Raw genomic sequence first — 112,385 nt, 5'->3', positions numbered from 1 at the left:
TTCGTGCTGTTCTCCAGGACGGCCTTGGCGGAGCCCATCCAGTCGTAGACGGGCCAGGCGACGCTCGCGTCGAAGGTCAGGGAGACCACACCGGAGCCGTCGGGGGCGGCCGCCATCAGCTCGCGGAACCCGACGGCGAGGGCCTTGAGCGAGAACCCGGAGACGTGGACCGCGGTGGCGACGTCCTCCCAGGCGGTGTTGAGGAAGTTGCCGCCCAGCGCGGACTCGGGGGCGTAGGCGATGGCGTGCAGGACGCCGTCCACGTGGTCCCAGTGCTCGGCCACGGCCTTCGCGGTGGCGCTGATCTGCTCGGGGTCGGTGACGTCCATGGGAAGGATGTCGACGGGCTCGGCCGGCAGCCGCTTGGCGACCCGTTCCAGGATCGACAGGGGCCGTCCCGGCGGGTTGGTGAGGATCACCGAGTGCCCCTGGCGCATGGCCTCCTCCGTGATCGCGTACGCGATGGAGGACTGGGTGGTGATTCCGGTGATGAGCAAGTTCACGACGTCTCCCTGGCTGGATGTACTCGCTGCCAGTGGAAACGTATCGGCGGCGGGGCCCCGCGTCGCCTGTGGACCGGCACAAGAAATCCGCGGAGACTTTGAAGCCGCACGCCGCCTGGGACTCCTCCGGGCCGCTCCGGCCCCCGGGAGGGGCCGCCGGGCGTCGCGGAGCAGCGGCCGCCCGCCGGAGGGCCGGCCCCTCGGAGGGCCGACCCCTCGGCGCCCTAGGCGTGGGCGGTGGAGACGCCCGCGTCGTCGAAGGTGGCGACGTCGCGCAGGACCCGCGCGGCGCCCTGGAGCAGGGGGAGCGCCAGCAGTGCGCCGGAGCCCTCGCCCAGGCGCAGCTCCAGGTCGACCAGGGGGCGCAGCCCCAGGTGGTCCAGGGCCAGCGAGTGGCCGGGCTCGCTCGAGCGGTGTCCGGCGAAGCACGCGCCGAGGGCCTCGGGCGAGATGGCCGCGGCGGCGAGGGCGGCCGACCCGGCGATGACCCCGTCCAACAGGACCGGGACGCGCAGCGCGGCGCCGCCCAGCACGAACCCGGCCAGGGCCGCGTGCTCCAGACCGCCCAGCGCGGCGAGGGTGCCGATGGGGTCGGCGGGGTCGACCGGGTTGGCGGCCAGGGCCCGGCGCACCACGTCGACCTTGTGCTCGAACGTGGCGTCGTCCACGCCGGTGCCCCGGCCGGTGGCCCGCGCCGGGTCGGCCCCCGTGAAGGCGCAGACCAGGGCCGCCGCCGGGGTCGTGTTGGCGATCCCCATGTCCCCGGTGACGAGGCACCTGTTGCCTGCCGACACCAGGTCGCGGGCGACCTCGATGCCGCCCTCCAGGGCCTGGAGGGCCTGCTCGCGCGTCATCGCGGGCCCCCGGGTGAAGTCCGCGGTGCCGCGCGCGACCTTGCGGGGCAGCAGCCCGGCGGCTCCGGGCAGGTCGCCGACGACGCCGACGTCCACCACCGTGACCCCGGCCCCCATCTGCCTGGCGAGGGCGTTGACGACCGCTCCCCCCTCCAGGAAGTTGTGCACCATCTGGGCGGTGACCTCCTGGGGCCAGGGGGTCACCCCCTGGGCGTGCACCCCGTGGTCGCCCGCGAAGACGGCGACCGCGGCGGGCTCGGGGATCGGCGGGGGGCACTCCCCGGCCAGCCCGGCGAGCTGCACCGAGACGTCCTCCAGGACCCCGAGGGAGCCCGGCGGCTTGGTCATCCGGTCCTGCCGGTCCCGGGCCTCCTCCAGCACCCGGGTGTCCAGCGCTCCGATGGCGGTGATGGTCTCCTCCAGCAGGCTCGTCGGCTCCTGGCCGGGCAGACCTCGGCGGCCGTAGCGGTCGTGGTGCACCGCCCAGGAGAGGGGGCGTTCGTCCGCCCAGCCGGCGGGGGCGGGCTCGGGGTCGGCGGGGGGCTCCTCGACGTGCCCGACGCAGAGGTAGGCGACCACGCCGAGGTACGAGGGGAGTTCGAGGGCGCGGGCGATGTCGGGTGCGTCGACGTGGCCCACCCAGGCGACGCCGAGGCCCTCCGCCCGGGCGGCGATCCGCAGGTTCTCCACCGCGAGCGCCGCGGCGTGGGACGCGCTCCCGGGCCCGGCGTGGCGGCCGCGGGCGGGGTCGACGGTGACGGCGATGTTGACCGGCGCGTCGAGGACGGCCTCGACCTCGGCCCCGTCGAGGGCGCGGGCTCCGTGCGGGGCGTCCGCGAGGGCCTCGCGCCCGGCGAGGGCGAGGTCGCGCACGCGTGAGCGCAGGGCGGGGTCCTGGACGACGACGAAGTCCCAGGGCTGCGAGTGGCCCACACTCGGCGCCCGGTGGGCCGCTTCGAGGACCCGGGCGAGCACGCCGTCGGGGACGGGGTCGGGGCGGAAGCGCGTCCGGGCGTCGTGCCGCCCGCGGATGGCGCGGTAGACCGCGGCGCGCTCGGCGTCGTCGAAGCCGGGGGTCGGCCGGGGGTCGGCCCCCGCCCCCTCGGGTTCCGGGTGCGCCTGCGGGGCCCGGGGCTCCCCGGTCCCGGCGGACGCCGGTGCGGGGGCCGATCGGGCCCGGACCTGGTCGGAGGCGGGCCGTGACGGCCCGGTGTGCTGCGGCCCGGGAGGGGGCGCGGCTGCTTCGTGTGCGTACATGCCCTGTTCCGGCTCGGTGGTCGCGGGGTGCTGGTCCGCGTGTCCGTGGTTCGTGGTCGGCCCGGCGGGGTCGTGCGGCCCGGCGGCGGCCGGCTCCGCGGCCCGCTCGCCCCGGAGGGGGATCACGTTGGGCCGGAGCGGGGGTCCCGAGGGCGGGGGCATGTCCGGGGAGGGCTCGCTCGCGGCGGGAGCCTCCCGGGGCGCGGTGGTGTGCCGGTCCGCTGCGTCCTCGGCCGGGGCTCCCGGCTGCCGCTCCGCCGGGTCCCCGCCCCCGGGCTCCTCCGGGGGCGGGTCCTGCGGCGCCGGCTCCACCGCCTCCGGTCGCGGCGGGGGCTGCGGGGGTGCGGGCTCCCGGAGCCGGAACGGGTTGGCCGGCCCTCCCGCCGCGTGCGGCGCACGCGCCTGGGTGCCGCGTCCGCTCTCCGGGAGCCCGTCCAGCAGGCCGCCGATGCGGGAACCGGGCCCTGGAGCGGGTTTTCCGCTCCTCCAGCGGGGCGGCTCGTGTTCGCCGTCCCCGCCGCTCCGGGCGTCCCCGCGGTCATCGTTGGTCATGATCGCTCCCCGAGAGAGGTGTGTCGACTGCCCGTTCCGCTTGCTCCGGCGCAGACCGGTAAGCGTAGTCCGCGGTGTTCGTCCCCCGCGAACGGGTTCCCCGGACCCGGACGGCCGGCCCCGGCTCCGTCGCCGGGGTCCCCAAGTCACCACCAACTGTGCCAGAGACCGCGCGGGCACGCGGGGGGTACCGGAGTCCCTCTCCCCTCCGGACCGGCCGGGGCGTGTGCGCCCGGGCCGGTCCGGTGGAGCGCCGCCGCGGGCGTTCACGGCGAAGCCGGGGAGCCAGCCGCCGACCCCGGCGTCACCGTCGGTGGCGCAGATCCGCGCGGGGCGGGGCGCCGCCGGTGGTCCGGCGGCTCCCCGGGGCCGCCCGCCCTCTTCACGGCCGCCGCGTTCCGCCGCGTCCCGGAACCGCGCACATGTCGACATGTCGGACGTCCTGCCCGTCGAAGACGTCCGTCGGCCTCGCCCTCCGTCCTGTCACGCGTGCCGCGGGAAGCCTTCTGTGCCAGGGTGTGCGCACTCCCCCTGCCTCCGGCGGGCGCGATCCGGAACCGACCGATCCGAACGGAATGGACACACGATGCACAGGCGCACCTTCCTCACCGGGGCCACCGCCGCTGCGGGCCTGGCCGCGCTGGGAACCGCTCCGCCCTCGCCCCGCCCCGCCCTCGCCGGGACCGGGTCCGGGTCCGGCGGCACGGCCCCGCGGGTCCTGGCCGAGCGCTTCTCCGCCGCGGGGCCGGTCAGGCCGGAGAGGCGCTTCGACATGGTGGCGGTCACCGGCGGTCCCGGCGGCACGGACACGGCGATCCGCTTCGAGACCGCCGACGGCCTCGGGCCGTGGCGCCCCGTCCACCTGCACACCGGGGGGCGTGACGACCGCGAGCCGTCCGCCGCCGCGCTGGTGCGCGCGCCGGAGGGCGCCACCGGCTACGAGGCCGGGCCCCGCGCGCGCACCGCCGCCGTGAACCTCACCGACGGCGAGGAGCTGCGCCTCGGCGGGCCCGGGCGGGTGACGCTGTCCCCGGGGTCCTCCGCGTCCCCGGGGTCCTCCGCGTCCCCGGGGTCATCCGCCGCCCGCTCCGGTGTCCCCTTCCGCACCCGGGCCGGCTGGGGCGCCGACGAGTCGTGGCGCTTCGACGAGGAGGGCGAGGACCTGTGGGCCCCCGAGTTCCACCCCGTGCAGGCGCTGACCGTGCACCACACCGCCATGCCCACGGGCGACGACCCCGCGGCGGACGTGCGGGCGGTCCACTACCTGCACGCGGTCGAGCAGGCGTGGGGCGACATCGGCTACCACGTGCTCATCGACCCGGAGGGGACGGTCTACGAGGGACGCCACTCGGGCGGGGACGGCGTGCCCGTCTTCTCCGGGGTCCCGTCCCCGGGCCGGGCGCGCGCGGTGACCGCCGGGCACGCGTTCGGCTTCAACCACGGCAACGTGGGGGTGTGCCTGCTCGGCGACTTCACCGAGGAGCTGCCCACGGACGCGGCGCAGGACTCCCTCGTCGCCGTGCTGCGCCTGCTGTGCGCCGTGACCGGCGTCGACCCGTCGGAGAGGATCGGGTACGTGAACCCCGTCACGGGCGCCGTCACGCCGGGCGACGCGGTCTCGCGGCACCGGGACTGGCTGGACACCGAGTGCCCGGGCAACGCGTTCGCCGAGGTCTTCGACACCGCGATCCGCGACCGCGTCGTCGGCGGCCCCTCCTAGCCGGGGCCCGGGGCGGGTCCGCGGCGGCGGGGGAATGCGAGCCGGGCGGTGCGGCTCCGGCGGACCGCGCCGCCCGCCTCACCGCAGGGGCGGGCCGTCCGCGCCGCCCGCCTCGCGCGCCGCGCGTTCCAGGCGGTCCCGGTACCCCTCCCACCAGGCGCGGTCCACGGCGGGCAGGTTGTCCCCTCCGGCCGCCAGCCCGGCGGCGCCGTCGATGAGCTCCCGGAGGATGTCGGCGTGCCCCGCGTGCCGGTCGGTCTCCGCGATCAGGTGCACCAGGACCAGCCGCACCGTCACCTCGGCCCGGTCCTGCGGCCACCAGGGCACGCGGCCGACCGCGTCCGCCCCCAGCTCGGCGACCGTGGCGTCCCCATGGGCCCACACCCGCCTGTACAGGCCCACGATGTACTCGCGCGACTCGTCGGGGGTGGCCCACATGTCCGTGTTGGGCTCCGCGTCGGGGTCGGCCCAGGGCACCGGCTCCCCGAAGGGGCGGCCGAACACCGTCCCCAGGTAGTCCGACTCGACGGCGACCAGATGCTTGACCAGGCCCAACAGGTTGGTCCCGGTCGGTGTCACCGGTCGTCGGACGTCGTACTCCGAGAGTCCGTCCAGCTTCCACAGGACGGCTTCCCGGGCTCCCCGGAGGTAGCGCAGGAGCTCGGGGCAGGGGTCTGTCGCGGTCATGCGGAAACGCCTTTCGTGAGGGGCGCCCCGCCCGGGCGGGCGGGGCCGGGGGCTGTTCTGTACGCCAACGGCCCGGGCGGGAGAGCCCGCGCCCGGCCCGCGGGCGGGGCCGGCACGCGCCGGTCCCGGGTGATCCTCCCGGGCGCGTATCGTGAGCGCACTCCGCACCGATGTCGAGGGGGAACAGCGGCATGTCCACCGTCCAGCAGAGCCCGATCCTGCCGTCCGTGATCCTGGAGACCGAACGCCTGCGCCTGCGCGCGTTCGTCGAGGCCGACATCGACGACGTGCACACGAGCTGCACCGACCCCGAGCTCCAGCGGTGGATCCCGATCCCCGGCCCCGGGCGGCCCTACACCCGCGAGGACGCCGAGCGGTGGTGCCGCGAGGTCGCCCCGGGGATGCGCACCGGCGGCGAGGGCCAGCAATGGGCCGTCGTGGAGAAGGCGTCGGGCCGCCTGGTGGGCGCCATCGGCCTGGTCCGCACCCTGTGGCCCGCCATGAACACCGAGGTCGGATACTGGGTGTCCCCCTGGGGCCGCGGCCGGGGGTACGCGACCGAGGCGGCCGTGGCCGTCTCCCGCTGGGCGGTCGACCAGGGCTTCCTCCGCGTGGAGATCAAGGCGGGCACCGGGAACACCGGCTCCCGCCGGGTCGCGGAGGAGGCCGGTTTCACGTTCGAGGGCGTGGAGCGGAGCGCGATGCCGCTGCACGAGGGCCGGACGGATCTGGCCGTGTACAGCCTCCTGCCCTCCGACCTGGTCCGCGCCGGCGGCCTGTAGCCCCGGGCACGCGGGCGCCGGACCGCCCCGCGCCGCGGGGGCCGTCGTCCCCGTCCGGATCGGCGCGGGCGCCGGGCCGGACGGGAGCGTCCGCGCGAGAGGCTCTAACCCCACACGCGGGAGAGCAGCCAGGTCCCGCTGGCCGTGTCGTGGCGCAGTTCGTACACGCCCTGGGACTGCGACGTTCCCGCCTCCACCCTCCAGTGCCTGCGCTCGGGCACCTGGGACCCGCTCACCGGCGTCCAGTCCATACGCAGCGTGACCCAGTGGTCGAGGATCCTGCGCACGCCGTACACCCTGCCGTTCCACGTGAACCGGGCCGGGCGCCCGTCATCCTCGACGACGGTGACCTCCGCCCCGTAGTACCGTCCCACGACACTTCCCCTCAGCATCATCCGCCTCCTGAGCCCCAACGCATGCCGCCGGGACACCCACCCGTGGGGAAGTCGCGGACGAGTGTCGAACATGTGTTCTAATCCTAGCGAAATCAGCGGCCCCGTGGAACTGTTTCGGGAAGTTCCGCATCCCCCCATGTGACGACCGGTCCGGCCCCGCGCGGAACCCCGGCGCGAGCACCGGGCCGTCGGCGCACTGTTCGAGGGCCGCCACCCGCACGGGTCGTCCCCGGCCCTCCCCGCCACCGCGTCCGGCGTCCGGCCCCGCCCCGGACCGGCCGAGCGCCGAACCAGTTCAGAACGCGTCGGCGTGTCGGCATCGGTACGCTGTCAGGCGCGCAACACACGAGCCACTACGAGGGACCCCCTACTGTGACGTCGAACGGACACGAGAGCGGCAAACCCCTGCGCGCGGGGGACCCGCGCGAACTGGACGGCCACCGCATCGTGAGCCGGCTGGGGCGCGGCGGCATGGGAACCGTGTACCTCGCCGAGGACCCCTCCGGCCGGTCCGTGGCCGTCAAGCTCATCCATCCCGACCTGGCCGACGACGAGTCCTTCCGCCTCCGCTTCGCACGCGAGGTCGAGTCCGCCCGCCGCGTCGCCCGCTTCTCCACCGCCGGGGTCCTCGACGCCCGGCTGGAGGGCGACCCCCTCTACATCGTCACCGAGTACGTGCCGGGGCCGAACCTGGACGAGGCGATCCGCTCGGGCGGGCCCATGAGCGGCGGCACCCTCGAGGGGCTCGCCCTGGGCGTGGCCGCCGCCCTCACCGCCGTCCACGGGTCGGGGGTGGTCCACCGCGACCTCAAACCCGCCAACGTCCTGCTCTCCCCCGTGGGCCCCAAGGTCATCGACTTCGGCATCGCCCGCGCCCTGGACGAGGCGGGCGGCGGGGTCACCCGCTCCAGCCAGCTCATGGGCACCCCGTCCTACATGGCCCCCGAACTCCTCCTGGGGGAGCAGGCCACCGCTGCCGCCGACATCTTCGCCTGGGGCTGCCTCGTCGCCTTCTCCGGCACGGGCAGGGCCCCCTTCGACGCGGCCACCGTGCCCGCCGTCCTCCACAACATCTCCTACGCGCCGCCCCGCCTCGACGGCCTCGACCCGGCCCTGCTGGACCTGGTCCGGGCCACCCTGGAGAAGGACCCCGCCAACCGGCCGTCCTCCCAGCAGATCCTGGCGCGCCTGACCGGTCAGGCGGAACCGGAGGAGGCGGAGGTCCGCCGCACCATCACGGACTCCTGGGCCCCGCCCAGCGGTGTGCCCGTGGTCGGAGCGCCGCCGCAGGAGACCGGCGCCGGGCTCGCGCACGACGGGCCGTCCGGAGGCGGGACCGCCGCCCGGGGCCCCGCCACACCCCCCGGCGGACAGCCCGCCGAGGCCCGGGACCCCCTGCCGCCGCAGCAGCCCGGGACCGCCGGCGCCCACCCCTCCCGGGTCCCTCCCGAGCAGCAGGCGCCGGGGTGGCCGGTACCGCCCGCCCAGCAGGTTCCCCCGGACCGGACCCCGCCGACCCGGCAGATGCCCGACGGCCGCGGGTACCCGCCGTCCGGCCCCCGGCCGGGCCCGGGACACGAGGCCGGGTACCCGAACCGGCCCCCGGGCGGCGGCCGACCCCTCGGCCACTACCCGCCGCCGGGCCCGGAGGGCCCGTCCTTCCCGCCGCACGACCGGCGCCCCGGCACGCAGCACGCGAACTCCGGCGGCCCGGGAGGCCCCGTGGACCCGGTCGCGGCCGGTGCCCGCCCGAACCCGGGCAGGCGCCGGAGGACGGTCGCGATCGGCGCCGCCGCGGCCGCGGTCGTCCTCGTCGCCGCCGTCGGCGGGGCGGTACTGCTGAGCGGCTCCGAAGAGGTGCCGCCCACCGTCTCCCTCTACGAGGTCGACTTCACCACCGACCCGGACTGGGGCTCGGTCTACGACCCGGGCACGGAGGACGGCTACTGGCAGGAGAAGCGCGGATACCTCCTCCAGCACGACCCCGGGACCAGCACCTACGTCAGCCGTGGCACGCCGGCGGCGCTCGCCACCGAGAGCGTGCTTCCCGACAGGGTCGTGGTCAGCTCCACCGCCTACGTCGTCGAGGGACCCGAGCAGGCCGTGTTCGGGGTGCGGTGCTGGGACAACGAGGGCGAGGACCACCGCACCCACTACGAGGCGCTGCTGCGCTACGACGGCATGCGCGCGGAGATCCGCCGCATGAACGAGGAGGACGGCGACCGCACCCTCGCCGAGAGCACCGAGGTCGCCGGGTTCGAGCCCTACCCCCTCTTCGACGAGGAGGTACGGGACGGTGGCTACGACCCGGACCGGCCCTACGCCTTCGAGGCCGACACGGCGCCGGCCAACACCGTGACGCTCTCCTGCCAGTACTACGGCGAGGACGCGGAGGACGGGGAGGGGGAGCGCATGGAGCTGTCGATGTGGGTCAACGACGAACACGTGCTGACCACCGTCGACGACACCCCGCTGCCCGACGACGCGGAGGAGGTGGAGGACCGCCGCCGGGTCGGCGTCGTCACCCGCCCCGGGCCCGGCAACGAGCCCCTCGGCGTGCTCTTCACCGACTTCTACCTCGGCGAGGTCACCGGGGAGGGGTAGGGGTGGAGCGGGACGCGGACCCCGCACCGGGGTGACGCGCCCGTCCTCGGGACTGGCATGATGCCCGGAACCGATCCCAGAAGGAGCAGTGGACCCATGCGCGCCATCGTGATCGAGGAGAACGGCGGACCCGAGGTCCTGCGGCTGGGCGAGACCGCCGACCCCGTGCCCGGCCCCGGGGAGGTGCTGATCGACGTGGAGGCCCGCGGGGTCAACTTCATCGACGTCTACCAGCGCAGCGGCCTGTACGACGTCCCCCTCCCCTTCGTCCCGGGCATGGAGGCCGCCGGCGTCGTCGTCGCGCTCGGAGAGGGCGTCCGCGACCTCTCCGTCGGCCGGCGGGTGGGCTGGGCGATGGCGCCGGGGGCGTACGCCGACCGGGCCGCGGTGAAGGCCTCGCTGGTCGTGCCCGTGCCCGACGCGGTGTCCTCCGAGCAGGCGGCCGCCCTGCTCCTCCAGGGGATGACGGCCCACTACCTGACGCACTCCGTGTACCCGGTCGCCGAGGGCGACACCGTGCTCGTCCACGCGGCGGCCGGCGGCACCGGGCTGCTCGTCACCCAGCTGGCCAAGGAGCGCGGCGCCCGCGTCATCGGCACCGTGTCCACCGAGGAGAAGGAGCGCGTCGCCAGGGAGGCCGGCGCGGACGAGGTCATCCGCTACACCGGGACCCCGGTGGCCGAGGCGGTGCGCGGCCTCACCGGCGGCGCGGGCGTCGCGGCGGTCTACGACGGCGTGGGCCGGGACACCTTCGACGCCAGCCTGGACTCGCTGCGCCCGCGCGGCGTACTGGCGCTGTTCGGGCAGTCCTCCGGCGCGGTCGCCCCGGTGGACCCGCAGCGCCTCAACGCGGCGGGGTCGGTGTACCTGACACGGCCTTCGCTGGCCTACTTCGTGGCGGACCGCGAGGAGCTGCTGGGCAGGGCCCGCGACCTGTTCGACCTGGTGGGAGCGGGGCGCCTGGACGTGCGGATCGGCGGCCGGTACCCGCTGGCGGACGCGGGACGCGCGCAGGCCGACCTGGCCTCCCGCAGGACCACGGGCAAGCTCCTGCTGGTGTGAACCGCGGTGCGGGGGCGCGCCGCCGGGCGGCGCGCCCCCGCTACGGGGCCCGGGCCGGGACCCGGGGTCAGTCCTCCCCGCGCGGCTCCGGCGGCGCCCCCGCGAGTCCGGCGCCGGCCCGGCGCACGTCGTCGCGGGCGTCCGCCACGGCCCGTTCGGCGGCCTCCGCCGCGTCCATGGCGGCCTGGGCGGACGAGGATCGGGCCGGGTCGGGAGCCCCGATGCGGGCGGGCCCGCCCTCCTCGCCGCCGTGGCCCTTCTCCGTGGACGGCTTGCGGTCCGCCGCGTCGCCGGCGAAGGCGTGGCTGACGTTCTTGACCGCCTCGGTGAACTCACCGGGGATGACCCAGAACGTGTTCCCCTCGCCCTGCGCCAGGCTCGGCAGGGTCTCCAGGTACTTGTAGGCGAGCAGCTTGGCGTCGGCGTCGTTGGCGTGCACCGCCTGGAACACGCGCTCGATCGCCTTGGCCTCGCCGTCGGCCCGCAGTATGGCGGCCTGCTGTTCCCCCTGCGCCTCCAGGATGGCCTGCTGCCGCGCCCCCTCCGCCTTGAGGATGCGGGACTGCCTCTCGCCCTCGGCGTGCAGGATGGCCGCCCGCTTGTCGCGGTCGGCGCGCATCTGCTTCTCCATCGCCTCCTTGATGGTGGGAGGCGGGTCGATCGCCTTGATCTCGACCCTGTTGACGCGGATGCCCCACTTTCCGGTGGTGTCGTCCAGGACCCCGCGCAGGCGGGTGTTGATCTCCTCGCGGGAGGTGAGCGTCTGCTCGAGGTCCATGGAGCCGATGACGTTGCGCAGGGTGGTGACCGTGAGCTGGTCGATGGCCTGGATGTAGTTGGCGACCTCGTACGCCGCCGCCTTGGGCGCGGTGATCTGGTAGTAGAGGACGGTGTCGATGTTGACCACCAGGTTGTCCTGCGTGATCACCGGTTGGGGTCGCGAGCTGAACACGTGCTCGCGCAGGTCGAACTTGGAGTTGACGCGGTCGACGCCCGGGATGATGAAGTTCAGGCCGGGGCCGAGGGTGCGGATGTAGCGGCCGAAGCGTTCGATGTTGTACGCCCTCGCCTGAGGGACGATGCGGATCGCGGTCAGGGCGATCGCGACGAACAGGACCGCGAGAATGATGAGGGGGATGGCCGGATCGATCATGTCAGCACCTGACCTCGGGGTCGTGGCTGCGGTTCAGGACGTGTGCTCGGGTGCGCCCCCTGGCAGGGCCTCGCGCGGGTAGACCACGGCTGTGGCTCCGTCGATCTCCACGACGTCGACGCGTGCGCCGACCGGGATCACCAGGTCCTCGTCGATACACCGTGCCGACCACTCCTCTCCGGAGAGCTTGATCCTGCCGCTGTCGCCGTCGACCTCCTGGAGGACGACGGCGGAGCGCCCGACGAGGGCCTCCGCGCCCGACCGGGCGTCGGGCCCCCTGTTCAGCTGGCGCCGCATGAGCGGGCGCACGAGGTAGATGCCCGCCGCCGCGGTCGCGGTGAACCCGATGATCTGCGCGGCCACCGGGAGTCCGATGGCGCCGAGCAGGGCCGCGACCAGTGCCGCGACCGCCAGGAGCCCCAGGACGAAGGTCAGTGTGAGGATCTCGACGATTCCCAGGCCGACGGCGAGGACGAGCCAGATCAACCAGGCATCCATTCCTGAGACCCTCCCCCTTCGTTCCGGGTATTCCTTACGCTACCCATACAAGCCCGGCGAAGCACGCGATCCAGCCCGGTATCCGTGGCAGCGGTCCCGTCACGGACACGCGAACGCGGCCCCCGGTGACACCCGCTCAGGGTCACCGCGGACCGCGTCCGCCCCGCCCGTCCTACCGTCCGCCGGAGAACTGGTAGACGAGCTGGTACGTCGGCCGGTTCTGCCAGGCGACCGGCCACATGCCGATACCGCCCACCGCCTGGTGGATCACCGTGTCGGCGCAGAGCTGGTCGCCCGCCGGGCAGTGGTCGTCGCCCGGGTAGACCTCTCCAGCCGGGGTGGCCGCCGCCTCGGCGAGGGTGTCCAGCAGGACCGTCCGGCAGGCGTCCAGGTCGCCGCCGCCGCAGTAGGCGCCGCCCAGCGGCCCCTCGACCTCCTGTCCGAGGACGGACCGCAGGTCCTTGTCGACGTACGACCACCAGCCGTACTGGAACGAGGAGCCCTTGTGCGGCTGCCCCTGGTTGACGCTTCCCGGGGTCCCTCCGCCGGTGGCGCCCGAGGGGGACTCGTCGGTCTGGGCGGCCCTGGTCAGCTCCGTGTACAGGTCCTCGCCCAGCTCCGGCTCGAACTGCGCCCGGACCAACAGGGGCCACCACGCGTCGAGCGTGCGGATGGAGTCGGCGTACGAGTAGTACCCCGCGTCGCGGTGGGGCTCGCGGCGCAGCGATCCCGCCTCGTTCCACAGCCGCAGCTCCTCCACGGCGGCGGCCAGCTCCGGGTCCTCCACCGGGGCCGAGTCGATGACCTCCAGCATCAGCGGGAGGACCTCCTGCGCGCGCAGGTCGGCCACCCCGGCCTCCATCATGACGCCGGTGAGGGAGGCGGTGGTGAACTCGTGCCCGCTGCCGACCAGCGCCGCCACCCGGCTGTCGAGCAGGTCGCCGCGGTGGACCGATCCGGTCGACCAGCCGGAGGTGTAGCCCCGCGCGGGCTTGTTGTTCCAGTTGACGATGTAGTCCGGGTCGACGGCCTGCGGGTGGTCCTCCTGGGGGTGGTAGTCGGCGCTGTTCGTGGCCGGGTCCCAGCCCGACCAGCCCGCGGCCGAGTAGGCGTCGATGGGCAGGTTGGGGTTGGTGCCCTCGACGCGCACCGGGTTCGCGCCCGAGTTGACGAACGCGATGTCCTCGTCGTCGACGTAGTGCCAGTTGAAGGCGTAGCCGATGTCGCCCGCGGCCTCCGTGAAGGTCTCGGCCGAGGTGACCTCGCCCGGGTCGTTGAACCGCTGGAACCCGATGATGGAGTCGACCTCGCGCATGTACGTGGAGCGCAGGGACGTGAACGCCACCGGGGCTCCGTCCACGGTGGCGAACGACTGCACGAGCCCGTACTCGGAGCGCAGCGACGTCATCGTGTACCCGCCCGCCGGGGTGCCGTCGGCGACGGTGGGCGACCACTCGTTGGTGACGCTCAGCTCCTCGAAGGCGGTGCAGTCCCCCGAGGTGTCCACGTAGGCGCGCGAGGCGGTGCTCGGGGCGGAGCCGTCCGTCTCGCAGAGCTCGACCGCGAACGTGTCGGTGATGTCCTGGCCCGCCGAGGTGGCGCTCCAGGCGTAGTCGACGCCGCGGCCCATCTGGACGTAGAAGCTCACGCCCGCGAACGACGCGCCGCGCGCGCTGATGCCCGGCCCCTGGAGCTCCTGGAGCATGAGCAGCTGCGGTGAGAAGTAGCCGGTCTGGGGGCCCATCACGGCCACCGGGTTGCCGCTCTCGGTGTGCTCGCCCGAGACGAGCAGCGCGTTGGACATGCCGCGCGGGTCCATGAAGCCCTCGGGGAGCACCCCCTCGTTGAACACGCCCTCCGCGGCCGACAGGTCTCCGTCCTCGACCATCTGCTCCAGCTCGTCCCGCTGTTCCCGGGGCAGCTCCTCGACCGTGGGGGCGTCGGCCCCGTCCTCGGGCCCCCCGACCGCGTCCGCGAGCGGCGCGGGCGCCTCCGCGGTCTCACCGCTCGCCGCCGACCCGTGCTCGTCGTGGACGATGTCGTAGGGCTCGACGGAGCCCGGGTCCGGCGCGACCTCGCCGACCGGGGACCCGGGGGTGCCGGTGTACGGGAACTCCCCCTCCACGCTGACCACGGCCTCGGGATCGTTCTCCATCCGCCAGGCCCGCCAGAGCTCGGCGCCCTCCTCCGCCCCGTAGCGGTCCTGGAAGTTGGCGAGGACGACGGCCGCCTGGACCTCGCCGCCGCCACCGCCGCCGAAGATCCCGCCGACCATGGCGGCGATGCCGACCACGTCGGTGGGGGTGAAGGGCTCGATCTCCCCGCGGTTGGTGATCGCGTCCTTGTGCCCGGTCAGGACGTACTCGCCGGGGAAGTAGCGGCCGCTGTCGGCCTCCTCGATGTAGGAGTTGACCCCTTCGAGATAGGCGTCGACGTCGGCGAGCGCCTGCTCTCCCCGCTCTCCCCCGGCGGCGACCCGGTCGATCTGGGCCTGCTTGTCCTCCTCGGTGTAGGGGGCGGTGCGCCACAGGTCCTGCTCGAGTCCGCGGTTGCCCTCCGCCCCGCCGGCGAAGGAGGTCAGCTCGCCCCGGCCGACCCTGCGCAGCACGTCCATGAGGAAGAGCCGGTCCTCCGCCGCGGCGTACCCGGCGCCGTACATGGTGCCCTCGCGGGTGGTGCCCTCGATGTGGGGGATCCCGTGGCTCTCGTCCCGGGTGATGGTGACGTCCTCGCGCGGCCGGTACCGCCGGTCCACGTCGCCGGGGTCGACCCCGAAGGAGGCGTCGACGAAGAAGTCGTCCAGTCCCTCCTCCGTGAGCCCGTCGTAGTGGTGGACGAGGTTGTCGTACATGTCCAGCTGGCTGGAGGAGTGCTCGGGCCGCGTCCCGAAGACCTGGTGGCCGAGGATCTCGACCAGTGTGGCGCTGCCGTTCTGGCCGGGGGGAAGGATGTCGCGGCATCCCTGCGGAGCGCAGTAGTCGGCGAGGGGTTCGGGTTCGGCCAGGGCCGGGGACGCGGGGAGGGCGGCCGCGGTGGCGGCCGTCACCGCCAGCGCGAGGCCCGAGGCGCCGGTGCGTAGCCGTCGGCGGAGTGAGGGGAACAAGAGCTGTCACCACCTGGGGGTGCGGGCGATGGATCAGCGAATGTTACGCACGGGTAAGGAAATCGCGAAAGAGTTTCATGTTTGGCGCACGGGCCGACCGGTGGAACGAGCACGTCCGGGGTTTGGAGTGACCGGCGACACACGCAGGGCAAACCCCCTGGGGGAATCCGCCCCGACGGGCGGACCGGGCGCCGCGGCGTGGCCACAACCGGCCACCGGCCGCCGCGGGTTCCCGTGCCCACCCGGTTCCGGCGCGCGGGACGGGGAACGGAAGCGCACCGGATCCGCCGTCCCCGTCCTCGTCCTCCACGGGCTTTGACACAATCGCGGCATGAACCAGTACCCCGACCCCGGCCCGGGCGAGCCCTGGCACCAGCCCGACGGCCACACACCCGGCTGGGGCCTTCCCCCCGAACAGCACCACGGCGGGGCGATCGAGCCGTACGGCGCCCCCACCGGCGGCTACCAGCCCATGGGGCAGCAGCCCCCGCCGGGATCCGAGGTCCCGCTCGGCACCATCGGCGAGATCGCGTTCTCCCAGAACACCGTGATCACCCCGATCGGGCGCTTCCCCATCAGGGGGACGGTGTGGACGGTGAACGACATGAGCCGCACCGAGAGGACCACCCCCGCCTGGGCGGTCGTCGTGGCGATCCTCGTGTTCTGGTGGACCTGCCTGCTGGGCCTCCTCTTCCTGCTCGTCAAGGAGCAGAAGACCACCGGCCACGTCCAGGTGAGCGTCCAGGGGCACGACAAGCACTACACGACGTCGATCCTGGTGACCCATCCGGCGGTGGTGGGCCAGATCCACCAACAGGTGAACTACGCCCGCAACCTCGCCTGAGCGCCGCGGCCCCGGCCGGCGCGGTCCGTGGCGGCCGCCGTCGCGGCCGCCGTCGCGGCCGCCACGGCGAGCGCGCCCAGGCCGACCGCCTCCGCCAGCCGGACCGCCCTGCGGATGTCCCCGACCCCCGGAGGGGGGCCGTCCCCCATCGTGGGCCGCCGGTCCTCGCGTCCGGCGTAGACGTTGGCCCCGCCCAGCGTCCTCCCCAGCGCCCCGGCGAACGCCGCCTCGCACTGCCCCGCGTTGGGACTCGGGTGCCGGTCGCCGTCCCGCCGCCATACGCGCCACGCCTCGCGCACGCTGCCCCCGACCACGGGCGCCGACAGCGCGGCCAGCACCGCGGTCAGCCTGGCGGGCCCCCACCCGGCGACGTCGTCCAGGCGGGCCGAGGCCGCGCCGAACCGCTCGTAGCGCGGGCTCCGGTGGCCGACCATGGCGTCGAGCGTGTTCACGGCGCGGAAGCCGGCCACCCCGGCCACCCCTCCCAGCGCGCCCCACACCAGGGGCCCCACCACGGCGTCGGAGGTGTTCTCCGCGACCGACTCCACGACCGCACGCGCGACCCCGGCCGCGTCGAGCCCCGAGGGGTCCCGTCCGCACAGGTTCGGGAGGAGTTCACGCGCGCGCTCCAGGTCCGCGCCCTCCAGGGCGTCGGCGATCCGCCCGGCCTCGCGTCCCAGCATGCTCCCGCCCAGGGAGGCCCAGGTCGCGGCCGCCGTCGCCGGCGCTCCCTCCAGGAGGAGCCCCGCACCCACGACGGGCGTCACCGCCCCGGCCGCGAACAGCGCGCCGGAGGCGGCCGAGTCCCGGTAGACCGCCCTCTCCCACCGCCCCACAGCCCGCCCGTACAGGGCGACCGGATGCCCCCGCCGCGGGTCGGGCACCACCATGTCGAGCAGGAACCCCGCCGTCAGTCCAAGAGATCGCACCCGACCACGTTAGCCGCGTCAACGGCAACCCCAACGGACACCAAACCGAGGCAAACATGTGTTTGCCACGCAATGTATTCGCCCATACACCCAGGGCACCTTACAGTCGACGGCGAGGGAGACTCCGGTGCTTGTCGGCTGGGTATCGCTGTCGATCCTGCTGGGGCAGTGGTGGATCTTCTGAACCGCCACAGCCGCCGCACGGCGGCACACACCCCGCAGGACTTCGCGAAACGCCAGCAGCGCAGCACCGCACCCGGAGTTAATCACCGGTAACGTGGTGCACGAGGCCCATAGCAACCGATTTGGTGGAACCCGCGTGGTAACGAGAAGCAACTACGAATCACCGTAGTTGGTCAGACTTTGACCAGGTGTGGGCGACATCGCACGTATACCCTAGAATGTCTGCCCAGGACGCCGACGGCACCACGACACGGGCCCAGCCCGACCGTAGGTCCACCGGCCGTCCCCGCCCCCGCCCCGGCGCGCTGCATCCCACCGGAACCACGGGTCACAACGTGGTCTCGACCTGCCCTGGCGGGCGACAATTGAATCGAGCACCCGTAGCTCAGTGGATAGAGCACCGGACTTCTAATCCGATGGCCGCAGGTTCGAATCCTGCCGGGTGCGCCACAAAACCCCAGGTCATACGGGGTGTTCGAGGACTCCGCGAGGGGTCCTCGTCGTGTTTGGGGGTGCTGTGTGCTCCTGGTGTGCTCCCCGGTGCAGGGTGAGTGCAGGTGGGGGTCGACCTCGCGGAACACTTTGCCGTCCCGTGACCGTGGCGACGGCGCCCCGCGTCCGTCCACCAGCGCCCCACAGCCGGTCCGGCACCGCTGCGCAGGGCCCCTAGGGGCTGGCGCGCTCCACTGCCCCACCGGCCGTATAAAGCCGTTTTCGTCGAAACCCCTTACCCCGCAGGGGTTCACACGCCACAATCAGATGGCGTGAGACAAGACCGGGCGAACCAGATCAGTACCCCCCTCCCCGGACTACGGGACCACAATCTCCTTACCTGACACACCAGGCGCACCACCAGTCCCTTCCCCCGGCAGAGAGCCCCTCGTGGAACCCCTTCACCCCACCGACCCATCCCACATCGGCAGATACCGCCTCACCGCACGCCTGGGCGCAGGCGGCATGGGACAGGTCTACCTCGCCCGCACACCCTCCGGCCGCACGCTCGTCGTCAAGGTCATCCATCCCGAGCTCGCCCAGGAAGAGGGCTTCCGAACCAGGTTCGCCCGCGAAGCCGACGCCGCACGCCGCGTCGGCGGGTTCCACACCGCCCAGGTCGTGGACGCCGACCCCCACGCCGAAGCGCCCTGGATCGCCACCGCCCACATCCCCGGCCCCACCCTGGAACGGGCCGTCCGCGACCACGGACCCATCACCCAACCCGCACTACACGTCCTGGCGGTCGGGCTTGCCGAAGGCCTCGACGCCATCCACACCTGTGACCTCGTCCACCGAGACCTCAAACCCGCCAACATCATCCTCGCCGACGACGGACCCCGCATCATCGACTTCGGCATCGCCCGCCCCCTGGACGCCGACAGCATGACCACCCACGGCGCCGTCTTCGGAACCCTGCCCTACATGTCACCCGAACAGACCAACGGCTCCCGCGTCGGCCCAGCCTCAGACATGTTCTCTCTCGGCACGGTACTGGCCTACGCCGCCACCGGCACCAACCCCTTCTCAGGGGCCACCATGGCCGAAACCGTACACCGCCTCATCAGCCCCCCGCCCGATCCCGGCGACGTCGACGTCAATGTGCGGGACCTGGTCATCGCGTGCTGGAACCATCACCCCGATCAGCGGCCCAACCCCGATCACATCCTCGTCGGTTTCAAGGGGCTCGACCTCGACGGGTCCTGGCCTCCGCCCCACGCCACTGGCCCCTCTTGGACAGAACCGACCGGTGATTCCCCGTCCGCACTACCGGACACCGGCATTCTGGGGACATCAAGTCCCCGCCCGCCCGGTGTCCCTTCTCCCGACAGCGTCGAGACCGAACTTCAAGGTCTCCCGCGCCGCACAAAGGTGATCCGAACACGGCCGTCCCCTGAAAAGACGACGGATTTTCTGCGCCCCGATTCCACAGTCAATGAACCCCACGGCCCGAACCCTGGGGGACTATCACGGCTGCAGAGGATGGGGATCCTCGTGGTAGTAGTCGCAGCGGTCATCGGTGTCCTCTTCCTGCGTGACACCGAAGAACCCGATCCGACAGCAGAGTTCAGCGTGACAGACAACGCCAGCCCGACGACCGAGCCCGATCCGACCGAGCCCAGCACGACCCTTAATGGACACGAAGACTTCGTGTGGTCGGTGGCGTTCAGCCCCGACGGCAGCCTGCTCGCCACCGGCAGCACCGATGAGACCGCGCGACTCTGGGACACTAATACCGGCGAACACATCACCACACTCGAAGGACACGAAGGAAACGTGACCTCGGTGGCGTTCAGCCCCGACGGCAACCTGCTCGCCACCGGCGGCGACGACAACACTGTACGGCTGTGGGACACCAACAGCGGAGAACACACCACCACACTCGAAGAACACGAAGGAAACGTGACCTCGGTGGCGTTCAGCCCCGACGGCAACCTGCTCGCCACCGGCAGCGGCGGGACCGCGCGACTCTGGAACACCAATACCGGCGAACACACCACCACACTCGAAGGACACGAAGGAAACGTGACCTCGGTGGCGTTCAGCCCCGACGGCAACCTGCTCGCCACCGGCAGCGACGACCACACCGTACGGCTGTGGGACACCAACAGCGGAGAACACACCACCACACTCGAAAAACAGGATGGAGGAGTGAATTCGGTGGCGTTCAGCCCAAACGGCACCACTCTCGCCGTCGGCGGCAGTAGTCATCCTATCGACGGCACTGTACAGCTGTGGGACATCGAGACTGGCGAGGCCACCACCACCTTCACTGAAGTGGACACCATGATGGAGTCGGTGGCGTTCAGCCCGGACAGCACCACCCTCGCCGCTGTAGGCGACGGCTACGCCCCACGGCTCTGGAACATTGACACCGGCGCGCTCATCACTACCTTCGAAGGACACGAAGGAAACGTGACCTCGGTGGCGTTCAGCCCCGACGGCAGCCTGTTCGCCACCGGTGGCACCGATGGCACCGCACGGTTGTGGTCGCTCGACTGAGCACCGGACGCACAGAGATGTCTCGAAACCCGGCCTGATGAAAAGCTCTCTATGTCCCATCAAATGGTGCCTCACCACCAGGGTCACACCACCTGAAGGCGGACCGTTCAGCTCAACGGCTACACATATAGGGTTCAGGCCCAGGGGACCTTTGATCCGATGGTCGACCGACTCCAGGCATGAGGAAACCCCAGGCCAGAACGGATGAAACCGCACCCTCACCTGGAACTGAAGGCTCTGCCGTGCTCCTGGTGTGCTCCCAAGTACCGGATACTTCACCGGAACCGAACCGGGGACCTCGACGCACCGTGTAGCAGTGCAGCGGTCGCCTCAGCCCCTCAAGGGCACCACCTGGCAAGTTTCCAGCGTGAAGTGCGTGGTGCAGGGCCCCTGTGTGGCCCAGCCCTCTTCACGTCCACGCTTGCGGTCAACAACATCGAGACACCTCCGCTTCGCGCGAGAGCCAGGCATCCATGCTCGATCTCGCCGTGCCGGCCACGTGGGGACGGCAACAGACCTACTGACTCCTCTCCCCCACGGACCCTTGCCACATATGCACACTTTGCCTCTTTCGTTGAATATGGCGACCGGTGCACCCATGCATTCCCAGAACTGCCATTCACAAGACAGTTCCATCCAACCAAGAAACACTGGACACTACCTTCCATACACCTCTTCAGGGAGTACTCAACAGAAGCCAAGACTGGGTAAGAGCAACCGCGCGAGACAGGATGAAAAGACAACATGCAGTGCGGATCGGCCGACAGGCGGACCTGCACCCGCCGCCCCCTACGCGAAGTTGACTACCCACAGGGCAAGAGTCTGGACATGATGCACATCCCAAGAACTACCACCGACCTGCAGAAACGCCTGATTCAGAGGGGTCCACAGAGCTGGAGGGGACGTTGGAGGGATCGGTGGAGGGGTCGTTGGAGTACTGAATCACCGCTACTCACACAACTCTCACCTGACCCGACCCAGGGATGAATCACCACCTTGAGCAGGTGATGGAAAAGCATCGGGAAGCAGGGCTTAGAAATCCTGGAAGAGCATCGTTCGCGTGACTTTCAGGCAGCGCCCAGAAGAGAACACGAACGCGCTCGAAAATGCAAGCCCCGACCTCTAATCCTCAGCTTGGCCCTCTTGTTCGGATCGGGCTTTGTTCACCCTCTCCCTGATGAGCTCTCCGCTGACCCCGAACTCCCGCGCCAGAGCCGCGTAGGTCCCCCCGGACTCGAAGCGGGCCAGCAGCTCCCTGTCGGACACCCCCAGGTCCTTGGGCGGCCGGTGTCCCCTGCGGGAGACAGTGCCCGCAACCTTGCGCTTCAGGACCCGCTGCTTGCGCAAGCGCACCAGGTACATCACGTTCTGGTGCCGCGCCCCGGGCCGGTCGTACCCCCACATCCGCGAAGGCGTCTCGCCCTCGTGCCACAGGGCGAAGAACGCCCGCCTGGCCCGGCGCAGCGCCCGGGTGAACGCCTCGGAGTCCATGTTCACCGCCTGTTCGGCCCGGCGACGGTCCTGGTGCTCGGCCAAGGCGGAGAGCACCAGGCGATGGGCGGGGGTGAGCGCGATCCAGATCTGTGCCAGGGCGAGGCGGTCCACGACGAGGTCCTCGTGGGAGTGGGCCGGGGACGAGGCACTGGTCCAGTAGCGCACGAACGCCCGCGACACCAACGCCTTGTCCTTGCCGCCCAGGCCGTGGGTCTTGAGATCCTGGTAGTGCTGGGCCTTCATCGCCTTCCATCCGATGGCGACCAGCTCCGTCTCCTCCGGACGCCGGTCCGCCAGGCGCAGGTGCTCGGTGATGGCCTCCCACGCGGTCTCGGCCCGGTCGGTCATCGCCATGCCGTTCACCCAGTGGCACTCCCGGGCCGCCCACACCGCCAGCCGCACCACCTGGAATGCCGTATACCCGTGCCCCACCTGGTCATCGGCCCGCGGTTGGGGCAACACCGCACCGAACTCGCTCGACCCGTACCTGGCGCGGGTCCTGAAACGGGATGCGCCGACCGTGCCTTCCTGTGCTTCGGGCTGGGCCGGGGACGAACCGGTGAGGTGCCGGCACGTGGACCCGGAGTTGTCCGAAGACCCGGTTATGGGTGCGGAGCCCGGTTCCTCCCCGCTTCGTGCCCGCCGGGTGTCGGGAAATTCGAGTCGCGTTGTGGAAGTCATGGGGCCACTGTCCGGAGAAATCGCTGACATCCCCATGACGGTGCGGGCATGGTGGTGATGACAGGCCGGTCATGGTCTGTCAGGCGGTGGCACCCGTAGGCTTCGGACTTCTCCGCCCGCCCCCGAGAAGCCGAGTGGAAAGCACCCGTGTTCTGCGGTAACTGTGGCCGAAACCGAGCGACCGACGACTGTTCGTGCGTTCCCGCGCGGTTCTGGCGCCTTCCCCCTGTGCAGCGTGCCGTGTCCGAGCAGGACGCCAACGCCCTGGTCCGACTGCTCTTGAGGCACACCACGCTCGCGCAGGACGCGATCGCGCGGATGTGCGACCTGTCCCAGACCATGGTGTCCCGGGTCCTGAGCGGCCAGCGTGAGCTACGCCGGCCAGCGACCGTTCGACGCGTCGTCGAGGGCATCACCCAGGGCTTCCGGATCCCCGCCCCTGAGATGGTGTCGGTTCCGCCCGGACTCGGTCTGGGCCTGAACGAGTCCCCGGACCGGACGGCCTCTCTTCTCGAACAACTGGCGCATGCGGACGCCCAGGACGTACCGGGGATGGAGGAGGGACCGACAGCCTCGGCCATGAGTGCTGCGGTGCTCTCGTGGCTCGTGCGAGACGCCTCCACCCAGGAAAGCGCTGCGGTTGACGAGGGCCCTGTGGCGGCGGTCCGGGCCGCGACCGCAGCGTTCGGCGCCCTGGACAACCGGTTCGGTGGCGAGAACGCCAGGACCACGGCGGTGCACTACCTCAACGACACCGTCGTCCCCCTCCTCCGGCAGTCGCACGCGGAAGCGGTACGGCGGTCGTTGTTCACGGTGGCGGCCGAGTTCGTCCTCTCCATCGCCTGGATGTCCTACGACGCCCAGCGCAACGGCGCCGCCCGCCGGTACTTCGTCCAGGCCCTGGACCTGGCCGCGCACGCCGAGGACCGGCTGCTGGGGGCGAGCGTGTTGTCCGCGATGAGCCACCAGGCCAACTACCTGGGCGCGCACGCCGAGGCCCGCGACCTGGCGCGCGCTGCCCTCACCGGAGCTGGAACTCGCGCGACGGCGACGATGCGCTCCCAGTTCCTGATGATGGAGGCCCGTGCCCACGCCGCCCGCAAGAACAGGAGCGACTGCTTCCGGGCGATGGGCGAGGCCGAGCGGGCGTTCGGAAGCCGCGAACCCGACACGGACCCCGTGTGGATCAGGTACTTCGACCACTCGGAGTACTCCGACGAGGTCGCGCACTGCCACCGGGACCTCGGACACGCACACGTCGCCCGCCGCCTGGCAGAGCAGAGCCTGGCCGCCTCCATCGGTGACGAATACGCGCGCAGCCGGGTGTTCACCCGCCTGGTGTTGGCTACGGCCGTCCTCGGCCAGGGTGAGGTGGAGGAGGCCAGCCACATCGGTGAGCAGGCGGTCCCCCTGGTCCAGGCGACCTCGTCGGCGCGGTGCGCCGGGTACCTGGATGACTTCGCGAAGCAGGTACTCCCCCACCGGGACCAGCCCGGGGCGGCGCGGTTCCTGCGACAGGCGCACGCCGTGGTGGCCGCCGGTCAGTAGGGGTGCCAGGACCGGGGGCGCCCGGGATCACCCAGGTCGACGACGCGCCGGTCGATCTCGGCGTCGATCTCGGGACTCTCGCCGCCCTTCTGCGCGAGCCAGGTGGTCATGCGCAGCTCGCGGACCGCCTTGTGGAGCGGGTAACCGTCCCATGCGGTGACGTCGAAGCCGTAGGCGTCGCAGAAGTCGGCGTACTCGGCGTCGGTGTGCCAGCCCAGGTCCCGGTACAGGGCGGTCAGGACCAGGTCCCATTCGGGCGGGCCCCAGCAGATGCCGTCCAGGTCGAAGAGCACGACCCCGTGGTCGGTGGCCAGCACGTTGCCGATGTTGGCGTCGCCGTGGATGACGTGTCGTCCCAGGACCGGGCGCACCGTGGGAAGGCGCTGGGCCAGATCGCGGTGGACCCGGTGCAGTTGGTCGCACTGGGGACCGGTGAGCCGGGGCGCGGTGTCGATGCGCTCGCGGATCCGGTCGAAGGGGTCTAGGTCGGGCAGTTCCAGATCGGACGGCGGGGCGAGCTGGTGCAGGAAGCCCAGGAGCACGGCCAGTTCTCGGGGGACGGTCCACTCTCCGTCCACCCCTTCCCAGAGGGTGACGACGGTACCCTCGGCCGGGACGGGCTGCTCACCCGGGAGGGGGCGGCTCACCGGCATCCCCTGGTCGGCGAGCCAGCGTGCGGCGCGCACCTCGCGGGCGGCCTCCGGGGTCCGGCCGGCGGAGCGCTCGACGCGGGCGATCACCCTGCCGCCGTCGAGGCGGAAGACGGCCCGCTCCCCCGCCCGGATCAGCTCGGGTTCCTGGGATGGGGTGAGGCCCATGGAGTCGGCGGCGGTGTGGACGGCGCGGGTCGCGCGCCGCACGAAGTCCTCGGTGTGAACCACGCGCCCCAGCCTACGCCGGGGCACCGGTTCCGCCTTCGTGAGCGGAGATTGGGTGTCAGCCCGCGGCAAGGAGGCTGCTCATGCGTTGCACCCGGTCGGTCTGGGGGAAGGTGAGCCAGTCCCATTCGCCTTCCTCAGCTCCCATCCAGGAGGCCAGGCAGCGGCGGAAGAACTGTGAGGGCGCTCCGGTGGCGGTGCCGATCCAGTCCTGTCCGGGTGTGCCCAAGGCAAGGTAGGAGCGCTGTCGGTCCTCTACCAGGTGGCGGGCGGCACCGATCCAGTCCGGGCAGGGGCGCATGGTGACGGGTGCGGGGATCTGGCTGAGGAAGGCCTGGGGGTCGCGGTCGGTGGCCACGACGTGGATGTGGGTGTGGTCGTAGCAGGCGCCTCCCTTGTCGCGGAAGTCGAGGCTGCCGTGTTCGAAGACGAGGCTGTCCAGGCCGCTGCGCCTGCGGACGAGGTCGGTGACCTGCGGGATGAGGGTGCGCAGGTCGGCGCGTTCGGCGTCGTCGAGCCAGCCCACGGACAGGGTGTGGCGCTTGGAGACGATGAGCAGGTACCAGTCGGTCAGGGCGCCGATGCAGGGCATGACGGCGAAGTGGTCGGTCTCGTGGACCACGTAGTCGGAGCGGGCGCGTGCCAGGCCCAGGTCGTAGAAGAGGTTGGAGTCGTCGCCTCCTTCGACTTCGCAGCAGAAGGTGCAGATCTCGCGCAGGGTGTCGTCCACGGATCTCCTTTTCGCGGGCAGGGCCGGGTTCAGAACAGGGTCGGGGCGCTGGTGGGCGCGTCCTCGGGGGTGGCGGGGACGAGTCGGCGGCTGATGAGCGCGGTGAGATCGGCGCAGTAGCGGGCGGCGTCGGGTCCTGGTTCGGTGGTGAACAGGGCGACGGGTCCGCTGGCTCCGGTGACGCGCAGGTGGTGGGTGCCCTCGGTGAGGTCTGCGGGGTGGGCCAGGACCGGGGCGGCATCGAAGACGGTCGTGGCGCACGCGGGGCGGGCCCACGGTTCCGGATCGGGGAACACCTCGGTGCCCGGCTGGTCCGCGGTGATCGTGGCCAGGTAGGCGGTGGCCTCGGCGGCGAGTTCGGTGAGCCGGGTCGTGAGCACGGCGGTGTCCACCCGGTTCTGGAGGCCGAGGACCTTGCGGCGGGTCGGTACCTGTTGGGGCAGGCCGAGGTGTCGGGAGACGGCGGACTCCAGGGTTCGGACGGCGATGCCGTCGCAGGTGCGCGCGATGTAGACGGCGGCGACGGGGCCCTGTTCGGCCAGGCGGCTGCGTCGGCGGGATTCGGCGGCGGTGCCGACCTTGGTCATCCCGTTGGCGAAGACGTCGAGGTAGAGCCAGTGCGGCTGCTGGAGGTAGTCGCGGATGTTGTCCGGCAGAGCGTGCGGGTTGTGGTGGGCCTGGTGGGCTGCGACGAAGCCTTCCTTGTACTGGCAGCGTCGGCACTGTCGTCCCCTGGTGACGGTTTCGCCGGTGCGGCACCGCACGTGCCTGCCCTCGGAGCCGGTGAGGTCAAACCAGCCGACGCAGTAGCGCTCGTCGCCATTCACGCGGAAAGTGTGCTCGCACAAGAGGGGGAGGAGCTGGCTGCCGCCAGGGGCGGCGGGGTCGGTGGTGCGCAGACGCGGTGTGTCCGGTGCGCTCCAGTCCAGGCCGAGGACGGTGACGGGTGCGGTGATGGTCATGGCAGGCTCCGGTGCAGGATGGTCTCGATGTCGTGCAGGCAGCGGCGGCGCCCGGTGGCCACGGGTGCGGCGCGCTCGCCGTAGAGGCCGTGTTCGTAGGTGCCGCACAGGTTGTCGGTGACGATGTGCAGGTAGTCGAAGGTGACGCCGGCGGTGGTGGCGGCGCGGGCCATGTGGCCGATCTCGGGGTCCACGACGTCGAAGTCCGCCCTGTGGGCCTCGAACCAGGTGCGGGTTTCGTCCAGCACGCTGGGAACGGTGGCATGCCGTACGCCGGAGCGGAGGGTGGCGGGCGCCTGGGCGAGGTCCAAGGCGCTGTTCCAGGTGAGATGGCGGCCCTCGATGCGGGTGGTGGTGCCGGTGACGACGAGGGTGTTGGGGGCCATGTCCGGCTGGAGCCCGCCGAGTTTGCCGACGTAGACCACTCCCCCGGTGTGCCCGCGTGCGGCCAGGGCGGTGACCAGGTCTCCGGCGAGGTCGCCCCAGAAGCTGAACTCGCAGCCCAGGAGGAGGACGGTGGCGTTGCCGACGCGGGCGGTGCGCCAGCCGAACCCGGGCCGGTGGGCCCAGGCGGTGGTGCGGTCGCGGAGGAGGGGTTCGACGTAGCCGAGGATCACCCGGTCGCTGGCGGGCAGGTGTGCGGGGAGCCAGTAGTTCATGAACTCCAGGCCCTGTCCCGGCGCCGGGGGTTCCGTGGTGACGTCGGCGGGGAGCCCGGTGAGTGCGCAGGCCGCGCGGATGAGCTGGGTGTAGTGGTGGGCGTAGTCGAGGCCCGGTGGAACCACGCAGTGCAGGACCCGGTCGGCGACGGTGAAGTAGGGGCGGCGCCAGTTGAACCGTTTCCCCTCGCGTTTGTCCCCGCCGAGGAGGAAGGACAGGGAGCGGTTGGGGTAGACCCAGGCTCTGCCGTTGGTGGCAGTGAGCAGGTCGACCGGGACCTTGGGGAGCACGTAGTCGGCCAGTCTCTTCCCCATCGTGTGACCGGTGGGAACGGCCGCGGGCGCGGTGGTGGTCATGGCGCGGCCTTCTTGTGGAGAAGGGACAGCAGGTGCTCGGCACCGGATCCGCTGTCCATGGTGTGGACGGGAGCGGGGTGGGCGGTGAGGAGCGGGCCCAGGGCGAGGTCGGTGCGGGTCTGGTAGTCAGTGAAGCTCCGCGCGGACGTGGTCGCCTCACTGGTGACGAAGGCTCCGTGTTCGGAGGGCTTGGAGTTTCCGTGGCGGCGGGCCGCGGCCAGGTACGTGGGGGTGGACAGCTTGGCGATGTGGTCCGGTTGGGGAAGGGCCGAGAACACCCGCGCGGCCAGGTCCTCCAGCCGCTCGTCGCCGGAAAGCGTCATCCGGGCCTGGTGCTTGAAATACCAGCCGTCGACCACCACGGAATGGCCGCAGGAGAGCGCGGGTGCCACGTGGACGTGGTGGAACAGCTCGTACCAGGCGGCGAGGGTGTACAGCCAATAGCGGGCCGGGTAGTGCCACACGGGCTCGGCGTGGTCGTAGCCCCAGGTGAGGCGGTGCATCGCTGACAGGCGTTCGTCCGCCCGGGGGTCGCCTGACGTGGGGAGGGTGTCCTTGCGGAGAACGACCGCTTCGCGGGTGCTGTCGGTGAGGCGGGACAGGAGGTGACTCTTGCCCGCTCCGTCGATGCCTTCGACCACCCAGAACTCACCCATGGGCGCTCCTCACGGAGATTCCGGCCTCGCGGAGGTTGATGGCCAGGTGGGAGAGCAGCCCGGAACGCAGGTAGACCTCGCTGGTCCCCGCCTCCCGCAAGCGGCTGAGGAAGCGGGTGAGCTGGGCGTGCTGCTCACGTGCGAGAGACACGTCGAGCAGCAGCGGACCACTGGGAATCGGTCCGTTCGTCGAGTTCAGGACCGCGACCGCAGGGCTGGGTGTGTTCTCGTTCCCCGTCCAGCTCTCGCGGTGGGGCACTGTGCTGCGGAGGTTCTGCGGGGAGAGCCCGAAGCGGGTGGAGTAGTGCAGCTTGAGCCCGAAGGAATGACCGAGGCCCCGGAGCAGAGCGGCCAGGTCGCGGCGACGGCCGCGGACCCACTCCACGACCATGGCGACCTGCCAGTCGTCCACCTGGGCGGAGCTCTCGTAGAGGCCACGGAGGAGGTCGTGGAACCTCGCCGCCTGAGCGGTTCCGGTGTCGAGGGCCGTGAGGTCGACTCGATCACCTTGGACACCGACCATGGCCGGGGTGAGCTGGTTGTCCAGCTCCCAGATACCGGGGATGATCTCGGCTATCTCCAAGCCGTCGTAGACGGCCAGCTCGACGGAGAACAGCACCTGGTCGTAGGGCTGAACCAACGCGGACAATGACGGTGGCAGTTCGTTGATCCACGCCGCCGCGGCTTCAGCGTCCACACCGACCAGACGTGGCAGGTTCCGCTCCTCGGTCTCGGATGCGGTCCGGACAACGAGTGCCTCGCCGGTGCCTACACCGCTACGGATCATCCGGGCCGTCACCCGCCCCGGGCTGCGGTAGACCTGGACGGGCATGCGCAGCAGCCCGTGGTTCCGCAGGGTTGTCATGGTGTCGAGCTTGCTCATCGCGCTCATGCGGCGCGCTCCAGGAGGCTCCTGGTGATCGGGCGGACCTGGAGCACGACGACCCCAGCGCCGGTCCACGCCCACTCCACGTCGACTCCGAAGCCGAAGTGCTCGTGCAGGAGGCGACACGTGCGGAGCAGACGACGGGTCAGCAGCATCCCCGGGATGGGCAACTCCTGGGTCGTGATGTGGAAGCGGTTCCCCTCCACCCGAGCGCGTGCTTGAGGCGGACGGCCGGCAGTGATGCCGTCGGTGTGCCGGGCCGCCTCCACCGTCAGGTGACCGTCCTCATAGAAGGCCACACCATAGAGGGGCGCCTCGATCTGTTCCTGCACCATGACGCAGGCCCCGTCACTACCGCCGAGGTTCTCAGCGGTGAGGAGATCCTGGTCGATGGTGCGCAACAGCGCCGAGGCGTCGGGCGGGCAGTTCAGCAGGGAGAGGGTGCGGCCCGCCTGTGCGCTTTCCTCGAGGTCCTCGTGTGCGCTGGTCCGGAGCACCACGCGGCGGGGGCGGTACAGGCGGAGCCAGGTGTTGGTCGCGTTCACCGCCTCGGCCGTCGCTCGCGACAGGTCCTCGGCCCGAAGGCACAACGCGGGCGGCACCGAGATTCCGAGTTCCACGGCCTCACTCAGCCGGGCAGCTTTGAAGCCCCAGTGGTCGGCGTTCAGCCGTCGAGTCAGCAGGTCAGCCACCATCGGTGCACCCGCCCGAGCCGAGCCGCGTCAGAGCGGGGGTTCCTTCTTCGAATCCATCCATGCGCCCACTGTGGCCAGGCCGCTCCCAGGAGGCCATGACCAGCCAGTCATAACTTCCATGACGAGCCGGCCATGGAGTCGCTGTACTCGCCGCTCACCCGAGTAACGGGAGGCGATCCCAGCACACACCACAGCCTCCACCAAACCCGACAGGAAGTACTCAGGTGTCGGATGAGAGAGAACCGAGCTCAGCGATGAGCGCACGCACGATCTCTTCAGATCTGGTAACTCCGGCCTTATTCAGCAACGTACGGGCCACAGGCAGTGCCAGGATCGGATCGCCGACACCATCGAAATCGCTAGCGACGCGGCGAGCGTTGCGACAGCCTTTGACGAAGTCTTCGAATACCGGTTCGCGAGTGAGGTTGTGTTCCCAACCGAGAAGTGCGAGAGTCGCCAGAAATTGGCTCGTTTCCTCAGGTGTCGACTTCCACCGCGCGGCACCCAACATCGCGGCATACTGCCATTCAGGAAGTTGTGTCGCGTCGGATTCGCTGACGGCCGCGTAAAGGCGCAGAAGCTGGCTGATCGGGTCAGTCTGCCAGCCCCACCAAGCGGGTCGAGAGATCGCCAAGGCGGCCGCTGCAGGAACCCAGTCGTCTGCTGATGCCTGCACGGTGAGTTGCTCGAAGGTAACCGGGGTATCGACCACGTACTCGGCAAGTAGTTCACCAGTGACACGCGCTGCGAATTGGACCGCCTCGTCGATTTCATCGGTTCCTGGTGCTGACTGAAGTCGTGCGTCACGTAGCACCTCGGCCAGAGCCAAAGTGGAGAAGGCTGCAACGCCGACGCTCCGAGCAAGTCGACGCACAGCAAGGTCATCGCACCATAGAGGCACGCACTCCTGCGCCGCCAACTCGATCGCGGCCGTCCACGGCGCATTCCGAATCATGTCCGACACGTCCCCGAACAACGTCGACGGAGCTACGTCCTTGGTCAACGTACGCCGGACCATAGCTTCCATCGCCTCGGTGCGCTCGCGCACAAGGCGATATTCCTCACCGGTTTGTTCGTAGAAGACTGGCCGCTCGGAACGGCCGTCCCATCCCAGTCTGCCCGAACTTGCTCCCAGAGTCTGCGCCTCGACTGATGCTCGCAGCACATCTTGCTTGGCCATGCGAGGCAGAAGCATGGTGGAAACCTGACCGGTGAGGATGTCTGTATCTGAGAGTTGGGAGAGCACGAGCAGAGTTGAGAGGTCTACGACTACTGGACCTCTTCTCGCCTTGACTGCGGCATCGATCTCGCCCTGGTGTTCGTCGTCGTTGACGGCGACGGCGACGAGCTGTCCCGCAGCTCGCCGCACCAGCACTGCGGTATAGGTGGTGTGGGCTGCGAGTGCCACCACGCCTGCGGGCAAGTGACCGCGAGCGATCTTGTCCAGCAGACCGGTGAGATCCGGTGGTGCGGAGCTTCGAGCCAGCTCTGTGAGCTTTTCCATCGCTTCTTCGGGCGAGGAGCTCTGGATGACCTGTGCACCGGTAGCCGCGCCGTGGGTCTCGATCAGCTCTTGGAGTACCTCGAAGGCACGTCGGTGCAGTTCAGTGGGCACCATGGGCCGGTCATCGGTAGGGGCTGTTTCCAGGATGCTGCTCTCGTTGTGGGAGCTATCCGTCTTGGCCGTGCCCTCGTCGGTAACGGTGCGGGTCGCTGTTACGAGATGCGTCAGCAGGCCCGTTGCCAGGTCAGGGGTGTCGGAGAATCGAGAGGCCAGAGCGATTGCCTCTGAGGCGATGGCGTCATCCCATGCGACGTTGATCATCGCAGTCGCCCATAGGCGCGCCTCGGCCTCGGAACGGCACTGGGGTCGATGGCGGGAGATGGTCGCTGCGGCACGGTCCCCAGCAGCTCCGAAGATCTGAACCTCGACGAGGTTCCACACCAATAGATCCGGAGAAGGATTCTGGTATGTGAGTGCAGTCGACAGGGTTGACTCTGCTTCTGACCACTGTTGAGCATCGATCGCGAGCTTCGCCAAGCGGGTGGCGAGCATGAGTCGCTCAGAGGGCGCCTCCTCAATCCTCAAGGCCTCACGTAGGACGCTTTCGGCTCGTTCGGCCGCGTCGTTATCAAAAATGAGCAGGGCACGTCGTGTCAGGAACTGGGAACTTCGGAACCGCTCGAAGGCCGCAGCGCAGGCCTCAGCGGCATCATCAACATGGCCCATGGATACCAGTGTCTCGACCAAGTGCTCTGCGGCGCTGACATCCTCAGAAGCCAGGGAACGCAGCAGAGCCTGCCCTTCCTCGGGACGTTGCTGAAGGACAAGGATCGCCTTCGGCAACCGCTGAGTGCCTGTTGGGAGGATGCCATCGCGCATAAGTGGATCGAGACGATCAGTGACATCGACGCCCAACGTGGCAAGGCGATGCACCGACTGGGCGACCGCTTCCCAGTCTTGATCGGCCTCGGCTCGGGCGAGCTCTTCAGTCCACAGCTTCTTCGTCTCCAGTTCGGTCAGCTCAAGGAGACCAAGCTGCGCCTTTGCAACCTGGTCTTTGGTGCTGCCCGTCATCTGAGCCATCACCGAATCGACAAGCTCGGAGGAGCCGTGGAAGTGCGCGGCTGTCAGCGCGTACCGCAACAGGACCGGATCGTTGGCTTCCCCAGGGCTAGCTGTTCCGTGCGGCGGCGGAAGCAGCCACCGCAGTGTAGTGCTGTGTTCGCCACGAATCGTGAGCACTCGTGCAAGGCTGACCAGCAGATCAAGTGTGGGTCCCTCCCACTGGCGACGCTGCTCGACAGCGGTGCTCAACAATTCCCCTGCCTGCGTCGTGTCGTCGACTTGGGCATCGTTGGTCACGGAACGTTGTACGTAGATTTGCGCTATAAGCGCCATGACTTCGGTCACGTCTGGTTCGAGTGCCAACGCGCGCTCAGCGTGGCGGAGTGCCCTGACCGGGTCGCGGGCTCGGAGCGCTTGTTCGGCGAGGAAGGTCTGCGCAGTTGCATTCGTGCTGATGCCCGTGCCTCCGGCGGCAAGGACTGCATCGATGCGCAGCGGAGAGGCATCACCGTCCGGGTGTTCAAGCCTAGCCTCGACGATTGCTACAAGCACGTCTGCGCCACCGCGTTCCCGAGCCGCTTTCACCAGCTCGCCTGCTCTGGTCCGGTCCTGGACAGAGCAGTAAAGGGCAGCAGCAGCCAGACGTCCTCCAGTCGTCTCACCACCGGATTCCGCCGCGATCTCCAGTGCGTCGGCGGCTTCGCGCATGGCGTCGTGGTTGGCGCAGTAAGAGGCCAGTGCGCGCCAGGGCCAGGAACTCTGGGTGCGCATCCACGTCGGTCGCGCGGTCATGAGCGCTTGGGCGGTACCAGCCGGGTTTGCACGGCCTTCGGCAAGGTGCAGTGCAACGAGTTGGCCTTGCGCACTGCCTGCGCCCTCGGTCTCGATCAATCGGCGTACCGGAGGTGGGAGCACTTCGAGATTTGCCTCGTACCGCTCAGCGGCACGTTGTTCTAAGCCGCTCGCGGCCAGCTCCCAGGCTTCCGCAGCCGTGTCCAGAGTCTGGCCCACGGGGAGCGTCACCGCGTAACCCTTCTTGGTCTGTCGCTCCGTCGAGGGGCTGATGCGCTGCCAATAGGCTGTTCGACTGTCCAGATCGACCATGACGACCATCACCGGCAGGGCGTGGCCGAGCCACAACTTCCGTTCGCGGGCGGAGTAGTAGAAGGCCCAGCCGTCCTTGACACGCCGAAAATGCGAGTGGCCGGACTTGATCTGTACTGCGATCAAGCGCCCCGTCCCATGGCCATCGACAGCGACCTCGACCTGGCCGTCGACGCCTTGGTCCACGACCGTCTGCTCCCGAAAGATCCAGCCCAGATCGTGGGAGACGATGAAGTCCACGATTGACGTGCCGGCGCGGTCGGTGAGTGCAGTGCTGGCGTGTCCCGACATCCCGACTCCTACGGTCGAACGAGCTTACGACTTGACTGTATTAGCTAGGCACAGCTCGTGAGCTTCGATCACCTCCTAATGGAGTTGTCAAGCCGCGAGTGTGACTGGAGGTGAAGGTTGATAGCACTGTCCGTTACGAATGAGCGCCCACAACACGTTGACTCGGCGGCGCGCCAACGCCAGTAACGCCTGGACGTGCCGTTTGCCCTCGGCGCGCTTGCGGTCGTAGAACACACGCGAGGCCGGACAGCAGCGGATGCTGATCAGCGCGGAGGTGTAGAACACCCGTTGCAAGCCGCGATGGTAGCGGCGGGGCCGGTGCAGGTTGCCGCTCACCGTCCCGGAGTCGCGCGGCACCGGAGCCACACCACCCACTGGTCCGGCAGACAGACGACGCTCGGCAGCCGTGTCGCATCGGGGGCGAGAAGGAGAAATAGTTGCCCTACCCCTTCCCTAGAGCCTTCAGATGAGCGCGCAGCTGTTCCACGTCGACCGTGCCGCGGATGGTCTTGACCCCGAACAGATAGGTGAAGTCAGCGGAGATCCGTGCGTCGGGGCCCGATCCCGTGCCGGTCTCGGGCTGGTTAGTGAAGGCGATGGTCTCCAGGGTGGCTCCGCCCGGGGCTCGAGATCGGATCTCCTCGGTCAGGGACAGGCCGATCCGTTCGAAGAGAGCATGGAGGAGGTGATGCCGTCCGCCCTGGTTGTAGGTGGAGGACAGCGGCGTGGACGACATGAGCGCCGTCCCCTGCGGATGCGTGGCCGCCTCTTCGCGTTGTGACACGAGGTAGCTCCCAGCCCATATGGACATCGCAAGGTGCCATCGGACGCCGCCTACCGCCGGCTCGTGCTCCGTTTATGCTCCGCAGTTCCGTACTAACACGACATCAGACGGCATCACACGGCCTCAGACGGCGTGTCGGATCGGATGAGATGACAGGAAACGTTACGTAGCGACGCGCCACGTTAAGTAACCATCGAACTTCTAATCCGATGGCCGCAGGTTCGAATCCTGCCGGGTGCGCCACAAAACCCCAGGTCATACGGGGTGTTCGAGGACTCCGCGAGGGGTCCTCGTCGTGTTTTCGGGTGCTGTGTGCTCCTGGCGTGCTCCCCAGTGCAAGGTTCAGTACAGGTGGAGGCCCACCTCGCGGAGCACTTTGCCTGAGCGTGACCCTGTGGGCCCGGCCTGGGGCGGCCCTGTGTCCGCCCACCAGCGCCCTGGTAGTGCCCTGACACCGCACGGGGGCGAACATAGCCCACCGGCCATGTCCGCCCCAAACACCACACGTTAAGGGGTTCCCGAGCGTGCCAACCCAAGGGCCCCGGCATGGGCACCGCTCCGGACATAACTTGCGGTCGTTCACACCACCGCTTCTGTCACCTCAGGGAGCATCGGCCTGCAGGTGTCCTGAAAGCGTGGTCGTGTGCATCAACTCGTTCGCACCACCTTCATGCCCGGCTCCGCGGCCAGCGCGAGACACCGCCGTAACGCAGAACGGAAGATGCCAGCCCTGCGTTAAACGCCGCGATCGGTCCGCGGGGGAGCATCTGGCTGCGCGTACACCCCGGCCGGACCGATCACCAAGTGCTGATGGCCCTGCGGAGCGGTCTCGACGGCCTCCTCGATGTGGACGAGAAACAGCCGCAGCGCACCAATCTCAGGAGCAGCGCCGGGGAATAGTTCACTGATGCCCTCCATGGACCGCAGGTGCTCTCCCAGCGTCGGCGGGTCCACATGCAGCATGTACGGCGGGTTCAGATCACGGCCCTGCCACCGGCGAAGCAGAACACCTCTCCGGTGGGTGGCCTCGTCGGCTGAGCCGTCATCCAGGTTGAGACGGTGCACGAGTTCGGTGAACAGGTATGTGTCGTCCATAAGCCCTCCAGCGCCTACCCGCGCCGGGGGTAGGCAGTGATGATGTTGCGTGACTCGTTGGCAACGGAGACCAAAGGCCGGTAAGTACTGACAACGTTTCCGTCACTGTCTCGGATCTGCACTGGCGCCGTGAAAGCATAGGTGTCGTTCCCGGACTTGTAGGTAGCGGATTCAGGCGCGATCAGAATTTGCTCGATCGCGAAGTCAGCGAACGACCTCCAGTTGTCGTCCATCCGAACGGCGATGGCGACGAGTGGCACTTGGAAGACAGGGCTGACCATGCTCCCGGAGAGGGAATGCGACCTCGCCCGGGAGCCGCGCGGCTTCCTGGAGGCGGATCGCCGGGATGGTCCACGGTGATCGACCACTCGCATCCACCATGGACGACCCATCCCCGCCAACACCCTGCCGGCACAGCCGCGTCGAAAAGGGCCTATCTTCTCGGGTATGGATCATCAGGGAGAGTTTCGTCGGGCAGCGCTGGAGTCGGGCATCCCGGACGACGAGATCAACAGGTTCAGCCAACACCTTCGTTTGTCGATCGGATTGTCCGCGCGTGGCGATGGTCCTCCGGTCGGGCACATCGGTGGGGTGCCCCGGCTGCCGGTGGGCATGGAGTGGCCGTCCGCCGGGGACATTCCGTTGCCGTTGCTCCTCTCCGTCGATTGCGGGGCGCTGCCGAGGGTCGACGGCTTCGACCTGCCGGCAAACGGGACGCTGCTCTTCTTCGTCGACAAAGAGATGGACTGCGAGGGACCGCGGGCCGATCCGGGACAGTACGCACGAGTCGTGTATGTGCCGGACGGCACCGAAACGGCGGTCGCGGAACCCCCCGACTCCGCGTGTGTCGACGAGCGGATCGACGTCTGCGCCGACGGGCTCAGAGCCGCTCTCCCCCTTTGGCTCGAGGAGGGCGACGAGGACGAGGAGGGCTGGCACGAGTTCTGGGAGGATCTCGAGTGGGACGACATGTCACCCTTCCAGCAGCGGTTGGCCCGGTACATGGAGCGTGAACTGCCGCACCTGGACGAACTTCGGTCTCTGGCCTACGGCCTCTGGTCGTCCGGCGCCTACTACGTCATCGGCGGGTACGCCGATGACGATGCGACGGTCAGCAGCATCACGGCGAAGACCCTCGCTGGGGGAGAGTGGTTTTCCTCTCTGGACGAGGACGCGCTCCGGCTGGCGAGCGACTGGATACCGCTCGCCAGCGAAGGGGGCGTCTACGAGGAGTACTACACGAAATTCATGATCCGCCACGACGACCTGGCCGCCGCCCGGTGGGACAAGGCGCTGACCGTGACCAGGTTCGATGCCCCGTGACCAGGTTCGACGCCCCCCGGAGGGCCGGCGAAGGCTGTCCAGGCGTCCGCTCCGACGGCCACGATCGGGCCGGCAGGGTTCTTGCCGTCGCGGACGGGAACGGTGGGGCAGGCATCGCTCCTGCCTCTGACCTGGGGCAGTTGGGCTGACAACGTGGTGAAGCCCCTGATAGAGGGGTTTTCGACCAGGAGAACCGTCTCAACCAGAGACTTCACGTGCTTGTCTGCCCGGTGGGCGTCGACGTGTCCAGCTCTGCCCTGCGCTTCCTCACCCGGCAATTGCGGCGGTACCGCCGCAAGATCGGCTCTTCAGGCAACCAACGTTCTCCGCGACCTGCGGCAGGCGGTGGCGAAAGCCGTCCATGGCCTCCCGAAACCCCGTCGGGAACCAGGGGCCTTCAACAACCCTCCCGGACCGTTTCCCGAACGCGGACTCCTCATCTGTGGGTTCAAGTCGTGGCCCCTGGGGCTGACTCTCGTATGGCGGGAGGCGATCCCGGCACGCGCCGCAGTGGGGAGCCCTGCATTTTCCGGAGCCGCCGATGCCCGGTAGCGTCATGACATAGGTGACGCGGCCGCTGCAGAGCCGCGCCCCACCGGCGCGAAGGTCGGAGGAGCTGCCGAAGATGTTCCAAGGGCTGGCGCGGTACGTGCCCACGGTGAATGACGCGACAGTGCGCGGCATGGTCTACCCCCGGCGGTCCCTGGTCCTGGTCGCCGGGGTGCCCGGGGCCGGGAAGAGCACCCTGCTGCGGCGGCTGTTCGGACTCCGCGAGAACGAGGAGCGGACCGTGCTCACCTCGGAGGGTGTGCGGGTGATCGACTCGCTGCAGTCGCGGTACCAGCTGGGACCGCTGCTCGGTCGGATCCCCTACCCGCTGTGGCGCTGGGTGGTGCACGTACTGCACCTGGTCCGGGTGGCCGCGGCGCTGCGCGGCGGCCCGGTGGTGCTGCACGAGTGCGGGACCCGGAGCCCGGTCCGCGTGCTGCTCGCCCTGCTCTGCCGGCTCCGCCGGTACGAGATGCACGTGGTGATGATCGACGCCACTCCGCAGGAGGCCCGCAACGGGCAGGACGCCCGGGGACGGCGGGTGACCGAGCGCAGCCACCGGGCGCATTCGCGGCGCTGGCGACGGCTGCGCGCGGTCACCCGGCACAGGCCCGCGGCGTTTGCGCCGGGCGTGCGCAGTCTGCTCGTACTCGACCGGCATCGGGCGCAGGAGCTGGCCTGGATCCGTTTCGGTCCCCGCGCGGACACCCGTGGTCCCCTACGCACCACGGCGGAGTCGCCCCCTGAACAGCGTGGACTCGTGATGTCCGACACCTAGTGGCACCGGCCGGTCGAACGCACCCCGGACCGGGGGCCGCGCAGCAGCGCAGCCCGGGAGATGTCGTCCCTGTGCCGGACGCCGGGCCCGGGGCGGGGCCCCGTGTAGGCCGGGCCGCCCGGGAGGGCGAAAACCGGGCGGATACGCTGCTGAGCGGAGAAGGCCGCGGATTTCACGGCGATGGATTCTCTGCTCGACTGCACTCTCGCGGCGTACGTCCGCGACCCCGGCGAACGGTGAAGGTGGACGGCCATGGACAAGCCGCGTGGGAAGGACTCGTTCTCGTTGCTGTACAGGACGGGATTCCGTATCAACTACGCGCTCCTGCACGTCATGGGCCCGGCGTCCCAGTCCCCCGAGACCGATCCGCAGAACCGGGCGAAGAAGGAGTACGAGCGTCGGCGTGGACTCCACCGGGCGTGGAAGGCGCACCGGCGGTCTGGGGCGCACGACCGCGCATGAGGCGTGCGCCGACTCCCGGACCCCCGCGATCAGCAGGGGGCGGTGCGCCCGGCCGCCCCGGTCCGGCGGGTCTTCGCCCGCCACGATCGGACAAACGGGGAACACGGCCCGGGCCGGCGTCGAGCACCCCCCGGGCCGTGGCCTCCACGGGTTCAGACCGCCCCGGAAGCAGGGTCGAGTCGTCCGATCAGGGCCGACATCCTCTCCCTGGTCTCGGCGTGCGGTTCCTCGGACTCGGCCAGGCGGAGCACGGATATCGCCTCCGTCGGAAGGGACCGTTCCTGCCACGCCTCCAGAGCGCCGATCGCCGCCGAACGCGCGCCGATGCAACGATTGCGCAGTCCGGCACGGACGAGCGGCCAACCCGCACCCGGGGTTTCGGCCATACAACGCAGGACGCCCTCTAGAGCACGATCGTTCTCGTACCCGGGCCCCACCGACGACGCCTCGGACGGGCCTGTCGTCAGCTCGTCTGTCGGCAACAAGGCCTCGGCGAGTCCCACGAGTTCGTTCACACGCCCAGGGGCGACCCAGCGGAAGGCCCAGTGCCAGGCGAAGGAGTCCTGTGGTGCGATGCGCAGACGTCGAAGGACATCGTCGAACGGTCTCATCCCCAGGCGGTCGGCCGCCCCCAGCGCAATGCCGAAATCCTCCCCCTCGGGCTCGGCCAGGTGGACGCGGACCCGCTCCTCCCATTCCGGACGCTCCAGTATCTGCGCGAACTGTCGTCCGAGCCGGGCGACCTCGTGGACCGGGTGCCCCGATCCCCCGGGGTCGCCGAGGAGGTGGTCACGGATTCCGGCCAGGTGTGCGAGGCGGCTCAGGGTGGCGGGTGCGGCATCGACCAGTTCGGCGTAGCGTTCGAGCGCGGCGAACGCGTCCGGGTAGTCGGCCAGGCCTTCGGCCGGACCACCCTCGGACCGGGCCATGGCGCTGAGGATGCCGCCGGCCCCATCGAGCAGTTCGTCATCCACTTCCCCTTGTGTCCCGTCACCGGTAAGGGCTCCCAGCAGCCCCCCGTTCACCGCGGCGAAGTGGGCGAGGTACTCGTCCGTGACACCGTTGCGGAACCCCTCACGCAGCAGCCATGCGCGGACGGCGGGGTCGGTGGTGCCCTCCAGCCGCTTCACCGCGTGGATGCGGCCCCACCCCGTGGCCCGTCGGGCGAGACAGAACAAGTTCGGCTCGGGGGCGGGTACGGCACGTCGCAGCGCGACAGCCGCATAGAGGGTGAACTCGTCCAGCGACCCGAGCAGGACGAGGAGCTCTCGCTCCCGCTCATCTCCGCACAGGCCCAGCAGTGCGAGCGCGATCTTGACCGCGTTGCGGTGGGTGCCGTGCTCGGCTGTCCACCTGGCGAGCACCCGTGTACGGCGACGGGACACCTTGCGTGCAGCGAGTGGTTCGAGGAGGTGGTCGACGACCGTCAGGGCGTCGGTGTCGGCGAGCGCGTCGTGGAAGAGCTGCGCGGCGGCGGTGTCAGGAGGTTCCCCGACGATGCGGGCGATGGTCTCGGCAAGTGTGTCGGCCCGCTCCGTCTCCGTGCCGGCCCCGAAGTGGTGGGTGCGGATCCCGTCGAGGACGAGGCTGCTCATCACGGAGTTGGCCCAGTCGGGGGGATCGTCGGGAAACGGCCGGCCGTCGTTCGGCCAAGGCGGTTCGCCATGCTCGGCGAAAAGAGAGGTGATGTGTTGAAGAAAAGTGGATCGTCCGTCGGCGGGGTCGCCGAGGGTCCACTCAGGGGCCCTCAAAGGCCCGGGCGGAGGCCGCCCTTCCATGCGATGTGCGTCATCATGACGGCAAGGGTGGCCTATTTCCCTCCCGAGTGCAAGGCCGGATCATCTGATCCTCCACACGTGGACGGGTAGGAGCCGTAGAACCGGCATGACGTACGGCGAGCTCACCTCACGCCCCTCAACACCGGCGGATCGGAACGCTCGTCCGATCAGGAGCCGTGTCGGCCGCCCCGCTGTCGAGGCCGAGCCTGCGTACGAGCTCGGCGAACGCACCCGCCTCGTCCATGAGCCCTCCGGCGCCTCGCCGTTCCGGGCTCATGCTGCAACGATGCCACGCGCACCGTTGGCGACGCCGACCGGAAGCCGGTAGGTCCCGACAAGGTTCCCGACGACACGGCCCGTGGATGCGGCGTGGAACGAAGCGCCCGGGTCCGGTTGGGCCGATCCGCCGGAGTCCCCGCGGTGCGACGGTCCCGGAGGGTGGGCGCCGGATAGGGAGCCGGGCCGGAAAACGGGGTGCGCCGCCGGGCGAGGGTGGCCAGACTGGGTCGATGGACATGCACGAGGGCCAGGTCGCGGTGTCCGCGGAGGCGGCCGCCCGCATCGTCGCCGCCGAGTTCCCGGAGTGGGCCGGTCTACCGCTCGCGCCCGTGCTCCCCGGGGGCACGGACAACACCGTGTTCCGCCTGGGCGAGGGGTTCTCGCTGCGCTTCCCGCTGCGGCCGGGGGTCCCCGGGGAGATCGGCCGCCGGCTGCGGGCGGAGGCCGCGGCCGCACGCGAGCTGTTCGGGCGCACACGGTTCGCCACCCCCGAGCCCGTGGCGATCGGGGGGCCGCAGGAGGGGTATCCGCTGCCGTGGGCAGTGCAGACCTGGCTGCCGGGGACCCCGGCCGACCGGCTCGCCCCGGGCGGGAGCACGGGGTTCGCCCTGGACCTGGCCGAGTTCGTCCGCGGGGTACGGGCCGTGGACACACGCGGCCGGGCGTTCCGGGGGGCGGGTCGCGGCGGCCGGATCGGCGACCACGACGCGTGGATGCGCACCTGCCTGGAACGCAGCGAGGGGCTGCTGGACGTACCGCGCCTGCGCGGGCTCTGGGAGGGGATGCGCGAGCTGCCCCGGGGCGGGGAGCCCGACCTCATGTGCCACGGAGACCTGATCCCCGGCAACCTGCTGGTACGGGACGGGCACCTGGCCGGGGTCCTCGACGTCGGCGGCCTGGGGCCGGCGGACCCGGCACTGGACCTGGTCTGTGCCTGGCACCTGCTCGACGAAGGGCCGAGGCACGCGTTCAGGGAGGCCCTGGACAGCGGCGACCAGGAGTGGGAGCGCGGCCGGGCCTGGGCCTTCCAGCAGGCCATGGGGCTGGTCTGGTACTACCGGTACGGCAATCCGGCCATGAGCCGCACGGGGCGGCGGACCCTGGAACGGATCACCGGCGCGGCCCGGTGAGCGTGCCGGGCCGGACCGTCCCGCGCACCGCCCCCGGCGGGGTCTCCCGCAACCGGCTCCGCGCCTCCGGCCCGGTGGAACACGCCCTTCTCCCCCGCCTCTGACCAGCGGGACGTTTTGCCCGGAATTTTCGTGGTAGTGGTTAGTCCTGAGGGCAGGAAGAACGAATTCGGACAATGGCCATTGGACAGGAGATCCATGAGCCAAGACAACGGAAGCGAAGGCCGTCCCCCGCCTCGCTCCCCAGGCAGAAAATCAATGATGGAACGCTTGCGGGAGGCCCGGGAACAGTTCGAGGAGATCACCGGGATCGAAGTCGAAAGCGTTTCCAGTTTCGAGCGGGACGGCGAAGGATGGAGCCTGAACCTGGAGACACTCGAGTTACGACGCGTCCCGGACACGGTGAGCATGCTGGCCACCTATTCCGTGGAACTCGACTCGGACGGTGAAATCCAGGGCTATCGGCGCGTGAAACGCTACACGCGAGGCCGTTCCGACGGGACATGACCCCATTTTCTGCGCACTGGACAGGAGTATCTGCCCTTCGGTTCTTCACTGACGAAAAGGAGCACGATTCCGATGACCGTGATGCAGCAGTCCTCCGGCGGGGGCCGGAGTTCCGGCAACCTCTACGAGGTCCTGGAACTCATCCTCGACAAGGGGCTGGTGGTCGACGTGTTCGCGAGGGTTTCCCTCGTGGGCATCGAACTCCTCACCGTCGACGTCCGTATCGTGATCGCGAGCGTCGACACCTACCTGCGCTTCGCCGAGGCGTGCAACCGCCTGGACCTGACCAACAGCGGCGGAGCCGGGCTCCCCGACCTGGTGAACGGCGGCATGGAGAAGGGCGCGCGCAGCAAGTCCAAGGGCGCGCTCTCCGGCGCCGCCGAGGCCATATCCGAGTCCTTCTCCAAGGGGCAGGACGACGAGAGGGGCGAGGAGAAGGCCCCGGCCCGCTCCCGCCGCCGCGCCTCCGCCAAGAAGGAGGACGAATGAGCACGTACGTCTACGGGATCGTCCGCGACGACGAGTCGCTCGACCACCTGAAGCTCACCGGGGTCGGCGAGAGCCCCGCCCCCCTGCGCTTCGTCCGCGCCGGCGGCCTGGCCGCGGCGGCGAGCGACGCACCCGAGGGGCTCCGCGCCAAGCGGCGTGACCTGACGGCCCACCAGGACGTGCTCCAGGCCCTGGCCCAGGGGCACGGCGTCCTGCCACTGCGCTTCGGCGCGGTGAGCGCGGACGACGAGGCGGTCGCGGCCGAGCTCGACCGCGGGGCCGACCACTACTCCGAGCTGCTCGCCCGGCTGGCCGAGCGGGTGGAGTTCAACGTCAAGGCCACGCACATCGAGGAGGCGGCGCTGCGGCTGGTGCTCCTCGACGACGAGTCGCTCCGGGCCAGGAACGAGGCCCTGCGCGCCTCGGGCGGCGGCACGCCCGCCGAGCAGATGGAGTTCGGCGAGCAGGTCTCCCAGGCCCTGGAGGCCCTGAGGCAGCGCGACGCCGAGGCCGTCACCCGGTCCCTGGCCGAGCACGCCGAGCGCGTGGCCATGGGCCCGCTCGTGGGCGGCTGCCTGGCCAACGTCTCGGTCCTGGTCCGCAGGGAGCAGACCGAGGACTTCCTCCGCGTCGCGGGTGAGCTCCAGCAGAAGTGGGGGACCCTCCTGGAGATCCGGGTCAACGGCCCGCTTCCCCCCTACAGCTTCGTGACGGCTCCGCCGCGCTGAACCGGGGCGCGATCGCCCCGGCCCGAACGAGAGGAGGGCACATGGGCCTTCTCCGAGCGATCCTCACCGCTCCCGCCGTCGCTCCGGTCCGGTTCGCGGACTGGACGGCGCGCCAGGTCCTGGAGGCCGCCGAGCGGGAGGTGTACGACCCCTCGCGGATCCGGCAGCGCCTGGCCGAACTGTCGGAGCGGTTCGACCGGGGCGAGCTGTCCGCGGACGAGTTCGACAGGCTCGAGGACGAGCTGCTGGACGAGCTGGAGGAAGCCGAGAGGTACCAGGGTCTCCGATAGACGACATTGAGGTGTGAACCCGTGAGTGACACGGCGAAAATCGTGGCCGCCGCCGTAGGCGGTTACATCCTCGGCCGGAAGAAGAAGCTGAAGCTCGCCCTAGGGCTCGGCCTCTACCTCGGCGCGAAGAAACTCGACATCAAGCCCCAGCTGCTCGCCCAGGGCCTGCTGAAGGAGGTCTCCTCCCTGCCTGTGGTGGGCGAGCTGAGGAACCAGTCGCGGGAGCAGCTGCTCAACGTGGGCAAGGCCGCCGCGGGCAACCTGGCCGGCAAGTGGGCGGGCTCCCTGGCCGACTCCCTCAACGACCGGACCGAGAGCCTCCGGTCCGGCGCCGCCGACACCGTCTCCGGCGCCGGGAAGAGCGCGGCGGACACCGTCGCCGGCGGGGCGGAGCGGTCCGACGGGGACGGGGCCCGCGAGGACGACGAGGACACCGCCGCGCCCTCCTCCGGGAAGGCCTCCGAGGGGTCCTCCCCCGAGAAGGGGCGGCGCAAGGCCAAGGTGAAGAGGACGGCGCCGGTACGGGCCGCGGCGGGCGCCGCAGGGAAGGCGGGCAGCGGTACGCGCAAGGCCGCCCAGCGCAAGCGCCCGGCACGCAAGGACGGCGAGGGGGACGGTGATGGACGTGGCTGAGTCCGACGGCCCCCTGGCCCGCCTGCGCTCCGCCGCCGACAGGAACGAGGGCACCTCCAAGCTCGCCGACGCGGTCCAGGACTACGTCAGCGCCAAGGCGAGCAGTGTGGTGACCGGCGCCGCCCGCAAGCTCGGCAGCACGGTCGAGCGGTTGTCCGGCGAGGGTGTCGCCGGCGCCCCCGTGGTGGGCGAGGTCGGCCGCAAGCTCGTCCGGGGCGAGGGCCCGGTCAAAGCCGTGGTCTCCGGTGGGGCCAAGGGCCTCAAGAACAAGGCCGGGAAGGCCTTCGGCAAGGGAGGCGGGGGCGGCAAGCCCCCGAAGAGCGTCAACATCGTCGAGGACATCGACGTCGGCGTCCCCGTGCGTGTGGCCTACAACCAGTGGACCCGCTTCCCCGACTTCGGCTCCTTCGCCAAGGGCGTGCAGAGCGTGGAGAAGACCGGTGACACCACCTCGCACTGGAAGGGCAAGGTCTTCTGGTCGAGCCGGAGCTGGAAGGCCGCCGTCACCGAGCAGGTGCAGGACCACCGGATCGCCTGGTCCACGGAGGCCGCCAAGGGCACCATGAAGGGCGCGGTGACCTTCCACCCCCTGGGGAAGAACCTCACGCGGGTCCTGCTGGTGGTGGAGTACTACCCCAAGGGCCTCTTCGAGCGCACCGGCAACCTCTGGAGGGCCCAGGGCCGACGCCTCCGGCTGGACCTCAAGCACTATCGGCGCCAGGTCATGATGATGGCCCTGTCCGAGGCGGAGGAGATGCGAGGCTGGCGCGGGGAGGTGCGCGAGGGGGAGGTCGTCCTCTCCCACGAGGACGCCCTGGAGCTCGAGGAGGCCGGCCTCTCCGAGGAGCAGTGGGACGAGCTGGCGCGGCTGGACGAGGACGAGGCCGCCGAACTCGCGGAGCTGGACCCGGAGGAGCGGGAGCGGCTCGCGGAGCTGGACCCCGGCCCCCCGCACGAGGACGACCCCGAGGACGAGGACGACCCCGACGACGGGGAGGAGCCCGACGAGGACGAGCCCCGGGACGAGGACTCGGAGGAGCCGGAGGAGGACCCGGAGGAGACCGACGGGGAACTCCTCGACGAGGAGCCCGAGGACGAGGAGCCCGTTGATGAAGAGCCTGCGGACGAGGATTCTGATGAGGCGGACGAACAGGACCTGGACGACGACGAGGAGTACGTCGACGAGGACGAGCCCCGCGCCGGCGAGCGCTCCTGAGCCGGGCGCCCCCGGAGGGCCGGGGGCCGGGGCTCCGAAGCCGACGGAGGCGTGCCCGTGACCCGCACCCGTGCGCCCCGGCCCGGTGCGGAGGAAGGGGGGACCCGTGAGTGAACCGACCCCGTGGCGCGGCGAGCCCCGGCAGATCCGCTCCTCCGGGGGCTCCTCGTCCGCCAACCTCGCCGACGTCCTGGAGCGCGTGCTCGACAAGGGCGTGGTCATCGCCGGCGACATCAAGATCAACCTCCTCGACATCGAGCTCCTCACCGTCAAGCTCCGACTCCTCGTCGCCTCGGTGGACAAGGCCAAGGAGATGGGCATCGACTGGTGGGAGCACGACCCCGCGCTGTCCTCCCGCGCGATGAAGCGGGGGGACGAGGAGCTGGAGGAGGAGAACCGGCTCCTGCGCGAGCGCATCGCCGCGCTGGAGGAGGGGCGGGCGCCCCGGGTCGCCGCGGACGGGCGGGCGGACGCCTCCCCCGAGGACGCGGCCGGCGCAGCCGCGCGGGGAGGCGGGGCCTCCGGGACCGGGGCAGACGGCGAGGAGGAGCATGGACAGGGCTGAGTACGCGAGCTACGTCTACGCCGTGTGCCGTCCCCTCGGGGCCGGTGCGCTCGACGGGGCGACCGGGGTCGGGGGGCATCCGGTGCACCTCGTGGCCGAGGGCGACCTCGCCGCCGTGGTCAGCGCCGTCCCCCTGCACGAGTTCGACGAGTCGGCCCTCCAGGCCAACCTCGAGGACCTGCGCTGGTTGGAGGCGGTGGCCAGGGCGCACCACGGCGTCGTCGACAGGACCGCCCGCCGGACCGTGGCCGTGCCCCTGAGGCTGGCGACGGTCTACCGCGGGGACGGGCGCGTGCGCCAGGTGCTCCGGGAGGAGCACGCGTCCTTCGACGCCGTCCTGCGGCGGCTGGAGGGCTGCGTCGAGCTGGGGGTCAAGGTCTACGCGGAGACCGGAGCGCGCCGTCCCGAGGACGCGCCGCCGGCCGAAGCCGCGCCTCCGGGCGAGAGCCCGGGCAAGGCGTACCTCCGCAGGCGCAGACAGCAGCGCGAGAGCCGCGACGACGCCTGGCAGCGGGCCGCGCGGCTGTGCGAGGAGGCCGACGAGGCGCTGGGAGCGCTGTCCCGGGCCCGCGAGCACCACCGGCCCCAGGACTCGGCGCTCTCGGATGCCCCCGGAGAGAACGTCATGAACACCGCCTACCTGGTGGAGGACGCCCGTGTGGAGGCCTTCCTCGACACGGTGCGCGAGCTGGACTCCCGGGCGTCGGCGGGTACGCGGGTCGAGGTCTCCGGGCCGTGGGCGCCCTACTCCTTCGCCTCCCCGGGGGTGGGCGTATGAGTCCGGTGGAGGGCCCGGGCGCCCGCGACGGGTCCGCGTCCGGCTCCGCTCAGGGCCCCTACTCGCTCACGCGCATGCTGGACGAGGACCACCCCCTGGCCAACCGCGAGATCTCCCTGGTCGACCTGCTCGACCGCGTCCTGGCCAAGGGGGTGGTGATCACGGGGGACCTGACCGTCTCCATCGCCGACGTCGACCTGGTCCGGGTGTCCCTGCGCGCGCTGGTGTCCTCGATCAACGAGGACGTGCCCTCGCCGTGGGAGCACGGCCATCCCCTGGCCGGATGGATCCGTCAGGACTGACACCCGACCTCACCGAAGGGGGACAGCATGGCAGGAGGAGCCGGGGACTCCCGGCAGCACACGGCGGGGGCGGTCGTCCGCGACCTGGACGGGGCCTCCGGCGCCGACGGAGGGCGCGACGTCCTGGGCGAGCTCCAGAACGCCCTGGACGGCACGGCCCGGGGCGGGGAGGCCGCCTCCGGGCCCCGGACGGAGCAGCAGAGGCTGCGCCACAGGATCGAGACCGAACCCGACACCGTGGAACGCGACCTGATCAAACTGGTGCTCACGGTGGTGGAGCTGGTGCGCCAGCTCATGGAGCGGCAGGCCCTGCGCCGGGTGGACCAGGGCGACCTCACCGAGGAGCAGGAGGAGCGCATCGGCATGACCCTGATGCTGCTCGACGAGCGGATGACCGAGCTGCGCGAGCGCTACGGCCTGTCCGCCGCCGACCTCAACCTCGACCTGGGGCCGCTGGGTTCCCTGCTCCCCGGCGGCGACGGCTAGCCGGGACCGTTCCAGGGCCCGCCGAGCCCGCCGAAGGCGTCCGCAGGCGCACCCCGGGACCGTCCCCCGGGGCCCGCGAGCGCCGAGCCCCGGGGGGTCCCCTCTCACCGCGCCGCCCCGCCCGTGAGACCCGACCGGGCGGGGCGGCGCGCCGTCCGCACGGGAGCCCCGTGCCCCCGCCGTCCGGAGGGCGGCCCCTCGCGTCCGGGGCCGCGGGCACGTCGGGCCTGGCAGGGGCCCCTCCTCCGCGGGACCGGGCGCCCGTCCGACCTGGGGGTGAAGGCTCCATGAACCGCAACTTAAATTGCAGAAGGTCATATTCACGCAATTAAAATTGCTGTAGCGTGACTGTCGTGAACTTCCACGAGCGTGTGAACGAGTACCGCGACCGGCTGACCAAGTCGGACCGCGTCCTCCTCGACGAACTCCTGGCCCACCCGGCGGAGGCCCCGCTGTGGCGGGGCGGGGACGTCGCCCAGCGCGCGGGGGTGCACCCCGCCGCCGCCACCCGCCTGGCGCAGCGCCTGGGGTACCAGGGGTACCTGGAGCTGCGGGACGACCTGCGGGAGGACCGCGAGGCCCACCTCAACGGCGCCGGCGACCGGTTCCGCGCGGAGCTCCGGGGAGAGGGCCGCGTCCTGGACACGCTCCTGGCCACCGAGCTCGAATCGCTGGCGGCCGTCGGAAGGCACGTGGACCAGTCGCAGATCGACGAGGTCGCCGACCTCCTGGTCGGCGCGCGCGTGGTCCACCTCTTCGCACGGGGCAACGCGGGGATCCTGGCCGAGCTCCTCGACGGACGGCTGCGGCGGTTCGGGATGCACTCCGTCAACCTCGTCGGCCCCGGGCGCGAGGTCGCCGAACGGGTGCTGGCGATGTCGGAGTCCGACGTCGTCGTGTCCTTCGCCTTCCGCCGCGCCCCGCGCAACCTCACGGACCTCTACGCCCGGGCGTCCGCCGTGGGCGCCCGCTCCGTCCTGATCACGGACACCCTCCACACCCTCGACCCCGCCCCGACCACCGTCCTGTCCGCCCCGCGCGGACACCAGGAGGGCTTCTCCTCCCTGAGCGTCCCGATGATGATCGCGAACGCCATCGTGCTCACCGTCGCCCAGCGGCACCCCGACGTCATCCTCCCCGCCCTCGACCGACTGGACGGCCTGCTCACGGACTTCGGCTGACGCCCCGGCCGCGGTCCCCCGGCGCCCGTGTCCCCCCTCCCCCACCTGCGCGAGAACTGACACAAAGGACCTGTCATGCGCTTTTCGAGAATGCTCTCCGCCTCCGTCGCCCTCCCCCTCGCCGTCTCCCTCGCCGCCTGCGGCGGCGGCGCCCCCCAGGCCCCCGCCGCCGACGGGGGCGCGGGCCCCCACGAACTCGACGACGCCACCCACGAGGAACTCGTCGAACTGGCCGCCGAGGAGGGGGAGGTCACCGTCTACTCCTTCACCTCGCGCATCGCCTCGGTCGAGGAGGCGTTCGAGGCGGAGTACCCCGGCGTCGACCTGATCGGCCACGACATCTCCTCCTCCGAGCAGATCACCCGGCTGCGGTCCGAGTCGCAGGCCGGCACCCCGTCGGCCGACGTCGCCTACATCTCCGACGCCCCGGTCGTCATCACCGAGCTCGTCGCGGGCGGCATCCTCCAGAACTACGTCCCGCCGCGGGTCGGGGAGACCGTTCCCGAGGAGTACCGCCGACCGCTGCTGGCCAACCGCCTCTCGACCAAGGTCCTCATGTACAACGAGGAGGCCCATCCCGACGGCACCCCGGTCGGGAACCTGTGGCAGCTGACCGAGGAGGAGTGGAACGGCAGGGTCGTCATGGTCGACCCCGCGGTCCGCGGGGACTACCTCGACCTCGTGGCCGAGATCGTGCGGCAGTCCGAGGCGATGGCGCAGGCGCACCTGGACCACTTCGGGACCGAGATCGTCCTCGACGACGGCGTCGAGAACGCCGGGCAGCAGTTCGTCAAGGACCTGTACGGCAACGGGCTGGTCCTGGTCGACGACACCGACAACGTCAACCAGGCGGTGGGCGCGGCGGGCCAGGACGACCCGCCGGTCGGCTTCACCTCGTACTCCGACCGCCGGGACAACGAGGAGGAGGGCTGGGCGCTCCAGGCCTCCCTGGGGACCGCCCCCTCGCCGGGGATCACCTTCCCGGCCTACATCGGCATGGTGCGCGACTCCGACAGCCCGGCCGCCGCCCGGCTGGTCGCGGACTTCCTCATGGGCGACGACTCGGAGACGGGCGGCCCCGCCTTCGACCCCTTCTACGTGCCCGGCGACTACCCGGTGCGCACCGACATGGCGGCCCCCGAGGGCGCGGTCTCCCTCGGCGAGCTCGGCGCCTGGGACATCTCCCCCGAGGAGACGGCACAGATCCGCGACGACGTCGCCGACTTCCTGCTGACCCTGTAGGCCGCGTTCCGCGGACCGTTCCGGGCCTCGCGAGAGCCGAGCCGGCCGGGAGCGTCCGCGGGACGCGTCCCCGGGCGCGCGCCCCGGGCACCCCCACCGCCGCACGCCACCGCAGAACACGCCCCGGCACAGTTCCCCCGTCCCGGAGAGAGGACACCATGAAGAGGGCACCCGCCCCCCGCCGCACGACGGTCGGCAGCACGGTGGCCCGTGCGCGGACCGCCCTCGGGCAGCCGACCGCCGTGCTGGGAGCCGGCACGCTGCTCGTCCTCGCCGTCCTCGTGGTCGCGCCGCTCCTCGGGCTGGTCAACACGACCCTGACGGCCGGCAACCGCGAGGCGTGGACGGACGTCTTCGCCAGCCCGATGTCGGAGAACCTCCTGTGGAGGCCGATGGGCAACTCGGTCCTCATGGGGATCGCCACCGCCGCCGGCTCCACGGTGATCGGCGGCTTCCTCGCCTGGGTGGTCGTGATGACCCGGCTCCCGGGGCGCGGGATCCTCGGCCTGCTGGCGACGATCCCGTTCGCCCTGCCGAGCTTCGCCCTGGCGCTGGCGTGGGAGTCGGTCTTCCGCAACGACCTGATCGGCGGTTCCACCGGCATCCTCATGAACCTGGGGATCCCCGTCCCCGACTGGCTGGCCTGGGGGCCGGTGCCGATCGCCGCGACCCTGACGGCCCACTACTTCTCGCTGTCGTTCATGCTCGTCGCCGCCGCCCTGGCGAGCGTCAACGGCGACCTCATGGAGGCCGCGGAGCTGACGGGCGCCCCGACGATGCGCGTGGCCCGCGACATCGCGCTGCCCGTCGTGGCCCCGGCGATGGTCTCGGGCGCCCTGCTCGCCTTCGCCGAGGGCGTCTCCAACTTCGTCACACCCGCGCTCCTCGGCCTGCCCGTCCGGTTCCACACGCTCTCGACCCGCCTGTACGGGGCGATCTCCACGGGCGACGTCTCGCGCGGGTACGTGCTGTCCATCGTGCTCATCCTCGTGGCCGCGATGATCATGTACGCCTCGACGAGGATCACGGGCGGCAGGCGCAGTTTCGCGACGATCACCGGCAAGGGCGGCCGCCGCCGGGGCGTCGACCTGGGACCGTGGGCGCGGCCGGTGGCCGCGGTCGCGTGGCTGCTGGTCACCTGCACCACTGTCGTCCCCGGCCTGGTGCTCGTGTTCAGCTCGCTGACCCTGCGCACCAACGACTTCTCGTCGGGGCTGACCCTCCACTACTGGATCGGCGGTTCCGACCCCGCCCTCGCCCAGGGGCAGCGGGGCATCCTGAACAACCCGCAGATCCTCCAGGCCACCTGGAACACCGTGCTCCTCGGGGTGTGCGTCGCGGTCTGCGCGGGCGTCCTCGGCCTGCTCGTCTCCTACGTCATCACCCGCTCCGGCGGGCCGAGGTGGCTGACGGGGACCATGGGCGTCCTCTCGTTCGTGCCGTTCCTCATCCCCGGCATCGCGCTGGGCGCCGCGTTCATCGCGCAGTTCGGTGCGCCCATCGGTCCGGTCCCGAGCCTGTACGGGACGTTCGCGATCCTCGTGCTGGCCGGGATCGCGGCGACGATCCCGTTCGCGGTCCGGTCGGGCACCTCGGCGCTGGGCCAGGTGTCCAAGGACGTCGAGGAGTCGGCGGTGATGGCGGGGGCGGGGCTGTTCCGCAGGATCGGCTCCGTCATCGCACCGCTGACGGCGCGCGGCCTGTTCACGGGAGGGGTGCTCGTGTTCGTCCAGATGGTGCGCGACCTCTCCCTCGTCGTGCTGCTGGCCACCCCGGCGATGCCCGTCCTGGCCGTCCTCACCTACCAGTACTCGTCGGAGAACTTCACGCAGTCGGCCAACGCGGTCACCGTCGTCATCGCGGTGATATCGGTTGCGGCGACCATCATCGCGCGGCGCTTCGAGGGCGCCGCCCAGCCCTGGAACTCGAACTCATGACCTCCACGATCGGCACCGATCGGGCGGAAAGGACCGGCATGCGCTCCGAGGCGTCTTCGGCCTCCCTGACCATCACCGACCTCCGGAAGGACTTCGGCGGCACCGCGGCCGTCGACGGCATCTCGGTCGACGTCCCGGCGGGCTCCTTCCTCGTCCTCCTCGGCCCGTCCGGCTGCGGGAAGACGACGACCCTGCGGATGCTCGCGGGTCTGGAGAACCCCACCGGCGGCGAGATCCGGTTCGGGGACCGCGTCATCGCCCGGGGCGACGGCACCGCGGCCGTGGCGCCCGCCGAGCGGGAGGCCGGCCTGGTCTTCCAGTCCTACGCGCTGTGGCCGCACAAGACGGTGCGGCAGAACATCGAATGGCCGCTGACCGTCGCGAGGTGGCCGAAGGAGGAGCGCCGCTCCCGGGGCGACCGGGTGCTGTCGATGCTGGCGATCTCCGACCTCGCCGACCGGTACCCGGGGGAGATCAGCGGCGGGCAGCAGCAGCGCGTGGCGATCGCCCGCATGATCGCGCCGCAGCCCAAGGTGCTGCTCTTCGACGAACCGCTGTCCAACCTCGACGCGAGGCTGCGGGTCGAGACCCGCGGGGAGCTCATGCGCGTCCACCGCTCCAGCGGCGCCACGAGCGTCTACGTCACCCACGACCAGGTCGAGGCGATGACCATGGCCACGCACATCGCGCTCATGAAGGACGGCCGGATCGAGCAGTTCGGCACGCCGCGGGAACTGCTGGAGTCGCCGCGCACGGCGTTCGCCGCCACGTTCATCGGCACTCCCCCGGCCAACATCGTCGAGTGCCGGGTCCACGAGGGGAGGCTGCGGGCGTTCGGCGTCGACTGCGGCGCCGCCCCGCCAGCGCCCGGGGGCGGGACCGTCAGGGCGATGTACCGGGCCGGATCGGTCGGGATCGCCGCCGACGCGTCGGAACCGGGGTGTGTGGAGGCGGTGTTCGCCGACCAGGTGCCGATGGCCGACAGGTGGGTCCTCGGCGTCGACCTCCCCGACGGGACGCGGATGCACGTCTCCCGCGACACGCCGGTCGGACTGCTGCCCGGCGACGCTCTCGGCGTGCGCCTGCCGTCGGCGCCGGACGCGTACTTCGACGCCTCCGGTGAGCTCCTGGACGCGGGGGTGGCCGGATGATGCGGCTTCTCCTGGTCCGCCACGGCGAGACCGCGTGGAACGAGGAGCGCCGCCTCCAGGGGCAGCGCGACGTCGGGCTGTCCGAGGCCGGGCGGCGGCAGGTCTCCGCCCTGGCGGAGACGGTCGGGTACCTGGCCCCCGGGTACGTCGTCACCTCGGGCCTGCGCCGCACGCGGGAGACCGCGGAGGTGCTCGGCGTCCGTCCGGACGCGCGCGACCCCCGGCTGAACGAGGCGTACCTGGCCGGGTGGGAGGGGCGCTACTCGGCGGAGGTCAGGGCGGAGGACGGCGGCGTGTACGCCGCGTGGCGCGCGGGGCGGTTCCACCCGCCGGGGGCCGAGAGCTTCGGCGAGCTGACCGACCGGGTGGTCGCCGGGCTCGACGCCGCCGTGCGGCGGGCCGCGGACGGCGGGCACGAGCTGCTCATGGCGGTCACCCACGGCGGGCCGGCGCGGGCCTTCCTGACGGCCGCCGTCGGGCTCGACCCCGCCCGCACGGTCCCGAGCCACCCGGCCAGCCTCAGCATCGTCGACGTCGACCCCGGGGCCGCGTCCCTCCTCGAACCGGGGGCGGCCAGGCTCCGGCTGTTCAACTACTCTCCGGCGATGTCGCCGCTGGACCCGCCGGACTGACGGCCGCGGGACGGGGCCGGCCCGGGACCGCCCGTGACGGGGAGGGCGTGCGGGGCCGGTCCCGGAGGGCGTGCGCCGGAACGGCGCGCGGCGGCCCACGCCCCGGAAGGGAGCCGGCCCCCTCGGGCGTGCGCGCCGGAACGGCCCGCGGCCCCGGCGGGGCGGGACCGCCTACCCCGACCGGCGGGCCCTGACCCCGTCCAGCACCAGGTCCAGCACCTGGTCGAAGTAGTCGTTCTCCACGGCGAGGGCGTCCGGCTCCGACACGGCGGCGGCGACCGCCTCGTCGTGCTCGCCCGAGTCCCTGGAGCGCATCGCGCGCACCGCGACCGCGGACGTGGCCGCGCCGAGCATCTGGTTGGACACCGCCCGGATGGCGACCGCCTGCTCCTCCTCGCTCCCTCCGCACTGCTGGAGCGCGGCGATGATCCTCCTCGAGAGCGCGACCGCGTTGGGCCCGACCAGGGGCCGGGCTCCGGCGAACTCCGCGGCCCAGGCGTGCGCGGTCAGAGCCGCGTAGAACCGGTACGCGGTCTCCTTCACCGCGGCGTCCCAGGGGGCGTCGGGGCCCGGCAGGACGGCCGCGGCGTCGGCCAGGATGCCGTCCACCGCCAGGTCCACGAGGTCCTCCCTCCGCTCCACGTACCAGTAGAGGCTCGTCGCGTGCACGCCGAGTTCGGCGGCGACCTTGCGCATCGTCAGCGCCGAGGCGCCCTCCCGGTCCAGCAGCCCGATCGTCGCGGTGACGATGCGCTCCCGGGTGAGCGCCGGCTGGGTGCGGCGGCGGCGCTCGGGGCGGCTGAAGACGCTGTCGAACTGCTGGTCGGATCGTGGTTCTGCCATGTCCGACAGCATACAACTGATCATACGTTGTAGGCCTTTCTTAAACAGTGTATGTTTCTCGGCATGAAGAACGAGCACCTCTCCACGCACCCCCGTCCCTCCGCCCCTTCCGCTCCCGCCCCGGACGCGGCGCGGACGACCGTCCTCGCACCGCGCGGCCTCACCGCCTTCCTGGTGATCGCCTTCGCCTTCTCCTGGATCGCGTGGTGGGGAGGCGCCCTCCTGCTCGACGGCGCCAACCCGATGCCGGCCGTGCTCGTCGGCAGTTTCGGTCCGATGGTGGCGGCGGTCCTCGTCACCGCCGCGACCGGGGGCAGGTCCGGGGTGGGCGCCCTCTTCCGGCGGTACGCGCCGCTGCGCAGGGGCGGGATCACGCCCTACGCGATCGCGGTGCTCGTGGTCCTGGCCATCGCGGCCTCCGGTGTGGTCGCCGTCCGCCTGCAGGGGGCGGCGGTGGACGGTGCCGCGCTCGACGCCGCGCTGATGGCGATCCCCGTGCAGTTCCTGCTCATCGCCCTGGTCGGCGGCGGCAACGAGGAGCTGGGCTGGCGCGGATTCGCGCTGCCGCGGCTCCAGGGCTCGCTGCCCCCGCTCGCGGCGAACGCGGTCCTCGGCGCGGTCTGGGCGGTGTGGCACGCCCCCCTGTTCTCCATGGCCGGCACGCTGCAGGCGCAGATGTACTTCCCCGCCTACGCCCTGCTGTGCGTCGGACTGACGGTCGTCCTCGGCCACGTCTTCAACTCCTCCCGCGGCGGCGTGCTCGCCCCGGTGATCGCCCACACCGCGATCAACGTCGTCTCGGGCCTCAAGGGGGCCGCGGTGGGAGACCCCGCCGGAGCCCCGGAGGTCGCACTGGTCGCCCTCGTCGCGGTGTTCCTCGCGGTGGTCACCCGCGGCCGCCTTGGACTGCGCGGGACCGACGCCCCCCGGCGCTAGAACCCTCCCGACCGCGCATGCCGGCGCCCCCGGCCGTCGACCCCGACGGCCGGGGGCGCACGTGTCCGCCCGGGGGCGGGGTCAGCCGCCGACGTAGTCCGCGAGGTGCTCGCCGGTGAGGGTGGACCGGGCGGCGACGAGGTCGGCGGGCGTGCCCTCGAAGACGATCCGGCCGCCGTCGTGCCCGGCGCCCGGCCCGAGGTCGATGATCCAGTCGGCGTGCGCCATGACCGCCTGGTGGTGCTCGATGACGACGACCGTCTTCCCGGAGTCGACGAGCCGGTCGAGCAGGCCGAGCAGGTGCTCGACGTCGGCGAGGTGGAGCCCCGCGGTCGGCTCGTCGAGGATGTACACGCCGCCCTTCTCCGCCATGCGCGTGGCGAGCCGGATCCGCTGCCGCTCGCCCCCCGACAGGGTGGTGAGCGGCTGGCCGAGCGTGAGGTAGCCGAGGCCGACGTCGGAGAGGCGTCGCAGGACGGCGTGCGCGGCGGGGGTGCGCGCCTCCCCCGAGCCGAAGAACTCCTCGGCCTCGGCCACCGGCATCGCGAGCACCTGGCCGATGTCGCGTCCGCCGAGGCGGTACTCCAGCACCGAGGCCTGGAACCTCCTGCCCTCGCACTCCTCGCAGACGGTGGCGACGCCGGCCATCATCGCCAGGTCGGTGTAGACCACGCCCGCCCCCTTGCAGGCGGGGCAGGCGCCCTCGGAGTTGGCGCTGAACAGCGCCGGCTTCACGCCGTTGGCCTTCGCGAACGCCTTGCGGACCGGGTCGAGCAGCCCGGTGTACGTCGCCGGGTTGCTCCGCCGCGAACCGCGGATCGGGCTCTGGTCGACGGACACCACGCCCTCACGGCCGCGGAGCGAGCCGTGCACGAGGGAGCTCTTGCCCGATCCGGCGACGCCGGTGACGACGGTGAGCACCCCGAGCGGGATGTCGGCGTCGACGCCGCGCAGGTTGTTGGCGTTCGCCCCGCGGATCTCCAGCGCGCCGGAGGGCTCGCGCACCGCCTCCTTGAGGGAGGCCCGGTCGTCGAGGTGGCGGCCGGTGAGGGTGCCGCCGGCCCGCAGGCCCCCGACGGTGCCCTCGAAGCAGACGGTCCCGCCCCCCGTCCCGGCTCCCGGGCCGAGGTCCACGACGTGGTCGGCGATCGCGATCGTCTCCGGCTTGTGCTCGACGACGAGGACCGTGTTGCCCTTGTCGCGCAGCCGCAGCAGGAGGTCGTTCATCCTCTGGATGTCGTGGGGGTGCAGGCCGATGGTGGGCTCGTCGAAGACGTAGGTGGTGTCGGTGAGCGAGGAGCCGAGGTGGCGGATCATCTTGACCCGCTGCGCCTCACCGCCCGACAGCGTGCCCGAGGGCCGGTCGAGCGCGAGGTAGCCGAGCCCGATCTCCACGAACGAGTCGAGGGTCCTGCCCAGGGAGGTGAGCAGGGGGGCCGCCGACGGCTCGTCCAGCCCGCGCACCCACACGGCGAGGTCGCTGATCTGCATGGCGCACGCGTCGGCGATGTTGATCCCGCCGATCTTCGAGGAGCGCGCCGCCTCGTTGAGGCGCGTGCCCCCGCACTCGGGGCAGGCGGCGAACGTCACCGCGCGTTCCACGAAGGCGCGGATGTGCGGCTGGAGCGAGTCGACGTCCTTGGACAGGAACGACTTCCGGACCTTGGGGATCAGCCCCTCGTAGGTGAGGTTCACGCCCTCGACCTTCACCTTGACCGGATCCCTGTGGAGGAAGTCCCGCATCTCCCGCTCGGTGAAGTCGCGGATCGGCTTGTGGGGGTCGAGGAAGCCGGACTCGGCGTAGGTCCGCACCGTCCACCAGCTGTCCGACTTCCAGCCGGGGATGGTGAACGCGCCCTCCGCGATCGACTTGGAGTCGTCGTAGAGCTGGGTGAGGTCGATGTCGGAGACCGTGCCCCTGCCCTCGCAGCGGGGGCACATGCCGCCGGTGACGCTGAATTCGCGGCGCTCCTTCACGGTACGGCCGGCGCGTTCCGTCGTGACCGCTCCCGCCCCGCTGATCGAGGCGACGTTGAAGGAGAACGCCTGGGGGGATCCGATGTGGGGGAGCCCGAGTCTGCTGAAGAGGATGCGCAGCATCGCGCTGGCGTCGGTCGCGGTGCCGACGGTGGAGCGCGGGTCGGCCCCGAGCCTCTGCTGGTCGACGATGATCGCGGTGGTCAGCCCTTCGAGGACGTCGACGTCGGGCCGCGCCAGGGCGGGCATGAACCCCTGCACGAAGGCGCTGTAGGTCTCGTTGATCATCCGCTGCGACTCGGCGGCGATCGTGCCGAACACCAGCGAGCTCTTGCCCGAACCGGAGACGCCGGTGAACACGGTCAGCCGGCGCTTCGGGATCTCGAGGCTGACGTCGCGGAGGTTGTTCACGCGCGCGCCCTGCACGCGGATCAGGTCGTGGCTGTCGGCGGCGTGCGGCGCGGGCGGCTCCGTGCGCGCCCTCGGGGCGGTGGTCATCGTCTCTCCATCGTCGTCCGGACCGCCTGCGCGGTCCTCCTCTGCGTCTTCCGGCGCGGTCGGACCGGTGCGTCACGGCGCGTCCGGCCCCTCGGGGCGGCACGGGGCCGCTGCCGGTTCAGCGCTGCTGGATGCGGATCAGGTTGCCGGCGGGGTCGCGGAAGGCGCAGTCGCGGATGCCGTAGGGCTGGAGGGTGGGCTCCTGGACGACCTCGGTGTCGGTGGCCTGGACCCTGTCGAAGACCTGGTCGAGGTCGGACGCGGCCAGGAGGATCCACCCGTAGGTGCCCTTGGCCATCATCTCGGCGATGGCGGTGCGCTCGGCGTCGGTGATGCCGGGATCGGTGGCGGGCGGCGCGAGCAGGATGCCGGTGTCGGGCTGTCCGGTGGGGCCCACGGTGATCCAGCGCATGTTCCCCTGCCCGACGTCGTTGCGGACCTCGAAGCCCAGGACGTCGCGGTAGAAGGCCAGGGAGGCCTCGGGGTCCTGGTGCGGCAGAACGCTGGTGTGAATGGTGATGTCCATGGCCACCACGCTAGTTCCGGTCCGGTGAAGGGCGCTTCTCGATTCCTGACCGGTCGGGTCACCTGTTCCCCGGGGGCCGGGGGCCCGGCTCCGCTCCGGCTTTCCGGCGGGCGTCGGGGCGGGCCGGGGAGCCCGGCGCCCCGGGCCCGTGCGCCCCGGCGCCGGAGGCACGGGCGTGCCCGCGTTCCGGCCCGGGGCCCGGGGCCGGCCGCCTCCGGGCCGGGGGCCGACCGTGCGGTCGGTCCCCGGCCCAGGTCGCGCCCTCACCCTCGCGGAGGGCGGGTCACAGGTCCCACGCGGTCCCGTAGCGCTCCGTCAGCTCGCGCACGTCCTCCGCCGAGAGCACGGAGAACCCGCCTCCCCGCAGCGAGACGACGATGCGCGAGGCCTCCTCCAGTTCCACGGCCCCGTCCAGCGCGGCCGCCGGGTCGGCCGCCGCCATGAGCGAACCGTGGTTGGCGAGCAGGGCGGCGCGGAAGGACCCGGGCAGGTCGGCGAGGTTGCGGGCCAGCCGCTCGCTGCCCGGAGCCGCGTACGGCACCAGGGGCGCCTGGCCGACACGCATCACCAGGTAGGGCGTGACGGGCGGCAGCGCCGACGAGGCCGACCAGGCGGGCAGGCACGAGGCCGCGGTCGCGTGGGGCGAGTGCAGGTGGACGACGGACCCGGCGCCCTCGACCCGCCGGTACATCGCCAGGTGGAGCGGATACTCCTTGGAGGGCGGCGGGCCGGAGACGTGCTCCCCCTCCGGGCCCAGGACGGACAGGCCGTCGGGGTCCAGGTCCCGGAGGGACACCCCGGTGGGGCTCATCAGGGTGTGGTCCCCGGCGCGCACGGACACGTTGCCCGACGCGCCGGGGCTCAGCCCGAGGTCGACGGCGCGGCGTCCCGCCCGGCACAGCTCCCGCGCGGCCTCGCGTGGTGTGCGGTTCACAGGCCCCCCTCCCAGGCGCGGACGAAGAGGTCCTCGCGGCCGAAGTTCCCGGACTTGAGCATGAGGTGGATGTCCTCGCCGTCCCGGCGCCCGCGCATCCACGCGACGCCGGGGTCGATCTCGGGGCCGAGCGCGAGCGCGCCCACTCCGAGGCGCTGCACGACGGCTCCGCTGGTCTCGCCGCCCGCCACGAGGAGCGCCCGCGTCCCCGCGGCCACCAGGCGCTCGGCGGTCTCGGCCAGCGCCTCCTCGATGAGCGGGGCGTCCGCGGTGTCCACGACGTCCTCGGGGGAGGCGGTCGCGTACACGACGAAGGGGGCGTCCGCGGCCTCCAGCGCGGCGGACACCGCGGCGGACACGGCCGCCTCGAAGTCCTCCCGCAGGTCGGAGGGGCGCAGCTGCCGACCCCCTCCGGCCGCGAGCGCGTGGCGGACCTGGCCCTGGGTGGCCCGCGAGGCGCTGCCGGAGAGCACGACGCGCGGCCCCCCGGGCAGCGTGACCGGCGTGCGCGCGAGTGCCCGGGGGCCCCTGAGCCCCTGGGCGAGGGCGCTGCCGCCGGTCAGCAGGCGCAGGTCCTCCGTCGCCCGCGCGAGGGTGGCGAGGTCCGCGTCGGTGAGCGCGTCGACGACCACGAACCGGGCTCCGGCGCGGCCCGCGCGCCCGATGGCCTCGCGCACCGCCTCCTCGCCCCGGGCGACGGTCGGCCACGGCACCAGGGCGACGTCGTCCTCGCCACCGCCGACCTGGGGCGCGAGCAGGCGCAGGAGGTTCGAGTCGGTCATGGGCGTGAGGGGGTGGTGGCGCATCGGGGACTCGTCGAGGGGCTCGTCCCCCACGAACAGGTGGCCGCGGTAGACGGTGCGCCCGTTGGCGGGGAAGGCCGGCGCGACCACGGTGACGGTCTCGCCGAGGGCTTCGAGGAGGGCCTCGGCCACCGGGCCGATGTTGCCCGCCGGGGTGGAGTCGAAGGTCGAGCAGTACTTGAAGTAGAAGCGCTCGCAGCCCGCCCGCCGCAGCCGTGCGAGGGCGTCCAGCGAGGCGGCGACCGCCTCGCCGGCGGGCATGGTGCGCGACTTCAGGGCGACGACGACGGCGTCGGCCCCGTCCGCGGCCCCGTCGCCGTCGGGGGCGTCGGCGCCCAGCACGACGGCGGTCCGGTATCCGGCGGACGTGAGGGCGATAGCGACGTCGGTCGCTCCGGTGAGGTCGTCGGCGATCGCGCCGAGGGTCGCCATGGGTTCTCCTGTGGTCGTGTCGGACGGGCGGGGCCGGTCCCCGGCCCGCGGCCCGGGGGCCGTGGGCGCGGGGACCGGCCGCGCGTGGGATGCGAGCGGGCTAGGTCGTGTTCTGTGGATTCTTCCGGGCTCGCGTCCACCGGGCTGCCTCTCGCCGCGCCTCTGCGCTCGTGAGGCACAACCAGGCCGAACTTCGCACATCGGCTTGCGAGAGATGGCCCGGACGGCCGCTCGCCGACCCGAAAGCCTCCAAAGAACACTCCCTAGACGACGCCGGTCGCGATCATGATGTTGAGGACGGCGAACCCGGTGAGGCCGGAGATGACCGAGGCCACCCCGATCGAGCGGATCCCCTGGCCCACCGTCATGTTGGACAGCGTCGTGGTCACCCAGAAGCCCGAGGAGTTCGCGTGCTTCATGAGCTGGGCCCCGGTCGCGCAGGCCAGGTACACCACGATCGGTTCGAGTCCGAGCGCGGGCAGCAGGGGCTGCATGATGGCCGCCGAGGTCATGACGCCGAGGATGTTGGAACCGGTGATGGTGCACACCGCGGCGGCGATGAGGAACGGGATGATGACCGGGGACATCCCGGTGCTCTCGATGCTCGTCGCGATGTTCTCCGCGACGCCCGTCTCCCGGATGATGGTGGCGAGGGCTCCGCCGACGCCGGTCAGGGCCAGCGGCATGGCGGCGATCCGCAGCCCGGCCTCGAACAGGTCGTTGAGGGTGGACTTGTCGCGCCAGCGCCCGCGGAACAGCGGCAGGGCCAGCAGGCAGGCGAGGAACAGCGCCATCGTAGGCTCGCCGACGAAGAGCACGGTGTCGGTGAACCACGCCCCCTCGGGGAGCGCGGGGCCGGCCAGGGAGGCGAAGACGATGAGGACGATGGGCGCCAGGATGGGCACCAGGGAGCCGAACAGGCCGACCTTGTGCTGCGCGGCCTCCTCGGCGGCCCCGTCCGCGTTCCCTGAGCCGGCGCCGGCGGACGCGGGTGCGTCGGGGCCGCCCACCAGGTGCTCGACGAACTCCGGCTTCGGCGGCACGTGCGTCTTGGTCCGCGACAGGTAGATCGTCGCGGCGACCACGCCGGGGACGCCCACCATCAGTCCGTAGAGGATCGCGTCGCCCATGCCGACGTCGAGCAGGGCCGCGGAGGCGAGCGGTCCGGGGCCGGGAGGGACCACCGAGGTCATGACGTAGGCGCCGATGTACAGGATCGGGCCGAGCTTCATCATCGAGATGCCCGTGCGGTAGGCGAGGGCGGAGACGATGGGAATGAGCATGACGACGGCGGTGTCGGCGATGAGGGGGATGCCGAGGACGGTCGAGGCGAGCGCGATCGCCCAGGGCACCTTGTTCCTGGAGAACAGGCTGAGCGCGGATTCGGTGATCTTCAGGGCGGCGCCGCTCAGTTCGAGCATCTTGCCGAGGACGCAGCCGAAGATGATCAGCAGGCCGACACTGGCGAGGGTGTTCCCGAAGCCGGTCGTGATGAGCTCGACGGTCCCGGTGCCGCCCATGCCCAGGACGAGCCCCAGCGCCACGACCACGATGAACAGCGTGGCCACGGGGTGGACCTTGAACCGCGCGATGAACAGCACGAGGACGACGATGGCGGCGAGAAACGCCAGCAGGGTATAGATGTCCGACATGTCACTGGGTCCTAACGGTCACAGGTGGGTGCGTGTGTGACGCCAGGCGTCCAGGAGGGATTCGGCGGGGTCGGCGAGGTCGCCGAGGCGTACCAGCTCCCCGGCGGCGACGTCCCGGGCCAGAGTGGCGTGGGCGGCCAGGTACAGCGGGGCCACGTCGTCGGGGGCGCTCGCGGCGTCCAGCAGGACGGGGGCCACGCCCCGGACGTCGTGGTGGTGCCCGCCCATGTCGAGGCGGGTCCCCCGGGGGAGGTCCTCCCCGGCCCGGCCCGCGAGGACCGCGTGCGGGGCGGGAGCGCGCGAGGTCACCGCGCGGCGGCGGTCGACCGCGTCGAGCAGGCTCAGGGGCGTCTCGACGCCCATGAGGTGGTAGGGCAGGTAGAGGCAGGCGTAGCGTCCCGAGCGGGAGACCACGTGGCCCTTCTGGGCGAGCAGGTCCCAGGAGACGGGGTCCCCGGTGCGGACGACCACGAACACCCCTCCGGCGAAGGAGGCCTCCTCCGGGAGGCGGAGCACGCTGAAGACGTCCACGGCGCCGGGCCGGGAGAGGATGCCCCCGTCCTCGGCGAGGGAGTAGACGTCGGCGAGCTCGGCGACGCGGGCGACCGGGTAGTGCAGTGCCTCCACGTCCGGGACGAGGCCGGTGTGGTTGGCGACGACGCCCATCTCGCAGTAGTCGGCGGCGGCCGAGCGCTTGAGCGCCCCGACGGCCCGCGCGCGGGCGGCGAGCGTGGCGGGCACGTCCTCCCCCAGGGTCAGCAGGCCGGCCAGCTCCGGGGCGTCGACCTCCTGGTCGAGCTGGCGGACGCGCCCCGTCGAGGGGTCGAACACCAGGTCGTACTCGCCGGACTTGCCGATCGCGACGACGTCGAGCCCGAGGACGCGTGCGCGCTCGTACCACTCGATGAGGTTCGCGGGCTGGTCCCCGATCCCCGGCGTGTACACGACGCCCTTCGCCCGGGCCTCGTCGGCGAGGGCGACCCCGGCCACCGAGTCGACCTCCTTGGAGACCATGACCACGTGGCGGCCGGTCCCGATGGCGGTCCGCGCGGCCGCCGCACCCGCCTCGGGGCTGCCGGTGGCCTCGACGAGCACGTCGTAGCCGGCCCCCGCGAGGAGGGCCGTGTCGGCGACGACGGCGATCTGCCCGCCGGTCAGCGCGGACACCTCGTCGGGGCCGGTGCACACCTTGAGGTCGTCGGGCGCGTAACCGAGCTCGGCGCACAGCGCGACCGTTCCCTCGGCGTCCAGGTCGCACAGGACCGAGGGGCGCAGGCGGTCCATCCGCAGCGTCTGGGCGAGCAGTGTCCGGGCGAAGCCGCCCCGCGCACCGGTGAGGGCGTAGCGCACGGGTGGCGGTGTGGCGGTGGCGTCGGTGCCTTGCATGGTTTCTCCTTCTTCCGCCTCTGAGCGGCGCGTATACGACGAAGCCGCGGCGGCGACCCGCCATGTTTAACACTTGCGGAACATATGAGTCAACAATTTTCACGCTTGGGATCATCTGGTAACTATCGGTACCATGGTTCCTCTGGGTGCCCCCCGAAGGAGGACGATGATTCCGGCGCAACGGCGTGACATGCTCCTGCGAGAGCTGCGAGGCACGGGAGTGCTGAGCGTGAAGGAGCTGTGCGACATCCTCGACGTCTCGCACATGACGGTGCGCCGCGACATCATGACGCTGGAGGAGGAGGGGCGGGTACGCTCCGTGCCCGGCGGCGTCGAACTGGCCTCCCAGGTGCGCTCGGAGCCGTCCTACCGCGACAAGTCGCGCGTGGACGTGGACGAGAAGCGGGCGATGGCCCGTGCCGCGGCCTCCCTCGTGGGCGAGGGGCAGACCGTCTACCTGGACGCGGGCACGACCCTGGGGCACCTCGTGCCGTCGCTGTGGAGCGTCACCGGCCTCACCGTCATCACGAACGACATCACCACCGCGGCATCCCTCACCGACCACCCCGACGTGACGCTCTTCCTCATCGGAGGGCAGGTCGACCGCGAGAACCGCTCCTCCGTCGGTGACATCGCGGCGGCCACCATCGCCGAGTTCAACATCGACGTCGCCTTCATGTCGACGAGCTCCTGGGACCTCGGCAGGGGGTCGACCACGCCGTCGCGGGCGAAGGTGGCGGTCAAGCGCGCGGCCATGGCCGCGGCCTCGTCGTCGGTGCTCGTGGCGGGCGCGGACAAGTACGGCGCGTTCGGCACCTTCAAGGTCGCCGCCCTCACGAGCTTCGCGTCCGTGATCACCGACGACCGGCTCTCCGAGGCGTCCGTGCGGGCGATCCGGGACCTGGGGGTCGACCTGGAGGTCGTGACGCCCCGGGGGGAGGCGGGCGGGGACGCGGAGCCCGCCCCGGGCGCGGAGGAGGCGCCGGCCCCGACGGCCTCCGCCTGACCTCCCCGGGGGCGGACGCGGGGGCCGCCCGGGCAGGACGGCCCGCCCCGGGCCGACGGCGCTCCGCGCGGCGGCGTGGTCCGGCGCGTCCTCCGGCTCCGCGACCGCGCCCCGCGCCCGGACGCACGGGACGGGGGCGCGGGAGCCCCGGCCCGGCTACTCGTACTCCGTGCCGCCCTTGCGCGTGAGGTAGGCCTCGGACACGAACTTCGCGATCGCCCTCCCCCGCAGGACCCCGGACGCGCGTTCGCGCGCCGGACGGACGACGCCCCCCTCCCGCATGTGCAGCCCGAGCCGCTCCAGGTCTCCGCCCCCTGCGCGACCGCCATGAGCGCGGCCTCGTCGTAGGGGCCGTCGTGGAGCACGGGCACGGCGGGCAGGCCCACCCCGTCCAGGACCCCGGGCAGGTCGACCGCGTCGACCCAGGTGCGGGCGCCGCCGGTGTCGAGCGCGATGTCGAACACCGCGTAACCGGGGCGCGCGCTGCGGGCGGACTCGCCGTAGACGAGGTCCTGGACCCCCGCTCCGAAGACCTCTCCGAACACGCCCACCCTGGCCGCGCCGAACCGGTCGGCCGCCTTGCGCGCGGCCTCCGGGACCCCGTGGGCGGCCACCGCCCTCCAGTACAGGTTGTCGTCGGCGGGCGCCGGCGCGAAGCTGCGCGACCCGTGGCCCTTGGACGAGACGAACTCCTCCCCCGTCCCCGCGACCAGGGTGAAGAGGCACGCGGTGCCGTGGATCTTCTCCGTCGCCACGACCCGCTCCCCCGGCTCGAAGGCGTCGGGGTAGCGCTTGGCGTTCTCCACCTCGATCCACCGCATCAGGTCGGGCGCGGCCACGAGCTCCCCGCCCATGTGCAGGGGCACCTCCGGCACCCACTTGGCGATGCCGAGGTCCGCCGCGAAGTCCGCGTCCTCGCCGTGCGCCGAGGCCAGGTCCACTCCGGCCAGCCGGCCGGGCCGGCAGACGATGCCCTGCGACAGCTCCCCCCGCAGTCGGACGGCCTTCACCCTGTTGCGCCCGGAGCCCGCGAGCCTGCCCGTGAGCCCCAGCTCACCGATGAGGTCGTCGGGCAGCAGGGCGTTCTCGGGGACGTACACCGTCCAGTCCCCGGTCCGGTACGCCCCTTCGCGACGACCGCGCGGAACAGGCCCACCTGGGCCAGCTCCAGCGCGTCGGCGTCGGGGTGTGGGTGGATCGTGAGGCGCTCGGCGGTGACCCGCAGGGTGGACATGCTGTTCCTCCGTGGTGGTGGGGCGCCCTCGGAGGGCGCCCCCGCGACCGGTTCACCATGCCCGGTCCGCCGACGGGCCGACAACGCCTTTTCGGGGCGGCCCGGCGGCGCCCGTCACCGCACCGGCCCGTGACCTGGCCCTTCGGCGTCGCAATTGGCAGGAAAAATGATCATTCGCCGCCTACCGGGCCACCTGGAAAAGAAGGACTCTTGTCAGGGGGTGCGGGGGGACTTATATTCTTCACGTCGCACCACCGGCGCGGCTTCCGGGAATCCCAGGGAGGACGACACCATGAAGATGCCCTACTAGGACACGCCTTCTTCCTCCGCGAATACGCGGAATGAGCGACTGCCCGGGTCGGGCGGCATTCCATCTCCGCCGCCCGGCCCCTTTCGGCGCGAAGAGCGCGGTGGAGCGCCCGAGGAACGCGCGGCTCGAAGAGGAATCGGAGGACACCCGTGAAGTCCCTCGTGGCGCGCGCGGTCAAGGGCTCCCCCTACTGGCCCGTGCTCACCCACCCGCTCCTGCGGCGCGTCCTCCCCGGCATCGGCGTGTCCGCGCTCGGCGGCGGGATGAGCTCCCTCGCCGTGAGCTGGCTCGCCATGGAGCTGGCCCCGGCCGACCACCGCGCCGCCTGGGTGGCCGCCGCCGTCGCGGCGTACACCCTGCCCGGGGCGGTGGGCGCCTTCCTCCTCGGCGGCCTGCTGAACGGCCGCAGCGGCGCCCAGCTGGCCGGCTGGGACGCACTCCTCCGCGCCGGAGCGCTGGCGCTGATCCCGCTGGTCCACGTGCTGGGCTCGCTGGACATCCTGCTCTACGTCGCCCTGCTCGGCCTGTCCTCGGTGCTGAGCGCGTGGGGCAAGGCCGGCCGCTATACGATGCTCTCCGAGCTCCTGGACAAGAAGGACCACCTGGCCGGGAACTCCGTCGTCAACGTGATGCTGGAGCTGTCCACGGTCGTCGGGCCGCTCCTCGCCGCGATCGTCATCGACAGGGGAGGGCCCGAGTACGTCCTGGCCCTCGTCGCGCTCTCCTTCGCCGTCCTCGCCGCGACCTACCGTTTCGCGATCCCCCGGGGCTCCGGGCAGGAAGGGGTCAGGGCGGGCGCGTCGCGCTCCGAGGGCTTCAGGGCCATCGGCCGCGACCCCGGCCTCCTCGGTCTGCTGGCGCTCTCGTTCGGCTTCTTCCTCTTCTTCGGCCCGTCGAGCGTGGCGATCCCCCTGTACGTGGTGGAGGACCTCCAGGCCTCGGCGGCCACCCTCGCGGGCTTCTACACGGCCTTCGGCATCGGCGCCGTCACGGGAGCGCTGCTCACCGGCTACCTGCGCGGCCTGCCGCTGATGCCGACCACGATCTGCATCGTCCTGGGCTTCGGCCTCGCGCTGGTCCCGCTGGGCCTCGGACTGCCCGTGGCCGTCTCCTGGATCTCCTTCGGCGTGTGCGGGCTCTTCTGGGGGCCGTTCCCCTCGACCACGACGGCGCTCTTCCAGAACTCCGCTCCCGCGGCAGCGCTTCCGCAGGTCCTGGCGGCGCGCGGAGCGGTCACCGGGGTCGCCGTCCCCCTCGGCGCCATGGCGGGGGCCCCGATCGTCCTCGCGGTCGGCGCGCAGGGCACACTGCTCGCCTCCGCGGTGTGCCTGACCGCCCTCGGCGCGGCCGCCCTGCTTTTCCGGTCGTTTCCGCGGCGTCCCGGAAAGCAATCCCCCGAAGAGGCGGGGCAGGATATGCGTCCCTGACCCGGACGTCCGATCGCGCTTTCCGCCGGGCCCGCCCTTTCCCGGCCCGGAAACGCCCCCCGGAAGAGGAGAATTCTATGACCGCAATGATCATTGTCAACGTCCCCGAGGAAATGGTCGGCGACATCGGCAGGATTCCCGTGGAGAAGAGGCGTGCCTTCGGCCTCGGCGCGCAGCGCATGCTGTGGTACGCCGAGGACGGGGACGTCCTGGTCCTGCCCTCGCCGCCGAGCACGGACTTCATGGACTACGTGACCGGGCTGACCGGCACCCGCGCCTCGACCCTGCGGTTCGTCATCCCCCCTCCCGGCCGCTTCGGGCCCGACATCCTCACCGCCGACCGGCTGGTCGACCCGGTCTTCCTCCGGGACCTGGAGAAGGCCCTGGCGGACCGGCCGGTCGACCAGATCACCTGCACCTACAGCGACCTCGCCGTGACGGCCATGGCGTCGGCGGTCGGCGTCGAGGACGCCCTGCCGGGGCACGCCTTCAGCGCCCAGGGCGGGGACGCGCTCGTCAACAGCAAGGCGGTCTTCCGCGCCGTGGCCGCGGGGAACGGCATCCCCATCGCGCCCGGCGTGATCACCGACAGGCCCGACCACGCGGAGGGCACGATCGAGTCCCTGCTGGCCGACGGGGCCGCCGTGATGGTCAAGCAGCAGTTCGCCGGCGGGGGTCTGGGGAACGAGATCCTCAGCCGTGCCGAGGGGGTCCGTGCGGCGGGCGCGGGCAGCGTCGTCGTCCTGGCGGACCGGGACGCCGTCCGGCGCTACGTCAGCGACCGGTGGGAGTGGCTCACGGGGCACAAGGGGCACAGCCTGATCATCGAGCGCTACTTCCCCGACTCCACGACGGTGTACGCGGAGTTCGTCGCCGACGACGACGGCTGCGTGTTCCGCGGGGCCGGGGAGATCCTGATGGAGCCCGTGGCCACCGGCGAGGTGATCCCGCCCCAGTCGGTCGGGCCCGAGGAGGTCGCGGAACTGGTCGAGACCGGCCGGCGCGCGTGCGAGCCCTTCCGGCTGATGGGGTACCGGGGGACGCTGTGCGCCGACGCCATCCGGACCCCCGGGGGCGGTCTCGTCTTCACCGAGGTCAACGGCAGGCTCACGGCCTCCTCCCACCTGCACGTCAACCTGATCGACAGGGTCGTCGGCCGCGACCGCCGCGACGACCGCGTGTTCCTGGAGCGCGCGGGCCGGTGGTCGGTCCCCTCCTTCGCGGAGGCGCTCAGCCGGCTCGCCGGGTCCGGGCTCGGCTACGACCCGCACTCGGGGCTGGGGGTGGTCGTCACCGCCGACTACGCGCCGGTCACCGGCCGGGTGACCTACTGCGCCGTCGCCGAGGACCTGGACGCCGCGCGCGCCATGGAGGAGCGCGTCGCGAACCTGTTGAGCGACCCGACGGCCTGAGGGCCGCGGAACCGACGCCCTCGCGGTACCGGCCCCGGCGGCCGGGCCCCCGCGGACGAGAGCCCCGCCCCCAGGAGGGAACACATGAGCACTGGAACAGCGGACGCGCCGGCGGAGCGTCCGGCGCCGCCTCCCCCGCCGGCCGGCGGGCCGCGGCCCGCCCTGCCGGCCGTCCACTCGTGGGACGAGTTCACCAGGCTGAGGGAGGTGGTCGTCGGCGACGCGACCCACTCCCGGGTCCCCCCGCTGTCGGACCCGTCGGCCTGGCTCAACTGCTACCCGGAGCTGACCCCCGCCGAGCTGCGCGGCATCGGCGCGGGGCTCTTCCCCCGGCACGTCATCGAGGAGTCGAACGAGGACCTCGCCGTCCTGGCCGACACGCTGCGCGGCCTCGGCGTCACCGTCCACCAGCCGCCCGCGGTCGACCACGGCGTGGAGTACGGCGGTCCGGGCTGGCGGACGACCGGCCGCAGCTCCTACTGCCCGCGGGACCTCACCCTCGTCGTGGGGTCCGCCCTGATCGAGAGCCCCAGCCCCATGCGGGCCCGCTACTTCGAGGCCTTCGGCTGGCGCCCCCTGTTCCAGGACTACCTCCTGCGGGGCGCCCACTGGATCTGCGCCCCGCGGCCCCGGCTCGACGACTCCCTGTTCGGGACCGACGGGGACGGCTTCCCCGTGCTGGGCGAGGCGGAGCCCGCGTTCGAGGCGGCGAACTGCCTCAGGCTCGGCCGCGACGTCTTCTACCAGGTCTCCCGCAGCGGCAACGAACTCGGGCTGCGCTGGCTGGAGTCGACCCTGGGACTGCTCGGCGACGTGCGGGTGCACCCGCTGCGCGGCGTCTACGAGGGCACCCACATCGACAGCACCGTCTGCCTGCTGCGCCCCGGCCTGGTGCTGCTCAACCCCGAGCGCATCGGCCCGGACACCGTGCCCGAGCCCCTGAAGGGGTGGGACGTGCTGTGGTGTCCGCCCATGACGGGCGGCCCGACCGCGGTCCCGCACACGCTCAGCACCCCCTGGGTCGGCATGAACCTCCTGATGGTGGACGAGGGGACGGCGATCGTGGACGGCGACCAGACCGAGCTCGTCCGCCTCCTGGAGGGGCGCGGCATCACGGTGGTCCCGCTCCGCCTCCGGCACTCCCGGGTCCTGGGCGGCGGGTTCCACTGCGTCACCCTCGACACGGTGCGCGAGGGGGGACCGGAGGACTACCTGGGATGAGCGGCCGTGCGCGGACCCCCGGGCGGCCGGGGAGGGTCCGCGCACCGCCCCCGGGCGGGGCCCGCGCACCGGGACTCTTTAGGATAGGCGGGCCTAACCCGCCCCGAACGGAGTCCCATGTCCCCCGGTCCCGCGCCGCGCGCCCTCGCGTGCGCCTCGCTCTCCCTCGTCCTCCTCTCCGCCTGCGGGGCCGACGACGGCTCCCCCGAGCCCGGAGCCGCCCCCGCGTCCGACACGGGGGCCTTCCCCGTGACGGTCGACCACGAGTTCGGCTCCACGACCGTCGAGGAGGCGCCCGAGCGGATCGTCGCCCTCGGGGTCACCGACGCCGACGCCGTCCTCGCCCTCGGCGTCGTCCCGGTGGGCAACACGGGCTTCTCCTTCTTCGAGACCGGCCTGGGGCCCTGGACCGACGACCTGGTCGGGGACGCCGAGCTGACGCACATCGCGTCCGACTCCGAGCCCAACATCGAGCAGGTCGCGAACCTCGCCCCCGACCTCATCGTCGGCGTCTCCGCGGGGTTCGACGAGGCCGTCTACGAGGACCTGTCGCAGATCGCCCCCGTCGTCGCCCGCCCGGCCGGCGTCGCCGCCTACACCGTGCCCCGGGACGAGGCCACGGAGCTCATCGCCACCGCGCTCGGCCGGCCCGAGGAGGGCGCCGCCCTCAACGAGGCCACCGACGAGCTCCTGGCCGAGACGCGCGCCGCGCACCCGGAGTTCGAGGGACGCGTGGGCGCCGCGGTCCTGCCCTTCGACGGCAAGTACGGCGCCTACCTGCCCGGGGACGCGCGCGGGCAGTTCCTCGCCTCCCTCGGCTTCGACCTCCCGGAGGCCGTGACGGAGCAGGACACCGGCGCGAGCTTCTTCGTCGAGCTCTCCCCGGAACGGGTGGACATGCTCGACGGGGACCTGCTGCTGGTCTTCGGCGACGACGAGTCCTTCGACATCACCGAGGGCTCCACCGCCTTCGACTCGCTCGACGTGGTGCGCGACGACGCGGTCGTCACGACGTCGCTCGACCAGAGGGGGGCGGTCACCTACAACTCGGTCCTGTCCATCCCCTACGCGGTCCGGACCCTGGTCCCGCGCCTCTCGGACGCCCTCGCCTGACGGTCCCGGCCCCGGCCCCGGCGGGGGGCCGGGCCGCGCGTTCCCCGGTCCCGGCGGCCCGAGCCGCCCGGCGCCGGGTCGCCCCCGGCCACGGCGCCGGGGAGCGCCCCGGCGGGGGCGGACGCGACCGCAGCGGTTTTTTTCCGTACGGGGACGCGAATCGAAACTTCCCTACGGGGTACCTGTCCCTCTGGCATCTCGCAGCCCCCCGCTGTGCGAGGAAAGGACCCCCTGTGAAGACCCCCCGCTTCCTGACCACCCTCAAGAGGCTCGGCGCCGCCGTGGCCGCCGGAGCGCTCCTGACCGTGCTCGCCCCGGTCGGCGCCGCGGCCGACGACCTGGCCGTCACCGCCGTCAACCTGCGCACCCCGTTCGACTGCGGCCAGGTCTGGAACGCCAACACCCGCAGCAACCACAACCCCCAGCTGTCCGTGGACTTCCAACGCGGCAACGCCCAGGGGCAGAACGTCCGCTCCAGCGCGTCGGGCACCGTGACCACGGTCGCCGACCGCGGCAGCACCAGCTACGGCAAGTACATCGTGGTCAGCCACGGCAGCGGCATCACCACCCTCTACGCGCACCTGAGCTCCCAGTCGGTCTCGGTCGGCGACAGCGTCGGCACCGGCACCGTGATCGGCCGGGTCGGCAGCACCGGCGGCTCGACCGGCCCGCACCTGCACTACGAGCAGCGTGTCAACGGCACCGTGGTCCGGGCCGTGCTCAACGGTGTGCGCATCGCCTACTACGGCAACACCACCATCACCAGCAGCACCGGCTGCTGACGCCTCCCGGGCGCCCGACCCGCGCCCTCGCGGTGCGTGCCCGCGGCTCCGCGGGCACGCACCGCCTCCCTGTCCGCGCCCGCCCTCAGCGGGACGGGCGCCCCCGCGGGGCGCCGGCCGCCGCGCGCAGCGTCCCCGGCCGGGAGCGGGCGGCCGCCACGGCCGCCGCCGTCCCGAGGAGCCCCAGCGCGACCGCCGCGACCAGCAGCGGCGGGGGGCCGGTGAGGTGTCCGTCCGCCCGCACCGCTCCGAGGAAGTCCACCGGCGACACCCCGTTGAGGACCAGGTACCACAGCAGCGGGTAGACGGCCTGGAACGGGCGGCCGACCCTGCTCACCACTCCCAGCGCCAGCGCCAGGCCGGGGACGAACAGCGCCCCGGCCGCCCAGGCCGAGGCCCCGGCCGCGTCCCCGGACGCGACCATGCGGACCAGGGGCCCGGCGCCGACCAGCGCGGCGACGGCCACCCCCGCCGTCCACTCGGCGAGGAAGCGCGCGGCGGCACGGGGGTAGGAGGCGAGCAGGCCGTCGAGGCCGACCAGCCGGGCCCGCGTCCCCAGGCCCGACCAGACCAGGACGGGCCAGATCCAGGCGAGGAGGAGGACCGTGGGCGCCGACCGCGCGGGCAGCAGGAGCGCGGCCGCGGTGATCGCGGCCACCCCGCCCCACCACCAGCGGCTCCGGCCGCCGAGCAGCATCCGCAGCTCCCCCGCGACCAGGCGCGGGAACACGGCCCACGCGCCGGGGGAGCGGGTCGGACCGGGCAGGGGCTCCAGCCGCCGCGGAGCGGCCGCGGGGCCGCCGGCCCCGTCCCGGGAGGCCTCCTCCGGCCCCGGCGGGGTGTGCGGCGCGGCTCCCCGCGGCCGCGGGCGGGGCGCCCCGCCCGCGGCGCCCCGCGCGGGGTCGAAACGGTCGAACCACAGTGCGGGCAGCACCGCCAGCGCGACCGCGGCGGCCAGGATCACCAGGCGCGTCGCCACCAGCTCCGCGGAAGGCTCCCACCCCGGCCACTCGATCGCGCGCAGCGGCTCGTCCACGTAGGTCAGGCCGAGGCTGAACTCGCCGGCGGACGCGTCGACGCCCTGGGCGGCGAGGGACGCGCGGAAGGACTCCGCCACGCTCGCCGCCCCCAGCCCTCCGAGCGGGGCCCGGGGCGACAGCCCGCCGAGGAGCAGGGCGAGCGCCGCCACCGACCACACGACGTTGCCCGCCCCGCCGCGCAGCACGGGCGCGGTCTCGAAGACGACCGCCGCGGCGGCGGTGAGGGCCATCAGCGGCAGGGCCAGCACGAGGTAGGGGGTGAGCAGCCGGACCGGGTCCACCCACACGGCCTCGCCCCGGGCGACCTGCATCACCGCGGCCGTCGCGGCGAGCACGCCGAGCATCGACACCAGGACGGTGAGGTTGCCGCCGAACTTGGCGAGCAGATAGGCGGAAGTCCGCAGCCGCGTGGCGGCCAGCAGCTCCCCCACCCCGGTCTCCCTGTCCCTGGCGACGGTGTTGCGCACGACGTAGAAGCCCGCCAGGGTCAGCCACAGGGCGCCCGCCAGCGCGGTGACGGTTCCGACGTAGGCGCTGTCGTACACGCCCCGGTGCCCCGCGACGTCCACCACCGTCCAGTGGGAGTCGACGGCCGGGACCGCGACGTAGCCCAGGCCGACGGTGGCCAGCAGGGTGACCAGGTAGACCGGCCTGCGGACCCGCTCGCGGACGTCGCCCAGTACGAGGCGCGCGTACCCCCTCACCACGACGGCCCCCGCAGCGCCCCGGCGGGGCCGCCGGAGGTCCCGGCCCGGCCGGGCGGGACGACGAGGAGGTAGAGGTCCTCCAGGTCGGGCCGCACGCCGACGGCGCCGTCCAGCGGGGCGTACGGGGAGAGGATCCGGACGCGCACCCCGTCCCCGGTGCGCGCCATGCGGCTGACGTGGTGGCGCGCCCGCAGGTCCGCCGCGGCGTCGGGGGCGACGACGGCCTCCCACACCCGGCCCTCGGCCTCGCCCAGCAGGTCCTCGGGGGCGCCGTGCCGCAGGAGGCGGCCGCCCGCCATCACGGCCAGGCTGGAGGCGGCGGACCCGACGTCGGAGACGATGTGCGTGGACAGGACCACGATCCGGTCCCGGGCCAGGTCCGTGAGGAGGTTGCGGAAGCGCGCCCGCTCCTCCGGGTCCAGTCCGGCCGTCGGCTCGTCGGCGATGAGCACCCGGGGGTCGGTGAGCAGGGCCTGGGCGATGCCGACGCGGCGCAGCATGCCTCCGGAGTACCCGCCCAGGGGGCGCCGGACGGCGCCCGTGAGGTTGACCAGTTGGAGGAGGTCGTCGATCCGGGCCCGCGCGACGCGCGCGGGGAGCCCCCGGGCCGCGGCGAGGTAGCCGAGGAACTCACGGGACGTCAGGTGGGGGTAGGCGCCGAAGTCCTGGGGGAGGTAGCCCAGGCCCGCCCGCAGCCGCCCGGGGCGTGCCACGGCGTCCGCGCCGTCCAGGAGCATCCGGCCCGAGGTCGGCCGGGTCACGGTCGCCATGATGCGCATCAGGGTGGACTTTCCCGCCCCGTTGGGCCCGAGGAGCCCGATCACGCCGGGGGTCAGCCTCAGGGTGAGGTCCTCGACGGCGGTGTGGCCGCCCCGGTAGGCCTTGCCCACGCCGATGAGGTCGAGCACGGGTCCCGTGCCCGGTGCACGGCCCTGCGGAGCGGTCGCGGGGGAGGTGCGGTCGTCACTCATGGGGCGTCTCCCCCGTGCGGCGTGCGTGTCGGGGCCCGGGGCCGGTCACCGTCATCGGTCTCGTCATGGCACCAGCCTGGCCGTGCCGGAGCCGCCTTCCCATCCGGCTGCGCCCCCTCCCGGGGGTGGGGCGCGCCCCACCCCCGGGCGGGGGGTCCCGGTGCGTCGGCCGGCCGAGGGCTCCCCCGCACGTGCGGAGGGCCCGCCCGCTACGGGCGCGGGTCCGCGGGACTCGGTGCTCGGAGCGCCGGGTCCGCGGACCGGTGCAGGAGGTCCGCGAGGGCCGCGGTCCGGCGGGCGAACTCCTCGGGGCCCTCGACCGTGAACGGCAGTCCGGTGAGGGCGAGCACGACGGCGATCCACTCGAAGGAGTCCACCCGGGCGGTGTAGCGGGCCCGGTCCGCGCCGACCTGCACGAGGTCGCCGTCCACCCGTGCGATCCGCGCGGCGACCTCCCGGGCGGGGGCGTCGAACAGCACCGACACGGCGTGCCCGGCCCCGCCCTCCCGGAAGTCCCGCTCCATACGGGCGGCGAGCCCCTCCCCCGGCTCCCCGCCCGGCACCTCCCTCCGGACGAAGGGGGCCCGGGCCGGGACGACCTCGCCGACCCGGTCCAGCCGGAAGGTCCGCCAGCCCTCCGCGTCGCGGTCCCAGGCGTACAGGTACCAGCGGCGCCCCGACATCACCAACCGGTACGGGTCCGCCCTGCGGCGGCGCTCCTCCCCGTCCCGTCCCCGGTGGAGGAACCGCACCCAGTGCCCGGCCGCGACGGCCTCGCCCAGGGCCGTGAGGACGTCCGGCCCGACCCCGGGCCAGGAACGGCGCTCCGTCTCGACCGCCGCACCCAGGGCCTCGGCGCGGCGCGCCGGCCGGGAGGGCAGGACCCGGCCGAGCTTGGCCAGCGCGCGTTCGGCGCTCTCCTCGACCCCCTCCACCCCGCCGGGGCCGCCCGCGACGATCCGCAGGCCGAGGGTCGCGGCGACGATCTCGTCGTCCTCCAGCAGCAGCGGCGGCACCGCCCGCCCCGCGGCGAGGCGGTAGTGTCCGCCGGGTCCCCTGAGGCTTTCCACGGCGTATCCCAGCCCGCGCAGCCTGTCGATGTCGCGGCGCAGCGAGCGGGGGCTCGTGCCGAGGGCTTCGGCGAGGTCCGCCCCGGGCCACGCCCGCCCGGTCCCGAGGAGGGACAGCAGGCGCAGGATCCGCTGACTGGTGTCGGCCATGCCCCCATACTGCCCGCCGCCCCGGGGTTCCCGCGCGGGGACGGCCACGCCCGGAAGCGCGGACGGCGGCGCCCGGGGAGCGCGCCCGGGCGTCCTGCACGACCCGGGGTCCGTGGGGACGGGCACGTCCGACCCGCTGCCGCCGGCGGGGACGTTCGCCACACCGGCGGGTGGTGCGGCCGCACCGGTCGCCCGGTTCCCGGACGGGCCCCGGTCCCCGCGGTGCCCGCGTTCCGGCGCCACACGCGCCCCGACCTCGGTGGAAGGGGCTTCGGCCCCGCTGCCGACGGCCGTCTCCGGGGACGCACCGCCCGGCTGCCGGGGGACGTCGCGGGGCGGCGGCCCCGAAGCGTCCGCCGACGGCCGGTTCGCGTCCGGCAGGATGGGGGGACCCGGGAGGGCGGTGGACCCGTGCGGAGCGCAGGCGTCGCAGCAGAAAACCGTGCCCCAGGACGACCATCCGGCACTCGACCCCCTTACCAAGGCCTTATCCGTCCTGGGTAAGGGGCCGGGGCAACCTATGAAGTGAGAGAGCGATGTTCGACGACCTGATCGGTTGGTTCAAGGGACTCTTCGGCGGCGCCGCCGAGGAGGTGACCCAGGGGGTGACCGACACCCTGGAGGGCGCGGGCGTGGACACCGCCGCCGAGTCCGCGCAGGCCTTCGGCGAGGAGGCCTACGGCGGCGCGGTCGAATCGGCGCAGGCCTTCGGCGAGGAGGCCTACGGCGGCGTGGCCGAGGAGGCCCAGGCCTACGGCCAGGAGGCGCTCGGCGGGGTCACCGAGACCGTCGAGGGGGTCCAGGGCCAGGCCGAAGCGATCGGCGGCGTCATCGAGGACCCGGGCGCCGCGGCGGCCGACGCCGCACGCGACCAGTTCTACGGCAACAACGGCTGACCTCGCGCCCTCCCGCCCCGGGAGGGCGCCCGTGCAGGCCTCCCGCGTCCCGGGACCCGGTATCCGGGTCCCGGGACGCGGCGCGCGGGCGGTGGCGTGCCCCCGCGCACCGCGTGTCCGGCCCCGTGTCCGAGCCGCGGGCCGGACCGCCGACCGAGGCCGGGCGGCCGGGTGCCGGAGGGGCCGCCCGGCGGGGCCGGGCGCCCGGCCCCGGTCGGAGGACGACCCGCGCCCCCGGCAGCTCACCTTTCCCGGACGGCGCCCCGGGGTACGGCTCCGCGCCCGTCCGGGCCTCGCCCTCCGGAGGCGGCCGACGGCCCCCTCCGGGCCCCGGTGCGCCTGCGTCCGGTGGCGGCCAGCACCAGGAGCCCCGCCAGGCACGACCACGCGAAGGCGTCACCGATCCGGGAGTAGACCGTGGTCACCCCCTCCCGGGGCACGTACGCCACCATGGTCTGCTGCCCTGAGGTGAAGTAGTCGGTCGTGGCCAGGGTCCGGCCCTGGTGGTCGGTCGCGTTCGACCGCCCCCTGCTCGCCTGTCTGAACAGGGACGCCCCGTTCTCCACGGCGCGGAACACGGCGTTGCGCGCGTGCATCTCCTTGATCCCCTCCCAGGTGTTGGCGCCCACGAGGAGGACGTCCGCGTCTGCGGCGCCGGCCTGCCGAACGAGTGACGGGAAGTCGCCGTCGTAGCAGATGGCGGTGGCCAGCCGGCCCGCGGGCGTGTCGGCGACCGGGATGACGCCGTCTCCGGCCTCGTAGGGTTCGAGCACCGGGATGGGGCGGCTCTTGTCGTAGGTCCACGCGACGTCGCCCTCGGGGGTGACCATGACCATCTGGTTGCGAAGGTGCGGTGCGTCCTCGGTGTAGACCGACATCCCCGCGTTGACGTACACACCGTGCTCCTCGGCGACCGCGCGCACGCGGTCCACCAGGTGCTCCCTGTCGGCCTCCAGGGTGAACGCGGCGGACTCCGGCCACAGGACGACCTCCGCGCCGGCCCCGGCCTCGCGCTCGGTTCCGGCGAGGAGGTCGTCGTTGACGGGGGCGAAGCGCCCGCGCATCTCCTCGGGGTCGGCCGCGACGATCGCCTCCAGCGAGTCGTACTCGCGGAAGGTCGGGACGACCTCCTCCCAGGCGCCCTCGGAGGCGGTGACCCCGGCGATGCGCACCGTGTCCGACTCGGGCGGCGCGAACACCAGGCGGGCCCCGCCCGCGGTCGCGACCAGCGCGACCGCGCCGACGGCCCCGGCGGCGACCGAGCGGGCTGCCCGGTCGGAGAGGCCCCGCTCCCAGAGCAGCGCGGCGGCCGACGCCGTCCAGGCGACCAGGAAGCTCACCCCGAAGACGCCGGTCACCGACGCCACCTGGATGAGGGGGAGGTTCGCGGCCTGCGTGGCGCCGAGGACCCCGTGAATGGTCCCGAAGGGGGTGCCGACGGCAACCGCGAACTCCACGGCGACCGTGGCCAGCGGGAAGACCAGGGAGGCCCGCCACGGGCGGTGCTCCCCCAGCCGGAGTGCCAGGAGCCGGTCCAGGGCGAAGGGGAGCGCACCGGCCAGGGCGAGCGGAAGCGCGAGCAGGAGCAGCGGCGGGGAGAGCAGATCGGCGAGGGCGAGCCAGACGAGGGTCACGGCGGCGGAGGAGCCGAGCACTCCGAGAAGGGCGGGAAGCGGTCGGCCGGTGCGCGCGAACCTCAGCAGCAGGACCGGGTGGACCCAGGCGAGCAGGGCGATGTCCCACGCGGCCTGCATCGCGAAGAGGGAGAGGACGGTGCCGGCGAGCAGCCAGGCGAGGCGGAGGAGGGGAGGGCGGGTGTTCACTGGTTCCACCGTTCGGTGCGGGGCGACAGGGGTCGGACTGCTGTGGTGCGTCTGCGCCAGGTCTGGCCCCACGAACGCTACGGAACGGCGGTGCCCCGGCCCATGGGTTGTTCCGCCCGGTTCCCTGGGCGACCCGCCACCCCCGGAAATGCGGTGTCCCGCAGTACCCCGGGCGCCCCACCGGTCGCTACTCTCCGAACGGGCTCCCGGCGCTCCGGGCGCCCGTGGAGGACCGCGTTCCCAGGTGCGCGGCCCCGCGGCCCGGGGCACCGCTCCCGAGGGCCGGTTCCGGCGAAGAGGGAGGACGGACGTGACCACGGACGACGGGACGCGGCCCGACGGGCACGGCGCCCGGCGGCACGGTTGGACCCTGGCGCTCGCGGGCGCCGCCGCCGGCACGGCGACGGCCGGGGCCGCCGCGGTCCTCCTCGCCCTCCTCCTGGCGGCCTCCGTCACGGCCCTCCCGTTCCTCGCGCGTCCCGCGGCCCGGACCCGGTCGGCCCGCGCCCTCGGTGCGGCCGTCCGACCGCTGGTCGCCCTGGAGCGGCGGCGCCTGGCGGCGCTGTTCGGCGTCGAGATCGTCGGCCGGCCCGGGACGGCCCGCTCCCTGGCCTATCTGGCGGCCCGCTGCCCCGTGGGACTCTTCGGCGGGCTGGTGCTGGCGTTCCTCCCCGCGGGCCTCTACCTGGTGGCGTCCCCGTTGGAGGTGCTCGACGGGAACGATCCGGCGATCGTGCCCGTCGGCCTGGCGCTCGTCTACCTGAGCGCGCAGGGAACCGTGGGCCTGGTGGGCACGGAGAGCTGGCTGGCACGCCGGTTGCTCGGCCCCAGCCGCCAGGACCTCATGGAGGAGCGGATCGGGGTGCTGGTGGCGACCCGGGCCGGGGTCGTCACGGCCGTGGACGAGGAGCGCCGCCGGATCGAACGCGATCTGCACGACGGCGTCCAGCAGCGGCTGGTCCTGCTGGGCATGGCCCTGGGCCGCGCGCGGCGCGACCCGGGCTCGGAGAAGGGCCGGGCCCTGGTGGAGCAGGCGCACGAGGAGACCCGGAACGCGCTGCGCGACCTGAAGGAGGTCGCCTGGCGGGTCTATCCGGCCGCCCTGGCGGAGGAGGGACTGCGTGCCGCGCTCCACGGACTGGTGGGACGGTCGGCCCTGCCGATCGACCTGGAGTACCGCCTGTCGGCGGCCCCGCCCCCTGCGGTGGAGACGGCGGCCTACTTCGTGGTCGCCGAGGCGGTGACCAACGCGGTCAAGCACGCCGGGGCGCGACGCGTGGCCATACGGGTGTGGGAGAGGGACGACGGGGGGACGAGGTCGGTGGCGGTGCGGGTGAGGGACGACGGGGCGGGCGGGGCCGACCCCTCGGGAACGGGGCTGACGGGCCTGGCCGGCCGTGTGGAGGCGCTCGACGGCAGGCTGTCCGTGGACAGCCCGGCCGGCGGACCGACGACGGTCACCGCGGAGGTCCCGTGCGGGTGATCGTGGCCGAGGACTCGGCCCTGCTGCGTGAGGGACTCGTGCGGCTCCTGGAGGACGAGGGACACCGGGTCATCGCGTCGGTCGGCGACGCGGACGCCCTGCTGGCCGCTGTCGCGGAAGAGGCCCCCGACGTCGCGGTGGTGGACGTGCGCATGCCCCCCACCCATACCGACGAAGGGCTGCGCGCGGCGGTGCGCATCCGGCGGGAACGGCCCGGCGTGGGCGTGCTCGTGCTCTCGCAGTACGTGGAGAAGCGCTACGCCACCCGCCTGTTCAGCGAGAACACCACCGGGGTGGGGTACCTGCTCAAGGACCGGGTGGTGGAGGTGGACGAGTTCCTGGAGGCCATGGCCAGAGTGGGCGGGGGCGGCGCCGCCTTCGACCCGGAGGTCGTGCGGCAGCTGCTGGCGGGAAGCAGCCGCCAGGACCCCCAGGGGCGCCTGACCGGTCGTGAGCGGGAGGTGATGGACCTGATGGCGCAGGGGCACACCAACCCGGCGATCGCCGCGCGGCTGTTCGTGTCGCAGAGCGCGGTCGAGAAGCACGCGAACGCGATCTTCGACAAGCTGGACCTCGGTGACACCGCGGGGTACAGCCGCCGCGTCCTGGCGGTGCTCCGCTACATCGGCGCGTGAGGCCCCGTGCCCGCGCCGCGGGCCGGACCGCCGGGCGGCCGGGTGCCGGAGAGACCGCCCGGCGGGGCCTGGCGCCCGGCCCCGGTCGGAGGCGGGTACGACGGGCCCGGTCGGTCGGGGGTCCCGCGGTGGTCGGGCCCGTCGGGTGCGGGGGGCGGCCTCCGGGGACGGCGGCCGCGGGCCGGAGCGCCGGGGGCCGACGGCCCCCGAGCCCCGACCGGCCGCCGCCCCCGGCGCGGGAGCGGTCAGCCGAAGGTGACGTCGCTGCACAGGTAGTACACCTGGTCGGCGTGCGAGGCCTTCCAGATCGTGAAGACGACGTGGTCGCCGGTGCGGCCCGACGTGCTGACGTCGATCAGGTAGTCGTTTCCGGGCGGGTAGGACCCGGTCTCCTCCACCAGTTCGAGGTCGTCCCAGGCCAGGGACTGCGTGGCCGGGTCGAAGCCCTGCTCGGTGACGTAGACCTGGAAGTAGTCCGCGCCGTGCGAGGCCTGGTCGTACAGGTGGATGGTGAAGTCGTCGGCGACGTCGGTGGTCCGCCACGCCCCGGGGGTGTCCATCGAGTCGTAGCGGCCCCCCTCGGTGTTCCCGCCGCTGCACAGGGTCCCGTCCGGGACCTGGCCCTGGTGGTCCCCGCCGACGTTGTCGCGGTAGAGGCCGTTCCAGTTCCACATGGCGTTGGGGTTGTCCTGCCACGCCTGCCAGCACATGGGGTCTTCCTGCTCCATTGCGGGGTTCTGGAAGTCGTCCCCCCAGCGCTCGAAGCAGCCGTAGTTGCGGGAGGCGGGGTCGACGACCGAGCCGTGCGCCGACGCGGGCGCGGCCAGCGCGGTCAGTCCGAGCAGGGGGACGGACGCCAGCACGAGTGCGCGTCCGAACCAGCGGGAGTTGCCGTTGGTCTCGTGGGTCTTGCCGTTCATTGCGTTCTCCATCGTTGTCGGCTGGACCAGCCGATCGACGGGAGCGCTCCCAATCGGTGTGTTACCCACCGGGGCGGACCCGAAACGGAGCGCCGGAAAACCTGTGGATCCGAGCTCCCCCCGGGGTTACGGTGGCGCGGAACGAGGCCGCCCGAACGGAATGAGGACACCGATGCGCACCATCGCCGCGAACCAGGTCCCCGCCCCCGCCCGGAAGACGTACCGCCGGTAGTCCGGGCCGGGCGCCGCCCGGCACGACCGGAACCGCAGGGCGTCCCCGCCGGGGGCAGGCCGGACCGCTCCGCCGTCCGCCACGCGCCGACCGGCGCGTTCGCCGTGCCCCGGGAGTCCTCCGTGCCCCTGTTCCGCCGTCCCCGCCGCGCCCTCCGACGTTCCCGACCGGGACCCGCCCGGCCCCGGCTCCCCCGCCGGGCCCGCCCCGGCCCGTCGCACCCCGCCGGTCCGCTCCGCCGCGCCCGACCGGACCGGCCCCGCCTCGGCCCCGCGTTCACGCGCCTGTGGTGGGCCTCGGCCCTGACCAACCTCGGGGACGGCGCCCTCGCCGCCGCGGGACCGCTGCTCGTCGCGTCCCTGTCCTCCTCCCCGGTCGCCGTCGCCGCCGCAGCAGCGGCCCAGCTCCTGCCCCACCTCCTCTTCTCACCGGCCTCGGGCGCCCTGGTCGACCGGTGGCCCCGCCGCGGCGTGCTCCTCGCGGCGAACCTCGCCCGCTGCACCGTGCTCGCCCTGCTCGCCGCCGCGCTCCTCTCCGGCGGCACAAGTGTGTGGCCGCTCTACCCGGCCCTGTTCGCCCTGGGCGTCGGCGAGTCCCTCGCCGACACCGCGTACGGCTCCCTGGTGCCGTCCGTGGTCCACCGCGACTCGCTGGGCAGGGCCAACGCGCGGCTCGCCCTGACGTTCTCGCTCAACAACCAGCTGCTCGGCCCGCCCCTGGGCGCGCTGATGTTCGCCATGGCATGGGCGCTCCCCTTCGGCTTCGACGCCCTCGCCCACCTGCTGGCGGTGGCGGTCCTCCTGCGCATGGCGCCGGTCCGGCCGTCGCCTCCGGACGGGAGCCGCCCCGGCTCCCCCCGCCCGACGCGGACCACGCTGCGGCAGGAGATCGGCGAGGGCCTGTCGTTCGTCCTCGGCTCTCCGGGGCTCCGCGTACTGTGCGGCTGCATCCTGGTGATGAACCTGGCGGGCGTCGGCGCCTTCGCGGTCTGGGTGCTCTACGCACGGGAGCACCTGGGGCTGTCCGAAACGGGCTTCGGGCTGTTCGTGGCGGCGGGAGCCGTGGGCGGCATCGCGGGCTCCCGGGCGTACGGGTGGCTGGAGCGCCGAGTGGGCCGGACGTCCCTGCTCCGCTGGGGCCTCGCGGTGGAGGCCCTCACCTACCCGGCCCTGGCACTCACCACGAACCCCCTGGCGGCCGGCGCCGTCATGGTCGTGTTCGGGGTCCACACCGTGGTGTGGGGAACGGCCGCCACGACCGTTCGCCAGCTGCTCACCCCGGACCGCCTGCTGGGCCGCGTGGGAGGTGTGTACCGGCTGGCCGACCTCGGCGGGGCCGCCCTGGGCGCGGTGTTGGGCGGGCTCGTCGCGGAGGGTGTGGGCCTGTTGGCCCCGTTCTGGCTCGCGGCGGCAGCGGTCGGCCTGCTCTGCGTGATCTCCTGGAAACCCCTGGTTATTACTGAACAGTTGTGAACCAGATCACCACCTGGACATTCGCCGAACAGGGACAGCGTCCCAGAAACCCCGTGGACATTTGGTGTTTACATATCACCATTGGAGAGCTACGGTTCTGAAAAGCGTTCCGGAATAATCACCCCCCGTAACCACATACGGAACGCCCTTCGCACCCCTTGCCCAGACAACGCCACCCACCATTCCCGCTTACGACTGGGAGCGCTCCCACCCCCCTTCCGGTCACCATCCCCCCGTTTCTCCCACCTTTTTCCAGGAGAAACACGAACGATCAACCGCCAGCCTTGCCCCGGATCTCAGGCCCGCCCATGCCCCGCTCACCACCATGAACACCACCTCTCCCCAGCCGCCGGTCCGCCGGGCGCCGTGACGCGCCCGGCGAGCCGCACACTCCTTCTGGTCACCCGCTCCCCATGAGGAAGAAAAACACCATGAGAAATTCCCCCCGCGACAAGCAACGAACTCCGTGGGCACGGCGCGGCCTCGCCACCGCTGCCGGACTGGCACTTACCGCCTCTCTCACGGTCGCCGCCACCAGTGCTTCCGCCGCCGAACGCGTGGACAATCCGTATGAGGGCGCGGATGTGTACGTGAACCCGATCTGGTCGGCCAACGCGGCCTCCGAGCCGGGCGGGGACGCGATCGCGGACCAGCCCACGGGTGTGTGGCTGGACCAGATCAGCGCGATCGAGGGCAACGACAGCCCGACCACCGGGTCGATGGGCCTGCGCGAGCACCTGGACGAGGCGGTGGTCCAGGCCGCGGGCGAGCCGCTGGTCTTCCAGGTGGTGATCTACAACCTGCCCGGCCGCGACTGCGCGGCGCTGGCCTCCAACGGCGAGCTGGGGCCGGACGAGATCGACCGGTACAAGGAGGAGTACATCGACCCGATCGCGGAGATCCTGGCCGACCCGGCCTACGCGGACCTGCGGATCGTGACGACGGTGGAGATCGACTCGCTGCCCAACCTGGTCACGAACGTGTCCCCGCGCGAGACGGCCACGCCCGAGTGCGACGAGATGCTGGCCAACGGCAACTACGTGGAGGGTGTGGGCTACGCCCTGGCGCAGCTGGGCGCGATCGACAACGTCTACAACTACGTGGACGCGGGCCACCACGGCTGGATCGGCTGGGAGGACAACTTCTCGGCCTCGGCGGCGCTGTTCTACGAGGCCGCCAACGCCGCGGGCGCCACCCCCGACGACGTGCACGGGTTCATCGCGAACACGGCCAACTACTCGGCGCTGGTGGAGGACAACTTCTCGATCGACCAGACCGTCGCCGGAACGCCGGTGCGGCAGTCGCAGTGGGTGGACTGGAACCAGTTCACCGACGAGCTGTCCTACTCCCAGGCGCTGCGCGAGGAGCTGGTCTCGCAGGGGTTCGCCTCCGACATCGGGATGCTGATCGACACCTCCCGCAACGGGTGGGGCGGACCGGACCGCCCCACGGGCCCCGGCCCCGAGACCAGCGTGGACGCCTACGTGGACGGGGGCCGCTACGACCGGCGGATCCAGTCGGGCAACTGGTGCAACCAGTCGGGCGCGGGGCTGGGCGAGCGCCCGCAGGCCTCTCCCGAGCCGGGCATCGACGCCTATGTGTGGATGAAGCCCCCGGGTGAGTCCGACGGCTCCAGCGAGTTGATCCCCAACCCCGAGGGCAAGGGCTTCGACCGCATGTGCGACCCGACCTACGAGGGCAACCCCCGCAACGGGTACAACATGAGCGGCGCGCTGGCCGACGCCCCGATCTCGGGGCACTGGTTCTCGGCCCAGTTCCAGGAGCTGCTGGACAACGCCTACCCGCCGCTGGACTGATCCGGCCCCTCCCCCCGGCGTGCGCCGCGGGGGACCGCCGAACAGGACGCCCGTCCACCCAGGGGGTGGGCGGGCGTCCGCCACGGCCTGGGATCATGGGCCGGGGCCTTCCCCCGGAGGCCCGGAACCGGATCGGGGAGGAACCGCGTGGCGAACCTGCTGGAGACCGACACCGTCGTGGTCGGCCTGGGGGCCATGGGGGCGCAGGCCCTGTGGCGCCTGGCCCGGTCCGGCGTCGACGCCGTCGGGGTGGAGCAGTTCACCCCCGGCCACGACCGGGGTTCCAGCCACGGGGAGTCCCGCATCATCCGCACCGCCTACCTGGAGGGCGCCGAGTACGTGCCGTTCGTCCGAGCGGCCTGGCGCGCCTGGTCGGAGCTGGAGGAGGCGTCCGGGGAACGGCTCGTGCTGCGCACCGGGGCGCTGATGGCCGGAGCGCCGGACAGTGCCGCCGTCGCCGGGTCGCTGGCCGCGGCCCGGCACCACGGCCTCTCCTACGAACTGCTCTCCGCCGACGAGGTCCGCACCCGCTTCCCCGGCCACCGGCTGCGCACGGGCGAGGTCGGCGTGTTCGAGGAGGACGCCGGCGTGGTCCTGCCCGAGGCGTCGATCCTGGCGGCCGTCCGGCTCGCCGGGGCGGCGGGGGCACGGGTGCTCACCGGGGCCGTGGCGACCCGGATCGAACCGGATCCGGACCGGCCCCGCGTGGTGGTGGGCGACACCGTGATCCGCGCCCGGAGGGTCGTCGTCACCGCCGGCGCGTGGCTCCCCTCGCTGGTGCCCGAGGTGGCCGGCCTGGGCGGGGGGATCACGGTCGAGCGGCGGGTGCTGGGCTGGTTCCGCACCACCGGTGACCCGGCCGCGCACGTGGCCGGCCCGGTGTTCGCCCGGGACGGGGACGACTGCACCTGGTACGGGTTCCCGAGCCTGGACGGGGGCCGGACCGTCAAGATCGGCGTGCACGCCGAGGCCCCCGGCCCGAGGCGCGAGGGGGCCCAGTGGGGCGAGCCGGTGGACCCGGACGCGGGGCCGCGCGAGCCCGACCCCGCCGACGCCCGCAGGCTCGGCGCGCTGGCCTCGGGGCTGCGCGGCGTCGAGGCCCTTCCCGAGCGCATGGCCTCCTGCATGTACACGATGACGTCGGACGAGCACTTCGTCATCGGCCGGCGCAGGGAGCTTCCCGGGCTGGTGCTCGCCGGGGGCTTCTCCGGGCACGGCTACAAGTTCGCGTCCGCCGTCGGCAAGGCCCTGGCCGACCTGGCCGGGGACGGCCGGACCGACCTGCCGATCGGCCTGTTCGACCCGCACCGCTGGGACTGACGCGGGCGCCGGGGAGGGCTGGGCCGGCCGCTCGGGGCTCGCCGTGCGATCATCGCTCACACGCGCGGCGCGAGCGCGCCGACCCCTCCCGGAAGGACCGCCATGAACCGTCCCACCGTCCAGCGGACCGCGCTCGTCACCGGCGCGTCGTCGGGTATCGGCGCGGCCGTGGCCGCCGCACTGGTCCGGCGCGGCTACCGCGTGTACGGCACCAGCCGCAGACCCGGGTCGGTGGCCGAGCCGGTGTCGGGCGTGGAGTACCTGGCCCTCGACCTGGCCGACGAGGCGTCGGTCCAGGCGTGCGCCTCCGCCGTCGGCGACGTGGACGTGCTGGTCAACAACGCCGGTGAGAGCCAGAGCGGTCCGTTCGAGGAGTTGCCCCCGGACGCCGTGGAGAGGCTGTTCCGGATCAACGTGTTCGGGGCCGTGCGGCTCACCCAGCTCCTCCTCCCGGGGATGCGCGGGCGCGGGTACGGCCGGGTGGTCATGGTGGGGTCGATGCTGGCGAGCTTCCCCCTGGCGTACCGGTCGTCCTACGTCGCGTCGAAGGCGGCGGTCAAGGGGTTCGCCGACGCCCTGCGCCGCGAGGTGTCCCCGTTCGGGGTGGGGGTGGCCACGGTGGAACCGGGGTCGATCAACACCGGTATCAGCGAGCGGCGGACCCAGTACCTGCGCGACGGTTCCCCGTTCGCGGGCGAGTACCGCACCATGCTCACCGCGCTCGACGCCAACGAGTCGGCCGGGATCTCCGCGGGCCGGGTCGCCCGGACCGTCGTGCGGGCGATCGAGGCGGACCGGCCGCGGCCCCTGTACGCGGTCGGCAGCAACGCGCCGGTGGTGTTCGCGCTGCGCAGGCTCTTCCCCCGTTCGCTCGTCCTCGCCGTGGTCGCCCGCAAGCACGGTCTGTAGGCGGTCGGCCCGCCGTGCCGGAGCGCGACCGGGCGGGGCGCACGGGACGCGGCGCCGGGATCCGGGATGATGGGGAGCCCGCGACCGCGACCCGAGGAGCACGCCATGAGGCAGCAGGTCCACTTCGTCACGCTCGCCACCCCCGACCTGGAGGCGGCCCGCCGCTTCTACCGTGACGGGCTCGGCTGGGAGCCGCTCATGGACGTCCCGGACGAGATCGTCTTCTTCCAGGTCGCCCCGGGGCAGGTGCTGGGCCTGTTCGACGCGGAGAAGTTCGACCGGGACCTGGGGCTGCCGCCCGGGTCCTCGGGGCTGTCCGGGGTGACCCTGTCGCACAACGTCGACGGCCCCGAGGAGGTCGGGCGGACCGTGGACGCGATGGCCGCGGCGGGCGGGACCGTGCTCAAGAGTCCGCGGCGGGGCGAGTTCGGGGGCATCTTCCACGCGCACGTCCGGGACCCCAACGGGGTGGTGTGGGAGGTCGCGCACAACCCGGGGTGGAGCGTGGACGCCTCGGGGCGGGTGGTTCTCGGCTGACCCCGCTCCGGGCGTCCGCCACCGGTCAGGGGTCCAGGGGCCGTAGCCTGAGCCCGTGGCCGTCGGCGTCGGCCGCCGCGAGGCCGAGCAGGCGTTCGCCCTCCTCCGCGACCGCATCCTCCTCCGCCGGGGTCAGCGGGGTGAACAGTCGCACGTCCAGCACCGCGCGGTCCCTCCCGCCTCCCTCTGCGCGGGAACGGCCCCTGGGCCGCTCGAGCCGCCACAGGCCCCGCACGAAACCGTCCACGGTCAGCGGCGCCTCCACCACGAGGTACGGTCGGCGGTCGTCCTCGACGATGCGGGACCTGTCGTGGTGGCCGACGAGGACGTTGTCCAGGAGCGCCAGGAAGCGGACCGGCGCCGGGGTCGCGGGATCGGGCCGGGGCGCGTCGGGGAGGTCGAACAGCTCCCGCCCGTCCTCACCGCGGAACACGCACAGCCGGGGCCTGAGGCGGTCCACGACCGCGCCCAGCCGGGTCGCCCCGCTCCACGCCTGGACGTCCCGGACCGAGGCCGGGCCGAACGCCGCCAGGTAGCGCAGCACCAGATCGTCCAGGGAGGGGTCGTCTGCGAGCGGTCGGCCGAGCCACTGCTCCGCGAGGGCGAACGGGGTCGTTCCGCGCCGCCCCCACGTGCCGTCGGGCGGCGGGTGCAGCACGGGCAGGAGGCCCTGGACCGAGCGGGCGAGCCCGACCGGGTCGCGGCCGGGCCAGCGGTCGGCGAGGGCCCGGCCGAGTTCGGGTCGGGGCACGGGACCCGCGGTGAGGAGTCCGCGCGCCGCGTCCGCGAGTTCGCCCGTGTCCAGGCCCGCGGTGGCCTTCCCGAACGCGCCCCGCTGCCAGCGGAGCAGCATGGGCTGCAGGACGGGGCGCAGCCACAGGTAGTCGTCGGCGGCGACCAGGTGCTGGGTGCCCCGGAGAAGGGTCGCCCGGACGAGGTCGCGGCTGTGCAGCAGTCCGGCGAGGTCGCCGGCCCGAAAACCCTCGATCCGGGACCACAGGCCGAAGCAGGGCGGTTCGGGGTCCTGGGCCTGGAGCCCGACGAGTCGGCGCACCACGGCGAGTGCGGTGTCGTCGCCGCGTTCGAGGAGGAACTGGCGGGCCAGTGTCGCGCGGTTGAGTGCGCGTCGGTCGAGAGTGGTCACGGCTCCGACCCTAGGGGCGGTGGCGGTCGTCCTCTGTCCTCCACTCGCCCGGCCGTTGCCGCGGGGCCGACCGGCGCCGGGGAGGGGGGTGCCCTAGGTTGGGCGGTGAAGGTCGAAGTCAACGGTGGAGAGGTGCCGCGTGAGCAGCGTCGTCAAGTTCAACGTCCTGACCGTCCCCGAGGGTGCCGGGGCCACACTGGAGGAGCGCTTCGCCAAGCGGGCCGGGCTGGTGGAGAACCAGCCGGGGTTCGAGGAGTTCCAGCTCCTGCGCCCGGTCGAGGGCACCGACAAGTACCTGGTGTACACCCGTTGGCGCTCCGAGGAGGACTTCCGGAACTGGGTGGGCGGCCAGGCGTTCAAGCACGGGCACGCCCAGGCCGCCGCCGACGCGGGTCGGAGCGGCGAGGCGACCGGACACGGGCACGGGCAGGGCGGGCCGGCCGCGACCGGCAGCGAGATCTGGGGGTTCGAGGTCGTCCAGCACGTCAGGGCCGGCGCCTGAGCCACCGGACCGGCCCTCCGCGCCGGGCCGCGGCCGCGGAGGCCGGTCCGCCTGCGGGCGGCCTCAGCCCCGGGGCTTGCGGGCCTCGACGAGGAAGCGGGTCGTGGTCGCCGTGAACGCCCCCTCGCGCCGGATGTGCTCGTGCATGTCCAGGAGCCGTTCCCGGTAGGCGTCGACGGTGAACCCCGGCACCATCCAGATCACCTTGCGCAGGAAGTAGACGACCGCGCCGACGTCGAAGAACTCCGTGCGCAGCCGTTCCAGGCGCAGGTCGACGACGTCGAGCCCGGCCGCCCTGGCAGCCTCGCGCGCGTCGTCCGGGTGCCGGGACCGGCGGTCCTCCTCCGGGCGCGGTCCCAGGAAGAACTCCACCACCTCGAACACGCTCTCCGGCCCCACCTGCTGGGAGAGGTAGGTGCCGCCGGGGGCGAGCACGCGGGCGATCTCCTCCCACCACGTGGCGACGGGGTGCCGGGAGACCACCAGGTCGAACGCGCCGTCCGCGAACGGCAGCGGGCGGCCGTCCCCGGTCGCGACCACCGCGACGCCCCGCGGGTGGAGCAGCCGGGTGGCCGCGGCGACGTTGGGCGGCCAGGACTCGGTCGCCACCGCCGTCCTGGGGAGTTCGGGGACGCCGGCCAGCACCTCGCCTCCCCCCGTCTCGATGTCGAGGGCGGCGGACGCGCAGGCCATGCGCTCCCCCATCGTGCGCTGATAGCCCCAGGAGGGGCGCTGTTCGGTGGCCCGGCCGTCCAGCCACGAGAAGTCCCAGCCCTCCGTGGGCTCCGCCTCGGCCTCGGCCACGAGTTCGTCGAATGATCGTTCCATGGGTCCATCGTCCCCGGCGGCCCCGTCCGCGGCCACCGGGTTTCGGTCGCCGCCCGGCGGCGGACCCCGCCCTCCTCCCGCCCCGGCGGCGGCCCCGGGACGGCGGCCGGGCAGGATGGTCGACCATGAGAACCCTCGCCCGTCGCCTCGGAGGCGTCGCCCCCGTCCCCGCGGTCGCCGCCGGTCTGATCGCCGTCCTGGTCGGGGTGACCAGCTCGGCGGCGATCGTGTTCACCGCCGCCGAGGCCGCCGGGGCGTCCTCCGGGGAGATCGCCTCGTGGATGCTCGCCCTGGGCGTGGGCATGGCGGTGACCTGTGTGGGGCTGTCGCTGCGCTACCGGGCCCCCGTGGTCACCGCGTGGTCCACGCCGGGCGCGGCGCTGCTGGCGGTGGGCCTGGACGGGGTGACGATGGCGCAGGCCGTCGGGGCGTTCCTGTTCTCGGCCGCCCTGATCACCCTGAGCGGGGTCACCGGCTGGTTCGAGAGGGTGATGGACCGGGTTCCGGTCCCGCTCGCGGCGGGCCTGCTGGCCGGGGTCCTGCTCCAGTTCGGGGTCGGCCTCTTCACGAGCATGGAGGACGACTTCGCGGTGGTGGCCGCGATGTTCGCGGCGTACCTGCTGTCCCGGCGGTGGCTGCCGCGCTACGCCGTGATCCTGTCCCTGGCCGCGGGCGCGGCGGCCGCCGCCGCACGGGGGACCCTGGACCTGGGCGGGGTGCGGCCCGCGCTCGCCGCCCCGGTGTTCGTGGTGCCCGAGTTCTCGTGGCAGGTGCTGGTGAGCGTGGGCGTGCCGCTGTTCGTGGTGACCATGGCGTCCCAGAACCTGCCCGGGGTGGCGGTCCTGCGCAACGACGGCTACCGGGTGCCGGTCTCCCCCGTGATCGGGTGGACCGGGGCGACCAACATGGTGCTGGCCCCGTTCGGATGCTTCGGGATGAACCTGGCGGCGATCACCGCGGCCATCTGCACCGGTCCGCAGGCCCATCCCGACCCGGAACGCCGCTACCTCGCGGGGGTGTGGGCGGGGGTCTTCTACCTGTGCGTCGGCGTGTTCGGGGCGACGGTGGCGTCCCTGCTGGCCGCCCTGCCCGCCACCCTGGTCCTGGGGATCGCGGGGATCGGCCTGCTCGGGACGATCGGGGGGTCCCTGGCGTCCGCGCTGTCGGACGAACGGTCCCGGGAGGCGGCGGTGGTGACGTTCCTGGCGACGGCGTCCGGGTTCACGCTGCTCGGGGTGGGGTCGGCGTTCTGGGGCCTGGTCGCGGGCGTGCTGACGCTGGTGGTGACCGCCTCCCGGCGCGGAGCGCGCGGCGGGGAGGCCTCCCCCGGGCGGAGGCCGGGCGCGTGACCCCGCGGCCGGGGCCGGCCACGGCCGCCCCGCCTCAGGCCGTCGCGAGGATCCGGCCGGCCTCCGCCACCCCCGCGACGAGGTCCTGGGGGTCGGCGGTCATCCCGGCCACCACGAGGTCCACCTCCTCCAGCCCCGCCCGGGCCAGGAGCTCCTTGTCGTTGGTGACCCACTCCCCCCGGCCGGCCAGTACCGCGTGCGCCGTGTGGGAGGCCGCCTGGGCGACCAGGCCCGCGGTCTGGGCGACCCTGCCGCGGGGCGCGTGGTGGCGCTCGGCGTAGGCCAGGGTGGCGGAGGCCAGACCGCGCCAGACCGGCGGCGCGGACCGGCGCAGCGCCTCGGGGTAGTCGGGCCGGGGCAGGTCCCCGACGAGGACACGGCCGATCGCGAGTTCGGCGACGACGAGGTAGCTGGGGATGCCGACCAGGTGGAACATGAGCGGCTCCACCCGGAACCGGCCCGCGCCCGCCTCGGCGAGCTCGTGTTCGACGACGTCGAGGTCGCGGTAGTGCACGTCCACGGCCCGTCCGTCGATCCGCAGCCAGGCTCCGCCGTTGAAGACGCCGCCGCCCCAGTCCCCCGGCTCCGAGACCTCGCCGGGCCAGCCCGTGTCCCGCAGGTCCTGCGGGTCGAACCCGCCCCGGTAGTAGAGGGCCAGGTCCCAGTCGCTGTCCGGCCGGTGGGAGCCCCGGGCCCTGGAGCCTCCGAGGGCGACGGCCCGCACGGCGGGGAGGGAGGCGAGCCGGTCGGAGGTGGCGGCGAGGAAGCGCTCGTCGTCGGAAGTGGTCATCGGACCATCATCGTGCACCCCGACCGGCGGCCTCCACGGGATTTCCCGCGGCGGACGCGAGCCGTGCTCAGCCGCCGGAGCGCGCCTCCGCCGTCACGGTCGCGGCGCCGGAGCGGGGCTCCCGGTAGGTGCCCCACCGCAGGAGGCGTTCGGCGGGGCCGCGCGCCCCCGTGCGCCGCATGACGTCGGCGATCACCACGGTGGCCAGCCAGACGGCCGCGCCGACCAGGACCGAGCCGAGCCCGGAGAGGCCCGACGCCAGGCCGAGCGCGTACGGCGGGAACAGCACGGCCCACCCCGCCGACTGCAGGAGGTAGCACGTCATCGAGCGCTGGCCGGTGGCCGCCAGTGCCCGGACCACCGGGCCCCGCCGGTCGCCGAGGCGGACCGCGAGCAGGGCGATGAGCGCCGCGTAGCCGAAGCCGCCCGCGTAGCCGGTGAGCAGGTGCAGCCAGGCGAGACCGGTCTCGGCCGCGCCGGCGGTCTCCCAGAGCCCGGCCGAGGCCAGGCCGTACGGCAGGCCCCCCAGGACGGCGACGGGGATGCCGGCGAAGGCGCTCCGGCGCAGCAGGCCGAGGTGGAGCCCGGGCTCCTCCATGACGCGGCGGCGGGCCGCCCACACCCCCACGGCGAACGGGAACACCGACGTCATCAGGAGCATCGGGGTCATGACCGGCCACGTGAACAGCCGCGTCACCATGTCCGCCAGCGGGCTCCCGGTGAGGACCCCTCCCCCGGCGGCGGGGTCGGTGAAGGAGGGCACGGTGTTGAGGAAGGCGTAGACCAGCGTGCCGAGGGCCATCCAGGTGAACCCGTGGGCGAGCAGCCTCCGGTCTCCGACGTGGAGGAGCCCGGCGAACATGAGGGCGATGAGCCCGTAGACGGCGATGATGTCACCGAAGAAGAGCAGGACGGTGTGCAGGAGCCCGATGAGGACCAGCCAGCGCCCCCTTCTGCGGACCAGGGAGCGCACCCGCGGCCAGGGCTGCCCCTCGGCCACGCGGCGCAGGTGGACACGGGCGAGCCCGTAGCCGAACAGCGCGGCGAACATGGGGTAGCCGCGCCCCTCGGCGAACGTCATCACGAAGACCGTGGTGGCGGCGTCGAACGCCGCACCCGGCGCCTGCGGGTCGCCGCCGACCATCTCCTGGAAGACGTGGGCGTGCACGACGGCGATCACCAGCAGCATCACGCCGCGGGACAGGTCGGGCGCCAGGGACCGCCGGCTGAGCGGGACGCCGCCGGAGGCGGGGGCCCCGGGGGGAGGTGGGAGGGACACGGGAAGCTCCGTTCACGCCGCACGGGGGCAGGGCGGGGCCAGGTGGGTGGGGATTGGATACGATGGCGTATCCAACGACGTTTTTAAGATACGGCACCGTTTCTTGTTTGGGAAGTCGCTCCCCGGCCGGAAGCGGCCAGGGGAGGCAGGGGTGGCGGACGACGTGGTGCGGGACCGGGCCGGGGAGCGCACCCGCGGCCAGGAGGAGGACCCCTCCGGGGGCGGGGGCGCGCGGGACCGCCCGCGGCCGGACGCGCCCCGGGCCACGCGCAGGCGCGGGAGGGAACTGCTCGACGCGATCCACGAGGCGGTCCTCGCCGAGGCCGCCGAGGTCGGCCTCTCCCGTCTGTCCATGGAGGGCGTCGCCCGCCGCGCCGGTACCGCGAAGACCTCCCTGTACCGGCGCTGGCCCACCCCCGGCGACATCCTGATCGACGCGATGTACCACACCCTCCCGCAGGAGGTGCCCACGCCCGGGGCCGACGACCTGCGGGGGGACCTCGTCCGCGCCCTCATGCTCCTGCGGGGCGTCATGGTCGACGGCACCCGCGGGCAGGCGATGTTCGCCGTGGTCGCCGAGGCGCGGCACCACCCCGACCTGTACAGGCGGTTCACGGAGGAGGTGTTCGACGCGCGCGGCGGTCGCTTCACCCGCACCGTGCTGGAGCACTACGCCGATCGGGGCCGGATCGACCCCGACCGGGTCACGTCCCTCACCGTCGACATCGGCGAGGCCATGATGATCAAGTACGGCATGGACCACCAGGCCTTCCCCGACGAGGAGTACGTGGCCCGGATCGTGGACGAGGTGATCCTGCCGGCCGTCGGCCGGGACCCGCGCGACGGGCGGCCCCCGGGCGAGGACCCGGCGTAGGATCCGGCCGCCCGCGGCCCCGGGGCACGGCGGCCGGCCCGCCGGGGCGGGACCCCGGACCGGATCCGCTCACCCGCCGCGCCGCGCCCCGGTCCCCCCGCGGCGCCCCCGGGCGCGGACGGCGCCCCGCTTGTCGCGCCGGGCCATCCGGCGGGCCCGGGTGGCGAGCGGGATGTCACGCGCCCCCCGGGTCCCCGCCCCCTCCTCCGCCCGGAGGGAGCGCACGAGCCCGGCCATCATGAAGAAGCCGATCGCAAAGAACGGCAGGCCGAACACAATGATCGTCTGCTGCAGGGCGTCCAGGCCGCCCACGCCCGTCGCGGTGAGGACCGTCGCGGCGACCACGCCCTCGGCGACCCCCCAGAACACCCGCTGCCGGGTCGGGGTGACGGCGTCGCCCGAGCACAGCATGTCCACGACCAGGGACGCCGAGTCCGAGGACGTGGTGAAGAAGATGACCACGATGAGGATCGAGGCGGCCGAGACGAGCGTGGCCATCGGGAAGTGCTCCAGGAACGCGAACAGCGCGCCTGGTATGTCCTGCTCCACGGCCACCTCCCGCACCAGCCCGCCGCCCCGGTTCATCTCGATGTCGAAGGCCGACAGTCCGAAGACGCCGAACCACACGATGCTGAAGGCCGTGGGCAGGACGAGCACGCCGAACACGAACTCGCGGATGGTGCGGCCCTTGGAGATACGGGCGATGAAGATGCCGACGAACGGCGACCAGGTGATGGTCCACGCCCAGTAGAAGACCGTCCAGGCGCCCTGCCAGCCGGTGTTGCCGAAGGTGTCGTTCCAGAACGACAGCGGGACCAGCCGCTCCAGGTACACGCCCACGGTCTCGATGGTGCCCTTCGCCAGGTAGAGCGGGGAGGACGCCAGGAAGACGAACACCAGCAGGGCGACGGCGAGGACGACGTTGACCAGCGAGAGCCACTTGATCCCGACGTCGAGCCCCGAGGCCACCGAGGCGACCGCGACGGCCGTGACCACGGCGATCAGGACCAGTTGGGTGAGGCGGCTCTCCTCGATGCCGAACAGCGTGTTGAGGCCGCTGTTGATCTGCATGGTCCCCAGGCCGATGGTGACGGCCACGCCGAACAGCGTGCCGAGGACCGCGACGATGTCGACGGTCCTTCCCAGTGGACCGTCGATCCGGTCCCCGATGAACGGGTGGAAGACCGAACTGACCCGGAACGGCAGGCCCTTGCGGTACACGAAGTAGGCGAAGGCCAGCGCCGGCAGGCAGAAGATCGTCCAGGTGTGCAGGCCGAAGTGGTACAGCGTGAACCCCATGGCCTGCCGGGCCGCCTCCACCGACTCCGGCTCGACGTCGCCCTGGGGCGGGTCCGCGTAGTGGCTGATGGGCTCGGCCACGCCCCAGAACATGAGGATGCTGCCGATCCCGGCCGCGAAGAGCATGCAGAACCAGGCGAGGTTGCCGTACTCCGGCGCACTGCCCGGGGGACCGAGCCGCACACCGCCGTAGCGGCTGCACGCGATCCACACGAGAAAGGCGAGAAAGGACGTCACCCCGAGGATGTAGAGCCATCCGAGATGGGTCAGGATCCATTGCGAGGCGGTGCCGAAGACGGCGTCCACCGTGTCGGTGAAGACGATGGCGCACACCACGAAGACGACGGTCAGTGCGGCGGAGGTGAAGAAGATCGTCGGGTTCGTTTCGAGCCCGAGCACGTGTGCCAGTTTTTTCGACATGCACTGCCCTCTGGTGTTTCGGGTGCTTTCGGCGCGCGGGCGGGGCCGGGGGATCTCGGAGCGGCCCCGGGCAAGGATACGCACCGGGAAGGGCAGTTTCACCTGCGTTCATTTCATAGGAAATGACGTCGTTCCCGTTTTAAATAAAGGTTCCTGCCACACTGTGCTCTTGTAGAGCAAAACACCAGAAAAACACGAAAGGACGGCACCGTGCCGGGCCGCGAACGGGGAGGACGGCACCGGGCCGGGGCGCCGGGCGGCCGGGGGCGCGGCGGAGGGGCCGCCCGTCCGGCGGCGCGGCGCCGGAGGACGGGCGGAGGGAACCGGGGGTCGCGGGAGCGGCTCACGCGTCCGGCCCGCCGCGTTCGCGCGGGGGCGGGAGCGCGGCGGCGGGGCCGCGCCCGTGTGCGGCGGGAGGCCGCCACGGGGGGCGGGTCAGGCGTCGAGCCCGCGCAGCAGCTCGCACACCCTCTCGGGCTGCTCGTACAGCGACAGGTGGCCCGCGCCCTCGATCGTGTGGACCCCGGTGTTCAGGAACCGGCGGGCCGGCCCGTGCAGGCGCGCGGGGGAGAAGAAGGGGTCGTGCGATCCGGTCGCCACGGCGACCGGCGTGTCCGCCCAGGCGCGGAACTGCTCGCCGTGGAGCGGGTTGGGAGTGGTGCCCGTGCGGCAGTAGCGGGCCACCATGGTCAGCCACTCGGCCTCGGCGCGGCGCTCGGCGCACTCCTCCGCGGACGGGCCGCTGAGGAACTCGACGAGGCGACCGCTGGTCTGCTCGTTGGGGTGGATCATCCAGGGCAGCGTCGCGCGCATCGACTCCGAGCTGACACCGGCCGCGGTGAGCCCCGCGGGGTTGAGCAGCAGCATCCCCGCGACCAGCGGGGACGGGGTCGAGGCGAGCGCGATGGCGGCGCCGCGCGAGTGTCCCAGCACCAGGACGGGCCCGTCGGTGATCCGGGGCAGGAGCTCGTCCAGCCACGCGCCGTAGGTCTCGATCCTGGTCCCGCCGACCCGCTGGCTGCAGCTGAGGCCGGGCTGTCCGGGAACGTCGACCAGCAGCACCGGCCGGTCCGCGGACAGGGCGCGTGCGGCGGGGACCGTGGTGGCGGCGTTGAAGTTGGTGCCCGACAGGACCAGTACCGGGGTGCCGGCACCGCCTTCGGCGCGAAAGGCCTGCGTGCTCCCCAGACGGGTCTCCACAGGCGGAAGGGGCCCGAGTTCGGGCCACTGGCTCAGGGCTTTGTGGCACCAGGCGTGGACGGAGCGCTCGGCGTTCTCCGAGCGGTACACGCGTGCGGCACGAAGGGGGACGACGGTCATGGATCTGGTTTCGCGTAGAGGAGAGCTGGTGTCCGCCGTCGTATGTTTCCCGGCGCACCAGAGGGACTGTACGCCTCTGTTCGGCACCACGCCACTCGGGGGCGGCGCAGGTCCTGACCCGAGGCGTCCAGCAGGTCCATACCCCTTGCGGACCGGCCCCTGGGAAGGGTGTGGGCCGTGGTGCGCGCGCGTACCGCTTCGTCCGGTTCCGGCCATGCGCAAGGCGGGACGTTTACTTCACGCCCCAGCCGTTTCGTCCCATGAAAGACGCTCCCGGGCTGTTTCCACAGCCCGGGAGCGTCGGATGACCCCACCCCCGGGCCCGGTCACGGCCCCGGAGGAGACGGCTCTCAGCCGAGGGTGTCGGGGTCCGGACCGATCCGGCCGTCACGGTTCAGCGATCCGATCTTGTCCATGTCGTCACCGGACAGCTCGAAGTCGAAGACGTCGAAGTTCTCCCGGATCCGCGACGGGGTCACGGACTTGGGGATCACGACGTTGCCGCTCTGGATGTGCCAGCGCAGCACCGCCTGTGCGGCGGACTTGCCGTACGCGGCGCCGATCGCGCCGAGCACGGGGTCCTGCAGCAGGTCCTTGCCCTGGCCCAGAGGGCTCCACGCCTCGGTGACGACGCCGTGGCGGGCGTTGGCCGCCCGCATGGCCTCCTGGGAGAAGTAGGGGTGCAGCTCGATCTGGTTGACGGCCGGGACCACGTCTCCCTCCTCCACGACGCGGTCCAGGGTCGCGGCGGTGAAGTTGGACACCCCGACGGCCTTGGCCCGCCCCTCGGAGTGGATCCGCTCCAGGGCCTTCCAGGTCTCGACGTAGGCGCCCCTCGCCGGCGCGGGCCAGTGGATGAGGTACAGGTCGACGTAGTCCAGGCCGAGCCGGTCGAGACTGGCGTCGAAGGCCTTGAGCGCGTTGTCGTACCCCTGGTCGTCGTTCCACAGCTTGGTGGTGACGAACAACTCCTCGCGGGGGAGGCCCGACGCCGCGAGCGCACGGCCCGTACCGGCCTCGTTCTCGTACAGCTTGGCCGTGTCGATGCTGCGGTAGCCGCTCTCCAGGGCGGTCTCGACGGCGGCCTGGGCCGCGTCGTCGGCGACCTGCCAGACACCGAACCCGAGTTGCGGCATGGTGAGGCCGTTGTTCAGCGTGACGTACTGCATGGAAGCCTTTCCGTGGTCACGGAGTCCGTGGTGGCTGCGGGGCGTGTCACCCATGATGGCAACCTGGAGTGCACTCCAGGCAAGGGCTCAGTCGGCGAGGCGGACCAGCATCTTGCCGGTGTTCGCCCCCCGCATCATGTCGAGGAAGGCCCGGACGGCGTTGTCGATGCCGTCGACCACGGTCTCCTCGGTGCGCAGCTCCCCGTCCGCGATCCAGCCCGCCGCCAGCCGGGCGTACTCGGCCGCCAGGTGGGCGTGGTCGCCGACGATGAACCCGCGCAGGTTGAGCCGCTTGCCGACCGCGAGGAACAGGTTGTCCGGCCCCGGCACGGGCTCGGTGGCGTTGTACTGGGAGATCGCGCCGCACAGGGCGATCCGCCCGTGGTCGCGCATCGCCGCGATGGCCGCCCGCAGGTGGGCGCCTCCGACGTTGTCGAAGTAGACGTCGATCCCGTCGGGCGCGGCCTCGGCGAGCTGCCCCTCCAGGTCGCCCTCGCGGTAGTCGATGGCGGCGTCGAAGCCGAACTGCTCGACGACCCGGCGCCGCTTCTCCGGGCCGCCCGCCGATCCGACCACGCGGGAGGCCCCGAGCTTGCGGGCGATCTGGCCGGCGATCGAGCCGACCGCTCCCGCGGCTCCCGAGACGAACACCACGTCGCCCTCCTTCACGGGGGCGACCTCGACGAGCCCGGCGTAGGCGGTGAGGCCGATCATGCCGAGGACGTTGAGGTAGTTCTCGACGGGGGCCAGACCGGGGTCGACCACGCGCGCCGCCCCGGCGGGCAGGAGTGCGTACTCGCGCCACCCGGCGGAGTGCAGGACCGTGGCGCCGACCGGGACGTCGTCGCTGCCGGAGGCGACCACGGTGCCCACCGCGCCGCCGTCCATCGCCTCGCCGAGGCGGTAGGGCGGGACGTAGGACTTGGCGTCGTTCATGCGGCCCCGCATGTAGGGGTCCACGGAGATCCACGAGTTGCGCACGAGGACCTCCCCGGCCCCGGGGTCGCCGACCTCGGTCTCGACGAGGGAGAAGTCGGTGGGCTCGGGCTCGCCGGAGGGGCGTGCGACGAGATGGACTTCCCTGCTGGTGACTGGCATGGCGCAACCTCCGGACGTCGTGTGCGGTGGACCGGGCTGCCCCGGTCCAGGCAGACACTAGTGCGGCAACGTATTCGTCCACCAATAAAATCGGCAAGGTGACCTATAGAGATTCCAATGGATCGGTTGCCGGGGCGCTGGACCTCCAGCAGCTGCGCACCTTCCTGGCCGTGCACAGGTCGGGCTCCTTCACCGCGGCCGCCCAGCTGTTGCGACTGTCACAGCCGACGGTGACCACGCAGATCCGCTCGCTGGAGCGCAGGCTGGGCCACGAACTGTTCGACCGGCTGCCCCGGGGCGTGGCCCCCACCGCCGAGGCCAACGACCTGGCCGCCCGGATCGCCGAGCCGCTGGACGCCCTGGAGGTGGTGGCCGGGGAGAGCGGCGGCGACACGGCCTCCCCGCCCGTGCCGCTGCGGCTGGCGGGGCCCGCCGAGGCGCTCCACTCCCTGGTCCTGCCCGCCCTCGCCCCGCTGGTGGAGGAGGGGGTGCGGCTGCGGGTCCGGACCGGACCGGCCGACGACCTCCTGGACGGACTCCGCTCGGGCAGGCACGACCTGGTGCTGTCGACGGTGCGGCCGCGCGGTCGCACGCTGATCGCCGATCCGCTGGCGGACACGGAGTCCGTCCTGGTGGCGTCGCCCGGGTGGGCGCGGCGGATCCACCGCGAACGGCTGGGCCGCCAGGGCTCCTCGGCGCTGTGCGCGATCCCCCTGGTGGCGTACGACGACGACCTGCCCCTCCTCCGCCGGTACTGGCGCCACGTGTTCGGCGTGCGGCTGACCTGCACGCCCGCGGTCACCGTGCCCGACCTGCGCGGGGTTCTGGCGGCGGTGGTCGGCGGAGCCGGGGTGACGGTGCTGCCGCGGTACCTGTGCCAGGCGGCGCTGGACGACGGCCGCCTGGTCACGCTCCTGGACCCGGCGGATCCGCCCGTCGACACGGCCTACCTGGTGCGGCGCCCGGGAGCGGGCCATCCGCACCTGGAGAAGGCGTGGAAGCGGTTGACGGAGGCCGCCGCCAGGCCGTGAGGGCCGCCCCCCCCGGCGCCGGCGGGCCCCGGGGCCGGTGGGATCGCGCCCCGGCGCTCCTGGCGCGGCTCCCGCCGGAAACCGTCCGAACCCGGCAGCCTCGGGGGGAGTCCTATCCGGGGCGGGCGCGACCGTCCGCGGGACACGGAGGTCGGGGTCATGGATCGGGCGGGGACACGGGGAACGGCTCCGGCGGCACGCCGCCGCTCGGCGGCCGTGACCGTCCTGGTCGCGCTGGCGGCGGCGGGCTTCGCGGTGTTCGCCGCGCTGCGGGGGCTCGGCCTGGAGCGTGGGTGGCCGCTGGTGCCCGCGCTGGCCTACACCCCGTACGTTCTGGGGGCCGCACTCCTGGCGGCGACGGCCGCGGGCCTGCTGCGGCGGTGGGTGCCGCTGGCCGTGCTGGTCGCGGCGGCGGCCGTCCTCGCGGCGGCCGTCGTACCGCGCGCGATCCCCTTCGGGATCTCCGGGGCCGGCGGCCCGGAGCTGCGGGTCATGAGCCTGAACGCCCTCGGCGGCGGCGCCGACGTCGCCGAGGTGGTCGCACTGGTGCGCGACCGCGGGGTGACGGTCCTCGCCCTCCAGGAGGTCACACCGGACCTGGTGGAGGCCCTGTCCGAGGCCGGGCTCGACGACCTCCTCCCCCACACGGTCGACCACTCGGCCGCGGGTGTGCACGGCAGCAGCGTCCACGCGGCCCTCCCCCTCACCGACCTGGGCGACGCGGCGGCGGGGACCGGGGCGTTCGCGATGCCCCGCGCCGGCATGGAGGTGCCCGGGTACTCCTTCCCCGTGGAGGTGGTGTCGGTGCACCCCCTGCCTCCCCTGGCCCCCGGGACCATGGACGGGTGGCGGGAAGGACTGCGCGCCCTGCCCGGTCCCGGGAACGCGGAACCCTCGGCCGCGGACCCCGGGAACCTCCTCCACCGGCCGGGGCTCAGGATCCTGGCCGGCGACTTCAACGCCACCCTGGACCACGCCGAGCTGCGCCGCGTCCTGGACGCGGGCTACGTGAGCGCCGCGACCGTCCAAGGCCGGGGGCTGGAGCCCACATGGCCGACGGGGGGCGGGCTGCCCGGCGTCACCATCGACCACGTGCTGGTCGACGAGTCGATGGGCGTCGGCGCGTTCGAGGTCGTGGAGGTCACGGGCAGCGACCACCGGGCGGTCCTCGCCCGGGTGACGCTGCCCGAGGGGCGGTGAGGGCCCGGCGCCGGAACGGGCGTGTCCGCGGAGCCGGGGCCCTGGCTCGCCGGAGAGGGTCTCCCCGGGAGCCGGCGGCACGGTCTACCGTCGGCTCATGAGCGAGCTGACCGAACCGATCACCGGCACCCGCCTCCAGGTGGTGCTCCCCGACGAGTCCCCGGAGATGTCCCCGCGGACCCTGACCGACCTGGGCGTCCGGGCGGAGGAGCTGGGGGTGGACGCCGTGTGGCTTCCGGACCACCTGCTGCCGCCCGCCCCGTACGGGACCGAGTTCGGCGGCGTGTACGAGCCGCTGGTGTCCCTGGCTCACCTGGCCGCCCGCACCACGCGGATCCGGCTGGGCACGTCGGTGCTGGTGGCGCCGTTGCGGGACCCCCTGGTCCTCGCGAAGCAGGCGGCGACCCTGGACGCCCTGTCGGGAGGGAGGTTCGTGCTGGGGGTGGGCGTCGGCTGGTCCGAGGAGGAGTTCGCCGCGGTGGGGGCCGACTTCGCCACACGCGGGGCCCGGACGGACGAGACGCTGCGGCTGCTGCGGCACCTGTTCGGGGGCGGCGGCCCGTTCGAGGGCCGGTTCCACTCCTACGGGAGCGGCGTGTTCGAGCCCCGCCCGGCGCGTCCCGTGCCGGTGATGGTCGGCGGCGCCTCCGACCGGGCGCTGCGGCGCGCGGCCGAGTGGGGCGACGAGTGGCAGGGCGTCGGGCTGACCGCGGAGAAGTTCGTGGCGGCGCGCAACCGGCTGCGGTGCCTGACCGACCGCCCCGTCCGGTCGGGCACCCGGATCGCCTGGTCCGGGGACGAGGAGGGCTTCGGCCGCGCCGTGGAGCTGTTCCGGGAGCTGACGGCCGCCGGGGCGGACTCGGTGGCGGTGTGGTTCGGCGACGCGGAGGGGTTCGGCGGGCGCATGGAGAGGTTCGCGGCGGCGCTGCGCTGACCGTGCCGCGCGGGGCGGGGCGGTCCCTACTTCTGGGAGCCGAGGAGCCCCCGGCCCCCGTACTTCTTGTGGACGGCCTGCTTGGAGACGCCGAGGACCTCCGCGATCTCGGCCCACGTGGAGCCCCGGTTGCGCGCCCGGCGCACGAGTACGGCCTCGACCCGCTCCATCTCCCTGCGGACGCGCACCGTGGCGTCGAGACCGGCCAGGGGGTCGTCGCCGTCGGTGGCGCGGGCGAGGGCGGCCAGCTGTTCGGTGTCCATGGGTCAACTGTAATTGACCACCCTCCGGCGGCCGACCGCGGACGGGGCGCGGACGGGGCGCGGACGGGGCGTGTCCCGCCCGTTCCGGCCGCCGCGCGCCGCACCGGGTTCTGGCACCCTGGAGGACCGGCCGATACGGAACCGAGGGGGCGACGTGGGCGACTACGACGGGGCGACGGTGCTGTTCGACCTGGACGGCGTACTGGTGGACTCCATGGAGAGCGTCCGTACCGGCCTCACGGTGTGGGCCGCCGAACGCGGCCTCGACGTGGACGAGGTCCTGGAGCACAGCCACGGGCGCACCGACGTCGGACTGGCGCGCCTGGTCGCCCCGCACCTGGACCCGGCCGAGGAGGCCCGGCGGATCGAGGCCCACGAGGCCGCCGCGGGCGACGGGGTCCGGGCCCTGCCCGCGGCCCTCGGCCTGCTCACCGAGCTCGACGCCCGCGGGCGCCCCTGGGCGGTCGTCACCTCAGGGGGCGACAGGATCGCCCGCTCCCGCCTCGGGACGGCCGGGCTGCCGTTCCCCCGGGTGCTGGTGACCGCCGACGACGTCACCGAGGGCAAGCCCGACCCCGAGCCGTACCTGCTGGGCGCCGAGCGCATGGGGGTCTCCCCGCAGGGGTGCGTGGTGGTGGAGGACTCCCCCAACGGGGCGAGCGCCGGGATCGCCGCCGGGATGCCCGTGCTGGCGGTGGCGACCACGAGCCCTCCGTCGGAGCTCGCGCACGCGACCACGGTGGTGGCGGACCTCGCGGCCGTCGCCCGGCTGCTGCTCTGACGGTGCGGCGCGGCCCGTGACCGGTTCCGTCCGGCGGTGGCCGCGCCCCGCCCCGCGCGGGCCTGCCACGGGTCGGCGAAACCGGGGGCGGCGGCCGGGCCGCGCCCCTGTCCGGGGGCCGGAATGCGAGGGCTCGACGGGCTCCCGCGACGGGGACGGCCCCGCCCGGCCTCCGGGCCCCGCGGGTCAGCCCTCGCGGCGGGCGAGGAAGAGCCTGGACGTGTAGGGGATCCGCACCTCCCCCTCCGGGAAGTGCTCGGCGACGAGCGCGGTGAGGGCGTCGCGGGTGCGCCGCTCCCCGATGTTGCGGACCACCGCGGCCACCTTGCTGGAGGACAGGGCCGTGCCGACGAACCCCTCGGGGTCGAGGACGCGCGTCCAGGAGGCGCTGCTCTCCACCGCGTCGGCCAGGCCGTCGGCGGCGTTCATCTCGCCCGCGGTGTCGTAGGCCCGGTAGTCGCGGCGGTAGTCGTCCCCGTACTCCTCCAGGAGGCCCTCGTAGGCGTCCACGAACGCGCCGGCGGTCCAGTCGCGGTCGTTGTTGAGGACCGCGACGGTCCCGCCCGGCGCGAGCAGCCGCGCGGCCTCGGCGTAGAACGCGGGACGGTCGAACCAGTGCACGGCCTGCGCCGCGAGCACGAGGACGGCCGAGGAATCCGGGAAGGGGACCTCCTCGGCCCTGCCCTCGACGAACCCGACCCCCTCGGGGGCGTCCGCCTCGGCCGTGCGCCGCATGGCCCGGCCGGGTTCGACCCCGACGATCCGGGGCGCGGGACCGAACACGCGGCGCAGGGCACGTGTGGAGATCCCGGTCCCCGCGCCCACGTCGAGCATCAGCCACGGCGCGGGCCAGGATTCCCGCTCCCCGGCGCGGACGTGCCCGTCGAGCCGCTCGAGGAGCGCCGCGGGGTAGTCGGGGCGGTAGCGGCGGTAGTCGTCGGTGAGCTGGTCGAACGCCTGGGTCCTGTCGGCCACGGGGGTCCTCTCCGTCATGGGCTTCCTGTGCGGAACCTACCGGATACACACCGTGGCGGACCCGACGGACGTTCCGCCGCGGCCGGGACCACGCGTGTGGGGAGGAGGCGCCGGGGTCCTCAGGCCCCGGATGCGGCCCGGCGGTAGGACGACGGGCTCGCACCCGTGTGGTTCTTGAACGCCGCGCTGAACGCGAACGCGCTCCCGTACCCGACACGGGCGGCCACCGCCTCCAGGCCCAGCTCGGGCCGGGCCGTGAGCAGGTCCCCCGCGACGGTGAGCCGCCAGGTGCGCAGGTAGGTCATGGGCGGGGTCCCCACCGCCTTCTGGAACCTGGCCGCGAGGGTCGCACGGGAGACCGCGCACTCCCCCGCCAGGGTGTCCAGGGTCCAGGGGTCGGCGACGCGTTCGTGCAGCGCCTCCAGCGCCCGGGCGACGACGGGGTCGTGCTGGGCGCTCAGCCAGTTCGGCGCGCTGTCCGGGTTGTCCTCCAGCCAGGCCCGCACCGCCATGACCAGCAGGCAGTCGAGGAGCCGGTCGTTGAGGCTCGCCTGGGCGACCCGGCCGGTGGTGATCTCGCGGGCCAGCAGGTCCACCAGCGCGGGGTCGACCCGCCCCGCGGGGAGGAGCGCCAGCGGCGGCAGCGCGGCCAGTGCCAGCCGCCCGACCTCGCTGTCGTCCTCGTACGCCCCGACCACCATCGTGTCCGCGCCGTCGGGGTCGTTGCCCCAGGTCCCGACGCCGTGGCTCATGGCCAGTCGGACCTCCTGCCCGTCCCCGGCGACACAGCGCTGCCCCGGGAGGACGGTGACGGACGGGGTGCGACCGCTCCGGTCCGCGACCGTGTAGGGGGCGGGTCCGCGCACGAGCACGACGTCTCCGGGCCCGGCCTCGGTCCCGGCGCCGGGCCTGCCCACCCAGGCGCGCCCCGAGGTGACCACCACCAGGGCCAGGGCGGCGCCGTCCCGCACGTCGATCGCCCACGGCGGGCTCATCACCGCGCGCAGCGTGAAGGCGCCGCGCGCGCGGGGGCCGTCCAGGAGGTGCACGAGGGGGTCCATACCGGCATCCTAGTCCCACGGATTGCAGTTTCTGGACGTTCACTTATGAAAACCAGCAGAACCATCATGTTCCATCCGAGTTTGCCGTGGTGGACTGGGGCCATGAACACGAACGACACCGTCCTCGTCACCGGCGGCACCGGCATGACCGGCCGCCGCGTCACCTCCCTCCTCCGCCGCCTCGGCGCACACGTCCGGGTCGGCTCCCGCGCGGGCGCCCCCGCCTTCGACTGGCACGACGCCACCACCTGGGACGCCGTCCTCGACGACGTCACGTCCGTCTACCTGTGCTTCCACCCCGACCTCGCCTTCCCGGGGGCGGAGCGGGCCGTCTCCGCGTTCGCCGCCCGCGCGGCGGAGCGGGGGGCGCGACGCATGGTCCTGCTCTCCGGCCGCGGGGAGGAGGGGGCCCGGGCCGCGGAGGAGGCCGTCCGCCGGGTGTTCCCCGGGCTGACGGTGCTGCGCTGCTCGGTGTTCGCCCAGGACTTCTCCGAGAGCTTCCTGCTGGGGCCGGTCATGGACGGCACCCTGGCGCTGCCCGTCCCCGACGTGCCCGAGCCCTTCGTCGACCTCGACGACGTCGCGGAGGTCGCGGTGCGGGCGCTGGTCTCGGACGGCCACGCGGGGGTGCTGTACGAGCTGACCGGTCCGGAGGCCGTCACGTTCACCGAGGCCGCCCGGATCGTGGGCGGGGCCTCCGGACGCCCCGTCGCCTACCTCGAGGTCCCGGAGGAGGAGTTCGTCGCCGGAGCCGTCGGGGCCGGGGTACCCGTCGAGGTGGCACGGGGCCTGGCGGCCCTCTTCGAGGAGATCCTGGACGGCCGCAACTCCAGTCCGGCGGACGGCGTGGAGCGGGCTCTGGGCCGACCGGCCACGGGGTTCGACGCATACGCCCGCCGTGCCGCGCGCGCCGGGGCGTGGAGCGGGTGACGCCGGCCCCCGGGCGCGGCCCGGCGTCGTCCACCCCCGTTCACAGGGCGATGAGGCCCGCCCGGGTGGGGGCGAACCCGCACGCCCGGAGGTAGAAGGGCTCCAGGTGCGGCTCGAAGTCCACGTGCAGCCACCGGCACCCGGCGTCCCGGGCCCGCTCGGTGGCGAGGCGCACCAGCCCGGCGCCGATCCCGGTGCGCCGCAGGCGCGGGTCGGTCACGGTGTCCAGGACGAACGCGTGGACGCCCCCGTCCCAGACCACGTTGACGAAGCCGACGAGCTCGTCCCCCCGGCGGGCGCACACCCAGCCCAGGCTGTGGTCGTTGACGCGCCCCCACACGTCCGCCGCGTCCCCGGGCTCGTACCCGAACCCGCGGGCGTGGAGGGCGTCGACCTCGGTGTTGTCGAAGGCTCCGCGCCAGATGTGCTCCACGGTCATCCGCGTGATCCTGGCGGAGGGGCGTCGCGCCGCCGGGGGCGGGAAACCCCTGGGCGGCGTGCGGCGACTAGCGTGGACCCGCCCGTCCCGCCCATCAGGAAGCCGCCGCGTGTCCACGTCAGAGAAGTTCCAGAGTGTGTTCGTGGCGACGGCCGCGCTGGCCGGGCTGGGCCTGGGCCTGCTGCTCCCGGTCGGCGGGGCGGCCGGGCATTTCGTGCTGCCCGCCCTGATGCTGATGCTGACGGCGGTGTTCGTGCAGGTCGACGCCGGCCAGGTGCGGGAGGCGCGCTCCGCGCGCGCCGCCGTCGCCGCCGGCCTCGTGCTCAACTTCGTGTTCACGCCGCTGCTCGCGGGCGCCCTGGGCGCCGGGCTGCTCGGCGACTCGCCCGACCTGCGGATCGGCCTCCTCCTGCTGCTGGTCACCCCGTGCACGGACTGGTACCTGGTGTTCACCGGCCTGGCCCGGGGCCACATGGGCGTGGCCGCGGCGGTGCTGCCGGTGAACCTGGTCCTCCAACTCCTGCTGCTGCCCGTGTACGTGCTGCTCCTCGGCGGCGACGCGGCGATGGTGGACACGGGGACCCTGGTGGAGGCGGTCCTGCTGGTCCTGGTGGTCCCCCTGGTCCTGGCGGTGGCCGCCCGGTGGGCGGCCCGCAGGTGGAGGGGCGCCTCCTGGCGGGACGGCGTCATGGCGCCCCTCGCCTCCCGCGCGGTGCTCCCGCTGCTGTACGCGGCGGTGTTCGCCATGTTCGCCTGGCAGGCGCGCACGGTCGCCTCCCACCTGGGCGACCTGGCGGGCCTGGTCCCTCCCCTGGTCCTGTTCTTCGTCGTCGCGCCGTCGGCGGCCCTGCTCGCGTCGCGCCTGCTGCGCCTTCCCCCCGACCAGCGGGTCACGCTGGTCATGACGACCGCGGCGCGCAACTCGCCGATCGCGCTGGCGATCGCCGTGGCGGCCTTCCCCGACCGGCCGCTCGTCGCGGTGGCGCTGGTGGCCGGCCCGCTCCTGGAACTGCCGGTGCTGGCCCTGCTCTCCCAACTCGTGCGGGTGCGCCCGCGGGCCGACGCGCCCGGAACCTGAGCCCCGGGACGCCTCCCCGCCCCGTCCTCGCAGGTGAACGGGGCGCGCACCGGCCGACACCCCGGAACGGGGCACGTCCGCGCCCCGGAACCGACCCGCGTCGGACACGCAAAGTTAACCAAGGTGTCGCAAAGAACGACAGAGCGTCATCGAATGTCAGGTAAATCTTAAGTTTCCCCCGCGTGACTTGGCCCCCGAACACACCTCGGCGAAAGTTCCTGTGACCCGCCACACAGGACCCTGAAGGAGAGGCCATGCCGAGTTTCGGACGCGCCGCCACAGCAGGGCAGGGCGCCGACAAGGCACCGGCCCCGCCCAAGAAGCCCATCTACCGCCACCTCTACTTCTGGGTGCTCGTCGGCATCGCCCTGGGCATCGCCGTCGGCCTGCTCTTCCCGGCCCAGGGCGCCGAGATGCGCTGGCTCGCGGACCTGTTCATCAAGCTCGTCAAGGTCGTCATCGCGCCGACGATCTTCTGTACCGTCGTGGTCGGCATCGCCAGCCTCGGCAACCTCGCCAAGGCCGGCGGGCTCGCCCTGCGCACGCTCGTGTACTTCACCGCGCTGACCGTGATCGCCCTCGCCATCGGCCTGGTCACCGTCAACATCATGCGTCCGGGCGCCGGCCTGAACATGTCGTTCGACGAGGCCGACGCGGCCGACACCATCGCCGCCGCGGAGGGCGCCGAGGGCGGTGTCTCCGGCTTCATCCTGCACATGGTGCCCGAATCCTTCTTCGGGGCCTTCGTCGACGGCCAGCTCATCCAGGTCCTCGTCCTGGCCGTGCTGGTCGCCTGCGCCCTCACCATGCTGGGCAAGCGCGGCCAGACCGCGGTCCGCGCCCTGGACACGATGTCGCACGTCATGTTCGGCGTCATCAAGATCGTCATGTACACCGCGCCGCTCGGCGCGTTCGGCGGCATGGCCTTCACGATCGGCGAGTACGGCGGCCAGGTGCTCGGCAGCCTCGCCTACTTCATGATCAGCTTCTACATCACCTGTGTGCTGTTCATCGTGGTGGTCCTCGGGATCGTCAGCCGCATGGCCGGGTTCAGCCTGTTCAAGGTGCTGCGCCTCATCCGCGACGAGCTGCTGATCGTGCTGGGCACCTCCTCCAGCGAGTCGGTCCTGCCGCGCATGCTGGTCAAGCTGGAGGCCGCGGGCGTCAAGAAGTCCGTGGTCGGCCTGACCATCCCGACCGGGTACTCGTTCAACCTGGACGGCACCGCGATCTACATGACCATGGGCGCCATCTTCATCGCCCAGGCGACCGGTTCCGACATCTCCGTGTGGACGCAGATCGGCCTCCTGCTGTTCATGCTGCTCTCCAGCAAGGGCGCGGCGGGCGTCAGCGGCGCCGGCCTGGTCACCCTGGCCGCCTCGCTGGCCGCCTTCGGCGACGTCATCCCGCTCGCGGGCATCGCGCTCATCGTCGGCATCGACCGCTTCATGTCCGAGGCCCGCTCGCTGACCAACCTGATCGGCAACGCCGTCGGCACCCTGGTCATCGCCCGCTGGACCGGCGGCCTGGACCGCGACCGCCTGCGGGAGGTCCTGGACAGGCCGAACACCATCGACATGGACGCCCTGATGAGCTACGACGCCGAGGAGGGGGCCGCGGCCCGCGCCCGGGAGGACGGCTCCCCGGCGACCGGGTCCGCCCCCGAGGGGGCCGACGCGGCGCCCGCCGCCGAGGCGACCGCCACGGCCGGGGCGGCCGTGAGCGGCGAGGACGGGGACCGCACGCCCGCGGAGGTCAAGGGCGGCTAGCCACAGGGCGGGCCGGCCCTCCCGGGACCGCGACCGGCCCGCCGCGGTGTCGCGGCGCCTCCCGAGCCCTCGTTCCGACACCGCTTCCCACCGCCCCGGGCGGGACCCCGTGACCACACGGGCCCGCCCGGGGCGGACCCGTGTCCGGACCGGGAGCGAACCGCTGCGCCCGCTTCCGGTCCGGCGCGTCCACGTACCGGCCCGGGGCGGCCGGCGCACGGGGAATCGACGCCGACCGGTGCGAACGGCCCCGGAAGCGGGTAACGCGCAACCGTGGGTCCCGACCCGCGACCGCCACCTACCCCCCGGGAGTCCCCGTGAAGCTGTACGCCGACCGCCCCGCGCGCGCGTTCGTCCAGATCGCCTCCGACGTGCTCGTCCTGGCCTGGATCTACGTCTGGGTCCGCGCGGCGCTGTCGCTGCGCGAGACCGTCCTGGCCCTGGACCGCCCCGGCGAACTGCTGGAGGACACCGGCCGGGAATTCACCGAGCACATGGCGGGCGCCGCCGAGCAGGCCCGGAGGGTGCCCGTCGCCGGGGAGGCGCTCGCCGCCCCGTTCACCGGCATGAGCGGGACCGGGGAGTCCCTGGCCTCCGCGGGCGACTCCTTCCGGGAGTCGGTGGCGTCGCTGGCGCTGACCCTTCCCCTGCTCACCGTCTCGCTCCCCCTGCTGCTGGTCGCGGCGACGTGGCTGCCGGCCCGGGTCCGCTGGGTGCGCCAGGCCGGCGCCACCCGGCGGCTGCGCGGCCTCGCCCCGGAGGCCCGCTCGCGGCTCCTGGCCCTGCGCGCCCTGGCGTCGGTGGCGCCGTCGAGGCTCGTCGGCGTGCACGAGGACCCGGCGGGCGCGTGGCACGCCGACGACCGGAGGGCCGTCGACGCGCTGGCCGGCCTGGAGCTGCGGCGTCTGGGGCTGCGCGGGTTCTGAGCCGCCCGGCCCCGTGCCACGGCGGCCCGGGGCGGGGTCGGCGCCCGCGCCTACGCTGGGAACGCCACCGACCCACCGGGAGCCGGCATGCGCCTGTCCGCCCTTCTGAGTCCCGGCTCCGTCCCCCTGGACGCCGACGCCACCGTGTCCGTCCTGCTCGACATCACCGCGCCCGGGCGCGCGGAGGACGGCCTCCTGGCCGGGGCCGCCCGGGCCGTGTCCCTGCGCGTACCGGTCGGCCCCCGCCTGAACGGCGCCCGGGTCGTCGGGGGGACGCCGTCCCGCCGGTTGCCCGACGGGTCGCTCGCGGTCGAGCTCGGCGACTTCCGCTCCGGGGAGAGCCGGCGCCTCCTCCTGCGCCTGGAGGTCCCCGGCCTGTCCTGCCCGGGACCCGCCACCGTCACCGCCCTCGAAGCCGCCTACACGGACCCGGCGACCCTCGCCGCGCACACCGCGGTCCTGCCGGTCACCGTCGACGTGGTGCCCGGCGGACGGGCGTCCCCGCGG

The 112,385-nt window shown here is 72.8% G+C and carries 99 protein-coding genes, 1 tRNA gene and 3 pseudogenes (2 of these 103 only partly in view); 55 read left to right on the top strand and 48 right to left on the bottom strand.

Annotation, left to right across the window (positions count from 1 at the left end):
• Both fabI and cobT read right to left on the bottom strand, forming a co-directional pair.
• Positions 1-503, bottom strand: partial view of an enoyl-ACP reductase FabI gene (gene fabI / locus ACQPYD_RS06520; RefSeq protein ID WP_267948560.1) — the 5' portion only. Its footprint begins 271 nt before the window's first position; only the first 503 of its 774 coding nucleotides appear in the window; its start codon is at positions 501-503; its stop codon lies off the left edge, out of view.
• Between the two features lie 224 nt (positions 504-727).
• Positions 728-3,166, bottom strand: a complete 2,439-nt coding sequence (cobT, locus tag ACQPYD_RS06515) for a nicotinate-nucleotide--dimethylbenzimidazole phosphoribosyltransferase (RefSeq protein WP_433700205.1) — start codon at positions 3,164-3,166, stop codon at positions 728-730.
• A 586-nt stretch (positions 3,167-3,752) separates the two neighbouring features.
• Here cobT and ACQPYD_RS06510 point away from each other — a divergent pair.
• On the top strand, positions 3,753-4,886 hold the full coding sequence (locus ACQPYD_RS06510; protein ID WP_433700204.1) for a peptidoglycan recognition protein family protein: 1,134 nt from the start codon (positions 3,753-3,755) through the stop codon (positions 4,884-4,886).
• 78 nt (positions 4,887-4,964) lie between these two features.
• On the opposite strand, the gene ACQPYD_RS06505 is transcribed toward ACQPYD_RS06510, so the two are convergent.
• Positions 4,965-5,573 carry a DinB family protein gene (locus tag ACQPYD_RS06505; protein ID WP_433700203.1) on the bottom strand — a complete coding sequence of 203 codons (609 nt, stop codon included), beginning with the start codon at positions 5,571-5,573 and terminating at the stop codon, positions 4,965-4,967.
• A gap of 191 nt (positions 5,574-5,764) precedes the next feature.
• On the opposite strand from ACQPYD_RS06505, the gene ACQPYD_RS06500 reads away from it, so the two are divergent.
• Positions 5,765-6,355: a GNAT family N-acetyltransferase gene (locus ACQPYD_RS06500; protein ID WP_433700202.1), complete on the top strand. Its 591-nt coding sequence runs from the start codon at positions 5,765-5,767 to the stop codon at positions 6,353-6,355.
• A gap of 104 nt (positions 6,356-6,459) precedes the next feature.
• Here the strand turns inward: ACQPYD_RS06500 and ACQPYD_RS06495 are convergent, their stop codons facing one another.
• A complete protein-coding gene (locus ACQPYD_RS06495; RefSeq protein ID WP_407942298.1) occupies positions 6,460-6,750 on the bottom strand; it encodes a DUF6504 family protein in 291 nt (96 codons plus the stop codon).
• Positions 6,751-7,122: 372 nt separating this feature from the next.
• Between ACQPYD_RS06495 and ACQPYD_RS06490 the strand changes: the two genes are divergently transcribed.
• Together ACQPYD_RS06490 and ACQPYD_RS06485 are read left to right on the top strand one after the other, a co-directional pair.
• Positions 7,123-9,354, top strand: a complete 2,232-nt coding sequence (locus ACQPYD_RS06490) for a protein kinase domain-containing protein (protein WP_433700201.1) — start codon at positions 7,123-7,125, stop codon at positions 9,352-9,354.
• A gap of 96 nt (positions 9,355-9,450) precedes the next feature.
• A complete protein-coding gene (locus tag ACQPYD_RS06485; RefSeq protein ID WP_433700200.1) occupies positions 9,451-10,416 on the top strand; it encodes a quinone oxidoreductase family protein in 966 nt (321 codons plus the stop codon).
• A gap of 67 nt (positions 10,417-10,483) precedes the next feature.
• Here ACQPYD_RS06485 and ACQPYD_RS06480 read toward each other — a convergent pair whose 3' ends face one another.
• The 3 genes from ACQPYD_RS06480 to ACQPYD_RS06470 form a co-directional block, all read right to left on the bottom strand.
• On the bottom strand, positions 10,484-11,566 hold the full coding sequence (locus ACQPYD_RS06480; protein ID WP_433701974.1) for an SPFH domain-containing protein: 1,083 nt from the start codon (positions 11,564-11,566) through the stop codon (positions 10,484-10,486).
• A 36-nt stretch (positions 11,567-11,602) separates the two neighbouring features.
• Complete coding sequence (locus ACQPYD_RS06475; protein WP_267948553.1) at positions 11,603-12,067, bottom strand: NfeD family protein; 465 nt, start codon at positions 12,065-12,067, stop codon at positions 11,603-11,605.
• A gap of 172 nt (positions 12,068-12,239) precedes the next feature.
• Positions 12,240-15,170 carry a penicillin acylase family protein gene (locus ACQPYD_RS06470; protein WP_433700199.1) on the bottom strand — a complete coding sequence of 977 codons (2,931 nt, stop codon included), beginning with the start codon at positions 15,168-15,170 and terminating at the stop codon, positions 12,240-12,242.
• A gap of 331 nt (positions 15,171-15,501) precedes the next feature.
• Between ACQPYD_RS06470 and ACQPYD_RS06465 the strand changes: the two genes are divergently transcribed.
• Complete coding sequence (locus ACQPYD_RS06465; protein ID WP_433700198.1) at positions 15,502-16,014, top strand: hypothetical protein; 513 nt, start codon at positions 15,502-15,504, stop codon at positions 16,012-16,014.
• Here ACQPYD_RS06465 and ACQPYD_RS06460 read toward each other — a convergent pair.
• Entirely contained in the window at positions 15,993-16,904 is a 912-nt protein-coding gene (locus ACQPYD_RS06460; protein WP_433701973.1) for a cobalamin biosynthesis protein, read from the bottom strand. The two genes, ACQPYD_RS06465 and ACQPYD_RS06460, sit on opposite strands and share 22 nt — an antisense overlap.
• Positions 16,905-17,500: 596 nt before the next feature.
• On the opposite strand from ACQPYD_RS06460, the gene ACQPYD_RS06455 reads away from it, so the two are divergent.
• A tRNA-Arg gene (locus tag ACQPYD_RS06455) sits at positions 17,501-17,576 on the top strand.
• Positions 17,577-18,008: 432 nt separating this feature from the next.
• On the top strand, positions 18,009-20,120 hold the full coding sequence (locus ACQPYD_RS06450) for a WD40 repeat domain-containing serine/threonine protein kinase (RefSeq protein WP_433700197.1): 2,112 nt from the start codon (positions 18,009-18,011) through the stop codon (positions 20,118-20,120).
• Positions 20,121-21,242: 1,122 nt separating this feature from the next.
• On the opposite strand, the gene ACQPYD_RS06445 is transcribed toward ACQPYD_RS06450, so the two are convergent.
• Positions 21,243-22,019, bottom strand: coding sequence for a hypothetical protein (locus ACQPYD_RS06445; RefSeq protein WP_433700196.1), 777 nt, complete (start codon positions 22,017-22,019; stop codon positions 21,243-21,245).
• A gap of 504 nt (positions 22,020-22,523) precedes the next feature.
• On the opposite strand from ACQPYD_RS06445, the gene ACQPYD_RS06440 reads away from it, so the two are divergent.
• Positions 22,524-23,843, top strand: a complete 1,320-nt coding sequence (locus ACQPYD_RS06440) for a hypothetical protein (RefSeq protein ID WP_433700195.1) — start codon at positions 22,524-22,526, stop codon at positions 23,841-23,843.
• On the opposite strand, the gene ACQPYD_RS06435 is transcribed toward ACQPYD_RS06440, so the two are convergent.
• From ACQPYD_RS06435 to ACQPYD_RS06385, 11 genes and pseudogenes are all read right to left on the bottom strand, one after another.
• Positions 23,837-24,724: a phosphotransferase enzyme family protein gene (locus ACQPYD_RS06435; protein WP_433700194.1), complete on the bottom strand. Its 888-nt coding sequence runs from the start codon at positions 24,722-24,724 to the stop codon at positions 23,837-23,839. The genes ACQPYD_RS06440 and ACQPYD_RS06435 overlap by 7 nt on opposite strands.
• Before the next feature lie 55 nt (positions 24,725-24,779).
• On the bottom strand, positions 24,780-25,451 hold the full coding sequence (locus ACQPYD_RS06430) for an HIT family protein (RefSeq protein ID WP_330160898.1): 672 nt from the start codon (positions 25,449-25,451) through the stop codon (positions 24,780-24,782).
• A gap of 29 nt (positions 25,452-25,480) precedes the next feature.
• Positions 25,481-26,413 (bottom strand): DUF2797 domain-containing protein, encoded by a 933-nt coding sequence (locus ACQPYD_RS06425; RefSeq protein ID WP_433700193.1) that lies wholly within the window; start codon positions 26,411-26,413, stop codon positions 25,481-25,483.
• Positions 26,410-27,429 carry a hypothetical protein gene (locus tag ACQPYD_RS06420; protein WP_433700192.1) on the bottom strand — a complete coding sequence of 340 codons (1,020 nt, stop codon included), beginning with the start codon at positions 27,427-27,429 and terminating at the stop codon, positions 26,410-26,412. The genes ACQPYD_RS06425 and ACQPYD_RS06420 overlap by 4 nt, the downstream gene beginning before the upstream one ends.
• On the bottom strand, positions 27,426-28,085 hold the full coding sequence (locus tag ACQPYD_RS06415) for a thymidylate kinase (RefSeq protein ID WP_433700191.1): 660 nt from the start codon (positions 28,083-28,085) through the stop codon (positions 27,426-27,428). Before ACQPYD_RS06415 ends, ACQPYD_RS06420 begins: the two co-directional genes overlap by 4 nt.
• A complete protein-coding gene (locus ACQPYD_RS06410; protein ID WP_433700190.1) occupies positions 28,078-28,977 on the bottom strand; it encodes a hypothetical protein in 900 nt (299 codons plus the stop codon). The genes ACQPYD_RS06415 and ACQPYD_RS06410 overlap by 8 nt, the downstream gene beginning before the upstream one ends.
• Positions 28,974-29,591, bottom strand: coding sequence for a pyruvate phosphate dikinase (locus tag ACQPYD_RS06405; protein ID WP_433700189.1), 618 nt, complete (start codon positions 29,589-29,591; stop codon positions 28,974-28,976). The genes ACQPYD_RS06410 and ACQPYD_RS06405 overlap by 4 nt, the downstream gene beginning before the upstream one ends.
• A gap of 295 nt (positions 29,592-29,886) precedes the next feature.
• Positions 29,887-33,630: a DUF4365 domain-containing protein gene (locus ACQPYD_RS06400; RefSeq protein ID WP_433700188.1), complete on the bottom strand. Its 3,744-nt coding sequence runs from the start codon at positions 33,628-33,630 to the stop codon at positions 29,887-29,889.
• A gap of 87 nt (positions 33,631-33,717) precedes the next feature.
• Positions 33,718-33,999: pseudogene (locus ACQPYD_RS06395) on the bottom strand (transposase); the annotation flags it as partial.
• Between the two features lie 73 nt (positions 34,000-34,072).
• Positions 34,073-34,414 (bottom strand): hypothetical protein, encoded by a 342-nt coding sequence (locus ACQPYD_RS06390; RefSeq protein ID WP_433700187.1) that lies wholly within the window; start codon positions 34,412-34,414, stop codon positions 34,073-34,075.
• Between the two features lie 735 nt (positions 34,415-35,149).
• A complete protein-coding gene (locus ACQPYD_RS06385) occupies positions 35,150-35,509 on the bottom strand; it encodes a hypothetical protein (protein WP_267948549.1) in 360 nt (119 codons plus the stop codon).
• Positions 35,510-35,956: 447 nt separating this feature from the next.
• Here ACQPYD_RS06385 and ACQPYD_RS06380 point away from each other — a divergent pair, with 447 nt between their 5' ends.
• On the top strand, positions 35,957-36,832 hold the full coding sequence (locus ACQPYD_RS06380; protein ID WP_433700186.1) for a DUF1963 domain-containing protein: 876 nt from the start codon (positions 35,957-35,959) through the stop codon (positions 36,830-36,832).
• Here the strand turns inward: ACQPYD_RS06380 and ACQPYD_RS06375 are convergent.
• Positions 36,745-37,047: a DUF397 domain-containing protein gene (locus ACQPYD_RS06375; protein WP_433700185.1), complete on the bottom strand. Its 303-nt coding sequence runs from the start codon at positions 37,045-37,047 to the stop codon at positions 36,745-36,747. The genes ACQPYD_RS06380 and ACQPYD_RS06375 overlap by 88 nt on opposite strands.
• Here ACQPYD_RS06375 and ACQPYD_RS06370 point away from each other — a divergent pair.
• The 3 genes and pseudogenes from ACQPYD_RS06370 to ACQPYD_RS06360 form a co-directional block, all read left to right on the top strand.
• Positions 37,048-37,140 (top strand): annotated as a pseudogene (locus ACQPYD_RS06370) (IS5/IS1182 family transposase); the annotation flags it as partial. It abuts the gene before it with no gap.
• A 317-nt stretch (positions 37,141-37,457) separates the two neighbouring features.
• Positions 37,458-38,159 (top strand): AAA family ATPase, encoded by a 702-nt coding sequence (locus ACQPYD_RS06365; RefSeq protein ID WP_433700184.1) that lies wholly within the window; start codon positions 37,458-37,460, stop codon positions 38,157-38,159.
• A gap of 252 nt (positions 38,160-38,411) precedes the next feature.
• Entirely contained in the window at positions 38,412-38,621 is a 210-nt protein-coding gene (locus tag ACQPYD_RS06360) for a hypothetical protein (RefSeq protein WP_433700183.1), read from the top strand.
• 152 nt (positions 38,622-38,773) lie between these two features.
• Here the strand turns inward: ACQPYD_RS06360 and ACQPYD_RS06355 are convergent, their stop codons facing one another.
• A complete protein-coding gene (locus ACQPYD_RS06355; protein ID WP_433700182.1) occupies positions 38,774-40,216 on the bottom strand; it encodes a hypothetical protein in 1,443 nt (480 codons plus the stop codon).
• Between the two features lie 319 nt (positions 40,217-40,535).
• Positions 40,536-40,676 carry a hypothetical protein gene (locus tag ACQPYD_RS06350; RefSeq protein ID WP_433700181.1) on the bottom strand — a complete coding sequence of 47 codons (141 nt, stop codon included), beginning with the start codon at positions 40,674-40,676 and terminating at the stop codon, positions 40,536-40,538.
• Between the two features lie 232 nt (positions 40,677-40,908).
• Here ACQPYD_RS06350 and ACQPYD_RS06345 point away from each other — a divergent pair, with 232 nt between their 5' ends.
• The 16 genes from ACQPYD_RS06345 to ACQPYD_RS06270 all read left to right on the top strand — a co-directional run bounded on the left by ACQPYD_RS06345 (position 40,909) and on the right by ACQPYD_RS06270 (position 53,945).
• Positions 40,909-41,808, top strand: a complete 900-nt coding sequence (locus ACQPYD_RS06345) for an aminoglycoside phosphotransferase family protein (protein WP_433700180.1) — start codon at positions 40,909-40,911, stop codon at positions 41,806-41,808.
• Positions 41,809-42,006: 198 nt separating this feature from the next.
• A complete protein-coding gene (locus ACQPYD_RS06340) occupies positions 42,007-42,315 on the top strand; it encodes a gas vesicle protein (protein WP_267948540.1) in 309 nt (102 codons plus the stop codon).
• A 72-nt stretch (positions 42,316-42,387) separates the two neighbouring features.
• Positions 42,388-42,804 carry a gas vesicle structural protein GvpA gene (locus ACQPYD_RS06335; RefSeq protein ID WP_433700179.1) on the top strand — a complete coding sequence of 139 codons (417 nt, stop codon included), beginning with the start codon at positions 42,388-42,390 and terminating at the stop codon, positions 42,802-42,804.
• Positions 42,801-43,532, top strand: a complete 732-nt coding sequence (locus tag ACQPYD_RS06330; protein WP_433700178.1) for a GvpL/GvpF family gas vesicle protein — start codon at positions 42,801-42,803, stop codon at positions 43,530-43,532. The genes ACQPYD_RS06335 and ACQPYD_RS06330 overlap by 4 nt, the downstream gene beginning before the upstream one ends.
• 41 nt (positions 43,533-43,573) lie before the next feature.
• Positions 43,574-43,822, top strand: a complete 249-nt coding sequence (locus ACQPYD_RS06325) for a gas vesicle protein GvpG (protein ID WP_330159192.1) — start codon at positions 43,574-43,576, stop codon at positions 43,820-43,822.
• 21 nt (positions 43,823-43,843) lie between these two features.
• The gene (locus ACQPYD_RS06320) at positions 43,844-44,455 is read left to right on the top strand and encodes a hypothetical protein (protein WP_433700177.1); all 612 of its coding nucleotides are present in this window, start codon (positions 43,844-43,846) and stop codon (positions 44,453-44,455) included.
• On the top strand, positions 44,442-45,671 hold the full coding sequence (locus ACQPYD_RS06315; protein ID WP_433700176.1) for an SRPBCC family protein: 1,230 nt from the start codon (positions 44,442-44,444) through the stop codon (positions 45,669-45,671). The genes ACQPYD_RS06320 and ACQPYD_RS06315 overlap by 14 nt, the downstream gene beginning before the upstream one ends.
• A 106-nt stretch (positions 45,672-45,777) precedes the next feature.
• Positions 45,778-46,236: a gas vesicle protein gene (locus ACQPYD_RS06310; RefSeq protein WP_433700175.1), complete on the top strand. Its 459-nt coding sequence runs from the start codon at positions 45,778-45,780 to the stop codon at positions 46,234-46,236.
• Positions 46,223-47,014: a GvpL/GvpF family gas vesicle protein gene (locus ACQPYD_RS06305; RefSeq protein WP_433700174.1), complete on the top strand. Its 792-nt coding sequence runs from the start codon at positions 46,223-46,225 to the stop codon at positions 47,012-47,014. The genes ACQPYD_RS06310 and ACQPYD_RS06305 overlap by 14 nt, the downstream gene beginning before the upstream one ends.
• A complete protein-coding gene (locus ACQPYD_RS06300) occupies positions 47,011-47,316 on the top strand; it encodes a gas vesicle protein (protein WP_433700173.1) in 306 nt (101 codons plus the stop codon). The genes ACQPYD_RS06305 and ACQPYD_RS06300 overlap by 4 nt, the downstream gene beginning before the upstream one ends.
• A gap of 27 nt (positions 47,317-47,343) precedes the next feature.
• Complete coding sequence (locus ACQPYD_RS06295) at positions 47,344-47,802, top strand: gas vesicle protein K (protein ID WP_433700172.1); 459 nt, start codon at positions 47,344-47,346, stop codon at positions 47,800-47,802.
• Positions 47,803-48,146: 344 nt separating this feature from the next.
• Entirely contained in the window at positions 48,147-48,983 is an 837-nt protein-coding gene (locus ACQPYD_RS06290; protein ID WP_433700171.1) for a MurR/RpiR family transcriptional regulator, read from the top strand.
• 75 nt (positions 48,984-49,058) lie between these two features.
• Positions 49,059-50,225: an extracellular solute-binding protein gene (locus ACQPYD_RS06285; RefSeq protein WP_433700170.1), complete on the top strand. Its 1,167-nt coding sequence runs from the start codon at positions 49,059-49,061 to the stop codon at positions 50,223-50,225.
• Between the two features lie 158 nt (positions 50,226-50,383).
• Complete coding sequence (locus ACQPYD_RS06280) at positions 50,384-52,162, top strand: ABC transporter permease (protein WP_433700169.1); 1,779 nt, start codon at positions 50,384-50,386, stop codon at positions 52,160-52,162.
• Positions 52,159-53,313 (top strand): ABC transporter ATP-binding protein, encoded by a 1,155-nt coding sequence (locus ACQPYD_RS06275; protein ID WP_433700168.1) that lies wholly within the window; start codon positions 52,159-52,161, stop codon positions 53,311-53,313. Before ACQPYD_RS06280 ends, ACQPYD_RS06275 begins: the two co-directional genes overlap by 4 nt.
• Complete coding sequence (locus ACQPYD_RS06270; protein WP_402914576.1) at positions 53,310-53,945, top strand: histidine phosphatase family protein; 636 nt, start codon at positions 53,310-53,312, stop codon at positions 53,943-53,945. The genes ACQPYD_RS06275 and ACQPYD_RS06270 overlap by 4 nt, the downstream gene beginning before the upstream one ends.
• Positions 53,946-54,116: 171 nt before the next feature.
• Here the strand turns inward: ACQPYD_RS06270 and ACQPYD_RS06265 are convergent, their stop codons facing one another.
• Positions 54,117-54,800 carry a TetR/AcrR family transcriptional regulator C-terminal domain-containing protein gene (locus tag ACQPYD_RS06265; RefSeq protein ID WP_433700167.1) on the bottom strand — a complete coding sequence of 228 codons (684 nt, stop codon included), beginning with the start codon at positions 54,798-54,800 and terminating at the stop codon, positions 54,117-54,119.
• A 39-nt stretch (positions 54,801-54,839) separates the two neighbouring features.
• On the opposite strand from ACQPYD_RS06265, the gene ACQPYD_RS06260 reads away from it, so the two are divergent.
• On the top strand, positions 54,840-55,724 hold the full coding sequence (locus tag ACQPYD_RS06260; RefSeq protein WP_433700166.1) for a CPBP family intramembrane glutamic endopeptidase: 885 nt from the start codon (positions 54,840-54,842) through the stop codon (positions 55,722-55,724).
• A gap of 81 nt (positions 55,725-55,805) precedes the next feature.
• Here the strand turns inward: ACQPYD_RS06260 and ACQPYD_RS06255 are convergent, their stop codons facing one another.
• From ACQPYD_RS06255 to ACQPYD_RS06230, 6 genes are all read right to left on the bottom strand, one after another.
• The gene (locus tag ACQPYD_RS06255; protein ID WP_433700165.1) at positions 55,806-58,199 is read right to left on the bottom strand and encodes an ATP-binding cassette domain-containing protein; all 2,394 of its coding nucleotides are present in this window, start codon (positions 58,197-58,199) and stop codon (positions 55,806-55,808) included.
• Positions 58,200-58,317: 118 nt separating this feature from the next.
• A complete protein-coding gene (locus tag ACQPYD_RS06250) occupies positions 58,318-58,725 on the bottom strand; it encodes a VOC family protein (protein WP_433700164.1) in 408 nt (135 codons plus the stop codon).
• A 283-nt stretch (positions 58,726-59,008) separates the two neighbouring features.
• The gene (locus ACQPYD_RS06245) at positions 59,009-59,659 is read right to left on the bottom strand and encodes a class II aldolase/adducin family protein (protein WP_267948521.1); all 651 of its coding nucleotides are present in this window, start codon (positions 59,657-59,659) and stop codon (positions 59,009-59,011) included.
• On the bottom strand, positions 59,656-60,894 hold the full coding sequence (gene otnK / locus ACQPYD_RS06240) for a 3-oxo-tetronate kinase (RefSeq protein WP_433700163.1): 1,239 nt from the start codon (positions 60,892-60,894) through the stop codon (positions 59,656-59,658). Before otnK ends, ACQPYD_RS06245 begins: the two co-directional genes overlap by 4 nt.
• Positions 60,895-61,157: 263 nt before the next feature.
• Positions 61,158-62,546 (bottom strand): GntP family permease, encoded by a 1,389-nt coding sequence (locus ACQPYD_RS06235; RefSeq protein WP_433700162.1) that lies wholly within the window; start codon positions 62,544-62,546, stop codon positions 61,158-61,160.
• A gap of 18 nt (positions 62,547-62,564) precedes the next feature.
• On the bottom strand, positions 62,565-63,932 hold the full coding sequence (locus tag ACQPYD_RS06230) for a homoserine dehydrogenase (RefSeq protein WP_433700161.1): 1,368 nt from the start codon (positions 63,930-63,932) through the stop codon (positions 62,565-62,567).
• A gap of 166 nt (positions 63,933-64,098) precedes the next feature.
• On the opposite strand from ACQPYD_RS06230, the gene ACQPYD_RS06225 reads away from it, so the two are divergent.
• Positions 64,099-64,938 carry a DeoR/GlpR family DNA-binding transcription regulator gene (locus ACQPYD_RS06225; RefSeq protein ID WP_433700160.1) on the top strand — a complete coding sequence of 280 codons (840 nt, stop codon included), beginning with the start codon at positions 64,099-64,101 and terminating at the stop codon, positions 64,936-64,938.
• Between the two features lie 156 nt (positions 64,939-65,094).
• Here ACQPYD_RS06225 and ACQPYD_RS06220 read toward each other — a convergent pair.
• A pseudogene (locus ACQPYD_RS06220) lies at positions 65,095-66,172 on the bottom strand (RNA ligase (ATP)).
• Between the two features lie 459 nt (positions 66,173-66,631).
• Between ACQPYD_RS06220 and ACQPYD_RS06215 the strand changes: the two are divergent.
• From ACQPYD_RS06215 to ACQPYD_RS06195, 5 genes are all read left to right on the top strand, one after another.
• Positions 66,632-67,909, top strand: a complete 1,278-nt coding sequence (locus ACQPYD_RS06215) for an MFS transporter (RefSeq protein WP_433700159.1) — start codon at positions 66,632-66,634, stop codon at positions 67,907-67,909.
• Positions 67,910-67,986: 77 nt separating this feature from the next.
• Entirely contained in the window at positions 67,987-69,321 is a 1,335-nt protein-coding gene (locus ACQPYD_RS06210; RefSeq protein ID WP_433700158.1) for a peptide ligase PGM1-related protein, read from the top strand.
• Between the two features lie 84 nt (positions 69,322-69,405).
• Complete coding sequence (locus tag ACQPYD_RS06205) at positions 69,406-70,542, top strand: glycine amidinotransferase (RefSeq protein ID WP_433700157.1); 1,137 nt, start codon at positions 69,406-69,408, stop codon at positions 70,540-70,542.
• Between the two features lie 117 nt (positions 70,543-70,659).
• On the top strand, positions 70,660-71,655 hold the full coding sequence (locus ACQPYD_RS06200; RefSeq protein WP_433700156.1) for an ABC transporter substrate-binding protein: 996 nt from the start codon (positions 70,660-70,662) through the stop codon (positions 71,653-71,655).
• Positions 71,656-71,888: 233 nt separating this feature from the next.
• Complete coding sequence (locus ACQPYD_RS06195) at positions 71,889-72,437, top strand: M23 family metallopeptidase (protein ID WP_433700155.1); 549 nt, start codon at positions 71,889-71,891, stop codon at positions 72,435-72,437.
• 85 nt (positions 72,438-72,522) lie between these two features.
• Here ACQPYD_RS06195 and ACQPYD_RS06190 read toward each other — a convergent pair whose 3' ends face one another.
• The 3 genes from ACQPYD_RS06190 to ACQPYD_RS06180 all read right to left on the bottom strand — a co-directional run bounded on the left by ACQPYD_RS06190 (position 72,523) and on the right by ACQPYD_RS06180 (position 76,375).
• Entirely contained in the window at positions 72,523-74,184 is a 1,662-nt protein-coding gene (locus ACQPYD_RS06190) for an ABC transporter permease (protein WP_433700154.1), read from the bottom strand.
• The gene (locus tag ACQPYD_RS06185; protein ID WP_433700153.1) at positions 74,178-75,155 is read right to left on the bottom strand and encodes an ABC transporter ATP-binding protein; all 978 of its coding nucleotides are present in this window, start codon (positions 75,153-75,155) and stop codon (positions 74,178-74,180) included. Before ACQPYD_RS06185 ends, ACQPYD_RS06190 begins: the two co-directional genes overlap by 7 nt.
• A 209-nt stretch (positions 75,156-75,364) precedes the next feature.
• Entirely contained in the window at positions 75,365-76,375 is a 1,011-nt protein-coding gene (locus tag ACQPYD_RS06180; protein WP_433700152.1) for a helix-turn-helix transcriptional regulator, read from the bottom strand.
• 536 nt (positions 76,376-76,911) lie between these two features.
• Here ACQPYD_RS06180 and ACQPYD_RS06175 point away from each other — a divergent pair.
• Complete coding sequence (locus ACQPYD_RS06175) at positions 76,912-77,271, top strand: hypothetical protein (RefSeq protein WP_433700151.1); 360 nt, start codon at positions 76,912-76,914, stop codon at positions 77,269-77,271.
• A 242-nt stretch (positions 77,272-77,513) separates the two neighbouring features.
• On the opposite strand, the gene ACQPYD_RS06170 is transcribed toward ACQPYD_RS06175, so the two are convergent.
• Positions 77,514-79,094, bottom strand: coding sequence for a nitrilase-related carbon-nitrogen hydrolase (locus tag ACQPYD_RS06170; protein WP_433700150.1), 1,581 nt, complete (start codon positions 79,092-79,094; stop codon positions 77,514-77,516).
• Between the two features lie 310 nt (positions 79,095-79,404).
• Here ACQPYD_RS06170 and ACQPYD_RS06165 point away from each other — a divergent pair, with 310 nt between their 5' ends.
• Both ACQPYD_RS06165 and ACQPYD_RS06160 read left to right on the top strand, forming a co-directional pair.
• Complete coding sequence (locus ACQPYD_RS06165) at positions 79,405-80,577, top strand: histidine kinase (RefSeq protein ID WP_433700149.1); 1,173 nt, start codon at positions 79,405-79,407, stop codon at positions 80,575-80,577.
• Positions 80,568-81,212: a response regulator transcription factor gene (locus ACQPYD_RS06160; RefSeq protein ID WP_433700148.1), complete on the top strand. Its 645-nt coding sequence runs from the start codon at positions 80,568-80,570 to the stop codon at positions 81,210-81,212. The genes ACQPYD_RS06165 and ACQPYD_RS06160 overlap by 10 nt, the downstream gene beginning before the upstream one ends.
• Positions 81,213-81,457: 245 nt before the next feature.
• Here the strand turns inward: ACQPYD_RS06160 and ACQPYD_RS06155 are convergent, their stop codons facing one another.
• Positions 81,458-82,132, bottom strand: a complete 675-nt coding sequence (locus tag ACQPYD_RS06155; RefSeq protein ID WP_267948503.1) for a lytic polysaccharide monooxygenase auxiliary activity family 9 protein — start codon at positions 82,130-82,132, stop codon at positions 81,458-81,460.
• Positions 82,133-82,486: 354 nt separating this feature from the next.
• Between ACQPYD_RS06155 and ACQPYD_RS06150 the strand changes: the two genes are divergently transcribed.
• From ACQPYD_RS06150 to ACQPYD_RS06130, 5 genes are all read left to right on the top strand, one after another.
• Complete coding sequence (locus ACQPYD_RS06150; RefSeq protein ID WP_433700147.1) at positions 82,487-83,836, top strand: MFS transporter; 1,350 nt, start codon at positions 82,487-82,489, stop codon at positions 83,834-83,836.
• A gap of 431 nt (positions 83,837-84,267) precedes the next feature.
• Complete coding sequence (locus tag ACQPYD_RS06145) at positions 84,268-85,653, top strand: glycoside hydrolase family 6 protein (protein WP_433700146.1); 1,386 nt, start codon at positions 84,268-84,270, stop codon at positions 85,651-85,653.
• A 195-nt stretch (positions 85,654-85,848) separates the two neighbouring features.
• Complete coding sequence (gene solA / locus ACQPYD_RS06140) at positions 85,849-86,973, top strand: N-methyl-L-tryptophan oxidase (protein WP_433701972.1); 1,125 nt, start codon at positions 85,849-85,851, stop codon at positions 86,971-86,973.
• A gap of 102 nt (positions 86,974-87,075) precedes the next feature.
• Positions 87,076-87,882 (top strand): SDR family oxidoreductase, encoded by an 807-nt coding sequence (locus ACQPYD_RS06135; protein ID WP_433700145.1) that lies wholly within the window; start codon positions 87,076-87,078, stop codon positions 87,880-87,882.
• Positions 87,883-87,987: 105 nt separating this feature from the next.
• On the top strand, positions 87,988-88,419 hold the full coding sequence (locus ACQPYD_RS06130; RefSeq protein WP_433700144.1) for a VOC family protein: 432 nt from the start codon (positions 87,988-87,990) through the stop codon (positions 88,417-88,419).
• 25 nt (positions 88,420-88,444) lie between these two features.
• Here ACQPYD_RS06130 and ACQPYD_RS06125 read toward each other — a convergent pair whose 3' ends face one another.
• Positions 88,445-89,563 (bottom strand): winged helix DNA-binding domain-containing protein, encoded by a 1,119-nt coding sequence (locus ACQPYD_RS06125; protein ID WP_433700143.1) that lies wholly within the window; start codon positions 89,561-89,563, stop codon positions 88,445-88,447.
• A gap of 139 nt (positions 89,564-89,702) precedes the next feature.
• Here ACQPYD_RS06125 and ACQPYD_RS06120 point away from each other — a divergent pair, with 139 nt between their 5' ends.
• A complete protein-coding gene (locus ACQPYD_RS06120; protein WP_433700142.1) occupies positions 89,703-90,065 on the top strand; it encodes an antibiotic biosynthesis monooxygenase family protein in 363 nt (120 codons plus the stop codon).
• Positions 90,066-90,128: 63 nt separating this feature from the next.
• Here ACQPYD_RS06120 and ACQPYD_RS06115 read toward each other — a convergent pair whose 3' ends face one another.
• Positions 90,129-90,893: a class I SAM-dependent methyltransferase gene (locus ACQPYD_RS06115; protein WP_433700141.1), complete on the bottom strand. Its 765-nt coding sequence runs from the start codon at positions 90,891-90,893 to the stop codon at positions 90,129-90,131.
• A gap of 125 nt (positions 90,894-91,018) precedes the next feature.
• Between ACQPYD_RS06115 and ACQPYD_RS06110 the strand changes: the two genes are divergently transcribed.
• Entirely contained in the window at positions 91,019-92,242 is a 1,224-nt protein-coding gene (locus tag ACQPYD_RS06110) for a benzoate/H(+) symporter BenE family transporter (RefSeq protein ID WP_433700140.1), read from the top strand.
• Between the two features lie 34 nt (positions 92,243-92,276).
• Here the strand turns inward: ACQPYD_RS06110 and ACQPYD_RS06105 are convergent, their stop codons facing one another.
• On the bottom strand, positions 92,277-93,032 hold the full coding sequence (locus ACQPYD_RS06105; RefSeq protein WP_433700139.1) for a nucleotidyltransferase domain-containing protein: 756 nt from the start codon (positions 93,030-93,032) through the stop codon (positions 92,277-92,279).
• Positions 93,033-93,099: 67 nt separating this feature from the next.
• Positions 93,100-94,311, bottom strand: a complete 1,212-nt coding sequence (locus tag ACQPYD_RS06100; protein ID WP_433700138.1) for a DUF418 domain-containing protein — start codon at positions 94,309-94,311, stop codon at positions 93,100-93,102.
• Positions 94,312-94,462: 151 nt separating this feature from the next.
• Between ACQPYD_RS06100 and ACQPYD_RS06095 the strand changes: the two genes are divergently transcribed.
• Entirely contained in the window at positions 94,463-95,185 is a 723-nt protein-coding gene (locus ACQPYD_RS06095) for a TetR/AcrR family transcriptional regulator (protein ID WP_433700137.1), read from the top strand.
• A 69-nt stretch (positions 95,186-95,254) separates the two neighbouring features.
• Here ACQPYD_RS06095 and ACQPYD_RS06090 read toward each other — a convergent pair whose 3' ends face one another.
• From ACQPYD_RS06090 to ACQPYD_RS06075, 4 genes are all read right to left on the bottom strand, one after another.
• Entirely contained in the window at positions 95,255-96,904 is a 1,650-nt protein-coding gene (locus ACQPYD_RS06090; RefSeq protein WP_433700136.1) for a BCCT family transporter, read from the bottom strand.
• Between the two features lie 435 nt (positions 96,905-97,339).
• Positions 97,340-98,224, bottom strand: coding sequence for an alpha/beta fold hydrolase (locus ACQPYD_RS06085; protein WP_267948492.1), 885 nt, complete (start codon positions 98,222-98,224; stop codon positions 97,340-97,342).
• 350 nt (positions 98,225-98,574) lie between these two features.
• The gene (locus ACQPYD_RS06080; protein WP_433701971.1) at positions 98,575-99,393 is read right to left on the bottom strand and encodes an aldo/keto reductase; all 819 of its coding nucleotides are present in this window, start codon (positions 99,391-99,393) and stop codon (positions 98,575-98,577) included.
• Positions 99,394-99,480: 87 nt separating this feature from the next.
• Positions 99,481-100,491, bottom strand: coding sequence for an NADP-dependent oxidoreductase (locus ACQPYD_RS06075; RefSeq protein ID WP_433700135.1), 1,011 nt, complete (start codon positions 100,489-100,491; stop codon positions 99,481-99,483).
• Positions 100,492-100,589: 98 nt separating this feature from the next.
• On the opposite strand from ACQPYD_RS06075, the gene ACQPYD_RS06070 reads away from it, so the two are divergent.
• The 3 genes from ACQPYD_RS06070 (at position 100,590) to ACQPYD_RS06060 (ending at position 103,656) form a co-directional block, all read left to right on the top strand.
• Entirely contained in the window at positions 100,590-101,522 is a 933-nt protein-coding gene (locus ACQPYD_RS06070) for a LysR family transcriptional regulator (RefSeq protein WP_433700134.1), read from the top strand.
• A 159-nt stretch (positions 101,523-101,681) separates the two neighbouring features.
• Positions 101,682-102,722: an endonuclease/exonuclease/phosphatase family protein gene (locus tag ACQPYD_RS06065; RefSeq protein ID WP_433700133.1), complete on the top strand. Its 1,041-nt coding sequence runs from the start codon at positions 101,682-101,684 to the stop codon at positions 102,720-102,722.
• A 97-nt stretch (positions 102,723-102,819) separates the two neighbouring features.
• Positions 102,820-103,656, top strand: coding sequence for a TIGR03619 family F420-dependent LLM class oxidoreductase (locus ACQPYD_RS06060; RefSeq protein ID WP_433700132.1), 837 nt, complete (start codon positions 102,820-102,822; stop codon positions 103,654-103,656).
• Between the two features lie 26 nt (positions 103,657-103,682).
• Here the strand turns inward: ACQPYD_RS06060 and ACQPYD_RS06055 are convergent, their stop codons facing one another.
• Positions 103,683-103,919, bottom strand: a complete 237-nt coding sequence (locus tag ACQPYD_RS06055; RefSeq protein ID WP_433700131.1) for a hypothetical protein — start codon at positions 103,917-103,919, stop codon at positions 103,683-103,685.
• Positions 103,920-104,073: 154 nt separating this feature from the next.
• Between ACQPYD_RS06055 and ACQPYD_RS06050 the strand changes: the two genes are divergently transcribed.
• On the top strand, positions 104,074-104,700 hold the full coding sequence (locus tag ACQPYD_RS06050) for an HAD-IA family hydrolase (RefSeq protein WP_433700129.1): 627 nt from the start codon (positions 104,074-104,076) through the stop codon (positions 104,698-104,700).
• Positions 104,701-104,886: 186 nt separating this feature from the next.
• Here ACQPYD_RS06050 and ACQPYD_RS06045 read toward each other — a convergent pair whose 3' ends face one another.
• On the bottom strand, positions 104,887-105,675 hold the full coding sequence (locus tag ACQPYD_RS06045) for a class I SAM-dependent methyltransferase (RefSeq protein ID WP_433701970.1): 789 nt from the start codon (positions 105,673-105,675) through the stop codon (positions 104,887-104,889).
• A gap of 119 nt (positions 105,676-105,794) precedes the next feature.
• Positions 105,795-106,736, bottom strand: coding sequence for an AraC family transcriptional regulator (locus ACQPYD_RS06040; protein WP_433700128.1), 942 nt, complete (start codon positions 106,734-106,736; stop codon positions 105,795-105,797).
• Positions 106,737-106,838: 102 nt separating this feature from the next.
• Between ACQPYD_RS06040 and ACQPYD_RS06035 the strand changes: the two genes are divergently transcribed.
• Entirely contained in the window at positions 106,839-107,666 is an 828-nt protein-coding gene (locus ACQPYD_RS06035; RefSeq protein WP_433700127.1) for an NmrA family transcriptional regulator, read from the top strand.
• A gap of 40 nt (positions 107,667-107,706) precedes the next feature.
• Here the strand turns inward: ACQPYD_RS06035 and ACQPYD_RS06030 are convergent, their stop codons facing one another.
• Positions 107,707-108,105, bottom strand: coding sequence for a GNAT family N-acetyltransferase (locus tag ACQPYD_RS06030; protein WP_433700126.1), 399 nt, complete (start codon positions 108,103-108,105; stop codon positions 107,707-107,709).
• A gap of 109 nt (positions 108,106-108,214) precedes the next feature.
• On the opposite strand from ACQPYD_RS06030, the gene ACQPYD_RS06025 reads away from it, so the two are divergent.
• From ACQPYD_RS06025 to ACQPYD_RS06010, 4 genes are all read left to right on the top strand, one after another.
• A complete protein-coding gene (locus ACQPYD_RS06025) occupies positions 108,215-109,183 on the top strand; it encodes an arsenic resistance protein (RefSeq protein ID WP_433700125.1) in 969 nt (322 codons plus the stop codon).
• A gap of 254 nt (positions 109,184-109,437) precedes the next feature.
• Entirely contained in the window at positions 109,438-110,952 is a 1,515-nt protein-coding gene (gene dctA / locus ACQPYD_RS06020; protein ID WP_433700124.1) for a C4-dicarboxylate transporter DctA, read from the top strand.
• Positions 110,953-111,269: 317 nt separating this feature from the next.
• Positions 111,270-111,878, top strand: coding sequence for a hypothetical protein (locus tag ACQPYD_RS06015; protein WP_433700123.1), 609 nt, complete (start codon positions 111,270-111,272; stop codon positions 111,876-111,878).
• Positions 111,879-111,965: 87 nt separating this feature from the next.
• Positions 111,966-112,385, top strand: partial view of a hypothetical protein gene (locus ACQPYD_RS06010; protein ID WP_433700122.1) — the beginning only. The gene runs 504 nt beyond the window's last position; only the first 420 of its 924 coding nucleotides appear in the window; the start codon lies at positions 111,966-111,968; the stop codon falls past the right edge of the window.

The sequence above is a fragment of the Nocardiopsis sp. CA-288880 genome, from assembly GCF_050955985.1.
Lineage (GTDB): Bacteria > Actinomycetota > Actinomycetes > Streptosporangiales > Streptosporangiaceae > Nocardiopsis > Nocardiopsis tropica.
This window is presented reverse-complemented; position numbering and strand designations above follow the sequence as displayed.

What these genes read in the sequence shown, in the direction of transcription:
- cobT (WP_433700205.1), bottom strand. Translation starts at nt 3,166, where the DNA reads ATGACCAACGATGACCGCGGGGACGCCCGGAGCGGCGGGGACGGCGAA.
- ACQPYD_RS06510 (WP_433700204.1), top strand. Translation starts at nt 3,753, where the DNA reads ATGCACAGGCGCACCTTCCTCACCGGGGCCACCGCCGCTGCGGGCCTG.
- ACQPYD_RS06505 (WP_433700203.1), bottom strand. Translation starts at nt 5,573, where the DNA reads ATGACCGCGACAGACCCCTGCCCCGAGCTCCTGCGCTACCTCCGGGGA.
- ACQPYD_RS06500 (WP_433700202.1), top strand. Translation starts at nt 5,765, where the DNA reads ATGTCCACCGTCCAGCAGAGCCCGATCCTGCCGTCCGTGATCCTGGAG.
- ACQPYD_RS06495 (WP_407942298.1), bottom strand. Translation starts at nt 6,750, where the DNA reads ATGATGCTGAGGGGAAGTGTCGTGGGACGGTACTACGGGGCGGAGGTC.
- ACQPYD_RS06485 (WP_433700200.1), top strand. Translation starts at nt 9,451, where the DNA reads ATGCGCGCCATCGTGATCGAGGAGAACGGCGGACCCGAGGTCCTGCGG.
- ACQPYD_RS06475 (WP_267948553.1), bottom strand. Translation starts at nt 12,067, where the DNA reads ATGGATGCCTGGTTGATCTGGCTCGTCCTCGCCGTCGGCCTGGGAATC.
- ACQPYD_RS06465 (WP_433700198.1), top strand. Translation starts at nt 15,502, where the DNA reads ATGAACCAGTACCCCGACCCCGGCCCGGGCGAGCCCTGGCACCAGCCC.
- ACQPYD_RS06460 (WP_433701973.1), bottom strand. Translation starts at nt 16,904, where the DNA reads ATGGTGGTGCCCGACCCGCGGCGGGGGCATCCGGTCGCCCTGTACGGG.
- ACQPYD_RS06425 (WP_433700193.1), bottom strand. Translation starts at nt 26,413, where the DNA reads ATGACCATCACCGCACCCGTCACCGTCCTCGGCCTGGACTGGAGCGCA.
- ACQPYD_RS06420 (WP_433700192.1), bottom strand. Translation starts at nt 27,429, where the DNA reads ATGACCACCACCGCGCCCGCGGCCGTTCCCACCGGTCACACGATGGGG.
- ACQPYD_RS06415 (WP_433700191.1), bottom strand. Translation starts at nt 28,085, where the DNA reads ATGGGTGAGTTCTGGGTGGTCGAAGGCATCGACGGAGCGGGCAAGAGT.
- ACQPYD_RS06410 (WP_433700190.1), bottom strand. Translation starts at nt 28,977, where the DNA reads ATGAGCGCGATGAGCAAGCTCGACACCATGACAACCCTGCGGAACCAC.
- ACQPYD_RS06400 (WP_433700188.1), bottom strand. Translation starts at nt 33,630, where the DNA reads ATGTCGGGACACGCCAGCACTGCACTCACCGACCGCGCCGGCACGTCA.
- ACQPYD_RS06385 (WP_267948549.1), bottom strand. Translation starts at nt 35,509, where the DNA reads ATGGACGACACATACCTGTTCACCGAACTCGTGCACCGTCTCAACCTG.
- ACQPYD_RS06380 (WP_433700186.1), top strand. Translation starts at nt 35,957, where the DNA reads ATGGATCATCAGGGAGAGTTTCGTCGGGCAGCGCTGGAGTCGGGCATC.
- ACQPYD_RS06365 (WP_433700184.1), top strand. Translation starts at nt 37,458, where the DNA reads ATGTTCCAAGGGCTGGCGCGGTACGTGCCCACGGTGAATGACGCGACA.
- ACQPYD_RS06360 (WP_433700183.1), top strand. Translation starts at nt 38,412, where the DNA reads ATGGACAAGCCGCGTGGGAAGGACTCGTTCTCGTTGCTGTACAGGACG.
- ACQPYD_RS06355 (WP_433700182.1), bottom strand. Translation starts at nt 40,216, where the DNA reads ATGAGCAGCCTCGTCCTCGACGGGATCCGCACCCACCACTTCGGGGCC.
- ACQPYD_RS06350 (WP_433700181.1), bottom strand. Translation starts at nt 40,676, where the DNA reads ATGAGCCCGGAACGGCGAGGCGCCGGAGGGCTCATGGACGAGGCGGGT.
- ACQPYD_RS06345 (WP_433700180.1), top strand. Translation starts at nt 40,909, where the DNA reads ATGGACATGCACGAGGGCCAGGTCGCGGTGTCCGCGGAGGCGGCCGCC.
- ACQPYD_RS06340 (WP_267948540.1), top strand. Translation starts at nt 42,007, where the DNA reads ATGAGCCAAGACAACGGAAGCGAAGGCCGTCCCCCGCCTCGCTCCCCA.
- ACQPYD_RS06335 (WP_433700179.1), top strand. Translation starts at nt 42,388, where the DNA reads ATGACCGTGATGCAGCAGTCCTCCGGCGGGGGCCGGAGTTCCGGCAAC.
- ACQPYD_RS06330 (WP_433700178.1), top strand. Translation starts at nt 42,801, where the DNA reads ATGAGCACGTACGTCTACGGGATCGTCCGCGACGACGAGTCGCTCGAC.
- ACQPYD_RS06325 (WP_330159192.1), top strand. Translation starts at nt 43,574, where the DNA reads ATGGGCCTTCTCCGAGCGATCCTCACCGCTCCCGCCGTCGCTCCGGTC.
- ACQPYD_RS06315 (WP_433700176.1), top strand. Translation starts at nt 44,442, where the DNA reads ATGGACGTGGCTGAGTCCGACGGCCCCCTGGCCCGCCTGCGCTCCGCC.
- ACQPYD_RS06305 (WP_433700174.1), top strand. Translation starts at nt 46,223, where the DNA reads ATGGACAGGGCTGAGTACGCGAGCTACGTCTACGCCGTGTGCCGTCCC.
- ACQPYD_RS06300 (WP_433700173.1), top strand. Translation starts at nt 47,011, where the DNA reads ATGAGTCCGGTGGAGGGCCCGGGCGCCCGCGACGGGTCCGCGTCCGGC.
- ACQPYD_RS06295 (WP_433700172.1), top strand. Translation starts at nt 47,344, where the DNA reads ATGGCAGGAGGAGCCGGGGACTCCCGGCAGCACACGGCGGGGGCGGTC.
- ACQPYD_RS06285 (WP_433700170.1), top strand. Translation starts at nt 49,059, where the DNA reads ATGCGCTTTTCGAGAATGCTCTCCGCCTCCGTCGCCCTCCCCCTCGCC.
- ACQPYD_RS06280 (WP_433700169.1), top strand. Translation starts at nt 50,384, where the DNA reads ATGAAGAGGGCACCCGCCCCCCGCCGCACGACGGTCGGCAGCACGGTG.
- ACQPYD_RS06275 (WP_433700168.1), top strand. Translation starts at nt 52,159, where the DNA reads ATGACCTCCACGATCGGCACCGATCGGGCGGAAAGGACCGGCATGCGC.
- ACQPYD_RS06270 (WP_402914576.1), top strand. Translation starts at nt 53,310, where the DNA reads ATGATGCGGCTTCTCCTGGTCCGCCACGGCGAGACCGCGTGGAACGAG.
- ACQPYD_RS06265 (WP_433700167.1), bottom strand. Translation starts at nt 54,800, where the DNA reads ATGCTGTCGGACATGGCAGAACCACGATCCGACCAGCAGTTCGACAGC.
- ACQPYD_RS06260 (WP_433700166.1), top strand. Translation starts at nt 54,840, where the DNA reads ATGTTTCTCGGCATGAAGAACGAGCACCTCTCCACGCACCCCCGTCCC.
- ACQPYD_RS06255 (WP_433700165.1), bottom strand. Translation starts at nt 58,199, where the DNA reads ATGACCACCGCCCCGAGGGCGCGCACGGAGCCGCCCGCGCCGCACGCC.
- ACQPYD_RS06250 (WP_433700164.1), bottom strand. Translation starts at nt 58,725, where the DNA reads ATGGACATCACCATTCACACCAGCGTTCTGCCGCACCAGGACCCCGAG.
- otnK (WP_433700163.1), bottom strand. Translation starts at nt 60,894, where the DNA reads ATGGCGACCCTCGGCGCGATCGCCGACGACCTCACCGGAGCGACCGAC.
- ACQPYD_RS06235 (WP_433700162.1), bottom strand. Translation starts at nt 62,546, where the DNA reads ATGTCGGACATCTATACCCTGCTGGCGTTTCTCGCCGCCATCGTCGTC.
- ACQPYD_RS06230 (WP_433700161.1), bottom strand. Translation starts at nt 63,932, where the DNA reads ATGCAAGGCACCGACGCCACCGCCACACCGCCACCCGTGCGCTACGCC.
- ACQPYD_RS06225 (WP_433700160.1), top strand. Translation starts at nt 64,099, where the DNA reads ATGATTCCGGCGCAACGGCGTGACATGCTCCTGCGAGAGCTGCGAGGC.
- ACQPYD_RS06210 (WP_433700158.1), top strand. Translation starts at nt 67,987, where the DNA reads ATGACCGCAATGATCATTGTCAACGTCCCCGAGGAAATGGTCGGCGAC.
- ACQPYD_RS06205 (WP_433700157.1), top strand. Translation starts at nt 69,406, where the DNA reads ATGAGCACTGGAACAGCGGACGCGCCGGCGGAGCGTCCGGCGCCGCCT.
- ACQPYD_RS06200 (WP_433700156.1), top strand. Translation starts at nt 70,660, where the DNA reads ATGTCCCCCGGTCCCGCGCCGCGCGCCCTCGCGTGCGCCTCGCTCTCC.
- ACQPYD_RS06185 (WP_433700153.1), bottom strand. Translation starts at nt 75,155, where the DNA reads ATGAGTGACGACCGCACCTCCCCCGCGACCGCTCCGCAGGGCCGTGCA.
- ACQPYD_RS06180 (WP_433700152.1), bottom strand. Translation starts at nt 76,375, where the DNA reads ATGGCCGACACCAGTCAGCGGATCCTGCGCCTGCTGTCCCTCCTCGGG.
- ACQPYD_RS06175 (WP_433700151.1), top strand. Translation starts at nt 76,912, where the DNA reads ATGTTCGACGACCTGATCGGTTGGTTCAAGGGACTCTTCGGCGGCGCC.
- ACQPYD_RS06155 (WP_267948503.1), bottom strand. Translation starts at nt 82,132, where the DNA reads ATGAACGGCAAGACCCACGAGACCAACGGCAACTCCCGCTGGTTCGGA.
- ACQPYD_RS06145 (WP_433700146.1), top strand. Translation starts at nt 84,268, where the DNA reads ATGAGAAATTCCCCCCGCGACAAGCAACGAACTCCGTGGGCACGGCGC.
- solA (WP_433701972.1), top strand. Translation starts at nt 85,849, where the DNA reads ATGGGGGCGCAGGCCCTGTGGCGCCTGGCCCGGTCCGGCGTCGACGCC.
- ACQPYD_RS06135 (WP_433700145.1), top strand. Translation starts at nt 87,076, where the DNA reads ATGAACCGTCCCACCGTCCAGCGGACCGCGCTCGTCACCGGCGCGTCG.
- ACQPYD_RS06130 (WP_433700144.1), top strand. Translation starts at nt 87,988, where the DNA reads ATGAGGCAGCAGGTCCACTTCGTCACGCTCGCCACCCCCGACCTGGAG.
- ACQPYD_RS06115 (WP_433700141.1), bottom strand. Translation starts at nt 90,893, where the DNA reads ATGGAACGATCATTCGACGAACTCGTGGCCGAGGCCGAGGCGGAGCCC.
- ACQPYD_RS06110 (WP_433700140.1), top strand. Translation starts at nt 91,019, where the DNA reads ATGAGAACCCTCGCCCGTCGCCTCGGAGGCGTCGCCCCCGTCCCCGCG.
- ACQPYD_RS06105 (WP_433700139.1), bottom strand. Translation starts at nt 93,032, where the DNA reads ATGACCACTTCCGACGACGAGCGCTTCCTCGCCGCCACCTCCGACCGG.
- ACQPYD_RS06090 (WP_433700136.1), bottom strand. Translation starts at nt 96,904, where the DNA reads ATGTCGAAAAAACTGGCACACGTGCTCGGGCTCGAAACGAACCCGACG.
- ACQPYD_RS06085 (WP_267948492.1), bottom strand. Translation starts at nt 98,224, where the DNA reads ATGACCGTCGTCCCCCTTCGTGCCGCACGCGTGTACCGCTCGGAGAAC.
- ACQPYD_RS06080 (WP_433701971.1), bottom strand. Translation starts at nt 99,393, where the DNA reads ATGCAGTACGTCACGCTGAACAACGGCCTCACCATGCCGCAACTCGGG.
- ACQPYD_RS06075 (WP_433700135.1), bottom strand. Translation starts at nt 100,491, where the DNA reads ATGCCAGTCACCAGCAGGGAAGTCCATCTCGTCGCACGCCCCTCCGGC.
- ACQPYD_RS06065 (WP_433700133.1), top strand. Translation starts at nt 101,682, where the DNA reads ATGGATCGGGCGGGGACACGGGGAACGGCTCCGGCGGCACGCCGCCGC.
- ACQPYD_RS06060 (WP_433700132.1), top strand. Translation starts at nt 102,820, where the DNA reads ATGAGCGAGCTGACCGAACCGATCACCGGCACCCGCCTCCAGGTGGTG.
- ACQPYD_RS06055 (WP_433700131.1), bottom strand. Translation starts at nt 103,919, where the DNA reads ATGGACACCGAACAGCTGGCCGCCCTCGCCCGCGCCACCGACGGCGAC.
- ACQPYD_RS06040 (WP_433700128.1), bottom strand. Translation starts at nt 106,736, where the DNA reads ATGGACCCCCTCGTGCACCTCCTGGACGGCCCCCGCGCGCGCGGCGCC.
- ACQPYD_RS06035 (WP_433700127.1), top strand. Translation starts at nt 106,839, where the DNA reads ATGAACACGAACGACACCGTCCTCGTCACCGGCGGCACCGGCATGACC.
- ACQPYD_RS06030 (WP_433700126.1), bottom strand. Translation starts at nt 108,105, where the DNA reads ATGACCGTGGAGCACATCTGGCGCGGAGCCTTCGACAACACCGAGGTC.
- dctA (WP_433700124.1), top strand. Translation starts at nt 109,438, where the DNA reads ATGCCGAGTTTCGGACGCGCCGCCACAGCAGGGCAGGGCGCCGACAAG.